The organism is Ruegeria sp. AB6, from assembly GCF_056542685.1.
This window is the reverse complement of sequence record NZ_JBQGAD010000004.1, coordinates 173,015-286,646: the sequence shown is the minus strand read 5'-3', so window position 1 is coordinate 286,646 and position 113,632 is coordinate 173,015. Positions and strand designations below refer to the sequence as shown.

The 113,632-nt window shown below is 57.7% G+C and carries 111 protein-coding genes and 2 pseudogenes (2 of these 113 cut by a window edge); 44 read left to right on the top strand and 69 right to left on the bottom strand.

Annotation, left to right across the window (positions count from 1 at the left end; genetic code table 11):
- The 7 genes from ACR0DB_RS11320 to ACR0DB_RS11290 all read left to right on the top strand — a co-directional run.
- Positions 1–474: the 3' portion of a TetR/AcrR family transcriptional regulator gene (locus ACR0DB_RS11320; protein WP_480550905.1), read on the top strand. The gene continues 159 nt to the left of window position 1, outside the view; only the last 474 of its 633 coding nucleotides appear in the window; the start codon falls outside the window, past its left edge; the stop codon is at positions 472–474.
- Between the two features lie 286 nt (positions 475–760).
- Positions 761–1,351, top strand: coding sequence for a TetR/AcrR family transcriptional regulator (locus ACR0DB_RS11315; protein ID WP_480550903.1), 591 nt, complete (start codon positions 761–763; stop codon positions 1,349–1,351).
- On the top strand, positions 1,348–1,611 hold the full coding sequence (locus ACR0DB_RS11310) for a hypothetical protein (protein WP_480550901.1): 264 nt from the start codon (positions 1,348–1,350) through the stop codon (positions 1,609–1,611). Before ACR0DB_RS11315 ends, ACR0DB_RS11310 begins: the two co-directional genes overlap by 4 nt.
- A 9-nt stretch (positions 1,612–1,620) precedes the next feature.
- The gene (locus ACR0DB_RS11305; RefSeq protein ID WP_480550899.1) at positions 1,621–2,772 is read left to right on the top strand and encodes an aromatic ring-hydroxylating oxygenase subunit alpha; all 1,152 of its coding nucleotides are present in this window, start codon (positions 1,621–1,623) and stop codon (positions 2,770–2,772) included.
- Between the two features lie 18 nt (positions 2,773–2,790).
- Positions 2,791–3,264 (top strand): hypothetical protein, encoded by a 474-nt coding sequence (locus ACR0DB_RS11300; protein WP_480550897.1) that lies wholly within the window; start codon positions 2,791–2,793, stop codon positions 3,262–3,264.
- Between the two features lie 12 nt (positions 3,265–3,276).
- A complete protein-coding gene (locus ACR0DB_RS11295; RefSeq protein ID WP_480550895.1) occupies positions 3,277–4,335 on the top strand; it encodes a 2Fe-2S iron-sulfur cluster-binding protein in 1,059 nt (352 codons plus the stop codon).
- A gap of 399 nt (positions 4,336–4,734) precedes the next feature.
- Positions 4,735–4,899: a DDE-type integrase/transposase/recombinase gene (locus ACR0DB_RS11290; RefSeq protein ID WP_170771759.1), complete on the top strand. Its 165-nt coding sequence runs from the start codon at positions 4,735–4,737 to the stop codon at positions 4,897–4,899.
- Positions 4,900–5,131: 232 nt separating this feature from the next.
- Here the strand turns inward: ACR0DB_RS11290 and ACR0DB_RS11285 are convergent, their stop codons facing one another.
- Together ACR0DB_RS11285 and ACR0DB_RS11280 are read right to left on the bottom strand one after the other, a co-directional pair.
- Positions 5,132–6,199 (bottom strand): ParB/RepB/Spo0J family partition protein, encoded by a 1,068-nt coding sequence (locus ACR0DB_RS11285; protein ID WP_480550893.1) that lies wholly within the window; start codon positions 6,197–6,199, stop codon positions 5,132–5,134.
- Positions 6,192–7,577, bottom strand: coding sequence for an AAA family ATPase (locus tag ACR0DB_RS11280; protein WP_480550891.1), 1,386 nt, complete (start codon positions 7,575–7,577; stop codon positions 6,192–6,194). The genes ACR0DB_RS11285 and ACR0DB_RS11280 overlap by 8 nt, the downstream gene beginning before the upstream one ends.
- Positions 7,578–8,155: 578 nt before the next feature.
- On the opposite strand from ACR0DB_RS11280, the gene ACR0DB_RS11275 reads away from it, so the two are divergent.
- The gene (locus ACR0DB_RS11275; protein ID WP_170783229.1) at positions 8,156–9,427 is read left to right on the top strand and encodes a replication initiation protein; all 1,272 of its coding nucleotides are present in this window, start codon (positions 8,156–8,158) and stop codon (positions 9,425–9,427) included.
- 48 nt (positions 9,428–9,475) lie between these two features.
- On the top strand, positions 9,476–10,627 hold the full coding sequence (locus ACR0DB_RS11270) for an enolase C-terminal domain-like protein (RefSeq protein ID WP_480550889.1): 1,152 nt from the start codon (positions 9,476–9,478) through the stop codon (positions 10,625–10,627).
- A gap of 387 nt (positions 10,628–11,014) precedes the next feature.
- Here ACR0DB_RS11270 and ACR0DB_RS11265 read toward each other — a convergent pair whose 3' ends face one another.
- The 6 genes from ACR0DB_RS11265 to ACR0DB_RS11240 form a co-directional block, all read right to left on the bottom strand.
- Positions 11,015–11,656: a hypothetical protein gene (locus tag ACR0DB_RS11265; RefSeq protein WP_480550887.1), complete on the bottom strand. Its 642-nt coding sequence runs from the start codon at positions 11,654–11,656 to the stop codon at positions 11,015–11,017.
- 446 nt (positions 11,657–12,102) lie between these two features.
- Positions 12,103–13,248, bottom strand: coding sequence for an ABC transporter permease (locus ACR0DB_RS11260; protein WP_480550885.1), 1,146 nt, complete (start codon positions 13,246–13,248; stop codon positions 12,103–12,105).
- Positions 13,245–14,171, bottom strand: coding sequence for an ABC transporter ATP-binding protein (locus ACR0DB_RS11255; RefSeq protein WP_480550883.1), 927 nt, complete (start codon positions 14,169–14,171; stop codon positions 13,245–13,247). The genes ACR0DB_RS11260 and ACR0DB_RS11255 overlap by 4 nt, the downstream gene beginning before the upstream one ends.
- A complete protein-coding gene (locus ACR0DB_RS11250) occupies positions 14,168–15,127 on the bottom strand; it encodes an HlyD family secretion protein (RefSeq protein WP_480550881.1) in 960 nt (319 codons plus the stop codon). Before ACR0DB_RS11250 ends, ACR0DB_RS11255 begins: the two co-directional genes overlap by 4 nt.
- A gap of 256 nt (positions 15,128–15,383) precedes the next feature.
- Complete coding sequence (locus ACR0DB_RS11245) at positions 15,384–15,800, bottom strand: GFA family protein (protein WP_480550879.1); 417 nt, start codon at positions 15,798–15,800, stop codon at positions 15,384–15,386.
- Positions 15,801–15,810: 10 nt separating this feature from the next.
- Positions 15,811–16,188 carry a hypothetical protein gene (locus ACR0DB_RS11240; RefSeq protein ID WP_170771812.1) on the bottom strand — a complete coding sequence of 126 codons (378 nt, stop codon included), beginning with the start codon at positions 16,186–16,188 and terminating at the stop codon, positions 15,811–15,813.
- Positions 16,189–16,306: 118 nt separating this feature from the next.
- Here ACR0DB_RS11240 and ACR0DB_RS11235 point away from each other — a divergent pair, with 118 nt between their 5' ends.
- Both ACR0DB_RS11235 and ACR0DB_RS11230 read left to right on the top strand, forming a co-directional pair.
- Positions 16,307–16,900 carry a TetR/AcrR family transcriptional regulator gene (locus ACR0DB_RS11235; RefSeq protein WP_480550877.1) on the top strand — a complete coding sequence of 198 codons (594 nt, stop codon included), beginning with the start codon at positions 16,307–16,309 and terminating at the stop codon, positions 16,898–16,900.
- 233 nt (positions 16,901–17,133) lie between these two features.
- Positions 17,134–17,598 (top strand): annotated as a pseudogene (locus ACR0DB_RS11230) (DDE-type integrase/transposase/recombinase).
- 97 nt (positions 17,599–17,695) lie between these two features.
- On the opposite strand, the gene ACR0DB_RS11225 reads toward ACR0DB_RS11230, so the two are convergent.
- The 4 genes from ACR0DB_RS11225 to ACR0DB_RS11210 all read right to left on the bottom strand — a co-directional run bounded on the left by ACR0DB_RS11225 (position 17,696) and on the right by ACR0DB_RS11210 (position 21,787).
- Positions 17,696–18,988: a TRAP transporter large permease gene (locus ACR0DB_RS11225; protein ID WP_170771816.1), complete on the bottom strand. Its 1,293-nt coding sequence runs from the start codon at positions 18,986–18,988 to the stop codon at positions 17,696–17,698.
- 22 nt (positions 18,989–19,010) lie between these two features.
- On the bottom strand, positions 19,011–19,529 hold the full coding sequence (locus ACR0DB_RS11220) for a TRAP transporter small permease (RefSeq protein WP_480550875.1): 519 nt from the start codon (positions 19,527–19,529) through the stop codon (positions 19,011–19,013).
- Between the two features lie 7 nt (positions 19,530–19,536).
- Complete coding sequence (dctP, locus tag ACR0DB_RS11215) at positions 19,537–20,547, bottom strand: TRAP transporter substrate-binding protein DctP (RefSeq protein ID WP_480550873.1); 1,011 nt, start codon at positions 20,545–20,547, stop codon at positions 19,537–19,539.
- A 574-nt stretch (positions 20,548–21,121) separates the two neighbouring features.
- The gene (locus tag ACR0DB_RS11210) at positions 21,122–21,787 is read right to left on the bottom strand and encodes a helix-turn-helix domain-containing protein (protein WP_170771820.1); all 666 of its coding nucleotides are present in this window, start codon (positions 21,785–21,787) and stop codon (positions 21,122–21,124) included.
- A 173-nt stretch (positions 21,788–21,960) separates the two neighbouring features.
- On the opposite strand from ACR0DB_RS11210, the gene ACR0DB_RS11205 reads away from it, so the two are divergent.
- The 11 genes from ACR0DB_RS11205 to ACR0DB_RS11155 all read left to right on the top strand — a co-directional run bounded on the left by ACR0DB_RS11205 (position 21,961) and on the right by ACR0DB_RS11155 (position 33,082).
- Entirely contained in the window at positions 21,961–22,857 is an 897-nt protein-coding gene (locus tag ACR0DB_RS11205) for a class II glutamine amidotransferase (protein ID WP_170771822.1), read from the top strand.
- A 1-nt stretch (position 22,858) separates the two neighbouring features.
- On the top strand, positions 22,859–23,542 hold the full coding sequence (locus ACR0DB_RS11200) for a GltB/FmdC/FwdC-like GXGXG domain-containing protein (RefSeq protein WP_170783252.1): 684 nt from the start codon (positions 22,859–22,861) through the stop codon (positions 23,540–23,542).
- 11 nt (positions 23,543–23,553) lie between these two features.
- A complete protein-coding gene (locus ACR0DB_RS11195; protein WP_209196277.1) occupies positions 23,554–24,882 on the top strand; it encodes an FMN-binding glutamate synthase family protein in 1,329 nt (442 codons plus the stop codon).
- A 66-nt stretch (positions 24,883–24,948) separates the two neighbouring features.
- Positions 24,949–26,277, top strand: a complete 1,329-nt coding sequence (gene glnT / locus ACR0DB_RS11190) for a type III glutamate--ammonia ligase (RefSeq protein ID WP_480550871.1) — start codon at positions 24,949–24,951, stop codon at positions 26,275–26,277.
- Between the two features lie 364 nt (positions 26,278–26,641).
- The gene (locus ACR0DB_RS11185) at positions 26,642–27,751 is read left to right on the top strand and encodes an aromatic ring-hydroxylating oxygenase subunit alpha (protein ID WP_480550869.1); all 1,110 of its coding nucleotides are present in this window, start codon (positions 26,642–26,644) and stop codon (positions 27,749–27,751) included.
- A 15-nt stretch (positions 27,752–27,766) separates the two neighbouring features.
- Positions 27,767–28,204 carry a lactoylglutathione lyase gene (gene gloA, locus ACR0DB_RS11180; RefSeq protein ID WP_170771832.1) on the top strand — a complete coding sequence of 146 codons (438 nt, stop codon included), beginning with the start codon at positions 27,767–27,769 and terminating at the stop codon, positions 28,202–28,204.
- Between the two features lie 3 nt (positions 28,205–28,207).
- Positions 28,208–28,612, top strand: a complete 405-nt coding sequence (locus tag ACR0DB_RS11175) for a cupin domain-containing protein (RefSeq protein WP_170717712.1) — start codon at positions 28,208–28,210, stop codon at positions 28,610–28,612.
- A 38-nt stretch (positions 28,613–28,650) separates the two neighbouring features.
- Complete coding sequence (locus ACR0DB_RS11170; protein ID WP_480550867.1) at positions 28,651–30,090, top strand: glutamine synthetase family protein; 1,440 nt, start codon at positions 28,651–28,653, stop codon at positions 30,088–30,090.
- Positions 30,091–30,143: 53 nt separating this feature from the next.
- Positions 30,144–31,160, top strand: coding sequence for an alpha/beta fold hydrolase (locus ACR0DB_RS11165; protein ID WP_480550865.1), 1,017 nt, complete (start codon positions 30,144–30,146; stop codon positions 31,158–31,160).
- A gap of 114 nt (positions 31,161–31,274) precedes the next feature.
- Complete coding sequence (locus tag ACR0DB_RS11160; RefSeq protein ID WP_480550863.1) at positions 31,275–31,805, top strand: Lrp/AsnC family transcriptional regulator; 531 nt, start codon at positions 31,275–31,277, stop codon at positions 31,803–31,805.
- 191 nt (positions 31,806–31,996) lie between these two features.
- Positions 31,997–33,082: a DUF2652 domain-containing protein gene (locus ACR0DB_RS11155; RefSeq protein WP_480550861.1), complete on the top strand. Its 1,086-nt coding sequence runs from the start codon at positions 31,997–31,999 to the stop codon at positions 33,080–33,082.
- An 84-nt stretch (positions 33,083–33,166) separates the two neighbouring features.
- Here ACR0DB_RS11155 and ACR0DB_RS11150 read toward each other — a convergent pair whose 3' ends face one another.
- Positions 33,167–33,658, bottom strand: a complete 492-nt coding sequence (locus ACR0DB_RS11150; protein ID WP_480550859.1) for a hypothetical protein — start codon at positions 33,656–33,658, stop codon at positions 33,167–33,169.
- 98 nt (positions 33,659–33,756) lie between these two features.
- On the opposite strand from ACR0DB_RS11150, the gene ACR0DB_RS11145 reads away from it, so the two are divergent.
- Positions 33,757–33,936, top strand: a complete 180-nt coding sequence (locus ACR0DB_RS11145) for a hypothetical protein (protein ID WP_170789323.1) — start codon at positions 33,757–33,759, stop codon at positions 33,934–33,936.
- Between the two features lie 150 nt (positions 33,937–34,086).
- Here ACR0DB_RS11145 and ACR0DB_RS11140 read toward each other — a convergent pair whose 3' ends face one another.
- The 3 genes from ACR0DB_RS11140 to ACR0DB_RS11130 all read right to left on the bottom strand — a co-directional run bounded on the left by ACR0DB_RS11140 (position 34,087) and on the right by ACR0DB_RS11130 (position 35,958).
- The gene (locus ACR0DB_RS11140) at positions 34,087–34,476 is read right to left on the bottom strand and encodes an adenylate/guanylate cyclase domain-containing protein (RefSeq protein WP_170783263.1); all 390 of its coding nucleotides are present in this window, start codon (positions 34,474–34,476) and stop codon (positions 34,087–34,089) included.
- Between the two features lie 136 nt (positions 34,477–34,612).
- Positions 34,613–35,425 carry a c-type cytochrome gene (locus tag ACR0DB_RS11135; RefSeq protein ID WP_480550857.1) on the bottom strand — a complete coding sequence of 271 codons (813 nt, stop codon included), beginning with the start codon at positions 35,423–35,425 and terminating at the stop codon, positions 34,613–34,615.
- A 59-nt stretch (positions 35,426–35,484) separates the two neighbouring features.
- A complete protein-coding gene (locus ACR0DB_RS11130) occupies positions 35,485–35,958 on the bottom strand; it encodes a cupin domain-containing protein (RefSeq protein WP_480550855.1) in 474 nt (157 codons plus the stop codon).
- An 88-nt stretch (positions 35,959–36,046) separates the two neighbouring features.
- Between ACR0DB_RS11130 and ACR0DB_RS11125 the strand changes: the two genes are divergently transcribed.
- The 5 genes from ACR0DB_RS11125 to ACR0DB_RS11105 all read left to right on the top strand — a co-directional run bounded on the left by ACR0DB_RS11125 (position 36,047) and on the right by ACR0DB_RS11105 (position 42,462).
- Positions 36,047–36,640 carry a TetR/AcrR family transcriptional regulator gene (locus ACR0DB_RS11125; protein ID WP_480503918.1) on the top strand — a complete coding sequence of 198 codons (594 nt, stop codon included), beginning with the start codon at positions 36,047–36,049 and terminating at the stop codon, positions 36,638–36,640.
- Between the two features lie 351 nt (positions 36,641–36,991).
- Positions 36,992–38,263, top strand: a complete 1,272-nt coding sequence (locus tag ACR0DB_RS11120; RefSeq protein ID WP_480550853.1) for a DUF3300 domain-containing protein — start codon at positions 36,992–36,994, stop codon at positions 38,261–38,263.
- Positions 38,264–38,267: 4 nt separating this feature from the next.
- Positions 38,268–39,167: a DUF2950 family protein gene (locus ACR0DB_RS11115; RefSeq protein ID WP_170771849.1), complete on the top strand. Its 900-nt coding sequence runs from the start codon at positions 38,268–38,270 to the stop codon at positions 39,165–39,167.
- 259 nt (positions 39,168–39,426) lie between these two features.
- Positions 39,427–40,956 (top strand): phospholipase D family protein, encoded by a 1,530-nt coding sequence (locus ACR0DB_RS11110; protein WP_170783268.1) that lies wholly within the window; start codon positions 39,427–39,429, stop codon positions 40,954–40,956.
- Between the two features lie 177 nt (positions 40,957–41,133).
- On the top strand, positions 41,134–42,462 hold the full coding sequence (locus ACR0DB_RS11105) for a hypothetical protein (protein WP_480550851.1): 1,329 nt from the start codon (positions 41,134–41,136) through the stop codon (positions 42,460–42,462).
- Positions 42,463–42,816: 354 nt separating this feature from the next.
- On the opposite strand, the gene ACR0DB_RS11100 is transcribed toward ACR0DB_RS11105, so the two are convergent.
- The 20 genes from ACR0DB_RS11100 to ACR0DB_RS11005 form a co-directional block, all read right to left on the bottom strand.
- A complete protein-coding gene (locus ACR0DB_RS11100) occupies positions 42,817–43,716 on the bottom strand; it encodes an FAD:protein FMN transferase (RefSeq protein ID WP_480550849.1) in 900 nt (299 codons plus the stop codon).
- Positions 43,713–44,228 (bottom strand): nitrous oxide reductase accessory protein NosL, encoded by a 516-nt coding sequence (locus ACR0DB_RS11095; protein ID WP_480550847.1) that lies wholly within the window; start codon positions 44,226–44,228, stop codon positions 43,713–43,715. The genes ACR0DB_RS11100 and ACR0DB_RS11095 overlap by 4 nt, the downstream gene beginning before the upstream one ends.
- Positions 44,225–45,046, bottom strand: coding sequence for an ABC transporter permease (locus tag ACR0DB_RS11090; RefSeq protein ID WP_480550845.1), 822 nt, complete (start codon positions 45,044–45,046; stop codon positions 44,225–44,227). The genes ACR0DB_RS11095 and ACR0DB_RS11090 overlap by 4 nt, the downstream gene beginning before the upstream one ends.
- The gene (locus ACR0DB_RS11085; protein WP_480550843.1) at positions 45,043–45,936 is read right to left on the bottom strand and encodes an ABC transporter ATP-binding protein; all 894 of its coding nucleotides are present in this window, start codon (positions 45,934–45,936) and stop codon (positions 45,043–45,045) included. Before ACR0DB_RS11085 ends, ACR0DB_RS11090 begins: the two co-directional genes overlap by 4 nt.
- Positions 45,926–47,182 carry a nitrous oxide reductase family maturation protein NosD gene (locus ACR0DB_RS11080; RefSeq protein ID WP_480550841.1) on the bottom strand — a complete coding sequence of 419 codons (1,257 nt, stop codon included), beginning with the start codon at positions 47,180–47,182 and terminating at the stop codon, positions 45,926–45,928. The genes ACR0DB_RS11085 and ACR0DB_RS11080 overlap by 11 nt, the downstream gene beginning before the upstream one ends.
- A 2-nt stretch (positions 47,183–47,184) precedes the next feature.
- A complete protein-coding gene (gene nosZ, locus ACR0DB_RS11075; protein ID WP_170771865.1) occupies positions 47,185–49,092 on the bottom strand; it encodes a TAT-dependent nitrous-oxide reductase in 1,908 nt (635 codons plus the stop codon).
- Between the two features lie 14 nt (positions 49,093–49,106).
- A complete protein-coding gene (locus ACR0DB_RS11070) occupies positions 49,107–51,284 on the bottom strand; it encodes a 4Fe-4S binding protein (RefSeq protein WP_480550839.1) in 2,178 nt (725 codons plus the stop codon).
- Positions 51,275–51,739, bottom strand: coding sequence for a DUF2946 family protein (locus tag ACR0DB_RS11065; protein ID WP_480550837.1), 465 nt, complete (start codon positions 51,737–51,739; stop codon positions 51,275–51,277). Before ACR0DB_RS11065 ends, ACR0DB_RS11070 begins: the two co-directional genes overlap by 10 nt.
- Positions 51,740–51,830: 91 nt before the next feature.
- Positions 51,831–52,094, bottom strand: a complete 264-nt coding sequence (locus tag ACR0DB_RS11060) for a hypothetical protein (protein ID WP_170783276.1) — start codon at positions 52,092–52,094, stop codon at positions 51,831–51,833.
- Positions 52,051–53,604 carry a cytochrome D1 domain-containing protein gene (locus tag ACR0DB_RS11055; RefSeq protein WP_480550835.1) on the bottom strand — a complete coding sequence of 518 codons (1,554 nt, stop codon included), beginning with the start codon at positions 53,602–53,604 and terminating at the stop codon, positions 52,051–52,053. Before ACR0DB_RS11055 ends, ACR0DB_RS11060 begins: the two co-directional genes overlap by 44 nt.
- Positions 53,579–54,793 carry a heme d1 biosynthesis radical SAM protein NirJ gene (gene nirJ, locus ACR0DB_RS11050; protein ID WP_480550833.1) on the bottom strand — a complete coding sequence of 405 codons (1,215 nt, stop codon included), beginning with the start codon at positions 54,791–54,793 and terminating at the stop codon, positions 53,579–53,581. Before nirJ ends, ACR0DB_RS11055 begins: the two co-directional genes overlap by 26 nt.
- A gap of 5 nt (positions 54,794–54,798) precedes the next feature.
- Entirely contained in the window at positions 54,799–55,281 is a 483-nt protein-coding gene (ahbB, locus tag ACR0DB_RS11045) for a siroheme decarboxylase subunit beta (RefSeq protein ID WP_480550831.1), read from the bottom strand.
- A complete protein-coding gene (locus ACR0DB_RS11040; RefSeq protein ID WP_480550829.1) occupies positions 55,278–55,727 on the bottom strand; it encodes an Lrp/AsnC family transcriptional regulator in 450 nt (149 codons plus the stop codon). The genes ahbB (ACR0DB_RS11045) and ACR0DB_RS11040 overlap by 4 nt, the downstream gene beginning before the upstream one ends.
- Positions 55,724–56,713, bottom strand: coding sequence for a siroheme decarboxylase subunit beta (gene ahbB, locus ACR0DB_RS11035; protein ID WP_480550827.1), 990 nt, complete (start codon positions 56,711–56,713; stop codon positions 55,724–55,726). Before ahbB (ACR0DB_RS11035) ends, ACR0DB_RS11040 begins: the two co-directional genes overlap by 4 nt.
- Before the next feature lie 3 nt (positions 56,714–56,716).
- Positions 56,717–57,862, bottom strand: a complete 1,146-nt coding sequence (locus ACR0DB_RS11030; RefSeq protein ID WP_480550825.1) for a cytochrome D1 domain-containing protein — start codon at positions 57,860–57,862, stop codon at positions 56,717–56,719.
- Positions 57,859–58,233 (bottom strand): c-type cytochrome, encoded by a 375-nt coding sequence (locus ACR0DB_RS11025; RefSeq protein ID WP_480550823.1) that lies wholly within the window; start codon positions 58,231–58,233, stop codon positions 57,859–57,861. Before ACR0DB_RS11025 ends, ACR0DB_RS11030 begins: the two co-directional genes overlap by 4 nt.
- Positions 58,226–58,987, bottom strand: a complete 762-nt coding sequence (cobA, locus tag ACR0DB_RS11020; protein WP_170771884.1) for a uroporphyrinogen-III C-methyltransferase — start codon at positions 58,985–58,987, stop codon at positions 58,226–58,228. Before cobA ends, ACR0DB_RS11025 begins: the two co-directional genes overlap by 8 nt.
- Positions 58,988–59,176: 189 nt before the next feature.
- On the bottom strand, positions 59,177–59,578 hold the full coding sequence (locus ACR0DB_RS11015) for a cupredoxin domain-containing protein (protein ID WP_480550821.1): 402 nt from the start codon (positions 59,576–59,578) through the stop codon (positions 59,177–59,179).
- Positions 59,579–59,632: 54 nt separating this feature from the next.
- Positions 59,633–61,405: a NapC/NirT family cytochrome c gene (locus ACR0DB_RS11010; protein WP_480550819.1), complete on the bottom strand. Its 1,773-nt coding sequence runs from the start codon at positions 61,403–61,405 to the stop codon at positions 59,633–59,635.
- A 125-nt stretch (positions 61,406–61,530) separates the two neighbouring features.
- On the bottom strand, positions 61,531–63,207 hold the full coding sequence (locus ACR0DB_RS11005; RefSeq protein ID WP_480550817.1) for a cytochrome D1 domain-containing protein: 1,677 nt from the start codon (positions 63,205–63,207) through the stop codon (positions 61,531–61,533).
- A 230-nt stretch (positions 63,208–63,437) separates the two neighbouring features.
- On the opposite strand from ACR0DB_RS11005, the gene ACR0DB_RS11000 reads away from it, so the two are divergent.
- The 7 genes from ACR0DB_RS11000 (at position 63,438) to ACR0DB_RS10970 (ending at position 70,082) form a co-directional block, all read left to right on the top strand.
- Positions 63,438–64,619, top strand: a complete 1,182-nt coding sequence (locus ACR0DB_RS11000) for an NnrS family protein (protein WP_480550815.1) — start codon at positions 63,438–63,440, stop codon at positions 64,617–64,619.
- A gap of 89 nt (positions 64,620–64,708) precedes the next feature.
- The gene (locus ACR0DB_RS10995; RefSeq protein WP_170771892.1) at positions 64,709–65,158 is read left to right on the top strand and encodes a c-type cytochrome; all 450 of its coding nucleotides are present in this window, start codon (positions 64,709–64,711) and stop codon (positions 65,156–65,158) included.
- A 16-nt stretch (positions 65,159–65,174) separates the two neighbouring features.
- Positions 65,175–66,542, top strand: coding sequence for a cbb3-type cytochrome c oxidase subunit I (locus ACR0DB_RS10990; RefSeq protein ID WP_480550813.1), 1,368 nt, complete (start codon positions 65,175–65,177; stop codon positions 66,540–66,542).
- A 5-nt stretch (positions 66,543–66,547) separates the two neighbouring features.
- On the top strand, positions 66,548–67,357 hold the full coding sequence (locus ACR0DB_RS10985) for an AAA family ATPase (protein ID WP_480550811.1): 810 nt from the start codon (positions 66,548–66,550) through the stop codon (positions 67,355–67,357).
- A gap of 9 nt (positions 67,358–67,366) precedes the next feature.
- A complete protein-coding gene (locus tag ACR0DB_RS10980) occupies positions 67,367–69,283 on the top strand; it encodes a nitric oxide reductase activation protein NorD (protein ID WP_480550809.1) in 1,917 nt (638 codons plus the stop codon).
- Positions 69,280–69,828, top strand: coding sequence for a cytochrome c oxidase subunit 3 (locus ACR0DB_RS10975; RefSeq protein WP_480550807.1), 549 nt, complete (start codon positions 69,280–69,282; stop codon positions 69,826–69,828). The genes ACR0DB_RS10980 and ACR0DB_RS10975 overlap by 4 nt, the downstream gene beginning before the upstream one ends.
- Positions 69,825–70,082, top strand: a complete 258-nt coding sequence (locus ACR0DB_RS10970; protein ID WP_480550805.1) for a cytochrome C oxidase subunit IV family protein — start codon at positions 69,825–69,827, stop codon at positions 70,080–70,082. The genes ACR0DB_RS10975 and ACR0DB_RS10970 overlap by 4 nt, the downstream gene beginning before the upstream one ends.
- 55 nt (positions 70,083–70,137) lie before the next feature.
- Here the strand turns inward: ACR0DB_RS10970 and hemA are convergent, their stop codons facing one another.
- On the bottom strand, positions 70,138–71,361 hold the full coding sequence (gene hemA, locus ACR0DB_RS10965; RefSeq protein ID WP_480550803.1) for a 5-aminolevulinate synthase: 1,224 nt from the start codon (positions 71,359–71,361) through the stop codon (positions 70,138–70,140).
- A 187-nt stretch (positions 71,362–71,548) separates the two neighbouring features.
- Between hemA and ACR0DB_RS10960 the strand changes: the two genes are divergently transcribed.
- The 3 genes from ACR0DB_RS10960 to ACR0DB_RS10950 all read left to right on the top strand — a co-directional run bounded on the left by ACR0DB_RS10960 (position 71,549) and on the right by ACR0DB_RS10950 (position 73,958).
- Complete coding sequence (locus ACR0DB_RS10960) at positions 71,549–72,250, top strand: Crp/Fnr family transcriptional regulator (protein WP_480550801.1); 702 nt, start codon at positions 71,549–71,551, stop codon at positions 72,248–72,250.
- A 242-nt stretch (positions 72,251–72,492) separates the two neighbouring features.
- The gene (locus ACR0DB_RS10955) at positions 72,493–73,320 is read left to right on the top strand and encodes a hypothetical protein (RefSeq protein WP_480550799.1); all 828 of its coding nucleotides are present in this window, start codon (positions 72,493–72,495) and stop codon (positions 73,318–73,320) included.
- A complete protein-coding gene (locus ACR0DB_RS10950; RefSeq protein ID WP_480550797.1) occupies positions 73,320–73,958 on the top strand; it encodes an RES family NAD+ phosphorylase in 639 nt (212 codons plus the stop codon). The genes ACR0DB_RS10955 and ACR0DB_RS10950 overlap by 1 nt, the downstream gene beginning before the upstream one ends.
- 82 nt (positions 73,959–74,040) lie before the next feature.
- Here the strand turns inward: ACR0DB_RS10950 and ACR0DB_RS10945 are convergent, their stop codons facing one another.
- From ACR0DB_RS10945 to ACR0DB_RS10935, 3 genes are read right to left on the bottom strand one after another with little or no spacing between them, the layout of a single operon-like run.
- Positions 74,041–74,772, bottom strand: coding sequence for an amino acid ABC transporter ATP-binding protein (locus ACR0DB_RS10945; RefSeq protein ID WP_480550795.1), 732 nt, complete (start codon positions 74,770–74,772; stop codon positions 74,041–74,043).
- Positions 74,769–75,629, bottom strand: a complete 861-nt coding sequence (locus ACR0DB_RS10940; RefSeq protein ID WP_170783295.1) for an amino acid ABC transporter permease — start codon at positions 75,627–75,629, stop codon at positions 74,769–74,771. The genes ACR0DB_RS10945 and ACR0DB_RS10940 overlap by 4 nt, the downstream gene beginning before the upstream one ends.
- Entirely contained in the window at positions 75,630–76,457 is an 828-nt protein-coding gene (locus ACR0DB_RS10935) for an ABC transporter substrate-binding protein (RefSeq protein ID WP_170783296.1), read from the bottom strand. It abuts the gene before it with no gap.
- A 320-nt stretch (positions 76,458–76,777) separates the two neighbouring features.
- Between ACR0DB_RS10935 and ACR0DB_RS10930 the strand changes: the two genes are divergently transcribed.
- Together ACR0DB_RS10930 and ACR0DB_RS10925 are read left to right on the top strand one after the other, a co-directional pair.
- The gene (locus ACR0DB_RS10930; protein WP_480550793.1) at positions 76,778–77,950 is read left to right on the top strand and encodes a CaiB/BaiF CoA transferase family protein; all 1,173 of its coding nucleotides are present in this window, start codon (positions 76,778–76,780) and stop codon (positions 77,948–77,950) included.
- Entirely contained in the window at positions 77,947–78,657 is a 711-nt protein-coding gene (locus ACR0DB_RS10925; protein WP_480550791.1) for a glutathione S-transferase family protein, read from the top strand. Before ACR0DB_RS10930 ends, ACR0DB_RS10925 begins: the two co-directional genes overlap by 4 nt.
- A gap of 45 nt (positions 78,658–78,702) precedes the next feature.
- Here ACR0DB_RS10925 and ACR0DB_RS10920 read toward each other — a convergent pair whose 3' ends face one another.
- From ACR0DB_RS10920 to ACR0DB_RS10870, 11 genes are all read right to left on the bottom strand, one after another.
- On the bottom strand, positions 78,703–79,800 hold the full coding sequence (locus tag ACR0DB_RS10920; protein ID WP_480550789.1) for an alpha-hydroxy acid oxidase: 1,098 nt from the start codon (positions 79,798–79,800) through the stop codon (positions 78,703–78,705).
- Complete coding sequence (gene comE / locus ACR0DB_RS10915; protein ID WP_480550787.1) at positions 79,800–80,354, bottom strand: sulfopyruvate decarboxylase subunit beta; 555 nt, start codon at positions 80,352–80,354, stop codon at positions 79,800–79,802. Before comE ends, ACR0DB_RS10920 begins: the two co-directional genes overlap by 1 nt.
- Positions 80,351–80,857: a sulfopyruvate decarboxylase subunit alpha gene (gene comD / locus ACR0DB_RS10910; protein WP_170771920.1), complete on the bottom strand. Its 507-nt coding sequence runs from the start codon at positions 80,855–80,857 to the stop codon at positions 80,351–80,353. The genes comE and comD overlap by 4 nt, the downstream gene beginning before the upstream one ends.
- A gap of 50 nt (positions 80,858–80,907) precedes the next feature.
- Positions 80,908–81,318, bottom strand: a complete 411-nt coding sequence (locus ACR0DB_RS10905; RefSeq protein WP_170771922.1) for a universal stress protein — start codon at positions 81,316–81,318, stop codon at positions 80,908–80,910.
- 23 nt (positions 81,319–81,341) lie between these two features.
- Positions 81,342–82,322, bottom strand: coding sequence for an alcohol dehydrogenase catalytic domain-containing protein (locus ACR0DB_RS10900; RefSeq protein ID WP_480550785.1), 981 nt, complete (start codon positions 82,320–82,322; stop codon positions 81,342–81,344).
- Positions 82,319–83,080, bottom strand: a complete 762-nt coding sequence (locus ACR0DB_RS10895) for an SDR family NAD(P)-dependent oxidoreductase (protein ID WP_480551056.1) — start codon at positions 83,078–83,080, stop codon at positions 82,319–82,321. Before ACR0DB_RS10895 ends, ACR0DB_RS10900 begins: the two co-directional genes overlap by 4 nt.
- On the bottom strand, positions 83,073–84,380 hold the full coding sequence (gene hisD / locus ACR0DB_RS10890; RefSeq protein WP_480550783.1) for a histidinol dehydrogenase: 1,308 nt from the start codon (positions 84,378–84,380) through the stop codon (positions 83,073–83,075). The genes ACR0DB_RS10895 and hisD overlap by 8 nt, the downstream gene beginning before the upstream one ends.
- A 12-nt stretch (positions 84,381–84,392) precedes the next feature.
- The gene (locus ACR0DB_RS10885; RefSeq protein WP_480550781.1) at positions 84,393–85,721 is read right to left on the bottom strand and encodes a TRAP transporter large permease; all 1,329 of its coding nucleotides are present in this window, start codon (positions 85,719–85,721) and stop codon (positions 84,393–84,395) included.
- An 11-nt stretch (positions 85,722–85,732) separates the two neighbouring features.
- Positions 85,733–86,245, bottom strand: a complete 513-nt coding sequence (locus ACR0DB_RS10880; RefSeq protein WP_480550779.1) for a TRAP transporter small permease — start codon at positions 86,243–86,245, stop codon at positions 85,733–85,735.
- A gap of 112 nt (positions 86,246–86,357) precedes the next feature.
- Positions 86,358–87,503 carry a TRAP transporter substrate-binding protein gene (locus ACR0DB_RS10875; protein ID WP_480550777.1) on the bottom strand — a complete coding sequence of 382 codons (1,146 nt, stop codon included), beginning with the start codon at positions 87,501–87,503 and terminating at the stop codon, positions 86,358–86,360.
- A gap of 24 nt (positions 87,504–87,527) precedes the next feature.
- Entirely contained in the window at positions 87,528–87,713 is a 186-nt protein-coding gene (locus ACR0DB_RS10870; RefSeq protein WP_170789284.1) for a hypothetical protein, read from the bottom strand.
- A 137-nt stretch (positions 87,714–87,850) separates the two neighbouring features.
- On the opposite strand from ACR0DB_RS10870, the gene ACR0DB_RS10865 reads away from it, so the two are divergent.
- Complete coding sequence (locus tag ACR0DB_RS10865; RefSeq protein WP_480550775.1) at positions 87,851–88,876, top strand: LacI family DNA-binding transcriptional regulator; 1,026 nt, start codon at positions 87,851–87,853, stop codon at positions 88,874–88,876.
- Here ACR0DB_RS10865 and ACR0DB_RS10860 read toward each other — a convergent pair.
- Together ACR0DB_RS10860 and ACR0DB_RS10855 are read right to left on the bottom strand one after the other, a co-directional pair.
- Positions 88,873–89,844 carry a LysR family transcriptional regulator gene (locus ACR0DB_RS10860; protein WP_480550773.1) on the bottom strand — a complete coding sequence of 324 codons (972 nt, stop codon included), beginning with the start codon at positions 89,842–89,844 and terminating at the stop codon, positions 88,873–88,875. The genes ACR0DB_RS10865 and ACR0DB_RS10860 overlap by 4 nt on opposite strands.
- Positions 89,845–89,934: 90 nt before the next feature.
- Positions 89,935–92,370: a GcvT family protein gene (locus tag ACR0DB_RS10855; protein WP_480550771.1), complete on the bottom strand. Its 2,436-nt coding sequence runs from the start codon at positions 92,368–92,370 to the stop codon at positions 89,935–89,937.
- Between the two features lie 183 nt (positions 92,371–92,553).
- Here ACR0DB_RS10855 and ACR0DB_RS10850 point away from each other — a divergent pair, with 183 nt between their 5' ends.
- Positions 92,554–94,074 carry a trimethylamine methyltransferase family protein gene (locus ACR0DB_RS10850; protein WP_480550769.1) on the top strand — a complete coding sequence of 507 codons (1,521 nt, stop codon included), beginning with the start codon at positions 92,554–92,556 and terminating at the stop codon, positions 94,072–94,074.
- A gap of 69 nt (positions 94,075–94,143) precedes the next feature.
- Entirely contained in the window at positions 94,144–95,112 is a 969-nt protein-coding gene (locus ACR0DB_RS10845) for an agmatinase (RefSeq protein WP_480550767.1), read from the top strand.
- On the opposite strand, the gene ACR0DB_RS10840 is transcribed toward ACR0DB_RS10845, so the two are convergent.
- The 4 genes from ACR0DB_RS10840 to ACR0DB_RS10825 form a co-directional block, all read right to left on the bottom strand.
- Positions 95,109–96,083 carry an arginase family protein gene (locus tag ACR0DB_RS10840; RefSeq protein ID WP_480550765.1) on the bottom strand — a complete coding sequence of 325 codons (975 nt, stop codon included), beginning with the start codon at positions 96,081–96,083 and terminating at the stop codon, positions 95,109–95,111. The genes ACR0DB_RS10845 and ACR0DB_RS10840 overlap by 4 nt on opposite strands.
- Positions 96,084–96,134: 51 nt before the next feature.
- Positions 96,135–97,724 carry an ABC transporter permease gene (locus ACR0DB_RS10835; protein ID WP_170771950.1) on the bottom strand — a complete coding sequence of 530 codons (1,590 nt, stop codon included), beginning with the start codon at positions 97,722–97,724 and terminating at the stop codon, positions 96,135–96,137.
- Positions 97,717–98,754: a quaternary amine ABC transporter ATP-binding protein gene (locus ACR0DB_RS10830; RefSeq protein WP_170771952.1), complete on the bottom strand. Its 1,038-nt coding sequence runs from the start codon at positions 98,752–98,754 to the stop codon at positions 97,717–97,719. The genes ACR0DB_RS10835 and ACR0DB_RS10830 overlap by 8 nt, the downstream gene beginning before the upstream one ends.
- Before the next feature lie 81 nt (positions 98,755–98,835).
- Complete coding sequence (locus ACR0DB_RS10825) at positions 98,836–99,786, bottom strand: ABC transporter substrate-binding protein (protein ID WP_170771954.1); 951 nt, start codon at positions 99,784–99,786, stop codon at positions 98,836–98,838.
- A gap of 468 nt (positions 99,787–100,254) precedes the next feature.
- Here ACR0DB_RS10825 and ACR0DB_RS10820 point away from each other — a divergent pair, with 468 nt between their 5' ends.
- Positions 100,255–100,917: a glutathione S-transferase family protein gene (locus ACR0DB_RS10820; protein WP_480550763.1), complete on the top strand. Its 663-nt coding sequence runs from the start codon at positions 100,255–100,257 to the stop codon at positions 100,915–100,917.
- A gap of 22 nt (positions 100,918–100,939) precedes the next feature.
- On the opposite strand, the gene ACR0DB_RS10815 is transcribed toward ACR0DB_RS10820, so the two are convergent.
- From ACR0DB_RS10815 to ACR0DB_RS10760, 12 genes and pseudogenes are all read right to left on the bottom strand, one after another.
- Positions 100,940–102,154 carry a 4Fe-4S double cluster binding domain-containing protein gene (locus ACR0DB_RS10815; protein ID WP_480550761.1) on the bottom strand — a complete coding sequence of 405 codons (1,215 nt, stop codon included), beginning with the start codon at positions 102,152–102,154 and terminating at the stop codon, positions 100,940–100,942.
- A 209-nt stretch (positions 102,155–102,363) separates the two neighbouring features.
- Positions 102,364–103,830 (bottom strand): aldehyde dehydrogenase, encoded by a 1,467-nt coding sequence (locus ACR0DB_RS10810; RefSeq protein WP_480550759.1) that lies wholly within the window; start codon positions 103,828–103,830, stop codon positions 102,364–102,366.
- A 9-nt stretch (positions 103,831–103,839) separates the two neighbouring features.
- Entirely contained in the window at positions 103,840–104,877 is a 1,038-nt protein-coding gene (locus ACR0DB_RS10805; protein WP_480550757.1) for an LLM class flavin-dependent oxidoreductase, read from the bottom strand.
- A gap of 4 nt (positions 104,878–104,881) precedes the next feature.
- The gene (locus ACR0DB_RS10800) at positions 104,882–105,802 is read right to left on the bottom strand and encodes a flavin reductase (RefSeq protein WP_170783314.1); all 921 of its coding nucleotides are present in this window, start codon (positions 105,800–105,802) and stop codon (positions 104,882–104,884) included.
- Positions 105,799–106,611 (bottom strand): alpha/beta fold hydrolase, encoded by an 813-nt coding sequence (locus tag ACR0DB_RS10795; RefSeq protein ID WP_480550755.1) that lies wholly within the window; start codon positions 106,609–106,611, stop codon positions 105,799–105,801. The genes ACR0DB_RS10800 and ACR0DB_RS10795 overlap by 4 nt, the downstream gene beginning before the upstream one ends.
- On the bottom strand, positions 106,583–107,185 hold the full coding sequence (locus ACR0DB_RS10790; protein WP_170771969.1) for an amino acid synthesis family protein: 603 nt from the start codon (positions 107,183–107,185) through the stop codon (positions 106,583–106,585). The genes ACR0DB_RS10795 and ACR0DB_RS10790 overlap by 29 nt, the downstream gene beginning before the upstream one ends.
- Positions 107,186–107,492: 307 nt before the next feature.
- Positions 107,493–107,795, bottom strand: coding sequence for a DUF1330 domain-containing protein (locus tag ACR0DB_RS10785; protein WP_170783319.1), 303 nt, complete (start codon positions 107,793–107,795; stop codon positions 107,493–107,495).
- Positions 107,792–108,478, bottom strand: coding sequence for a GntR family transcriptional regulator (locus ACR0DB_RS10780; RefSeq protein WP_170783321.1), 687 nt, complete (start codon positions 108,476–108,478; stop codon positions 107,792–107,794). The genes ACR0DB_RS10785 and ACR0DB_RS10780 overlap by 4 nt, the downstream gene beginning before the upstream one ends.
- Before the next feature lie 121 nt (positions 108,479–108,599).
- Positions 108,600–109,727: a trypsin-like serine peptidase gene (locus ACR0DB_RS10775; RefSeq protein WP_480550753.1), complete on the bottom strand. Its 1,128-nt coding sequence runs from the start codon at positions 109,725–109,727 to the stop codon at positions 108,600–108,602.
- Entirely contained in the window at positions 109,727–110,884 is a 1,158-nt protein-coding gene (locus ACR0DB_RS10770; RefSeq protein ID WP_480550751.1) for a trypsin-like serine peptidase, read from the bottom strand. The genes ACR0DB_RS10775 and ACR0DB_RS10770 overlap by 1 nt, the downstream gene beginning before the upstream one ends.
- On the bottom strand, positions 110,884–113,169 hold the full coding sequence (locus ACR0DB_RS10765) for a S8 family serine peptidase (RefSeq protein WP_480550749.1): 2,286 nt from the start codon (positions 113,167–113,169) through the stop codon (positions 110,884–110,886). The genes ACR0DB_RS10770 and ACR0DB_RS10765 overlap by 1 nt, the downstream gene beginning before the upstream one ends.
- A gap of 48 nt (positions 113,170–113,217) precedes the next feature.
- Positions 113,218–113,632: pseudogene (locus ACR0DB_RS10760) on the bottom strand (di-heme-cytochrome C peroxidase) (its annotated part continues 1,310 nt past the right edge of the window); the annotation flags it as partial.

Here is a 113,632-nt window from a genome sequence, read left to right as displayed (position 1 = left end):
ACCAAGGGCGACATTCTGATTGCAACTGTTGCGATGGAAGTCGAAGAGGTCATCGCCGCAGGCGCGCCCATCCTAACCGACCCTCCACAGTCCGTTGATGATGCGATACTGGCGTTGATTTTCCAGTATTACGATCACTCACTTGAATACCTCTCAAAGGAAATGTGGCGCACGGCGATTGCCCAATCTACTGAACACCCCAACACGCCAAGCGGTCGGCGCTATGCGGAACAGGATCGTCGGTTGGTAGCGCAAGTAACCGAATTGATTGCGGTTCTGCAGAATCAAGGAAAAGTTCGCCGAAACCTGGTGGCAACAGATTTGGGCGCGCTTATCTTCAGTGCATTAAATCAGGCGTTTATCGAATTCATCAAACAGGATGAGATGACTCTCGCTCAGCTTAGAGATCAAATAACCGCACAGATTGTTCCAGTCGCGAAACTTATTTCCGTAGATGCTTCACCATCGGCTTAAGCCGTAAGGTGGGTTGTTCGCAAAGGTTTTTTGGCCATTGTCGCTAGGTTCCAAAGAATAGAAGCCAGGCAGTAGTTTAAGTGGCCCCGCAGCATTCTGAAGTCGTTGCCCTTGGACCCCGACGCGATGCGGAGATTGGTGGAAGGCAAGCTCACACGCTTAGCCTCGCCTCCCTTGTATCAACCGAAAAACTGCGACCCTTCCTGAGACGAAGAAGTTAAATTGTCACCATTGACAAACTATCGAGTATAGTTATTTGTCATCACTGACAATTTATAGGGCCAATATGCCGCGACCTTCGTTAAAAGACCAAAGATCTCAGGAAATTCTGGACGCATATCTCACATGTGTGGCGCGGTTCGGGCTTAACGGTGCGACGCAAGAGCGGATCGCCGAGATGGCTGGCGTGAAACGACCGCTTCTGCGTCACTACCTTGGAAACAAGGACGAAATGGTAACCGCCTTGGCCGGCTACGTTGTTGCAGGTTTTTCTGAATCGCTGGAAGGGCTCCGACAGGCGCTGCCAGGCGGAGCGACGCCGTCTGACCTTGTAGACGCACTGTTTGTAGACGATAGCGGGACCGATCCACGGTTGATGCTGGCCTATCAGGCATTGGTGGTCGCGGTTCCGAATCGTCCGGATCTTAGGCAAGATCTGATGGACAGCCTTACGGAGTTTTTCGATGTGGTCGAGGATATCCTAAGGCGTGCGACCCCTAACGCGCCAGATACACACATTCGCGCCGTGACTCAGGGAATTTCTGCAATCTTTGTCAGTATGGATGCCCTGTCGCCACTGGACCCACCCAAAGTCTGGCGTGCGGAATTGAAACTGGCGGCCTCTTTGCTGGCCTCCACTCTGGAGGCAACGCCATGAGCCATGCCAGAACGGCGAATTACATTGCTTTGCCTATCCTGCTGATCGCCAACGTCTTAGAGCTCTACTGGGTATGGGGGCTGCTTTTTGTTTGGTGGATCGTCCCAACCGTTCTGAACCGGCAAGCCTTTCTGGTCTTCGAGATCAACCGGGATGACGACCCTTTGCTCTACTGGGCCATAGTTTGCCTGTGGGCTTTGTCGGGACTGATGATGATCGCCGCCAGCCTGTTTCCGCAATACGCCCACCTGCTTGCCTGAGGAATTGACATGACCAAAATGTACCACCACTTGCCGGTCTCGGCTTATACCTCTCAGGACTGGTTCGATCGGGAACAGCGGCAAATCTTTTCGCGCACCTGGCGGTTCGCGGGATTGGTCGAGGATGTCGAGGGCCCGGGGCATTACATTTCCGTTCAGGCAGGCCTGAACAACCTGTTCATTGTCATGGGGCGTGATCACCGTCTGCGCGCTTTTCACAATATTTGCCGTCATCGGGGCACTCAACTGATCCGCGCAGTTGGAAAAACGCAAAAGGCGCTGACCTGCCCGTATCATGACTGGACCTATGACCTGGAAGGCAACCTGATCTCCGTCCCTGATGAGGTGTCCGAGTTCCCTAATGGTGTCGATAAGTCTTGCCTTGGTTTAAAGCCTGCAAGTGTCGATGTCTGGCGCGGCATGATGTTTGTGCACCCCGACCCAGACGCACCGACTTTGGCAGAGTGGTTCGGAGAAGTTGATCCCTTGCTCGGTCCACACAAGCCTGAAGAGTTGGTCGAGTATGTAGAAGGGCAAAACAGCTATGAGATCAAGGCCAACTGGAAGATCGTTGTTGAGAACTACGTCGAAGTCTACCACCTAAGCCATCTGCATTCGAACACGCTGCACATGTATGACCATGCAAAGGCGGAATACGGTTGGAAGGGGCCGCACTACCACTTTTGGGAGCCCCCATCAGCAGAATACGCCAAAGACCACGAAGCCAACTTGCCAATGCCGCGTACAATCCCTGAACCGCATGTCGGGGCATGGGTTCCAATGCTCTTTCCGGGTATCGGCATCGGGGCCAGCGAAGAAAGCTGGAACTTGTTCATCATCACGCCTCTGGCGCCTGATCTGACGCGTATCGAAAATCGCACAAAGCTGGCGAATGTTTCGGACTGGGCGTTTCAGAAACAACAGTGGAAAAGCTGGGGCTTCTGGAAGGATTTCGGCGGCGCAAAGTACCACGGTGATGATGCGGCTGGTGACGATGACCCAATGGCATCCGGAGATTTCACGACCGAGGATATCTATGCCTGCGAACAACAGCAGAAGTCTCTGAAAAGTCCATACCTTGAAATCGGTCCTGCCGGTGTTGGCGAAAGCCCGATCACGCAGCACCAGAAAGCCGTGCTGGCCTTCATGCAAGACGACTGAACGATGTGGAAACGGATCATGAAATCCATCCAAGCCACCCTGATCGGCGTTGCAATCGCTTCGGCTCTGGTGCTAACAGCACAGTCGGAGGCCCCCGAGGACATGGCTGCGCGTACTTTGCAGGCCCAGGACGAACAGAGCCTGTTGGCCACATGGGACAACTGGCACCCTGAGGCCACGCACCGGGTCCTACTTAAATACAGGCCGGGTCAGCAGGATGATAGTTTTTCATATCGGATCTCTGATAGCGCCGATGCGGAGGAAACCGACTTCACCAAGGCTTTGGAGGGGCACTCGGAAACCGCACGATCTGAACTTCAGATAACTGCGCGATCCGAGGAAGATACCCGCTACGTCACTGCCGTGAGCCAGGTGGATTATGAATGGCAGGGATATGCTGGAAAGATGCGTCAGACAGATGAATTTGTCTTTGAAACCTACTTGGGTGGAACGGTGATCCGGTCTTTGACGACAACTTGCGACTACCGATGATTGGATTTCCCGATGCAACGTGACTTTCATTCTCTGACTGTGTCAGAAATCCGCAAAGAGATTGGGGGGGCCGCTTCCAGCGTCACCTTTGATGTTCCATCTTCCGCGACCGATCTGTTTCAATGGACAGCCGGTCAGCATTTGACGGTCAGGTTTCAGCTGGACGAGCAAGAGCAAAGGCGAAGCTATACTATCTCGAACCCACCCGGGGTTGCGCTGCGCATTACCGTGAAACGTGTGAAAGATGGGATTGTCTCGAACCACGTGGGTGACACCCTGAAGGTTGGCGACGCCGTCGATGTCATGCCGCCATTCGGACATTTCAAGCTGCAGCCCGGGCCTTTGAAACGGCGCACGCATTATTTCTTTGGTGGAGGCAGCGGCATCACGCCTCTTTATGCGATGATCAATGCCGTTTTGGCCGATGAACCCCATTCGGTTGCGCATCTGGTCTTTGGCAACACGGAAGCAAGCGGCATTCTTTTCAAGGATGAACTGGATCAGATTCAAGCGCAATTCCCGCAGCGTTTTACTGTGCGCCATGTGTTGTCACGCCCTACTTTACTTAGTTGGCTCAGCCCCTGGCGTACGGGGCGGGTAGGTACTGATGCCATTTTGGCTGCAATTTCCGAAACACCTCCCGTCGCCCAAGATGCTCAGTACTGGATTTGCGGCCCCGGTCGCATGAACGCAGAAGTACGGGCGTCACTGCAAAATCTGGACGTTCCGGACAGCCGCATCCACTTTGAAAGCTTCGGCGGAGATAGTGAAAGCGACATGAGTGTACCCGGCATCGAGGCGACGGCTCGAATTGAGATGAACGGCAGGTCGAATGAGTTGCCGGTTGCTGCGGGCCAGACCATACTCGAAGCTGCGCGATCAGCAGGAATAAACCCGCCGTTCAGTTGCCAGTCCGGTGTTTGCGGGGCCTGCATCGCCCACCTGACCGAAGGCGCCGTCCATATGCGGAACCGGATCGCGCTTGACGACGGTGACATTGCAAAGGGGCTGATTCTGACTTGCCAAAGCGTGGCAACGCAAAAAAACATTGCTTTGCGGTTTGAGAACTAAATTCAGAATTTGCGCTACGAAAAGGGCTTAGCTTTTGACACACCGAGTCCGCATGTCGGAAATGGTATTTGCAACAGATTCGAGGTAAACGGCTCTGTCACAAACTCTGTAGTCTGCCCGCTGATCTGTTCGAAGATCCGGCGAGTAAACTCCCAGAACAGTGGTCGCCAGGTGTTAGCCGGCTCGTCCAAGGGCGTGCCTCATCCAAAGGATATGATCTTGCTCTGAGTCTATTTCTAACTGCGATACGGCGCGTCGTAGCGCGATCAGGAAAAGATCATGCCCAAGCGAGGCGTGTAGGTGGATCGCGCGACCTAGAACAGTTGGATCATCATATTCACACCTCCGGTCGCGGAACGGGCCCGCTGTCAAAAGTGGGTCTGAGTTCGCTCATGGCGTATGGACGAGACAAAAATCCTTATTTGCGAAAAATGGATGTTTCTCTATCGAGCGGTCAGCAAAGCAAGAGAAAACCTCGATTTCATTCTGTCTGAGCGAAGGAACCGTCCCGCGTCAGTCAGGCTCTCCGGCATAGTCCTGTATTCCAGCATCTCTGGGACTTAATGCTCATTAATAAATCTTTTTGCGCACTGCTGTCTACTGGTGATTTCTGTGAACAAAGTCGATGTCACTACACCGTCGGGTCATAAGCCCTGCCCTGCCAGTAGTTTGATCAATTCAAATGAAGCACACATTGACACCACACTCAAGAATCCTTCCCTGCCCCACCCAAGACAAACCCGACACCCTAGACATCGCTTCAAACGAGCGTTGAAACGCGGGTTTCGCAGCGAAACTAACCGATGTGATCTGCAAGCTGACGCAGCAGCACTTCAACGGCCTCACGATCCAGGCTTCGCCCTTCTACCCGGATACGCACCTCGCCCGGTGCGACCTCGGCGCTTAACGAACCCCCATTTGCCAAGGCCACAGGATCAATGCGTTCGACCTGTTGCGGACGTCCCCCTCGGGACTTGATGACAGGCTGCACGGGCGCGTCCTTTGCCGCCTGCTCCAGAAGCTTCCATTCCGATCGGGCATCCAGTACCTCGGCCCCGTCTAGCGCCTCACGGAATCGCGCCTGAGCACCGTTGCGCAATCCTGCCGCCAATTGGAGGCCCGCTTTCTCCGTCAACTCCGTCGGAAACTGAAGCAGGTCGCCCAGGGCCTCATGCACTACCGCAAAGCTGCGAACCTTAGATCTCTTGGCTTTGGACGCAGTCGAGAACAAGGCATTGACCGCGTCTTCAACCGAGTCGAACACACCTTGCCCTGCAGCCAAAACCGCAATGCGCCCCCGCTCATAGTGGCTTAGGTTCGAGCGCAACTCATTTTCTTCCACCATCGAGACATAGGCACCCTGCTCCGCTCCGGCATCGCGGATGAATGCAGGGATCTCTGCAAAATTCGAATCCGTCGCAGCCAAACGCCGAAACGCTTCAAACCGCCGATACCCCGAGATCAATCCGTACCCGTCCTCAAGCCCGGTGACTTCGATCGGAGTGCGAAGACCATGCGCTCGGATGGACTCGATCAACTCCGCCATTTCCTCTTCGTTGATGTCCAGTCGATCGCGCCGAATGTAGTCGGGCTCGACCTCATCAAGAGCAACCTTATGTGCAACCAACCCGTCAGTTTGCGCCACGCGCCAACGCTCAGCATCGCCCTGATCCTGAGCCAAGGCAGCGCGATCTGTGACAGCGGCCATGCCCGAGAGGGCTGCGGCCTCGGCCGCAACCTGTGCAATTGGGGGCGTCAGAGAGTTGGTCTCAAACGGATTGGATTGCGGTTTCGCGGCGAAACCTTCCTCCATCTCCTGCAACGCGGTGGCGTCCGGTGCGGTCAATCTTCTGCGCTTAGCCATCTGCCTGCTCCTCCATCTGGGCGTCCCGCCACCAGCATCCGATCAAAAGCTCTTTGAACTCAGCATAGGTTCTGTCGAATGTCTCGCGTCCGCGGACATATGTTTCTCGGTTGAATTCACGGTAATCCGCTTCGTAGATTCCATTCACTTGCTCGCCGGCCTGTCCGACCAGAGCGGTATAATCCTGGCGATAAGCGTTCATGAAATCGCCGAAATAGGCCTGAATCACATTGGCCATATCGGTCTGTTGGCTCGCATCAAACCGCGTAATGATCGCGCGGACCACGTCCCATTCGAACTTCATCTCAGGCAATCCAGCAGCGCGGTGGGCTGTGTTTTCGCCATCTTCGATACTGGCGAATGTCGAATACAGCATGTCAAAGAACCGGCCGGTTGAATCAAACTCCAGAAAAGACGCCCCAAGCGGCACCAGCAAGATATCGGCCGCGGCCAGCGCATTGATGGTCAGGTAGCCAAGGGCAGGGGGTGTGTCCAGAAAGATGACGTCATACGCATCCAGAACACCGTCATCGTTCAAAAAGTTGGTCAATCCATCCCAAAGAGGCCAACTGCGCAATCCCATACGCCAGACGGGAATCTGAAATTCGGCCCAGTAAAGGTTCAACTGCGCACCGATCAGGTCAATATTGGGCCAATGCGTTTTCTGGATGACGTCATGCGGCTGAGTGGTCAGCGCCTCTCGCAACGTTTCATCCAGCTGAATTTCCGGCTGCTCTGCTGCGGCACGAACCTGGTTCTCCTGCTGAACAGCACGCGCATAGTCCTTGGCGATCAGCGGAAACACGGTTTGCCATTCATCTGCAACATTGCCGCCCAAAATCGAAGTCATCGAACCTTGGCTATCCAAGTCGATCACCAGGACTTTGTAGCCGTCCAACGCGGCTGACATGGCCAGATGCGCGGCGGTGCTGGTTTTACCAACACCACCCTTGAAGTTCGCCACCGAAACCACCTTGGCGGGCAGACCTTCGGGACGATAGGGTAGGTATTCTTTCGTGCTGACCCCTTCGCTGGCAAAGAACTTGCGTAGGGCCAGCACTTCTTCCAACGTGAACCACTTGGACCCGCCCTCTCCCTCGCCCTGAGGAAGTTCTGGATTGGCCTTGAGCACACGCCGGAGATGGGCGGGAGCGACAGGGATGAGGTATTTGGTGATTTCCCATGTGGAAAACCGTCGCAAGCGTTTTTCACCATCGGGCGCGTATCCACGACGGGCAAGATCATCACGACCTTTGGCGCAAAAAGCGGCAGCTTTCGCGAATCGCTGAGTCCCAATAGGATCCGGTAATCGGTCAGCCGCAGCCTCTGGATCAAGATTCAGATAGGGGGGCAGGCTAGGTTGTGCAGGTTTGTTCACTGTCGGTGCCTCAGAAAATGTTCGCCTTATCAGCGTATATTCATCAATCTAACGTACATTCTGTTCTTGGGCTATCCTTGTTTGAAAATTATTCGGGTTTTAGGCGGTTGTGGAATCAGTTTCGCAGCGAAACCTGTAGGATTCGAGAAAAAAGCAGCGACAAATAGTTTTGATTCTTTAGGGTATTTAGAAACTTTGCAGCCGTAATATTGTTTATTATCAACAGGGTAGATGCAACCGGGTACCCGAATTCAGGCTGTTGGGTACCTGTATACGGGATCAATGGAACCCAAATGCGGGATGAAAGGTTACCGTTCTCGGGAACAAGAGCGCCGATTCTCGGGACGTCACAAATGGCTGAAAAAGAGTCTATTATTGCCGTTTAGCCCTTAGTTTCAGCGGCACGTGATGATCGCTGTTGTCCTATTCCTTAGATCAACTCTGAAAGACACGCCGTTCGACCTAGTAAGGTACCTGTCTACAGGACGTATCTCATCCTGTATTTGGGCACCCAATAAGAATTGAAATCAAGGTACCTTTCGTGACAGACTAACGCAAACGAGCAGTCAGGCAGGAAAATGCCAGAGACACAGGTCAATATGGATACTCTCACGGGCGCGCTGCGGCGTGAGACCGTGAAAAAGAACGTTGCCGCTATTCATATCAGCGGCAAGCTCACATTATTACAGCGTAAACTGTCAAATGTATTGCTGCTAAATGCCTACGACACTTTGACATCAGCTGCGACCCACACGATTGATGCGCGGACGCTGGCCATGATGGTCGGATATAATTCCAACGATTTTGACACACTCAGATCCAGCTTGCGCGCCCTTGCCGAGACGGTGGCCGAATGGGACATGCTGGATGAAGAAGGGCGGCAGGAATGGGGTGTTTCGTCGCTTTTGAGTTTCGCCAAACTCAAGAATGGTATCTGCGAATACGCTTACTCTCCGGCGTTGGCGCAAAAGCTGTTCGATCCGAAGATCTATGCACTGATCAATGTACATATCCAACGTAATTTCAGCTCAGGCCATGGCTTGGCCTTATACGAAAATTGCTACCGTTTTGTACGCACCGGGTCGACGGGATGGTGGGCGCTGGATGTATTTCGCAAACTGATGGGCGTGGATGGCAGCGACTATTACGGCAGCTTCAAGCATTTGAACGCCAAGATCATAAAGCCAGCAGTGGCCGAGGTGAACAAAAGCTCGGACATCGTGATTGAACCAGAGTTTCGCAAAAAGGGCAGGGCGGTCACGGATATTCGATTTCTGATCCGGGAAAATCCGCAGATGGCCATGTTCCAAATTGATGACGGCGACGGGGTCCGTAATCTTCCGGTTTACAAAAAACTGCGTAAACAGGGGGTCGCGGATCGGTTGGCCCGACAATGGATCGCCGAACATGGTGAGGACTATGTTCAGCAAAAACTGGATTACATGAATGAACGGCAACAGGGCGTAAAGTCGACGATAGGGTATCTGTCTGCGGCTTTGCGCGATGACTACAAAGTTCCGGATAAGCCCGTACCTTCCGATCCCAGCCCCGAGATTTTGGAGGCCGCTCGGAAGCGAAAGGCTGATCAGGCACAAGAAGATCAGGCATATGAAAGTCGCGCGGCCGAGCGCACGGAACGGGCGCGGAAACTGTCGGTGGTTGAAGATTTGGTTTCGCGGCGAAACCCCACGCAACGCGACGCAGATAAAAGGCTCTTTCTATCGGGCTTGTCAGATGATCTGGATCGCGAGCATTTTCGCGCGCATGGATGGCGATCCGGATTGAACGCGACTGCTATCTTTGCGTTCTGGGATGAATTGGAACCCGGAGCGTTTGAGGAACAGGTTTAAGGCTCGGGGTCAGTGATTGCGATGAAGCGGCTCTGTGCGTAGGTTTTGGTGAACGAAAGAACTGGTCGCTGTGGCCTTCTAAATCTGCAAAAGAAAGGCTTGGTTGTTGTGTCAGAAATCACCATCACAAAGCTGAAGATTTGCCCTGTATTGGTTCCATTGCGACGCCCTGTCGTCGTGATGACCGGGCAGGTTACGATGGCCCCTTTGGTGCTGATTGATCTCGAACGAAGTGATGGGTCCGTTGGCCGCAGTTACCTGTTCACGTATTCTCCGATTGCCTTAAAAGCCACGGCGGCTCTATTGCGCGATCTGGCGCCAGTAGTGGAAGGAACTTCTGCGGAACCGCGTGGACTGCACACGCGTATCTTGGGGCAGTTCAAACTGCTGGGGGCCGAGGGGGTTACACTGATGGCCATAGCCGGGATTGACATGGCAGCGTGGGACGCTGTTGGGCAGTCTATTGGCAGACCTTTGTATCAGGTTCTGGGCGGCGCTGCGAAAGCTCTTTCTGCTTACAACTCGAATGGAATGGGCTTGCTTGGGCCCAGTAAGGTTGCTGGCGAGGCCCTGGACTTGTTGGCAGAGGGTGGATTCTCAGCCTTGAAAGTTCGGCTGGGTTATCCCGACGTAGATACTGATCTGGCTGTTTTGGACGAAGTGCGGACCGCGGTTGGCGAAGCGACGACAATTGTGACTGACTATAACCAGGGGCTGTCAGTAGCTGAGGCAAAACAGCGGCTAACCGCCTTGGCCGGGCAGAAGTTGGGATGGATCGAAGAGCCGATTGCGTTCGACAATTATGATGGGCTGGCCGAACTGCGTGCAGTTTCTACCATTCCTATTCAAGGGGGTGAGAACCATTGGGGGCCGGGTGACATGGCGCGAGCGACAAGCGCGGGGGCGCTTGATTTGGTCATGATAGACGCCATGAAAATCGGTGGGGTAACGGGTTGGCTCGAGGCTTCAAGCCTTGCACGCGCCGCAGGATGGCCGGTATCGTCGCATCTTTTCCCCGAGGTTAGCGCGCATCTGATGTGTGCGGATCCGGGCGCACATTGGTTGGAGTGGGTCGATTGGGCGAATCCAATCCTCAAAGACCCATACGAAGTGGTCAACGGCAAAGTAACCCCGCCCGATCGCCCGGGAATGGGTTTGGAATGGGACGAGGGTAAAGTGGCACAATACGCCATAGGTTAACGTCGACCCAAGCCTAGATTTGGCAATCTGCGCGGAACGGACTTTTGATTTGCGTTCGAAGTTAGGTGGCCGCTACTTGGAACCCGTCGATGTAATACCGACATACTTTCGTCTGTGCCTTGGACTTTAAGGCGCTTTCGATGTTGAAAAATCCTACGCTTCAACGATGCCGGTGCTAAGCAATCAGGTGCTACGATTGTCCAGTTTTGCTGGGTTTGCGGTGAAGTGGTCATTTTGTGTTTATTTTGCGCACATAAGGGCAATGCCGCCTTGAAAACGGCCTTTGCATTCAGCTTGTTCGAAAGATGTACTTCAAGGTCACCGGTGAAAAGTGTGAAACACAATCATGCGAGAAGGTCCTTTCCAATCCGATGGGGACACTTCAGCTCAAATCGAAGACAAAAACTCCCGCATTACCCGGTTTTGATTGTCGATTGCTTTGTCAAAAATACCCGTCGCTTTTGCGGCGTCGTAGGAAAGATCTCCAACGTTGAACCGACCCAAATGGAAGCGCCCAAAATCTCCCAAACTTCTATCAAGAAAGCGCAGGTTTCTGGATTTCATCTTTTGCACGACGAACAAATCGCCGATGCAACCGATGCCAAGACCGGCAGAAATCGCATTCAGATAAGAGTTGATGCCCGCCGCGCGGCATACGACCTTATATCCGACGCCCAAGGATTCGAGTTTTGAATAAAAGACATTGGAAAACCTAACAAATTCAGAAAGCTCTACTATCGGAAGCTGAGTGCCGCCCCCGAAATTCTCTAATGGAAAATCAGAGCTGGCGATCCAGCGCATTGTGAATGGCCAGCTTTTCCGGAGTGACGGCAAGTTTTCGTCCCGAACGACCGAATACGCGACATTCCCCTCGATGAAACGAATTTGATCTTCGAGGTCATCATAGTTTTGCATTTCTATAAATAACGAGGACTGGGCGATATCGGGGGCCGTGTGAAATAAATTGTAGGGATTCAGGAAAGCTTCGATCGTTGACAAAAACGCGATGCGAACAGGCTGAGGTGACATTCATGCCGCTTCAGATGTTTTCTCAATGAAGTGTCGTTGGGCAATAGTCCTGCCCTCATAAGCCCTACAAATACGGTTCGTGAAGTTGCCAATGGGCGACACTAAAGTTGGGTCGACTATCTTGCGACTTTGATGTCTCCAGCGCACAGGACGCATCAAAGTAGATGGTGCTAGTATTGCAGATATGGACTGCGCTCCTTTCCACGACACCATCGGAATGAAGGTGTTTGTCACCGCCTGACGGCGGGCGGCTGGCCCACTGCGCGGCCAAGCCTGTAGCACTTTGGCCCCAAAAGAAAAATGCCAGCCCCTGTACATCAGATCTGAGCCGCCAACATACCAACGCCGTCGCCGGTCAAGAGATCTAAGGTCTGGCAAATGTCAGCAATGTAGAATGCGACTGCAGAATTCAGTACCAATCTGGAACGGCAGATCAGGGTCGATCTTCAACCCAACCGTTTCTTGAATCTTAGAGTTGCCGCCAGCAATCCGAATATCGCAAATCCGATCATCCAGAGAATTCCCCAGCGTAACTCGTATAACGACGCGTCACGAAGGACCACGCCGCGGATCATGTCCATGAAATGGGTTGCCGGCAGGACCTGAGCGATCATCTGGACGGGTGGTGGCATACCGTCGAAAGGGAACATGAAACCTGACATCAGGATTGAGGGCAGCAGGACAAAGATGGTCATCTGCATCGACTGCAATTGGTTCTGCGCAAGCGTGGAAATCACCAGCCCAAGCGACAGGCTGGCGACGATGAATAACAAAGTCACAACAAGCAGAGTGCCCAATCCGCCGTTTATTGGCACATCGAACAGGACATGCCCGAGGCCGAGGATGATTGCGACCTGTATCAGGCCCAGAAAGATGTAGGGGATGATCTTTCCGATCATCAGTTCGATCGACCGGATTGGCGTGTTGATCAGCATTTCCATATTGCCCCGCTCGCGTTCGCGGACGATGGCGGCTGAGGTGAATAGGATCATCGTCATGGTCAGGATCACGCCGACAAGACCCGGCACGATATTGACCGCCGACCGTTGCTCGGGGTTGAAGTAAAGCGTCACCTCGAACGTGGGCACCTGCCGGTTTGGTGGTTGTTTCAGCAGTTCTGTCAAAGGCATTGTGCGCATGGACTTGATCGCGCTGGCCACCATCGTGTCCGAACCATCCACGATCCAATGGGCAACCGGTCGGCTGCTTGTCTGGTTGGTTGCGTTGGGCAGGCCCAGCCCGACAGACGGGCTGCGGGCAAGGCGCTGGCTCACGTCCGGGGGGATGATTAGCGCAGCACGCACACGGGACTCGGTTATTGCGCGTTCGGCCTCTTGTGGGGTGGTCAACTGCTCGGTGATGGTCACGACCTGCGTCGCCTGAACGATCTGCGCCAGCGTGCGGGAGAGTTCGGTTCCGGACTGGTCCACCACCGCGACAGGGACATGGCGCAGGTTGGTGTTGATCGCGTATCCAAACAGAAGCAGTTGGATCAGCGGGATCATGATGACCATGGCAAAGGTCATCCGATCCCGCCGCAGTTGCAGCAGTTCTTTCCTCAGTACAGCAGCGATGCGGCGTGGCGAGATCACTGTTCTGGCCCCCGTGTGGCGCTGACGAACACGTCTTCCAGATTTGGCCTCTGCGGGGTCAGGGACAGGCCAGGAAACGCAGCAAGTTGGCCGCGCAACATGTCCACCGGTTGAGGTTCGGATTTGTCCACAAGCACACGCAGCCGCGACCCGACTTGCGCGGTCGACAGGATCTTGGGTTTGCCATCCAGCGCGTGTTTGACCTTTCTCAGATCCGGCCCTTCAACCTCAACTACATCGGCCTGAAGATCTTCCATCAACTGGCGCGGAGACCCGTCCGCCTTTTTCACACCGTGTTGCAGGATCGCCAGCCGGTGACAGCGCTCGGCTTCGTCCATGAAATGGGTCGAAACGATCATCGTTGCGCCTTGATCTACCAGATCGAACAGTTGTTCCCAGAAGGTGCGACGTGTTTCGGGATCAACGGCCGAGGTCGGTTCGTCCAGGAACAACAGTTTAGGTCGGTGCATTACGGTTGCAGCAAGGGCCAGTTTCTGACGTTGCCCGCCGCTCATGCTTCCGCTGAGTTGATTGATATTCGTTGTCAGATCGTAGGTGTGCAACAACTCATCGATCCGATCTTTGGCCGTTTTTACCGGAATGCCGTAAATCTCCGCCGCGAACCTGAGGTTTTCCAGCACCGTCAGGTCGCGGTAATACGAGAATATCTGGGTCATGTACCCGATCTCATTTTTTAGCGGCTCAGCCGCTTCGGGCATTGACCGGCCCAAAACCGAGATCGCACCGCTGCTGGGGGTCAGCAGCCCAGTCAGCATGCGCATTGTCGTGGTTTTGCCGCAGCCATTCGGTCCCAGAAACCCGTAGATCTGGCCGGTTTGAATCTCAAGATCCAGATTGTTGACGGCGATGTTTTCCCCGAACTGGCGGGTCAAGCCCTTCGTCGAGACAACCACATCGTTCATGGCATGGGAACCTGTACGGGGACCCCGGCAGGCAGGTCCGGTGAGGCATTGGGCAGGTCAATCTCAGCCAAATAGACAAGGCGCGTGCGGTCGTCCTTGTTCAACCCGTAATAAGGGGTGAAGGACGCGTCGTCGCTGATCCAGCGGATCACGCCATCCAACGGATCGGTCAGCCCGTCTACGTGCACTTCCAACGTGTCACCGGGTTTCAGATTGACGCGATGTGGTTCGGGTACATAGACGCGGGCGTAAGGCGTCTGGCCCGTGACCATCACGGCAACCGGGCTGCCGGATGTCACCCGCTCGCCCAAATTCCACGGCAGGGAATCCAAAACGCCGTCGCGGGTGGCTATGACCGTCAAATCATCCAGCAATGTCTGTTCGGCGGCGACCGAGGCTTCGGCAGCTCGCACATTGGCCTCGGCGACCGCCAGATCTTCGGGACGGGTGCCGTTTTCCAGCTCTTTCAGCGATTCCTGAGCGCTGGCCAATTCAGCCCGCGCGGAATCGCGCATGGCCAGATCATTTGCCACCTGAGCCTCGGTCACGACCGAGTTCTCGACCAGTCTGGCATTTCGGTCATAGATGGCCTCGGCATCGGCAAGGCGCGCAACAGCGCCTGCTACTTTGGCCTCGGCAATTGCAATTTCTTCCTCGCGCGGTCCGACCTGCAGTTTCAGAAGCGTGGCCTGCGCCTTTTCCAGTTCAGCCTGCGCCAGTGCCAGCTTGGCGCTTTGCAATGTGGGATCAAGCTGGACCAGCGTGTCGCCTACCTTGACCACGGAACCTTCGGCAATTGGTAAATCGACGACAATTTCGCTGGCCGTCGCGGTCAAGGCCACCCGGTCGCGCGCCAACACACCCAGAGCGATGCTGGTATCGGACCCAGAGCACCGGTCCAGAAAAGCGGGCAGGACAGCCGCCAGGATCAAAGGAATGGGGATCGTCAGATTCAACAGGGTTCCCTCCGGTGCTTGGCCTTTGAACGCGTTGGGCGATAGTCAGAGCATAAAATCAGGAAATCTGATTTATGTATACGGTTCAACAACTACAGATGGCAGGACAGGTTCATGCAGGCAGGCGCGCCAACCACTCCTCCAGCTTTTCTCCGATCAGATGGGGATTATCTTCCTGCAGGAAATGAATGCCGTTGCCGATATCCACCACAGACCTGATGTTCGCAAAATGCAAAACCCAGCGCGGACGTCCAGCTCAGTTCAACGGGAGGACCACGCCTTCTAACCCCAGCGCCTCACTATACCATGCGGGTCGGGACGCCCAGCCGACAATCGCGCTAACGGGCTGGGACGGCGGGCGTGACAGGCTGCCGACGGGGACAACCAGAAACTTGCCGTTCTGTGTCTTGAATGGAAGCGATGTCCCGCAGCTTCGGCAAAACACCCGGCGCACTTGGGAATTAGGCACATTGAAAGATGTCAGTTGCTCTTGACCTTCCAGCCATTCGATCCGGTCAGGCGTGGTGAAAGCATTCGCAACATGGGCCGAGCCCGAGGCCTTTTTGCAAAAGTTGCAATAGCACAATTTGAAGGCGGTCATGTTGTCTTGCACCCGATAGCGCACTGCGCCGCAGATACATTGCCCGTCGATCATGTCTGGGTGACTCGCCAAAGAGCTCATCTCAAACACGATAGGCAAAATACGCGCGGACAGTGGTGATGAATGTCAGGCCCATGCTAATGATCGCGATGACACAGCCGACAACCGCTGTCGCCGGGATCGAGACCAGAAAATCAACAGCAATTGCGGCACGGATACCGGTCATGCTGCGCTTGAGAATGGACGCGACGATGCAGGCAAAGGTGACGATGTAACCCAGCATCGTATAGAGCATCAGGTTGGCGGCTTGCGGGCCAGCTAGCTCTCCGACCTGCAGGCCGTAGAATTTGAAAGCGGCGAAGAAACCAAAGGCCAGCAGGATTTTCAGCGCGTTCAGGATGAAGATCATGCGCAGGGTGACGGGTTTTAATGCGCCGGGTGTCGGGTCGATGGCGGTCATGTCAGGTCTCCATTTCAGGTGCGATCACGTAGCATTTGCTGCCGCGCATCTCTAATGCTATCCATGTGGATAGAAAACGATTACTATCCACATGGATAGAAAAAGCAAGGAGAAATCTGTGGCGCGAAAACGCAAGACGGATCACGACAGTGCTGTGGCGGGAGCCTTGGACCTGTTTTGGCGAAGGGGATACCACGGTGCCAGTACGCGGGAGTTGGAGCAGCAGACGGGGCTGACACGGTTCACGCTCCAAACCACTTATGGGGGAAAAGAAAAGTTTTTTCTAAAGACTCTGGATGCTTATTTGGACAATGCCGAAGCCCGGCACTTTCCTGATCCCGAAACCTATGCGCTGGACGATCTGGCTGGTTGGTTCCGGGGCATCGCATCAACCGAGCGAATGCCAAAGATTGAGGATGCCGGGTGTCTTGCCTTTAATTCGATTAGTTCATTCGACCGCTCTGATCCCGAGGTCAACGCGCGAATCGAGCGGTACCTGACTGCACTGGAAGGGCGGTTTGCGGCGATACTGAGCCGGGCAAAGGTTGACGGGGCCATCCGTTCCGAGGTCGATCCGGATGAGGCTGCACGGGTGCTGATCGGTCTTTTGCTGGGCCTTCATACGATTACGAAAGCCCGAACCTCGGATCAGTTTCCGCAGAACTACGCCCAGGCGGCGGTGGGGCTGATTGAAGGGTGGAAAAACCAGTAAGTTATCAAACATTCTGACGTGACTAACTTCTTGCGGCGTAAGAACTGGGTGTAAGCAGTGAATGTCTGGGTGGTGGACTGCCCCTGCTGTATTGCGGTTGGCTATTGAGTGACCGCTTTGGTGAAGCCGCAGTGCAGCTTGCTCAACGACAGGTCTGGGCCGTAAACCAATAGGCGAAGCTGGCCGAACCGCACTTTGATCTTGAGGAAAACGAAACTGGCGCTTGCACCAGCTTGCGTTTCACACTTTTGACCATTGACCCTGGTTTTGTCAGCTACGGTGTTTCCTATCGACATATAGAAGAAATCATACCCGTGCACGGCGTTGCGGTAGACCACACAACACTGAACCGGTGTGTTACACGGTATTCCGGCGTGATCGCAGAAGCCGCGCGTTGCCGCGAAAGATCGTCATCGACAAAAGCGGCGTAGACACAGCAGGTATCAAAGCCATCAACAAAATGCTGAAGGGCTTTGTATGTCCGACTCCAATCGAGGTAGTGAGGCAGAAAAATAGAACAACATCGTGGACTGGACGACCGGTTCATCAAAAGGCGAACTTGACCAATGCTGGGATTCAAAGCTTTCGGTTTTACTGCGGCAACCGTTGCTGAAATCGAAGTCGCGAAGATGATCCGCGAGGGCCGATTCACGCCTGGGCTCTGCTCCTTTCGACAATTCGCTAAACTGGCCGCCTAACTTGAAGACACGCCGAGTCTCATTGGCTAGCAGAAAAACTCTGCAACACAACCTGTTCGGCCGGAACAGTCCGTTGCAAGAGCTCAACTACGCTCATTCAGAACAAAAGGTTGGGAAGAAAAAGGGTTAGTGCCGGGAACACCGTCAGGATGAAGATGGTCAACAGGTGGATGAGCCAGTATGGAACTGTCGCAATTGCCACACGGCCCAAGCCAACCTCGTTGTTGGTCAGCGCGGTCAGGACCGACAGGTTAAGCCCTACTGGGGGTGTGACCTGACCAATCTCGATGACGATGGTGATGATGACCCCGATCCAGATTGGGTCAAAGCCCAGCCCGGTCAGCAATGGGAATACGACCGGCAAGGTCATGATCATCAACGACAACCCGTCGAAAAAGCACCCCAGCACCAAATAGATCAGCACCACGATCAACAGCACGCTGTATGTGCCCATCCCGCTTTCGGCCACGACTTCTAGGATCTGTTGCGGCACGCCCAGAATACTGGTCGATTTCGCCAGTATCGTCGCGCCTAGCACCAAAAACCCAACCGACGCAAACAACAGAACCGACTGATAGACCGCTTCGACAAGCTTCTTCCAAGTCAGGTCGCCCCATATGGAGGAAATGATCACGGCCAGTACAACGCCCACGCCTGCCGCTTCGGTCGGTGTCGCCAGCCCTCCGACAATGCTGCCGATGACCGCAATGATCAGCGCAAGCAACGGCCAGATTTGTTTGAACCCCGCCAGTGTCTGCCGCAGCGGCAATGGGGCTTCGTCGCGCGGGGCCAGGGCCGGATTTCGGGTACATCTGACCAACAGATACGCCATGAACATCAGACCAACCAGAAAACCAGGGATAATACCGGCGGCGAACAGGCGCCCGATCGAGGTTTCAGTGAGCGCGCCATAGATCAGAAAAGACAAGCTGGGCGGGATCAGCAGGCCCAAAGTACCGCCGCCCGCCAAGCTGCCCACAATCGTATCCTTGTCATAGCCGCGTTTCGACATCTCAGGGTATGCGACCGAACCCACCGCCGCAGCCGTAGACAGACTGGATCCGCTGACCGCGCCGAACAGGGTGCAAACTGCAATATTGGTGTGCAGCAAGCCCCCCGGGATGCGACGAAACAGCGGGGAAAAGGCGGAGTAGGCCCGCTCGCTAATTCCACTGCGCAGTAGCACCTCGCCCAGAAGGATGAACATAGGAACCGCGCTGAGGGTGAACGAATTGAAGACGCTCCAGATTGCGTCCACAGCCAGCGACGTGGCCCCGTTCGAGAAAAAGTGCAGAATGATCAACCCGGTCAGACCAAGCGCCGCTCCAAGGGCCACGCCCGTGCCAGCGGTGGCAACCAGCGCGCCTGTCAACGTCAGCCAGAACGACATTTATTGGTCTCTTTCGTTGGAGTCATTTGATGTCGACCTCGGCGTCGTCCACCCTGTCCAGAATGCCGACAAGGCGTGCCACAAAGATAGACAGAGTCAGCCCAAGCGACAGCGGCATAAGCGCCATCCAAGGGTAAAGCAGAATGCGCGTGGTTTCTGTTTTAAGGTTGCGCTTGAAGGCGAATTCGAACCAAGGAATAGTTTCGACGATCAACCACAGGAAAAAAACGATACCGACCAGAAGGGCGGCGATCTGTATTGCGACATGCAGCCGACCTTTCAGAAAATCCGCCAACAGTGCCACACGCACATGTTTGGCCCGCAACGTCACCATCGGCAGACCTAGAAACAACGAAACGCTGAGCAATAGGCCGACCACTTCTTCGGTGATGTGCAGCGGCGTATTGGCAAATTTGCGCATCAATACGCTGGTGACAATGATGCCGACAATGGCGATCATTCCGAGGGCCGCAGCAGCGGCGCACGCAAGGGCCAGACGGTCCAGCCCCCGCGCGATGATGTTTCCCGGACTAAGCGCCATTTTGACGTCAGCGGCCCAGGGCGGTTAGGACACGCTCACGATAGGCAGGGGCGTTGCCGCCAGCTTCTTCCGCGAGTTCAGCCCAGATTTCGGTGACGTTCGACACAAACAGATCGCGGTCTTCCTGCGAGAAATCTTCTCCCCAGGTGACACCATCTGCGACCAGCTGCTCACGTGCGGCCAGCTCGCGTTCGAAATCGTCCTCGTATTGATTGGTACGCTCCCACAAGGCGTCTGCGGCGGTCGCAATTGCCGCCTTGGTGGCGTCATCCGTAGCGTCCCATTTGTCGGTTGCGACCCCGATCACATAGGGGCCGGACGCCATCGGATACAGGAACGAAGCATATTTGGCGACCTCCTGCAAAGACACTGTGTGTGCATAAAGCGCAGGATAAAGTGCACAATCGACCACGCCGGTTTTCAGCGCTACATACATCTCTTCCTGTGGAATGATCTGCGCGGCGACCCCAAGGCGTGTGAAGGTTTCAACCTGATCGCGAGCCCAAACGCGCAGCTTTTTCGATTTCAGCGCGTCAATGGTGCGCACCGGCTCATCCCGGCAGAAGACCGACACAGATAACATCGGGATCGGCACATACCCCACCGAGGTCACGCCCCAATCGGTAAACTCTTCCTGATAAATCTCGCGCACTGTCGGGATCGCCTTTTCGAATTCCTCGATCGAGCCAATGGTGCCTTGAACCACAACTGAACTGAGCGCTGGCGCGTCACGTCCCAGATAGTTCGCCCAGATCAGGCTCATCTCGACCGCACCCTTTGGCAGGAACCGCAGGGTGTCCGTGTTCGGAAGACCCAGCGATCCGCCGCTATAAAGCTTCAGCTTATTCTCACCTTCAAGGGCCGCGTTGACCTCTTCGACAAAGCGTTCCAGCTCTGCCGTTTCTGGGCGGGTTTCGGGTAGAAAATTGTTGAATCGCCATTCTTCCGCATTGCCTGCGGCAATGGCTGAAATGAAAGCAGCCGCGCTCAATGCGGCGGTTTGAAAAATTCTCTTCATGGTGTTCCCTCCTGAAGCACTGAATATCTGGCTCTTGACGAAGCACTTTGTGTATTAGTCTTGCTCTTCAACTTATTTGGTCGCGTAAAATCATTGACTTGGGGCGCATAGGCCGTGGGCCAGACCCACCAAATGAAAGCATAGAAAGAGCAGGGAAGGTTGCAAGTGATACCTGAGCCGCGACCTCGGTGCACTTCTGTCGGAACTTGTTGGCTTTCGTACAACCGGATCAGGGTCCCGGCTGCTTTGCCCCAACCGATCCAAATCGGTCTTTTGCCTTTCGGTCCTGCTATCGGTACGTGGGCTATTGGCACGAGCGTCGTTTGACAGAAGTTCCTGATGATTAAGTCGTCTTCGACCTGATGTGCTAATCCTAAGGACATGTCGGCCTGAAAGCGGTCGATTTCTTCAAAAGGGTCAGACAAATCCCAAGTCAATGTCGGGAAAGGCGTTCCAATGCTCGTCAATGCCCGGTCAAGTCTTACGAATGCGAGAAATCGATGTCGGCTGATTTCGGTTTGGTCACTAGACTTATTTCGCAAACCATATTTGACGGCTGAATTTCTGGCGCCCTTCAGTTTGTCTGCGGATAGCTGATGATAGACAGATAGCGAAGGGGCAACGTGACCAGACGCTCGGGGCCGTGTGGCGCATCGGCCTCGAAAAACAGCGTGTCGCCGGGTTTCAGCGGATAGACCTGATCACCGTGGCGGTAGTCAACCTCGCCTTCCAGCATATAGATCGTCTCAATTCCGCTGTGCTGAAAGGTCGGAAAGGTGTCGGATTCAGCGGTCAGAGTGATCAGATAGGGCTCCACGATCACGCCTGACGTGTTGGCGCCTATGGTGCCCAGCAGGTTGTATTGATGGTTGGCGCGGGTGCCCTCTCGCTCCTGCTCGACCCCTTGCCCTGCTTTGGTGTGAACGGCCAGCCGTCGTTCTTCGAACCGACGGAAAAAACTGGTCAGTGGAACCGACAGTGCATCCGCCAGCGCCTGAAGCGTCGTCAAAGAAGGCGATGTATTCCCGTTTTCGATTTTCGACACCATTCCGATCGACAGCCCGGTCATCTGCGCAAGATCTGCAACAGTGATGTTCTGCTGTTTGCGAAAGGCGTGAACTTCTCGGCCGATGGCGACTTCAAGAACCTTTTCTCGATCACCTGAACTTACGGAATGCGGGTCTTGGGTCAGTTTTGCCACCTGTTTCCTTCCGCTTCGATTCGCAGTTTGCCCGTTCATGCGGTCTTTCTTGGCAGCAAAGTTATCCTACCATGAGGAAAATGAAAGCGCTTTCGCCTTAGGAATCTGCCTAGACGTATTTTCGCATAAGGAAAAAAATTTTCTTAAGGGTAGATTTCCCTGAGGGACGTGGTTTAGGGTATCGGCAACACAACAAGAGAAGGTCTCAGACGATGTGCGGGATTGTGGGGTTGTTTCTCAAAGACCAAACGCTCGAGCCCAGACTGGGTTCAATGCTGACCGATATGCTGATCACCATGACCGATCGCGGCCCCGACAGTGCCGGTATCGCAATCTACGGTTCCCAGTCGGCAGGCCAGGCAAAGATGACGGTGCAGTCGGATAACCCTGATGCCGATTTCGCAACTCTCGCTTCAGATCTGAGTGCGGCGGTAGGAACTGAAGTCAATTTGCGTGCCAATGACACGCATGCGGTGCTGTCGATGCAGGCTGACAAGGTCGATACTGCGCGGCAGGCGATCCGTGAGATGCGCCCCGCCATGCGCGTCATGTCGGATGGTGATGCGATTGAAATCTACAAAGAAGTTGGTCTGCCAAAGGACGTGGCGGCTCGTTTCTCGCTGTCGTCGATGCATGGCAGCCACGGGATCGGGCATACGCGCATGGCCACCGAATCCGCCGTCACCACTGAAGGCGCCCATCCATTCTCAACCGGCGGCGATCAGTGTCTGGTGCATAACGGCTCGTTGTCAAACCACAACGCGCTGCGCCGCAAGCTGATGCGCGAAGGGGTGCGGATTGAATCGATGAACGATACCGAGGTCGGCGCCGCCTATCTGACCTGGAAGATGCAGAATGGGGCAACACTGGGTGAGGCGCTGGAAAGCAGCCTTGAGGATCTGGATGGGTTCTTCACTTTTGTGGTCGGCACCAAGGACGGGTTTGGCGTGGTACGCGACCCGATTGCCTGCAAGCCGGCGGTGATGGCCGAAACCGATCAATACGTGGCTTTCGGCAGCGAGTACCGCGCGCTGGTAAACCTGCCAGGGATCGAAGACGCCCGCGTCTGGGAACCCGAACCCGCCACCGTTTACTTCTGGAGCCACTGACATGCAGAGCTACGATGTCGCTGAAAACGGATTGCGTGGTCTGAACGCGACCCTGCAGGCGCAGAGCGCCGACACCAACCAGACCAGTTGGGAAGTGGTGAACCCCAAGGGTAGCCATGCGATCGCCGTGGGTCTGGATGCGCCGATCGACGTGACCGTTAGGGGTTCGACCGGCTATTACTGCGCTGGGATGAACAAACAGGCGACGATCCGGGTTGAAGGCTCGGTCGGGCCGGGCGTGGCTGAGAATATGATGTCGGGCACCGTGATCGTCGAAGGTGACGCCAGTCAGTATGCCGGGGCCACGGGCCATGGCGGGTTGCTGGTGATCAAGGGCAATGCCAGTTCGCGCTGCGGGATTTCCATGAAAGGGATCGACATCGTGGTACATGGCAATATCGGCCACATGTCCGCCTTTATGGCGCAGGCCGGTACGCTGGTGGTCTGCGGTGATGCGGGCGATGCGTTGGGGGACTCCCTCTATGAGGCGCGGCTATTCGTGCGCGGCTCGGTCAAAAGTCTGGGTGCCGATTGCATCGAGAAAGAGATGCGACCCGAGCATCTGACCCTTCTGGCCGACCTGCTGGAGCGCGCAGGAGCAGATGCCAAGCCCGAAGAGTTCAAACGCTATGGCTCGGCTCGGCAGCTTTACAATTTCGATGTCGACAACGCGGCAGAATACTGAGGAAGACCGTTATGGACGATCACACACCACGCACGATGCCGATACAGTCTGCGACGTTTTCCAACCCGGTCAATGCGGAAATCCGGCGGGCGGCGGCAACGGGCATCTATGACATTCGTGGCGGCGGCGCGAAACGCAAGGTGCCGCATTTCGACGACCTGTTGTTTCTGGGGGCCTCGGTCAGCCGCTATCCGCTGGAGGGCTATCGCGAACGCTGCGACACCTCAGTCACGCTGGGCACGCGCTTTGCCAAAAACCCGATCCAGCTGGATATCCCGATCACCATCGCGGGCATGAGCTTCGGCGCGCTGTCCGGCCCCGCGAAAGAGGCGCTGGGGCGCGGAGCGTCAGCTGCGGGTACGTCGACCACCACTGGCGACGGCGGTATGACACCCGAGGAACGCGGGCATTCCAGCAAGCTGGTCTATCAGTATCTGCCTTCGCGCTATGGCATGAACCCCGACGATCTGCGCAAGGCTGACGCGATCGAGATTGTAGTCGGTCAGGGCGCAAAACCCGGCGGCGGCGGTATGCTGCTGGGCCAAAAGATCAGCGACCGCGTGGCCGAGATGCGGACCCTGCCCAAAGGGATCGACCAGCGCTCGGCCTGTCGGCACCCGGATTGGACTGGCCCGGATGACCTTGAGATCAAGATCTTAGAGTTGCGAGAGATCACCGGCTGGCAGGTTCCAATCTACGTAAAGGTCGGCGCGACGCGACCCTATTACGACACGGCGCTGGCGGTGAAAGCCGGGGCGGATGTGGTGGTGATGGACGGGATGCAGGGCGGCACGGCTGCCACGCAGGATGTGTTCATCGAACATGTCGGCATCCCGACGCTGGCCTGTATCCGCCCCGCCGTGCAGGCGCTGCAGGATCTGGGTGTGCATCGCGAGGTGCAGCTGGTGATCTCGGGCGGTATTCGAAATGGCGCGGATGTGGCCAAGGCGATGGCTTTGGGCGCGGATGCGGTGGCTATCGGTACGGCGGCGTTGATCGCGCTGGGGGACAATGACCCGAAATGGGAGGCCGAGTATCAGAAGCTGGGCACCACCACCGGGGCCTATGACGATTGGCACGAAGGCCGCGACCCGGCCGGCATCACCACGCAAGACCCGGAACTGGCGGCGCGCCTTGACCCGGTTGAGGCCGGGCGGCGTCTGCGCAACTACCTCAAGGTCATGACGCTTGAGGCGCAGACCATCGCGCGCGCCTGCGGCCACAATGATCTGCACAATCTGGAGCCTGAAGACCTGTGCGCCCTGACGATGGAAGCCGCCGCCATGGCGCGCGTGCCTCTGGCGGGAACAGACTGGTATCCGGGCAAGCCGGGGTTCTGAGACAAGCGGGCGCGACCCTGACCGGGGGGCGCGCTTTTTGCAACAACAGGGAAAGGAAAGACGCGTATGACGACGGATCTTGCCGCTTTCGCCAAGGATAATGGTGTCAAATACTTCATGATCTCATTCACGGACCTGTTTGGCGGACAACGGGCCAAGCTGGTCCCCGCACAAGCCATCGCCGAGATGCAGGAAGAGGGCGCGGGCTTTGCCGGGTTTGCCACCTATCTGGACATGACCCCCGCGCATCCCGACATGCTGGCGGTGCCCGATCCGTCCTCGGTCATTCAACTGCCGTGGAAGCCCGAGGTTGCATGGGTCGCCGCCAATTGCGTGATGGAGGGCGAGGACGTCGCCCAAGCTCCGCGCAACGTGCTGCGCCGCCTGATCGACGAGGCCGCCGCCGAAGGCCTGCATGTTAAAACCGGGATCGAGGCCGAGTTCTTTTTGCTCACCCCCGATGGTGAGCAGATCAGCGACCCGTTCGATACCGCTGAAAAACCCTGTTACGACCAGCAGGCGGTGATGCGCCGTTATGACGTGGTGCGCGAGATTTGCGATTATATGTTGGATCTGGGCTGGGGCCCGTATCAGAACGACCACGAGGACGCCAATGGCCAGTTCGAGATGAACTGGGAATTCGACGACGTTCTGCGCACCGCCGACAAGCATTCCTTCTTCAAGTTCATGACCAAATCCGTGGCCGAGAAACACGGCTTCCGCGCCACCTTCATGCCCAAACCGGTCGAGGGGCTGACGGGCAATGGCTGTCACGCCCATATCTCGGTCTGGGATGCATCGGGGGCTGATGCCAAGACCAACGTATTCGCGGGTGAGGGTGACGGCCCCACCGGAGAAGTGGGGCTGAGCGAGAAGGGCAAACATTTCCTTGGCGGGATCATGAAACATGCCAGCGCATTGGCAGCGATCACCAACCCCACGGTGAACAGCTACAAACGCATCAACGCGCCGCGCACCATGTCGGGCGCGACCTGGGCACCCAATACCGTGACGTGGACGGGCAACAACCGCACCCATATGGTGCGCGTGCCTGGTCCGGGCCGGTTCGAGCTGCGTTTGGCGGACGGGGCTGCGAACCCCTATTTGCTGCAAGCGGTGATTATCGCGGCGGGGCTGTCTGGGCTGCGCGCCAAGGCCGATCCCGGCCCGCGCCATGACATTGATATGTATGCCGAGGGCCACACCGTCACCGATGCGCCGAAACTGCCGCTGAACATGCTGGACGCGCTGCGCGAATACGACAAGGACACGGAACTGAAGGCGATGATGGGCGATGAATTCTCATCCGCGTTTCTGAAGATGAAACTTCAGGAATGGAATTCGTTCGTGTCGCATTTCTCGCGCTGGGAAAAAGACAACACGCTGGATATCTGATCGGGCAGGGTGCCCTGTTCTGGCCCTGCTGTCGATGGGACAGGGGCCTTTGGTGATGTCCGCCACCTGCAACCAGCACCGTGACTCTGCGGATACCGCAGACATACTTTCGAAATTGGTAGAACGTGACCCGGCTGTCCTGTGGCAGCCGGGTCACTGTTTAGTGACAGTGGTACGAAATCGACAATACATTGGTCTGAATGCGACACAAGATTGCCGAAACAGCAAAAATAATTACCGAATTCGCAAAAAAATGTGGACAGAGTGATTATTTCGCAGTTCACTTTCTGACAGCCACATTGGCCACACACCCGCAGCCCAACTGCGATTTTGGTTTTGAAACTCTGCGTCAGGAACTTGAACGATGAATACGATCTCTTCGTTGCTTGAGTCTTTTTACGAGGAAACCACACCCAAACGGGGCTTGCCTGCGGCGGCCTACAAGGACGCGAAATTCTGGGAGGCCGAATGCGCCTCGGTCTTTACGCGCAACTGGGTTTGTGTCGGGTTTGCCCATGAATTGCAGGCTGCCGGGGATGCGGTGCCGGTCACGCTGGCCGGGCATCCGCTGCTTTTGGTCCGCAATATGGCGGGTGAAATCAGGGCGTTCCACAATATCTGCCGCCACCGCTGCCTGACGTTGGTGGATGCGCCCAAGAATGTTGGCAAACTTATCCGCTGCCCCTATCACGCCTGGGCCTATGATCTGGACGGAAAGCTGCGCGCCGCCCCCCATTTCGGCGGTGTAAACGAGCATCAGGCCGAAGGGTTCGACGCGTCGCAAAACAGCCTTGTGCCGGTGCGCAGCCATGTCTGGAACGATTGGGTTTTTGTCAATCTCGACGGCAACGCGGCGGATTTCGATGCCTATTCCGCCTCGATGCAGGCGCGTCTGGAGGGCATCGACTGGGACAAGGTCGACTGTATCGGAACGCTCGATTTCGGAGAGATCGCGTGCAACTGGAAGTTCATCATGGAGAACTTCATCGAACCCTATCACGTGCAGTTCGTCCATGCCTCGACCACGGATCAGCCGCTTGCCGACCACTATACCATCGTTGACGGCAACTGCCTTGGCAGCGCGGTCGATCTGGATGAAGAGATCGGGACATCCGGCAGTCTGGGCGTCAGCTCGCGCTATCTGACGCTGTATCCCAACTTCATTCTGGGGCGGTATTTCCCGGATCAGATGGGAGTTTACCTGAACATTCCGACCGGTCCTGGAACGATGGTCCAGAAAAGGGCGCTTTATACCACCGAGGGTCAGACCTTGACGCTTGACGCGATCGAAGGCCTCAAAAAGCTGTGGTGGGACGTTCACAAGGAAGATCACGAGATGACCGAGCGGCTGCAACTGGGTCGGTCCTCGACCGTTTCTGTAGCCGGGGGCGTGTTGTCGCCCGCCTGGGAAGACAGCGTGCGCGCCTTTCAGGAACTGGTGGCGCAGGATGTGACCACACTCGAAAAACACTGAATTGAGGAGACCAAAGTGAGCGAGAATATCAGCAGCGGATTCCGTTTGGCGCATACCATGATGCGAGTGATGGACATGGAGAAGTCGCTTGAATTTTACTGCGGCATTCTGGGCATGCAGGTCCTGCGACGCACCGATTACCCCGAGGGCAAATTCACCAACACCTTCATCGGCTACGGCCCCGAGGCTGAGTTCCCGACGTTGGAGCTGACGGCGAACTGGGATCAGGAAGACCCCTATGAAAAGGGCAATGGCTGGGGCCACATCTGCATCGAGACACCGGATGTCTATAAGGCCTGCGAAGAACTGGCGGCCGCAGGCGTGAATATCACTCGCCCGGCCGGTCCGATGAAGAACGGCACCCGCGTCATTGCGTTCTGCGAGGACCCGGACGGCTACAAGGTCGAGCTGAACGAAAGCATTCTGAAACATCTGGCCAAGGAAGGGGCGTGACCCATGGGCAATGCACCAAGACTTATGAAATGGGATTTGGTCGAGGATCGCTATAACGCGATCGGTGAAAGCGACAGCGACACCTATATCAAGCCCATGGTCACAAGCGAATTCAGCAAGACCATGTGCGGTGGGATCAATGTTCTCAAGAACATCAAGGTGCCGTGGGATCTGACCTGTGATGAGATCATCTATGTGCTGGAAGGCACCTTCCGGCTGGTGTGCGACGGCGAAACCTATATCTGCAACCGCGGCGACGTGCTGTATATCCCCAAGGACAATCACATCTCGTATGAGGCGGACGCACGCTGTGTGATCTTCTATGCCGCCTATCCCCATAACTGGAAGCAACTGGCCGGTATCACGCAAGTGCCCGGCATCGACCCCGACGACTTTGTGCCCGGCTAATTACCGGGGCCCCGGCCCGCTGACAGGAGGAGGCCCAGATGCCAAAAGATAATCCCACTGCCAAAATCTACTACGACAGCTTTCACGACGCGGTCGAACGCAACCGGCCCAAGATCCCCGAGGTGAAAAAGCGCCTTGAGGATGCAGGTGTCAAATATGTGATGGGGGCATGGATCGACCTGCACGGCATCCCAAAGACCAAACCTGTCCCCATAAGCGATTTTGAGGCGCTGTGTCTGGGCAAGGGGCCGCAATTCGCCGTGCACTCGATCTCTTACGTCCCCGAGCTGAGTCCCGCCGACAGCGATCAAGTGGTGGTTCCCGATTTGGACGCGGTCTATGTCTGCCCGTGGGACACATCGATGGCCATCATATTCTCGGACCTCTACTGGGAGGACGCACCCTACAACGTCTGCCCCCGTCAGGCCCTGAAACGCGCCATGCACGAGGCCGCGCAGGAGGGATATGTCGGCTATGCCGGGGTCGAACCCGAGTTCATCGTGATGAAATACGATGAAAACGGTCAGCCGGTGAAAGCCTTCGATGACGACCCGGCACAGGGTCTGCGCCCGCGCCGTCAGGCCTTTGGCTATGACGTGGAATATTCGGTGGATTCGATGCCCTTCCTCAAGGACATGATCGACATTATCGAAGGGCTGGGCTGGAACCTGCACGACGTGGTGGCCGAGGGTGCTTATTCCCAGTTTGAGCTGGATTTCCACTATACCAACATGCTGGAAATGTCCGATCGGCTGGCTTTTCTGCGCATTGTTTTGAAAGAAGTTGCCAAGAAGCATGGCTGCTTCGTGACCTTTATGCCCAAGCCGACAGTGGGCGATTGGCGTTCGGGCGCGCATATCAACATGTCGATGCAGCATGAAAGCCGCCCCGGTGAAAATATCTTTGAAACCCCCGAAGGCGACTGGTCGGATGAAAGCCGTTGGGCCGTGGGCGGCCTGATGCAGCACGCCGAGGCGATCACTGCCATCACCTGTCCGACCGTGAATTCGTATAACGGTCTGGTCCCGCGCGTGGGTGGGTTCGAGGGTGGCACCGTGACCTGGGCGCCGACCAATATCACCTTTGGGTTCAACAACCGCTCAGCCCAGTTCCGTCTGCCGCAAAGCCGCCACTGCATCGAAAACCGTGCCTGCGATATGACCATGAATGTCTATCTGGCGATGGCGATGCATTTGAGCTGCGCGGTGAAGGGCATCAAGAAAAAGATCGATCCGGGCAAGCCCACGGATTTCGACCTGTATTCCAAAACAGAAAGCGAACTGGCTGAACTTGGCATTCGACGCCTGCCGCGTACTTTGTGGAACGCCATTCAGGCGTTGCGTGGTGACGACATGGCCGCGCATGTGATGGGACCGGTGATGCGCAACTCGTATCTGGAATACAAAAACGACGAGTGGGAGCGATACCACCAATCCGTAACGGATTGGGAAGTGCAGGAATACCTGCGGCTCTATTGATTTCCACCTCGGACGGCCCTGGGGTCGCTCGGGTCCAACAGCCAGAGGCGGGCATGACGCAAGACTATCAGATCCTTGAGCTAGGCGATTTTCCACTGTTGTCCGGCGCGGTGTTGCGGGATGCGAAGCTGGCCTATCAGACTTATGGCACGCTTGCGCCCGAACGTGACAATGTGATCGTTCTGCCCACCTTCTACACCGGCACCAATTCCCGAAACGAGGGGTTTTTCGGCCCGGGTCGCGCGATTGACCCGGCGCGGCATTTCATCGTCAGCCCGAACCTGTTTGGCAACGGGCGATCCTCGTCCCCGACGAACACGCTCGCACCACAGGACGGGCCGCGTTTTCCGCTGGTTCAGATGTGGGACAATATCGCGGCGCAGCACCGGCTGATCCATGACCATCTCGGCATCGATCGGATTGCGCTGGTGGCCGGTTGGTCAATGGCCGGATGCCAGTCCTATCAATGGGCGGCACAATACCCCGACATGGTGCAGGCGATCTTGCCGTTTTGCGCCTCGGCCCGGACCTCGCCGCATAACTTCGTCTTTCTCGAAGGGGTGAAGGCCGCGCTCTGTGCTGATCAGGCATGGAACGGGGGCGACTATGACAGCCCGCCGATCGCCGGACTGAAAGCTTTTGGCCGTGTCTATGCGGGCTGGGCGTTCTCGCAGACCTTCTACCGCGAGAGACTGTATGAACAGCTGGGGTTCGACACGATCGAAGATCTGCTGCTGGATTGGGAGATTGATCATGTCGACGGTTGGGATGCCAACAATCTGCTGGCCAAGCTGGCCACGTGGCAAGCGGGTGATATCGCGGCAGGGCCATTGTATAGCAGCGATTTCAAGGCCGCGTTGGGCGCCATCAAGGCCCGCGCCATCCTGATGCCCTGCGCGCAGGACCTGTATTTCCCGCCCGAAGACAACGAGATCGAGGCCCGGCACATGCCAAACGCCCGTTTCTGCCCATATGACTCGCCCTGGGGCCATTGCGCGGCCAATCCTGGCAACGATGCCGGTTTTACGGCGGCTTTGGATGACAATATACGCGCGCTTTTGCAGCAATAGGCGCGGGCAGGATGCATCGGACCGGAAATCGGTTTGCCGTCCCGGCGGGTTGGACCTTATGATCGGGGTTCACAAAACGGGCCGCTGGGCCGACAGACACAAGAAGGACGCGCTGTGAACTTATCGCGCAAACCAGAAGCGGACAGACCGTTGCGGCAGCGCAGCACGCATTCGGTGGATGAGCGTTTAAATAGTGAGATCGTCCGTATGCTTGAGCTGGACGGGCGGATGGCGTTTTCCGAGATTGCCCAGAAGCTGGACGTGTCCGAGGGAACGGTGCGCAATCGCGTCAACGCGATGAAAGAGGCGGGCTTGCTGCGGATCGTGGCCATCGCGGACCCGACCGCCACGGAATACAAGGCTGATGCAATGATCTGTCTGAAGGTGGCGCCGGGCACGACACCGCAAGCGGTGGCAACGCGTCTGGGCGCCGTTTCCAGTGTTGTCTATATCCTGTGGGTCACGGGGCGGTTCGATCTGATGGTGGAATTGGTCTGCGACGAGCCGGACGATTTGGCGACCTTCCTTGAAGACCATATACATGGGGTCGAGGACATCGTGGATTCAGAAGTGATGCTGGGCCTCAGAAACTTCAAGAACCAATTCCTGCTCAAGCGAAACTGGGAACAGCGGACCAACAACTAAAGCCTCGGATAGCAGTGCCCATTCCACGACTGGCAGCGCCTCGGACCACCTTTGGCTTCAGTGGTCGTATCTGACCAACTATGCGGACTTTGTTCCGCGGGGCTCCTGCCTAGGGGACAGGGCTGATCTGCTTGTCCGGTACTATGGCGGAAGCTACAGTCATCGGGCAGGGCGTAAATGGGAAGACGGGAATGCCAGTTCAAACCGGTTACTTACTAATCGCCGATATTACCGGGTATACCGGATATCTGACGCGGTCAGAGTTGGAGCACGCCAACCCGATCATACGGTCTTTACTTGAGGCGATTGTTTTTGAGCTGAAAGACCCGATGAAACTGCGGGGCCTTGAAGGGGACGCTGTTCTTGCCTATTCCAGCGGGCCGTTCCCATCTGGCGAAACGTTCCTCAACATATGCGAAAGCCTGTATCGAGCGTTCGCCGAACGCCGCCGGAACATCGTGCAGAACACGACTTGTCCTTGCAATGCATGCCGGAACGTCGCCGACCTCGATCTGAAGATCCTTGCGCATCACGGAAAGTTTGAAGAACTGTCGATCGGTCCGATGAAGGATATCTCGGGTGCCGATGTCATACTTGTCCATCGCATGGCGAAGACCGATGTCAAGGAACAGACCGGGATACGCAGCTATGCGCTGTTCTCGGAAGACGCTTTTCAGGCGATGGGTATCACATCGGATCTCATGCAATATAGCGCTCAGTTCGAGCATTTTGGTGACGTGCCCATGCGGGTCTATGACCTTGCGGCAGCTTGGCAAAAATACCGAGAGATCGCCGGACCTGTGCGCGTGACCGATGAGGAGGCTGTATTCACAACCCGGCACATACTGAAGGCCCCGCCGGTGGTTGCCTGGGAAATGCTTACGGACCCCGCACTCAAGATGCGATGGATGATGTTGAGAGACGCCTATCGGGAAGGGGATGTCACGCGAACGTCAGCTGGTGTCCGCCTGCACTGCATTCATGAGGCGGCTCACTTTCAGATGCTGATCGTCGATTGGAATCCATTCGAATACGTGACCGATATTCTCCACAATTCGTCCATCGAGGGCCTTACAAACCTGGAGACCTATGAACTGGCCCCGGTGGAAGAAGGGACCGAGATTGTGTATCGGATGGGGCGGCTGACGGATGCCGACGGCACACATCATCCGGCAGAGGAATCTGCGGTAATTGATCTGTTCGAAAACTTCTATCCGGTGGCGTTCGGTATTATGGACGAAATGGCGTTGGAGTTTCATCGAGACAAACAAGAGTGACCTATTTGGCGGTACTCCGGTCTAAGAGAGGTAGCCCGTTAAAATCTTGGCTTGATCGGTGAATGCCAAAGTGGTGAGCGTTGATCAAGGAAGACGCATGTCCTCGACCATTGCCGCAATGCTTGACCAGTGCTCGGTCTGCGCGCCTTTGCCGAGAGACTGCCTAATCATGGATGCGCTGAACACTGGCAATGTCTCTTTCGCCCGCTGAACCAGCTTTTGCGCCGTGTCATGATCCCCGCGCCGCGTCGCTGAAAGCGCAGCTATGGCTGCGGGATGCCAGACTTTGGTGTTTGCAAGTATCGCTTCGCGCGATCTTTCTTCTGCCGCCTCCAAGTCGCTTTCAACACCCCGGCAAACCAGCCCCGCTGCCTGCGTGGTCAGAAATGCCCAAACCACAGGATCGTACGAGTATAGGCGTCGGGCTTTTTCTTCATGGGCAATCGTGGCGACAGGGTCTTTCGCAACGCCCAGTCTCAGCAGTAAAAATTTTTGGCGCGCCAACAGTGCCTGCGGCAGGGCATAGCCCGGATCTGCCTTGATGGCCGCTTCGAAAACAGGTTGTGACTCTGTCATCGCTTCGGGGGTGGCGAGTGCAAAATGGTAAAATCGCGCTGACAAAGCTCCTAGGCTGAAAGGCTGTGGGTCGGTGCGCAGCGGGAAAGCATACGCGCATGCGCGCCAATCTCGGGCTCGACGCCCATGACGATGGCCCCGGTGAGTTGATCGAGAATGGCGAACAAATCGTCTGCCGGCCCATCCCAGTGGTTGGCTCAAACCTGTTCTTCGTCTTTTGCGCCGTTCAAACGCGCCGAGACCCGCAAGCGGTTTCCACCCCGTCGAAAACGTCCTAGTGCAGCGGTGACATCTTCCACCAATGCGGACGCAAGAAACAATTGATCCGAGTCGTCGGTGTCAATCTCAAACGGCAACCCGGCGACACTCGTCACGTCGCGGCCGGTCTGAGCCACTGGAATGGCGTCGTCACCTACAACGTCTACGCTCTAGACTTCCAACGGATTTGGAATGTTCTTTACAGTTTGCAGCCCGAGTGACGTGAATTCAGCGTCTATGCGTCCATTCACCTGATCACGTACTTGGCGCGAGATACAGATGCCGCCAACGGGCGACAAACTCTCCAACCGAGCGGCTATGTTCACAGCGTCGCCCAATACGTCATCGCCATCTACTACGACGTCACCGAGATTTATCCCGACACTAAACCGCAGACGGTGATCTTTTGGTTCGCCTACTTCCCGCGCGTGCATACTGTCCTGTATTTGCAGGCCGGCGCGTAGCGCGGCGACCGGAGACGCGAATTCGACCAGAATTCCGTCTCCCATGGTCTTGACGATCCGCCCTTGGCACCGCTCTAGGGTCGGTGGCCATGGCATTCATGGCCGCCAAGCGAAGCAATAGAACGCCGAATAGTGAAAACTGTTTGGCCTATTTGTTGTGCTCTGTTTCAGCAACGCGCGCGTTACAAAATTCCCTGCGAACCCCAACAAAACCCTGGCGGCGTCAGACCGGTCATGGGTCCGGTAGAGCCGGGATTGTCCGAAGGTACAGGACAATTGCCTGAAGATCATCTGAAGACATCTGGGCATAATGCGCATACCCCATTGGGGGTCGCATTCGGCTGCCATCGGGCCGTACACCCGAAGCGATCATCATCTTTAACTCATCATCGCTATATTGGGCTAACCCATCCTCGTGCGATGTGATGTTTGGTGCAATGGAGACCCCCCACGGACCGTGAAAGGCAAAACCTCCGGCGCCAAGATGTGTGTCGAACATTGGTCCTTGTGGCCCAAAGGTAGTGTGGCATTCGATACAATGTGCAACTGGCCCGGCGAGGTATTCTCCGTACTCGACGCTTGGTCCAGCGGGCGGGGCCGTCACCGGGCCCACAGGCGGCCCATAGCTGGGCGGAAGGGGGAAGTTGTAGGTTGAAAAAGGCGTTTCATTCTTGCTCGCGGGGACGGTGCGCAGGAACATTACCATGGACATAACGTCATCGTCGCTAAGGCTGCGGTAAAGCCCGATGGGCATGGGCGGTCCGATGACAGAACCGTCCGGGCGGATGCCTTCCCGAATTGCGCGCACCAGGTCTGCGTCGCTCCAGTCTGCGATCCGGCTACCTGGCGTTATATTGACGGCCCAGGCCTCCATCATCTCGTTCTTTTCGACCAACATTCCGCCGAACTCATTGGACATGTCCGGGCCGTTGGGGCCCTGCGGTGTATGACAATTTCCGCATGCAGCTGGCCCTCGTACAAGGTACTCACCGCGTTCGATACTCGGCTCAGCCATCGCGACCAGCGGCAGAAGGATTGGGGTCAAAAACAAACCTATGCATTTCATTTTTCGTACTCCCATCTCGCGTGAACAAAGGACCCGCTTCAGGTCGGAGCATGATCCGGCGCGAGGATTGTCATGCCGATTCTATCTGCCAAAGCTACGATTGCTGGGATGTCTGGCGGGCCGTCGGGTTCAGGAATTTCTGTCGTGCCGTCCGGCATTGCTTCACCCGCTTCGGTGAAGAATGTGTCATGCATTGCGCCGGGCGCGTTGATGCACAGCAAACGACCTGCTTGGGGCCCCTTACATGTGAACGCGTGAACCGCTCCATCGGGTACTTTCACAAAATCACCTGCGCGAACGCCAAGCGTCTGCCCATCGACCATAAATTCGAACTCGCCTTCTAAAACAAAGAAGCTCTCTTCCTCTCCGGCATGATGGTTTGGAGGCGCGCCTGCTCCGGGCGCAGTCTTGATTTCGACGATTGCGTATTTGTCCCCGGTCTCCGCAGGGAACGCGTGAAAGGTCAAGAGATTGCCGAAAAGGAGATAAATGCGCGGGCGAGTCTGTTCCACGTTGAAGATTCCCTTTACTAAAATCAAAGTGAGTTTATGATACATACATCTCTTTATAAGACAAGTGTAACATTTAGGAACTTGAATATTGGCCCCACGAACCAATCAGAAAAACCGGACCCGAGAGGCGTTGCTGGAAGCGGCGCGCGACATCATGGCCGAGGGTACAGAGGTTACTCTTGCGAAAGTTGCGGATCGTGCGAAAACCAGCCGTGCGACCGTGTACAGGTATTTTTCGGACCCCGGAGTTTTGGCGCTTGATGCGACGTTGGATTTCGAGGTTTTGCCGACTTCGCGCCTATTGGAAGATCTCGCTGACGTACGAAGTCGTGTGCAAAAGGTTGCGCAATATTACTTGGATTTCTCACGTGATCACGAAGCCTATTTCCGGCAGTTCCTGGCAGAGTCACTGAAGGCAGCTTTGGAGGACGCGCGCAGAAACATACGGGGGGCCCGACGCGTGGCTGCATTTGGCGAAGCGCTTGAACCTGTTCGTGGCCGAATGGATCCCTCAGACTTCGAGGATTTGAAAAAGCGGTTGGCGATGACGACAGGAATGGAGCAGTTCATCATTTTGGAAGATATTCTGCGCGTTGATCAGCCAGAAGGTGACCGGCTTCTTTCGGGTCTGGTTGACGCCCTGTTGGATCGCTATTTGCCCCAAGAGAGCGCGCCGAATTGAGTTGCTCTAAGGGTGTGGACGTGAGACCGGCCTGACGCAGCGAACGCTGTTCGAAAAATCGTACGGGCTACGAACGTCGCTTGATCGGTTTGCAAAAAACAGCGAGATCTCGCCGGCTTCGCCCGTGATCATGCATGGGTCCCAATGTCGAAGGTACCAGCGGCAAACCAGCAGTACCCATGCTCTTCTTCAAACAGGTGTTCCGACATTTGAGCCAAAGGCCCTTTACATAGAAGCCCCTCCCGCGACAACATGAGATAAATTTAAGCATTCGAATAACGGGATGAGTTTTCCCGTGTGTCCGCGGCGAATTGGGCCTCGGACATTTGCTGATAAAAAGGGGGGGGAGATATGGCTGATATCGTTCGTTGGATTGTATCCGCGTTTCTGGTTTTCACACCGACGTTAGTGGGGGCGCAGTCCGAACAGGAGGGTGTCGCGGAACCTATATCAGACACCGATCTGCTTACCCAGGCCGAGCTGGAAAATCTCGTCGCGCCGATTGCTTTGTTTCCGGACACGCTTTTGATTCAGATACTGGTTGCGGCGACCAGCCCGATGGAAGTTGTCAAAAGCGACCGGTTGCTGGCCAGCATGGACGGCGAGGAACCCGAAGTCATTCAAGCTGCCGTCGAAGCCGAAGAATGGGACGAAAGTGTCGAGGTTCTGGCCGTCGCCTTCCCCGAAGTGATCGAGGATATGGCTACCCATATCGAATGGACCGAAACCATGGGCGACGCCATGCTTGCCCAAAGTGACGAGGTGATGGTCGCCGTTCAGACCATGCGGACTCAGGCGATCAACAACGGTGCGCTCGTATCGGGTGAAGAACAGCTTGTCGAGGTCACGGAAGACGAAACCGTCATCATCCAACCTGCGGATCCCGAAGTTGTTTATGTGCCGCAATATGACCCTCAGGTCGTTTATACCGACAGCAACAGCAACCTTGTTGGCGACGCTATTGTCACCGGAGCTATCGCGTTTGGGACATTCGCACTAATCGACGCCATTTTTGACGATGACGACGACTGGAATGACTACTGGGGTTGTCGAAATTGCGGGGGTTGGGGAGGGGGCCCGATCTATCGAAGCCCGAATATTGATCTGGATATCGACGGCAATGTGAATATCGGCAATGACATCAATATCGGGAACGGTAACATCAATCGTCCTGACGATGGCTGGAAACCGGATGATCGAAAGAAAGATCAGGCGCGAGACAAGATTGCCTCCAAAAAGGATCCAGGGGGTAAGACCAAGCTGCCGATAGACAAAGGTGACAGCAGCGCGGATGCCTTGCGAAGCAAACTCTCCCAAAAATCCGGTGCGCCAGATATCTCCCGGCCCGGATCGCAGGCCAAAACGGAAGCAGTTCGAAAAACCATGAAGGATGGGGGCACGCCCAAGGTCAATCGGGCCACGCCGAATAAGGCAGTGAAGAAACCAGCCCAAAAGCCAGCGGTTAAGAAGCCATCCGGGACCAAGTCCCATGTCACCAAGGCCACTAAGCCCAAAGCGGTCAGCAAGCCGAAGGCGACCCACAAGAAATCCAGCGGGCAAAAAGCACGCACGGCTTCGCAACGGGGCAAAGCCAGCCACCAAAAAGCCCAGCGGAGGAGATAAGAGCATGACCAATACTTTGATCAAAGCAACTGCAATCACCGCATTTCTCACTGGTCCGGCCTGGGCTGAACCTGCCGCATATACCTCTCCGCAAGAGGCGCTTGAGGCGATGGTCGCAGCGCTGAAAAGCCCTGAGGCGGGTGCTGCTCTGGCTGTCTTCGGGCCAGAGGCTGCGGACTATCTTTCCGATGGAAACCCGGTCGAGGACAAGATCAACAAACTGGCACTGTTGTCCCTCTACAAAGAAGGCTATCGGCTTGTGCCGCAAGACGATGGCTCGGTCCTGATCGCGCTGGGTGAGGAAGGCTGGCTGTTCCCGGTGCCCATCGCAAAAACAGACACATCATGGTCTTTCGACAACGACGCAGGCCGGGAAGAAGTGCGTCTGCGCGAAATCGGCCGCAACGAGCTGGACGTGATCGAATTGATGGAGGCCTATGTCGAAATACAGGCCGATTTCCGGTCGCAGGATCAAGACGGAGACGGGGTCAGGGAATTCGCAAGCCAGATCATTTCGACTTCTGCCGATCAGCGGGATGGGCTGTTCTGGGCATCCGAAGACACGCTGTTGGGTGAGCTTTTCGCGCGTGCTTCGGCTTTTGGCTTCAGTGACGGCGAAACCGACTTCGCGCCCGAGCCCTTTTCAGGTTACTATTTCCGTATCCTGACAGAGCAAACCGATGCGGCGCCCGGCGGAGCGATGGACTACATCGTCAATGGCCACATGGTTGCGGGTCATGCCCTTTTGGCCGTTCCAGCAGAATTCGGAGAGACCGGCGTGCACAGTTTCATGGTTTCGGAAAACGGTGTCGTGTTCGAGGCTGTTCTGGGCGAGGACACGCTGGAAAAGGCGGCAGGCATAACCGGGTTTGATCCGACTGAGGAATGGCAGCCTGTGAACTGATCCTGCGCGTCGATTCCAGCATCCGGTCGTATCGCATTTCCAGAAGGCATCAGAGCGTTTGCGGCGTTGGATTCGGTTAAGAACCAACGCCGCCATCGCCCTGCAAAGTGAAAGCGATTTTGGCGAGATTCCCAACTGTACTTTGCGGTCGATGCGAAAAAGCTCGGTACAGGATACTAAGGTGCTAAGGTAAGTCGGTAAATGAGACGTCGAACCCAACCGATCCGGGCAAACGACTAAGGCTAAAGGAAGAAGGAAGATGCCGAGAAAACTGCTTTGGCCTTTGTTGGGATTGATCGCTCTGGCGGCCTGTTCGGCTGGGCCTAGGGATTTTGTTCAAGTCCCATCGCGGGCGGTCGAGAGCCCTTCCAATAGCAGGTTGACGACAGCGGTGCGCAAACTGGGTGATCCACGTGACGGACGGTCGGGTGTCAAGCTGATCAGCAACGGCGAAGAGGCACTGGCCGCGCGTCTGGTTCTGGCATCGCAGGCGGATGTGACAATAGATGCGCAATACTATCTGCTGCACAACGATCTGACCGGGCAATTGTTTGCGCTGAGCCTGCTGAACGCGGCGGATCGCGGTGTACGGGTCAGGCTGCTGCTGGATGACATGGATACATCGGGTTACGACGCGATGACTGCCGCACTGGATTCTCATGAAAATATCGAGATCCGGCTGTTCAATCCTTTCTGGCGTGACCAAAGCCTGTTGGTTGCAGGTTTGACCGATTTCAAACGCATCAACCGGCGCATGCATAACAAGTCCATAACCGTCGACAACACTATTTCCATCGTTGGTGGTCGAAATGTGGGGGATGAGTACTTCCTGGCCAAGGAAGAGTTTAACTATGCAGATCTGGATATCTTCGTCGCCGGGCCTGTGGTGAACGAGGTGTCCGACAATTTCGACGAATACTGGAACAGCGAATTTGCTGTTCCTGCCCGTGCGGTGATTGGCGAACCCGAGACTCTGGGTCTGGCAGATGCCCGCGTGCGTCTGAATGCGCTGGTCGATGAAGCCCTGAAAACACCGTATGCGGCAGCGGTCAAGAAGACCGCGCAAGAGACTTTTACCCTCAAGACGCTCAGGCTAGACTGGGTTCCGGCCAAACTGTATTCCGACCCGCCGTCCAAGGCAGCCGGTGTCGACAATGATCAGCCCATTCTGGCCTCGAAGTTGGTACCCTATTTCCAAAAGGCTGAAAGCTCGGTCGACGTCATCTCAGCCTATTTTGTGCCCCGTAAGCGAGGGGTTAAATGGCTGAGCGAACTCGAGGATCGCGGGGTTAAGGTGCGTGTTGTCACCAATTCGCTGGCGTCAAACGATGTGGCGCCGGTTTATGCGCATTATGCAAGGGAACGCCGCGCTCTATTGGACGGGGGCGTGGAACTGTTCGAACTGCGCCCTGACTCGGACCGGGTCAATCAGCGGGGGGTGAATTGGGGCCAGTCGCGCGCGGGTTTGCACACCAAGGCATTTACCATCGATGAGCGATACCTGTTCGTGGGCTCGTTCAACTGGGACCCGCGGTCGGTCAACATAAACACAGAAATGGGCGTGCTTGTGGACTCGCCGGACCTGACGCGACGCGCGGTTGCTGCGCTTGACGAAGCTTTGAAGCAAAACACCTATTCGGTCCAATATGACGAGGAAAAACGCGTCACCTGGAGGTCCTACCGCGAGGATGGTGCGATCTTGCTGAACCGACATGAACCCACCGGTAGTTTCTTTGATCATATCAAGGCCGGGTTTTTGGCCATTTTGCCTATTGGATCGCAGCTTTAGCGCAAGATGGGCTTCCACATCTACGCCGTCGCCATAGCCCCCGTCGCAGTATGGAGCCCCGGACTGGACAAGAAAGACATCTCGGTGCTTGCTGTCGGGATGATTGAAGATCTGCAGCGTCCCCGTGTTCCGTGTTTGTGCAATTTGGCCGGGATGCGCGGAAAAGGGATGGAACGAATGAATTTTGTTAAGGCATTTCCTATTGTGTTGCTGTTTGTGCCAACAGTTGCGTTCAGTGCCGAGTATGAAGCACAGCCCATACTGTCTGCGCAGGAAAGCGTTCAGGACGTTCCGCTTGCGACCGAGATTTATCGCATCGACGAACAGGTCCCGACGGATGGGTACATGGCGACCTACCGCATCGAGACGCAGTTCGGGCAATTCTCGGCCTCTGGTCCGGGTATGTTGCAGGCGCGGTTGGCCGAAATCCGAGCTCTTGCTGCGCTGGACCACATCCAGAATGACCAGCAATTCATCGACGCTGCCGAAGACACAGCCGGAGAGACGTTTGAAAACCTGCGCCAATTTGCGAAGCAGCCGAAGGAAACTCTGAAAGGTGTGCCCGAAGGTGTCGGGCGGTTTCTCAAACGTACCGGACGGTCGGCCAAGACGGGGCTGCAAAAACTGGGCGATGTCCGAGAGGGCAACTTGCCCGGCGTTGATCCCGAGACCACCTCTAACCTTCCCGGAGGCTCGGCAGATTCACAAGCCGGTCCGCAGGGCAGCTTTACTGAGAATGTCGCGCGCGCCAGCGGAGATGTTGCTGTAAATATCCTTGGGTTTGACAAACAGCGCCGCCGTCTGGCCAAGGAATTGGGTGTCGATCCCTATACTACCAATCAACTCCTCGCCACGCGGCTGGATGAGGTTACTTGGGCGGCCTTCGCGGGGGGGCTTGGCGTCAATGTCTTGACCAGTTTGGTTCCGGGCGGGTTGGTCCTGTCGTCATCCTCGCGGCTCAGTGACTGGGTTTGGGATACCGCCCCCGGTGATCTGCGCGTGCAGGTTGAGGAAACGCTTTTGTCCGTCGGCGTGCCGCGTGATCAAGTCGACCGCTTTTTGCGGCACAGCTACTATACGCTCAGCATGCAAGCTGTGGTGGCGGATTCATTGAAATCGCTTGAGGGGGTGCAAGGCCGGGCGGATGTCCTTCCGTTGATCCTGAGTGTGGGCTCGGAAGGTCAGGCGCGTTTCCTGGTGCAGACCTTGGACATGTTCAGGACGTATCACGTGACCAAAGAATCACTGTCCCAGTTGCGCGTACAAGGCACAATCATTGGCGTTGGAGGTAGTAGCAACTCCGTGGTCATGGCTCCAGTAGACTACCTGAGCTGGACCGAAACGCTGGATGCATTCTCTGCCAATCTTACTGAGGCGACCGAAGGTCCCATCGTGCTTTTTGTTTCGGACGAGATGTCCGGTTTAGCGACGGACTCACTAAAAACACGCGGTTGGACAGTAGCGGAGACAGGGCAGATCACTCCGGATGCGTTTCCACTGCGTTGACAATTGTAATCGGCGTTGAGCCGCCCGAAAGAGATGATTGCTAGGGTTACGGCAGCAAAGTTCCGCGGATAAGGTCTCGGGCGCTCATTTGATTGTGCTGAGACTCGTTCCGGCAAGACGCTCACGACACCTGGCTCTTACCGGCCCCATAGAACAGTGTCTTACCGAAAACGGAATCCGGTGAAAAATGCGCTGACAAGACCGAGCGCAGCCGTAGTCCCAAGTTGCTGCTTAGGCTCAGGCCTCATGGCCGATAGATCACCAAAGCGGCGAGCGCGATTGCTGAGAGGATGGTTTTGACCGTCTTTTCTTCGCCATGGTTGGCAGCAAAACGAAAATCAATGGGTCCTGAGCCTAGGGGACGAGCATCTCAAGTTTGGCGTCCGGGAAGTGGGACAAGACTGACCTGACCTTCCTATCTGGTGTCACGCATAGCGCAGTCGACAACCCATCTGCCAAGGCGGCATTTGCGGCAGAAACGGACACAGTACTCTGCGGTGCCATTCGGTTTTTTGGGTCAAGAATGTGGTGATGTCCCGCAGCCAGCTTCATCATTGCCGGTGCCGAGGTTGCGACAGCACGGTCACGTAACGAAAGCCGCCCCCTTACGATATGCTTGGGACCTGCCAGGCCGACTTGCCAGTCGCTTCCATCGCTACGGGTGCCTCGGGCTGATATCTCGCCCATATCAACCAAAATATTGCGCAGGCCGAACCCGTTTAGCAGACTTGCGATACGATCAGTGATTTCGCCCTGGGCAATTCCGTTCAGGGTCAATCCTGAAAATCCCGGATCTGGCAGGCGGATTGCATTAGTGTTTACTAACACTTTGTGCCATCCAATCCCGCGCTGCGCGCGATTCAGTTCAGAGAGTTCCGCTCCTTTGGCGAACGCCATCCAGAGAGGTTGTATCGTTGGGTCGAACGCGCCGTCCGAGGCGTCATGCAACGCGGAACACAAGCTTAGAACTTTCAACAGTTCGGGTGACGGTGCTATCAGGTGTCCATCAGTATTCAGTCGGCTCAGCTCAGAGTGAGGGCGATACAGGCTGAAAATATTCTCAAGCCTGGTCAGCTCGGCCGTGACGGCATCGAAAATGGGTGCTGCTTCAGTGTTGGTTAGTCCTTCCACGCGTAGGCTGGCCTTTGCGCCCAATGCTGAGCCGTGCCATCGCGCAGACGCAGCAGCGGCAACCGGAGTACAGGCGCAGGCTGCGGAAATAGCCAGAAACCGGCGGCGGGTCAGGGCGGTCATGACGGGGTCTCCAGCGCAAGGTTCAGATCGACGGGGCCCAACACATCGGCATCGGGGATATCGGACAGGGTCAGGGCGGCGCCGCCATAAGTGTCGATAAAGGCCTGCGCCGCGCTGGCATCGCCAAAAGGCACAACTTCGCGCGCGCCCATTCCCCCCGCGACGTTGGCGCCGACTACAAAGGTGGAGTCGGCGGCGGCGATCCAGTTGGAAATGCCGGGTTGTCGCCAACTGGGTGCGACGCTCATGTCGCTGACATATACGGCGGTGATGGCGGCGTCACGTTCGGGGCTTTTGAGATAAGCCACCATGTCGCGGACCTGCGCAAAGAAGAGCGGCGTAGGGTAGCCTTCCAGATGGATTTGCCCCTTGGGTCCGCCATGTTCGGCGATGTTCATCTGGCAGAAGAAACTCAGCGCATCGGGGGTTAGATCCACCGGGTCGGGGGCCTCGGCGACCTCTTCTTTGCAGGCGGTCAGGGCAATGAGGGCAATCAGGCATAGGCGCTTCATGGTTCGACCCTCCGGAAGGCCAGTCGCGCGAGCGCGAAGGCAAGCACCGGCCAGATCAGAAGTGAGGCGGGGGCGGCCCAGAAGGGCAGGGCCTGCGCGGCCCCGGTCATGCCGGAGGCCATGGCGACACCCTCGGTCGCGGCAATGTTCCACAGACGGAATGCGTCGGCCGGGTTGGCCACCATCACCCACGGAAAGACGGATTGGGTGAAGCTGCCGCCCTTGTCCATGACGACGGCCCCCAACAGGCCCAGATCATAGAGGACAACAAAAACCAGCCATAGCCCGGCCGACAGACCCGCTGCCGCCGTAGCCCCCTTTGCCAGGGCAGACAGCAGGTATCCCAGCGCCAGAAAGACGGCGCCCAGCAGGATGGATGTGAGGATCAGTCGCGTCAGAGCTATCAGGCTTTCGGCCCCCGCGCCTCCAAAGAAGGCGGCCACTGCGCCTGCCGTGCCAAAGCCGACGGTCATGGCGAAGGCCAGCGCGGCCAGATGGGCGGTGAACTTGCCCAACAGGATTTCCCCGCGCCCTGCAGGATAGGACAACAATAGGGAAAGGCTGCCCCGGTCCACGTCGCCTGCGATGGCGTCGAAAGAAATCATCAGCGCCAGCAAGGGCGCAAGATAGACCGACAGTGTGGTCATCGAGGCGACCGAGACGGTGAGCATTTCGACCCCCAGCGTGCCGGTTGGAGCGCTGCCCGCAAAGGTCAGCGCCAGCGCGAACAGCACCATGATCAACGTCGCGACCAGCAGCCAGCGGTTGCGGCGCAGGATCAGCATTTCGGTGCGGGTGATGGCAAGGAAGCGGGTCATTGCGATCCCTCCTGTGCGTAGTGGCGATAGAGGTCTTCCAGCTTGGGCGGGGTCATCTCAACATCCGCCACCGCGTCGCCCAATCCGGCGATGCGGCGCAGGGCCTCCATTTTGTCTTCAGGAGAGCAGAGCAGTTCGACCGAAGCCCCGTTGATCCGGTTGCCACCCAGTTCGGCAGCCAGCGCTTCAGGGTTGGCACTGGCGCGCAACTTCAGGCGGATCGGCAGACCGGCCAACGCCGACAGGTTGGTCAGCGTGTCATCGGCAACCATCCGACCCTTGCGCATGATGGCAATGCGATCGGTGCGGGCCTCGACCTCGGTCAAGGCGTGAGACGCGATCAGGACGGCAGTGCCCTGCGCGGCAAGCTCGTCAATAATGGCATAGAGGTCCTGCCGCGAGATCGGGTCCAGCCCGCTGGTCGGTTCGTCCAGCAACGCCACTTTGGGCTGACCCAGCAGCACCTGCGCCAGACCCAGACGTTGCCGCATTCCTTTTGAATAGGCTCCGATCCGGCGGTCCAGCGCATCGCTGAGGCCGACCCGCTCCAACAGGCCGGGCACATCTGCTTGCGCACCCGAAAGTTGCGCAAACAGTGTCAGTTGTTCGCGGCCCGTCAAGGCCGGGTGGAAGGATACCGCCTCGGGCAAGTAGGCTGTCTCTCGCCGCGCCTGCGCCGTACCGGGGGCGACGTCTCCGATCCGAATGGCTCCGCCATGGATCGGCGTCAGGCCAAGGATGGATTTGATCAGCGTCGACTTGCCCGCACCGTTATGGCCCAGCAGCGCAACGCGCTGACCGGGGGCAAGAGACAGGGTGATATCGTCAAGAACGCGGGTCTTGCCACGGTCTTTGCAGACTTGGTCAATCGTCAGGGCCTTATCCGTCATGAGGCACCTTTTTCATAGCTGGGGGTTCAGGGGCTTGCATCAAGGGGTTGCTGTCCATCACACCGCCCGGCAACAGCGCCGGGAAGGCCGATTGCGACCAGCGTACCAGCTGCACGGCAGGTGAGCCGAGCAGCAATTTGGCTGCGGGTTGGGTCCACAGCACATGGTCCATTGAATCGTTGGGGCGATAAGGGGCATCGGCCACGCCGTTGCCATCCACATCATAGGCGGCGAAATCGGACCAATAGTTTCCGCGCCCGTCTTCTGACCACTCGACCCATTTGGTCGAGACGTATTTCACCTGCGTCCGGTTGCCGACAAAGGCGTTGCCGACGATCCGGTTGCGTTCACTGCCTGCGGTAAAGTGGATGCCGATGCCGCAGCCTTCAAACCAGTTGTCAGTGAATTCGTTCTTGTTCGAATTATACAGGAAGGTGCATTTCTCTTTCGCACCTTTCACAACATTGCCGGTGATGACGCTTTTGTTGGCGTAGTTCAGCATCACGCCATGCTCGCGGTCATCAATCGACACATTGTCAGTGACTTTGACATTCGAGGTGAACATCACGGCATAGCCAAGATCATTACCGATCGAGACATTGTTGCTGACCTCGGAATTGTCAGCATACATGTAATGCACGGCAAAACGCAGATCGCGGAACAGGTTGCCGGTGAACAAATTCTTCTTCGAAGAATTCACGAAAATCCCATCGCGGCCAAACTGAATGTCATTGTCGGCGACAACGGCACCCGGCGCGTTCCAGACATAGACCCCGTTGCCGCGCGCGTTCATGTGGCGGTCCTGCCGCCCCTCGATCCGGTTGCGGCGCACGATGCTGTCCTTGGCTCCGTGGATGTCGATGCCGTAAAGATTGCCCAGCAGCACATTGTCCTCGATCAACGGTGCGGTGGCCGTTTTGGTCAGTTGGATGCCGCTGTCGATCCAATCATGGCTGTCGCCTGATCCGATCACCGTCAGCCCTCGCAAGGTCACGCCGGGCCCCGTGACGGTGATGACGCTGCCCTCACCCTGTCCGTCAATCGTGGCCTGCCCCAGCCCGTCGATTGTGACGGGCCGGTCCAGAACCAGCTTCTCAGAGTAAACACCGGGGCTCAGGCGGAGGGTGTCCCCATCCGCCGCCTGTGCCAGTATTTCGTTGATGGCCCCCGCCCGGTTGGGCACATCCCAGTCCGCCGCCCAAAGGGGCGAGCCGAGCAGGAGCGGTATGAGCAGGGACCAACGCATGATTATGCGCTCCGCGGCTCAACAAACATCCGGCCGCGCATTTCCATGTGCAGCGCGTGGCAGAACCACTGGCAATAGAACCAGTGCACGCCCGGACGGTCGGCAATGAATGTGACCGAGGCGGTGGCCTGCGGTGCAACCTCCATCGCGATACCGAAGTTCGACAGGCAGAAGCCGTGGGTCACATCATCCACGTCATCCAGGTTGGTGACGTAAACAGTGACTTCGTCGCCCTGTTTGACGGTGAACTTCTCCATGCTGAAGACAGGTGCGACCGAGGTCATATAGACCCGCACCTTGTTGCCATCCCGGATTGGCTCTTCCGCGCCATAGTCCAGATCGACGCCATCAGCCTCGGCCTGTTTGCGCGCATCTTCCCACATCGGGTCGTTGCGATCCCAGACATTGACCGGGTTCACTTTGGACCGGTGCACTAGGATCGAGTCATGCGGTTCGGCAAATGTAGGCCCGTCATGGACTACCTTCATCTTGTCGCCCGAGATGTCGATCAGCTGCTCATTCTCAGGCTTCAGCGGTCCCACGTTCAGGAAGCGGTCTTTCGAGAACTTGTTCATCGAAATCAGCCATTTGCCGTCAGCCTCAGCAGTCTCACCCATCGAGGTCGAGTTGTGACCCGGCTGATACTGCACGTCCACCTTGTCGAGGATCGGATCGACGTCCGCGCCACCATAGGCTTCGATCGCTTTGGCGATGTCCCACTTCACCACCTGGCTGTCCAGGAACAGGGTGGTATAGGCGTTGCCCTTGCCGTCGAACGCGGTGTGAAGCGGGCCAAGACCCAGTTGCGGTTCCGCGACGATGGCCGAGCGCGGATCAGCGTTGTCGGCAAACAGCGCGTCGACTTTTTCGACATCGATCACCGACACGGTCGGAGACAGCTTGCCGTTGATCATGATGTGTTTCTTGTCGGGCGCGGCATTCACACCGTGTGGCGAGTTCGGGATCGGGATGTAGCGGGTCAGGTTGCCGCCAGCCTCTTTACGGCCGTCTACGACCTTGACGCCGTTCAGCTCCTGATAGTTCCCCGCAGCAATTGCGTCTTCGATGCCTTTGAGGTTGAACACGACCACGTGGTCCAGCTCATTCTCGGTCATCTCGGCCAGATTCATGCCCATTTCCGAGTTATAGGACGTCGAGAAGGCGTATTTACCCTGATAGTCGCAGTCGGTGTTGTCGAGGTTGCCCGACACCATCACCTGCCATGCGATCTCCATCGTGTCGCCGTCGATGGCGGTAAAGATGTTCACGTATTTGGACGGATCGTCGAGAATCTGGCCGTCATTTACCAGCGGTGCCTCATGTTCGCCATTGGCAAAGACATAGCCGGTGCGCGGGTATTTCTGCGGACGCAGACCGTGGATGTCATGCGCGTTCGGGATCTCGATGATCTTGTCGCATTTCATCACGTCACAGCGCACACGGGCCACGCGGGTATTGGCCTTGTCGTTCATGAACAGATAGCGGCCGTCATAGGTGCCATCGGTGAAGGACATATGCGGGTGGTGCAGGTCGCCATTGTCATAGGTGACCTTGCCGTTTGCGGCGAGGAAGTCCTTGGTTTCCGGCAGCAGACCTTCGGTCAGAACCTTCAGCGATTCATTGGTCTGGCCCCAGCCGGTGGCCGAGCAGCGGTTGAACACCGGCACCCGCATAAGCTCGCGCATCGAGGGCACACCCAAAATACGCAGCTCACCGGTCTGGCCCGAGGACCAGAAGCCGTAATATTCATCCAGTTCGCCCGGTTCCAGATGGGCCTTGGCGGCAGCGCTGGCTTCGCGTGCGGTCATCAGGGTCGAGCCCAGGCCCGTGCCAGCGATCACGGCACCGGTTGCGGTTGCGCCCAGCATCCCGCGGCGTGTGATGTTCAGTTTCTTGTCATGTTCCGACATGATCGTCCCTCCTCTTAGGAAACGGTTTGCGGTTTGGCGTTCGGATGGTTCGCCGGTGGTTGTCCGAGTGGGGTCTTCATCTGGACCGACCCTGTCTTGGCCCGCCGTTTCAACTGGCGGATAACGACGGGACATTTGTCCTCGGACTGATAGAGCACCTGACAATGCAGGCAGGTGACGCACTCGTTGGGGTTAATCTCACCGGTGGGGTGGATGGCCTGAACGGGGCATTCATTGGCGCAGGTTTGACAGGGAGTGCCGCAATCCTTGTAGCGGCGCAGCCAGTCGAACATGCGGATACGGGCAGGGATCGCCAGTGCTCCGCCCAAGGGGCAGAGATAGCGGCAGTAGAACCGTTCGATGAACAGCCCGATCCCCAGCAAGGCCAGCGCAAAGACTACGAAAGGCCAGTCTCGCATGAATTTCAGGATGATCGCGGTCTTGAACGGTTCAACCTCGGCATAGGTTTCAGCCAGCGGGATCGAGACAAAGCTGATCCCGAACAGAACAAGGAAGATCATGTATTTCAGCGGCCAGAGGCGTTCGTTCAGACCCCATGGCAAGGTCCATTGCGGCACCTTGAAGGCCCGTGCGATCTTGTTGGTCAGCTCTTGCAGCGCACCGAACGGGCACAGCCAGCCGCAATAGGCCCCGCGTCCCCAAAACAGCAGCGCGGCGGCGACGGCGAACCACTGGATGAACACCAGCGGGTCCAGCAGGAAGGCATCCCACGAGAAGCCCGTGCGCAGGCTGCCCGCCAGCGCCATAAGGTTCACCACGCTCAGCTGCGCATTGGCGTACCAACCGATGAAGAACAGCGTCATGGTCAGGAAACTGATGCGGAACCAGTAGAACACGCGTGCATTCATGGTGGCGTGGAACTGGAAGAAGAAGGTCGCCGTCAGCACCAGCAGCATCGCGCCGAGGATCACGATCTCAACCACGCGGTCTTTCCAGATGCGCTGCCACAGCGCAGCCTTTGCCGCAGCCTCACCGCTGGCGTCATCGACGACCACGGTGGCCGCAACGGGCAGCAGATAGTGTTCGGGTAATCTGTAGCCCAGATCGAAGGTCAGAAAGGTCTTTTCGACCGCGCCAACAGCCCGCTGCGCCAGCAGTTGCAGGCGGAAGGGTTCGGCCGGGTCGAATTCAGCCTCGGCGGGGATCTTGAAGATGTCCAGTTCCGTGAAGCTGGGCGCATCCGGTGCTGCAACCTCGCCCAGACGGCGCTGCTGCTTGTCAAAGAACCGCACCGAATTGTCGCCTTGGATCAGCTGAATACGGTCGAAAATCCCGCCCCGGACATAGCCCGATCCCTTGAAGCTGTAGGCCCCACGTCCCAGCACCAGAATGGCCTGCTCGCCCTCGCCCAGCCAGTCGACCATGTTCTGATATTCGGCCTCGCCCAGCAGCGACTTGCCGATCGACGGCACCGAGACCAGTGCCAAATGCATGTCGATATAGGTGTCATCGGGTTCACCGGGTTCGGGGCGTTTGATCGCGCGCTGATCGCCCGTCGCCTCAAACGCGGCATTGACCTGCCCTATATCCAGCGTTAGCCGCCGGATTGACCCGTCCCCCGACAGTGTCGTCCAATCATAGATAGCGTCCTGTGCCAGATCGACCTCGCGCTTGGGCCCATCGGCTTGCGCCGGTGCCAATCCGCCCAACCCCAACGCGCGCGCCACCTTGATGCCACCACGCACAAGGCTGTCGTCGATCACCATGATCGTGACGGTCGCGCCCGAGATAATATCAAGGTCATGCCCCTCACCGCCCGTCTCGGCCTCAACCTTCAGGTCCAGCCCGGCATAGCCTTCGGTCAGCTCAACCATGCGCGCATTGGGAATGCCGATCAGCACGATCGGTTCCGAGTGTTTGACCAGTTGCACCCCGGTCAACACCGCCTCGTCATTGATGGCAGCAACCACGTGGATCGGCTTGCCGGAATATCCGGTGGTGCCCACGAAATCGGATGTTAGGAACGCCCAGGCCACCGTCTCGCCTCCTTTCAGAACGGGGGCAACCATGACGTCCTCGCGCACCGGGCCAAAGGCATCGGCACCGGACACCAAATCGGCAGGCTCAATCTCGGGCAGAAAGCTGGCGAGGCTGTCGGCATGGGCGCTGATCGCCATCAGGCAGGACAGGGTGAAGGCCAGCAGGGCTTGGAATGCGCGACTTACGACCATGGCGCACCTCCGATACTTTGAGTAGACGCCATGGAAGCGCGCGGGGCGCGTTCAGTTGTTTTTAGGTTTGCGTGCGGGGGCCCTCGGGTTTCAGGCCACAAACGGGCCTGATCATGGGGTTGGTTCTGATCGGCGCACCGGTACAGGGCGAGGCCGGCCTTCTGGGATAGGACCAGATGAGGCTGATCGGGCAACTGCGCCAGCGTGGTGACGGCACACAAGGTGCAATCGGCGCATTTCGGGCAGGGCGCGGTCGGGTCATCGGTCTCCTCCTCAAGGTCCACCTGAACCCAAACCGCCCCCGCCTCCGAGCAGATCTCCACCCATATGCTTTGACCGGGACTCGCCAGAACCGGGCCAAGCAATTGCAACAGCAGAAGAAGGGTGCCCGCCCATGCACAAGCCACGCGGGACGCGCGAACAGGGAGGTTGTGCAGAGGGTTAGAGGCGGGCATAGAGAATCCAACTCGGTATTCTTTTCCAGAGTTCTAGGGGAATCTCTCGGACCGATACTTGACTTCTGTTAGGTGCGAAGGTTTTCGCGACTTAGCCGTCGGCCTCATCCATCAGCCCACGCAGCCAACGACCCGCCAGCCAACTTGCAGGCACGCCCAACGGCACTGACCAGATCAGCGCTGTCACCGGGGGAATGACCGCAAAACCAAGGGTATGCGCGATCAACCCAGCCAAAAACAGGTTGATGGCCACGGTCAAAGCCGTGGCCGGGTAAAGCAGGATGGACAGTTTCCAGACCGGCCAGCGCCCGTCAGTGGCTGGTGCCTTCCGAGAAGGTGATTTTGTTCCAGACATTGTATTTTCCAGACGGTTTGCGCATCGGCAGGCGGCGGACCTCTTCCAGCGTCTGCGCATCATAGACGATTACTGCGCCATCATCCTCCCAGATCGACACCAGCGCGTGGCTGCCATCCTTGGTGAACTCCACATGCGCCACGGTCTTGCCGGGGGCAGGGCGCAGGGTCTTCACGATCTCAAGGCTCTGCTTGTCGATTACATGCATGACATCCTTGTTAGGGCCAAAGAACACATCGGCCCAGACGTAAGGCGAGTTCTCATGGCTGCGCATGAAGAACCCCGGCCCTTCGGTCTTGATCCGTTTGACGGTCTCCCAGCTTTTCATGTCGATCACTGACACTGTGCCATCGGTAAGATGCGGTGTGGCTATAACGGTTGTGTCGCCATGCTGCCATGTGATGCCCGATCCCAGATGCGGCATGCCCGGCAGGTCCAGATCAGCCACCTTGTGCCCGATTACCAGATCAATCACCTGTCCGCCCTTGCCATCGCGCGAGGCGCCCATAACGTATTCATAGCTCTGGTCGAAAAAGAAATCGTCCAGATAATCCGGCGTGGTGATCTTGCGCACCGGGAACGGGTCAGGATTTTTGAACTGGCCCTCGATGCGGAAATCATGGCCCAGCCCGAATTGCGGCGGGTTGGCACCGTAGAAGACCTCCCAGATTTCGGGCACGTCTTTCAGCGCTAGCACAAAGCTTTCACGCGGCGGCGCCTGATACACGGCCGAGACTCGGCTGGGCACACCCTTTTTGCTTTTCACTTCGATAACCGACGCCACCGAAAGATTCTCGGTCGATAGCAACGTCAACGAATTGGGCAGATAGTTCGCCACGGCTACCCATTTGCCATCGCCTGACATTGCAATGTTGCGGCTGTTCAGGCCCGCGCGCACGCGCCCCACCTGTTTCAGCGCCCAGATGTCGTATTTCTGCACCCAGCCATCGCGGGACATGATGAACACATAGCGCCCATCGGGGCTGAATTTCGGCCCGCCATGCACGGCAATCGGCGTCTCAAACCGGTCCAGAACCTCGAACGTGTCGCCGTCCAGCACGCTGACATGGTGATCGCCGGTCTCAACCGCCAGCGTGATGTTCATCGGATCACTGTTCCAGATCGGCGCATCGACAGGGACATAGTCATCGTCCAGTGTACGGCTGGCCATGATATCGGCTGCACCCCACTCGGGGTCCGTCTCCAACGGGGATTTCAACCAACCCGCCAATTCTTCGATCTGCAACGCATCCAGCTCATGGGCAAAGGCAGGCATCTGAGTGGCCGTGCGTCCTTCGGCAATCACGGCAGCCACGCGGGGGCCGCGCATCCGTTTCAACGTCTCGGGGATCAGCGCCGGGCCAACGCCGCCCAAGCGGCTCTCGCCATGGCACGAGGCGCAGTATTCCGCGTAATCCGAAGGCGCGTCAGCCCATGAGGTGCCCGCAAGTAGCAGGGCGCACAGCGCGCTGATTTTCAGAGTGTCAGAAGAATTGATGCGCCGGATCATGACGTTTCCCCCGGAATGGCGTCACTTGCAGCCGCTCTACCGCATCTTCGACGCCGATTTCTTGATTGCTCAGGTAACAGGCCGGATCTTCGGCCCAGGGATCGCCGGTCAGTTGCAAAGCCCGGATACGAGTATTGCCACCACAGACGCCCTTCAACGTGCATGCCCCGCAGCGTCCCTTCAGCGGACGCGGGCGGGTGCGTAACATGGCGAGCATCGGATCATTGCTGGTCCACAGCTCGGAAAACGGTTTGGTTTTCACATTTCCGACCGTGTAATCGGACCAATAGGTGTCCGGATGCACGCGGCCCAGATTGTCGATATTGGCCACGCCCAACCCGCTGGAGTTTCCGCCCCAGGCCGCCAGATGATCCCGCACATGGGCGGCCTTGTCCGCGTCGAACCGCGCGCGCACCCAATTCAGGAAATAGCCTGCATCAGCGTCGTTATTGCCGGTGACGATGTCCAGAGGACGCCCGCCAGACGCCGCCTCCCACGCACGGTCCAGCAACAGGTCCAAGCCCTTGCGCGTGCGCAGATGTTCGGCATCTTCGCCCCGGTTCTTGTCACCGCGCCCGGCATAGACCAGATGGGACAGATAGAACTTGTCCACGCCTTCGTCGTTGCACAGTTGCAGCAGATCGGGCAGGTGGTGCTGGGTGCCCTCGGTCAGGCAGAAGCGCAGACCCACCTTGATACCGCGCTTTTTGCATTCGCGTACACCGCGCAAGGCATCGGCAAAGGCACCTTCAACGCCGCGGAACCAGTCATTCGTGGCGCCGATCCCATCTAGTGAGATGCCCACATAGTTGAACCCCACATCGGCGATCATGTCGGCTGTCTCATCGTAAATCCGCGTGCCATTGGTGGACAGCGCCAGCATCGGCACCAGATCGCGGGCGCGTTTGGAGATGTCGAAGAAATCGAACCTGTCCAGCGGCTCACCACCCGAGAGGATTAGGGCCGGGACGCGAAACTGGCCCAAGTCCTCAAGGGTGACCATGGCTTGAGTGTGACTGAGCTCGCCAGGGAACGCCACATCCGCCGAGACGGTGTAGCAATGGCGGCATTTCAGGTTGCAGCGCCGAGTCAGGTTCCAGATCACCACCGGCTTCACCGGGCCGGTGCGGCGCGGGCGTACCGGGGTCGGGGCGACCAGTTGATGCATGTATTCGGTCAGGCGGAACATGGTCCTCAGCCTTTCTGTTTCAGGCGCAGCCCGGTCTTTTTCAGGATGCGCGTGGAATAGAGGATGTCCTGCGCCCGGCAGGCATCGCCAAGGATCGCCGTAATCTCGGCGCGCTTCTCCTCGACCTCGGTGGCGTCGGTGCCGTGGACCATGGCGAACAGGTTATAGGGCCAGTCGGGCAGGGCGCGGGGACGTTCATAGCAATGGGTCACAAAAGGCAGCAGCCCGATCTGTGGGCCCAGATCGGCGACCCGTGTATCCTCGACATCCCAGACGGTCATGCCGTTCGATGTCATGCCCAGTTTGTAGTGATTGGGTGCCGCGGCGATGCGCCGGATCACGCCACGCGATTTCATATCAGCCAGGCGGAACAGAAGATCGTCTTCGTCCAACCCCAAATTATCGGCAACTTGCCTATAGGGAGCAAGAACCAAAGGCAAACCGCCTTGCAGCGCTTCGATAATTACTCGGTCTTTTGCGTCAATCATGCTGCTACCCGGAAGCCGATGAAAAATTCCTGAAGTTTGGGAAATTGCAGGACTGTGATCCCGGTATCCCGTTCGATGGCCTCGGCTGCGATTGCGATCCCTTCGGGTGTCTCGGTCGCAAGAACGAACCACATGTTCAGCCGGTGTGTGCGCTCATAATTGTGCGCCACCTCTGGATGTGCATTGACTTTGGTCAGGACGGTTTCGAATTCCTGCGGTGGCACGGCCATGGCGCAGAGGCAAAAGGCACCACCCATTGCGGCCGCGTCAAAGAAAGGGCCGAATCGGGTTATGACGCGATCCTCTTTCATGCGGCTCAACCGACTCAGAAGGTCGGATTCCTCGATCCCCAACTCATCAGAAATCGCCGCATAGGGGTGCGAGGTCAGCGGCAAGTCATCCTGCATCCGGTTCAGGATCGCGCGGTCGGTGTCATCCAGCATCATGCGGCCACCTCTTTGGCTTGGATCAATGCGCCGGTCTGTTTGAAACAACGGGTTGAGAACAGAACTTTGTGCTTGGTTCCCGACAGTTCGGGTAGCGCTGAAGCCCCGGCCAGAATGTCCAGAGCTTCGGTGCGCGAACGTGCGTGGATCATGGAATAAAGACGATAGGGCCAGACGCCTTCGACCGGGTTGCGCTCGTAGCACAAGGTCACACCGGGATGGGCGGCCAATGCGGGCCCTGCTGCTTCGACCCGTTCGGCGGGCATGTTCCAGACCACCATCGCATTGGCGGACCAGCCAAGTGCGCGGTGGCGCACGATGACGCCCAGCCGGGAAATGATACCAGCCGCGTGCAGAACTGTGATCCGGTTCATGACCTGCGCGGGATTGCATCCCAGCGCGTGCGCCAGCAACGCATAGGGTTCGGTCACCAAAGGCAAACCGGAACTGAGCGCTTGCAACACAGAGCGGTCGCCATCCAGCATGACGGAGCAGTCAACGTGGCGCGGGCCGGGCACTTGGCGCTCCGCGCCGGACATGCGGAAGCCTAGATCGACGTTGAACGGGCGTACCAACCGCAGGTCCAGAACGCGCAATCCGGTGCGCCGGGAAATCCGTGCCAGCGTCTCGTTTACATGCGTGCGGTCTGGGCCAGTGGCCACAAACCACAGGTTCCACTCATCCTCGCGCTGGTAGTTGTGGTTAACGCCGGGTTCCGCGTCGATCAGCGCAGCCACCTCTTCTAAACGGCTCTCCGGAACGGCGACGGCTGCCAAGGTGCTGGCCGAAACTGCGCCCGGCGCAATTGTAGCTCCAACCCGCGTGATCCGTCCGGTTTTACGCATCCGTTCCAGACGATCCAGAACTTCGGATTCTTCCAGGCCCAGAGTATTTCCCAAAACCTGAAACGGACGTTCCGTGACAGGAAAATCGCGTTGAAACTCATCCAGCAGGCGGCGATCAATCGGGTCGGTGATATGTTTCATCGGCTACAGCCCCGTTTTGTGCGCACGTGCGGTGAAGAAGATGCCAGAGGGACTGTCGGCCTCGATCTCGCGTAGTTTCTCGAAGCTTTGCGTGTCGTAGACCATGACCTTGTTGGCATCGCGCACGCTGATCCAGACCTCATGTCCGCGCGGAGTGAATTCCATATGCAGCACGGCGGGTCCTGGTTTGAATTCGTGGATGATCTCTTTGCTGACGCTGTCGATCACCTGAACCGTGTCGTTCAGCGGGTGGGCAAAGTTCACCCAGACCTGCCGCCCGTCAGGACGTGCCATGGCAAAAACCGGTTGGCCGTGCGTCTGTGTGCGACCGGTCTCGGTCAGGGTGTCGGCGTCGATCCACAGTACCTCGTGATGACCCACGGCGGGCAGCACGAATTCGCGGCCCGACAGCGCCCAACCTTCCAGATGAGGCATCTTGTAAACTGGCATTTTCTCTTGCCCGCGTCCGTAATTGGGCAGCACGCGGATGGGTTCGGGCGTCTCGGCCCACAAGTCCAGCGCAGTCAGACCGTCCTCGCCAAACAGGCCGGTGATATAGGTGCGGCCATTGGCGGTGATCAGCGCGTCATAGGGGTTTTTGCCCATATTGGGGATCTTGGTGACTGCGGGTGGGCCTTTGGCGAAATCGGCAATCCAGGTCTCGCCCGTGTCCCACATGGTGAACACGAACCGGCGGCCAGGCGCGTCGACCAGACCGATGGTTTTGCTGTCGGTGGGGATGTCGGCGACCACGTCCAGCGTATCCGCATCAAAGACCCGCACGCCGCCGGGTTCATAGTTGGATACGGCGACCAGTTTGCCATCGTCCGAAATCGCGCCGCCGATGGCGTTGCCCGCCTGCACCACGCGGTTCACGATCTGGCGGGTGACGATATCAACCTTGGTCAGCCCTCCGTCACGCCCGAACACATAGGCAAAGCGTTCGTCGGGCGAATAGACCAGCGAGGCATGGGACAGGTCGCCCAGCCCTTCGATCCGGGCCAGCGCGGCGCGGTCGGATTGATCGACCAGCAGGACCGAGCCCTTGGCCCGTTCGATCACAAGGCCCAGATCTCCGGTGGCTGTGGGTTCGGCCTGCGCCGTGGTCATCAAGAGGGTCGCGGCAAGGGTGAGGATGAGGTGTTTCATTGGGTCTCCTGTTGCAACAGGTAACGGGCGATCCATTCGGCTTCTTCTTCACTGATCAAGGGTCGCCATGGGGGCATTGCGGTGTCTGGGATGCCGTCATGGATCACGCCTGTCAGAATTTCGGCGTCATAGTGTTCAAGATTTTGAGGTCGGAGATCGGGCCCAAGTCCACCTTTTAGCGACAGCCCGTGGCACGAGCCGCAATCTTGGTGGACCAGCCGTTTCAGGGCGTTGGGGTCCAGCGTGTCGGCGGCAAAGGCGGTTGTGGCCACAAGCACGGCGGTTGTCAGAGCGGCGCGCGCGGTCCAGCCTGCACTGCGGGTCGTCGCGACGTCGCGAAACCCTGGTCGGCGATGGGCGAGACTAGCCATGTGCTTGCTCCAACAGCTCTGCCAAAGGCTTTTCGGCATAAAGCGAAACCACTTTGCCGATGATGAACAGCGTAGGCGCTTTCAGATCAGCCTCGCGCACATCCGCCGCCAACCGATCCAGCCGGGACACCATGCGGCGCTCATTCGGGGTCGTCGCTTTGCCGACAGCCAGAACCGGGGTTGATCCGGGCAGGTTCTCGGTCATTAGGCCTATGGCGATCTGGCCGATATTGGCGACGCCCATATAAACAACCAATGTCGAGTCCGGGTCGGCCAGCCGTTTCCAGTCAAGATCCAGCACCTTGTCGGCCTGCCGGTGCCCGGTGACATATTGCACCGACGTAGCAATCCCGCGATGGGTAAGCGGCACGCCAGTGGAGCACGATGCCCCCTGCGCCGCCGTAATCCCCGGCGCGTATTCGACAGGAATGCCACGGTCCATCAGATAGGCGGCCTCTTCAGAGCCACGGCCAAAGATCATGGGATCGCCGCCCTTAAGGCGCGCGACTGTGTGACCGGCGCGGGCTTCGTCGACGAGGATTTCATTGATCCGATCTTGCGGCACCGTATGGCATTTGGGCGCCTTACCCACGGGGACTAACCGCGCGCCATCCGCGTGCAGGTTCAAAATATCGGCCGAAACAAGACGGTCGTACACAACCACATCCGCTTCCTTCAGCATCCGCAGCGCACGCAGAGTCATCAGCTCGGGGTCGCCGGGGCCTGCGCCAATCAGAAAAACCTTACCGCTCATGTGCTAACTCGCTTGATCTGAATGTAGTCGGAACCCGGAATCGCGCTGCGTGTCTGGGACGTTGCTGGGCAGGCCGGGCGTGTCTTGCCCCAAGGTTCCCGCATTCTCGGCCGCCTTGCCTTGACTAAAGTTAAGGAGCGCGGGATTTGCGCCCGCGCTCCTTTGTTCTGCCTGCATGGTTGCCTCGGCTCAGGGTTCGACGGTGATCATTCCGATCATGTTCTGTGTCTCCCAATGCGGTCCGCACAGGTAGTCCTGCGGGCCGGGGGTGAGGAAGGACAGATCAACCGATTCCTCGGGGAAAAGCCGGTCGCTTTCGGGCTCGCTGCCATCTTTCAGCAACACCGAATGGCTGGTGCGCTTGTCCACATTGACCCAGCGCACCGTGGTCCCGGGTTTGACCGTCAGGTCGACCGGGCAGAAGGTGTATTTGTACATCAACACCACCTCGGCATCCTCGACCGCGGATGAGGGCTGGCCGAACAGCTCAACATAGCGGTCTTCGGCTTCGGCGCAGAGTTCGGCAGTGTCATCCGCCCATGCGGGCGCAGCCAGAAGCAGCAGGGCGGGAAGAAGGTGTTGGGGTTTCATCGTCCAAATCTCCTCTTCTTTGGGGAAGGGGCCGGATCGTCCGGCCCCTGCCGTTTACTGTTTAACCACGTTGATGAACGCGCTGTCGTCGTCCAGCGCCAGGCTGGTATCCAGCGTCACGTGGTGGAACCGGGCGGCGGCAAAGTCATCGTGGATGGCAAAACCGACCGTATAGGTTTGGCCTGCTTCCAGCGGCACATCACCGGCAGCACCCGAGTTCAGCGGACGGGTGAAGACCACCGTCCAAATACCCGCGTCCAGGCTGGCCGAGGCGGCAATCTCGCCGTCATTGACCACGCGCTGTTCCAACAGATAGCCGTTGGTGGCGCTGCCATCGGCATAGACGCGCATCAGGTCCAGATAGGTGCCATCGGCCAGGTACTGCTCGATCTGTTCAGCCGCGTGCAGCTTGTCCCAACCACCCAGAGGCTTGCCCCGGCGGCCCTTGGTGTCGATCTCGGTCCGGCTTTCGCTGAGGTATTTGGTCACGGTGTCCTGTGCGGTCATGCGACTGGAGAAGTCACCATTGGCGGCAATCGCCTCGGCACCCGGATCAAAGGGCATATAGGTGTTGTCGGCGTGGCACGAGGCCCAGCAACCCACCTGATCGCCCATTTCGAAACCCGTGCCGGTGATCATCATCGCCACCTTGATCTGGTTGTCCGGGTCCATCTTGCCACCATCCACGAAGGGCGCAGGGTTGTGGCCCGCATCCGGCCATTGAAGACGGATATAGAGGTTCTCGTCATCATGGGCCGCCTGTACGGTCGCGTCGATCACGCCGCGCTTGCCGGGGATCGGTGTCGGTTCAAGCTCGCCCCCGGCAACAATCTTGTTGCCGATCGCGTCCAACTCGGCGGCGTGACAGGTCGTGCATTTGTCGCCGCCCTTGGTCAAAGGCCGTGCGCCCCCATGTGACCGACCATTCTGCACCCATTCGAACGAGGCCTGCCCCGGATAGAACAGTTTCATGTCAGCGCTGGCGACCGCATTCCAGTCAATATTCGTGCCAACATCGCTGCCGCCTGCCGAGGCTGTCTTGTCGCTGCCGGCTTGCTGTTCGGCCAGAGCAGCATCAACGGCCGCCGCGATCTGGGCCTGGATGGCTTCCTGCTGCGCGACGCGTGCAGCTTTTTCAGCCTCAGCCTCTGCGGCCTCTTTGGTTTCGATCCGTTCCAGACTGGCCAGATATTCGGCCGGGATCTCGCGGATAAATGCAGGGTTCGGCGCTTCGAGTTCTTCCAGATACTCCTCGTCCGCCCGATCACGGGCATCCGAGTGGGCAATCCCCTTGTGGCAGTCGATACAAGTCTGACCGACGGTCATCGCGTTCAAGTGCTGCTGCCGTGCGCGGGGTTTCTGGAACTCGGGCATCATGGATTCGAAATCATGGCAGTTACGGCATTCGCGCGAGTCTGTGGCCTTCATCCGTTCCCACTCGTTCATCGCCAGGTGCACGCGCTTGGCTTCGAATTTCTCGCGCGTGTCGATGGTACCGACCATCTTGCCATACAGCTCTTTAGACGCCTTGATCTTGCGGATGATCTTGTGCGTCCAGTCCTTCGGCACGTGGCAATCGGAACAGACGGCGCCAACGCCTGAACGGTTCACGTCGTGGATCGTTCCGGTGTATTCTTCGTAAACAAAATCGCGCATCTCGTGGCACGAGACGCAGAATTCCTTGGTGTTGGTCGCTTCCATGGCGGTGTTGAACCCGCCCCAGAAGATGATGCCGCCGACAAAGGCCGCGGCGATTCCAGCCACGGGCATTCCCCACAGGAAATACCGGCGCCAGATTGGTTTTTTCTTTTCCGGTTCGGAGGTCATATCCAGTCTCCGTTATGGCTTTCTTTTCTGGCCCTGGGTGTCAGGCCTGTGGATTTTGATGAGAAGTCAAACGAAGAAAGGGCGGGCGAGGGGCCCGCCCTTTCCGGTGTTTGGTGCTGAACCCGTCAGGTGACGTGGTTCGACCGGTTGTAGACGTTGAACTTGCCAGTCGGCGCGAACAGACCTTTCACGCGCGCTTTCTCTTCCAGCGTTTTGGCGTCGAAGATCACGATCTCACCGTTAGGCTCTTTCGAAGTCGAGCGATTCCACTTGGAGACCCAGACCTCGGAGCCGTCCTGGTTGAACTCGAAGTGGACGGCGACATTGCCTTCCTCTTCGGTGATCTGGATCGTTTTCACGATCTCACCGGTGGCCTTGTCGATGACCTGCACCGATTGCTGAATTTCAGGCTCGGGGTGTTTGGTCTGGTCGGCCCAGATATAGTCTGATTCCGGGTGGGTCCGGATGAACAGACCGGGTCCATCGGTTTCAACTTCATAGCAGGTCTGCCATGCCTGATCGGGGTGACCTTCGGGGTCGTTACCCCAAACGGTGACCGTGCCTTCGCCCAGGTGGGTTGTGCCTGCAACAGGACCGCAATTCGGGTCATCCCAGTTTGCACCAGGGCCGGGGTGCGGCAGCGGCGCAGTGTCGATCAGTGCTTCCAGCTTGTGAGTCTGGGTATCGACGACAACCATTTTGTTCGACGCGTTTGCGGCGATCTGGAAGTAGCGACCGGTTGGGTCGAAGAACCCATCATGCAGGAACTTGGCGCTGTCGATCTTGTCGATCCGCAGGTTGTCCAGGTCGGTGTAGTCCACCTGCCAGAGCTGGCCGAGTTCCTTGACGGCGACAATCCATGTGGGCTCGTTCGGGGTGGTGTAGATGGCGGCCACACGGCTTTCTTCCACATAGTCCCCGTCCACGTTCACACCGCGGGTTGAGACAACCTTTTTCGGCTCCATGGTTTCGGCATCGACGATTGCAAAGTGCGGCGGCCAATAGGCCCCACCGATGACGTATTTACCGTCACCCGAAACAGCCACGTCGCGGGCGTCATACCCAATGGTGACTTCGGCCACGAGCATGTTTTCAGGGTTCTGCCACAGGTCGATCTTGGTCATCTTGCCGTCCCGGCCCATCGTGTACCAGAAGCGGCCCGGATTTTCCGGTTCTTCCAGTTTATGGTGCTCGGACGCTTTCAGAACGTGCACGGCATAGCCGGTTGGGATATGCGCCAGCACTTCCTTGGTATCACCGTCGATCACGGCCACCTTGCCTACGTCACGCTCAATGACGACAAAGAAGTTTTCCCAGTTGCGGCCATGCAGAGGCTCGGTCGGGTAATCTTCGGGTTCCACATAGACCTTGCGGGTCGCCATCATCTGTTCCAGCGACATCTCGGGCGGCTTGGGCGGCTCCATCTGGATGTAGGTCGCCATATCGCGGATTTCGTCCTCGGTCATGACGTCCGAGAAGTTGTTCATCCCACCTTCGGTACCCCATGCGATGATCTTCTCAAGCCGTTCCTGACCCAGTTTCAGGGTACCGGATACGGCGACGGTGCCATCGTCATTTTTCTTCTCGACCACAGGCTCAAGGCTTTTGCCTGTTGCCCCTTTGCGCAACACGCCGTGACAACCGGCGCAGCGTTCAAAGTACAGCTGTTTCGAGGATTCAAAGGCTTCTTTGCTCAGGGTTGGCTCTTCTGCCAGGGCAGGTGCAGCGACGCTGCCCAGCAGCATCGCCAAACCGACCCCAAAGGCGCGACCGGTTTTATTGTAGCTGATTCCAAGTGACATGATCACTCTCCGTTTGCTGGTGAGGCAGGTCCAAGCCTGAGACATCGGCGACCGGTGATCCTTGACGAAAGTCAACAGTGCCGAGGCAATTTGTCGTCAGTCACGAAAAAACCTGAAAATCCGGCAGTAAAATCTGAGTCTTACGGGCATGTTTGCCGGGTTTTGACTTTGGTTAAGCAGTGCGGTTGAGCGCCTTGATAGGATGACCAAAACCGTCAAGGAGAGCAGCCATGCCCACAATCATAACCCGCGTATTTGGGGAAGGGTTTCGCGTTTTCTTTCTGTCCGCTGGGCTCTACGGCCTATTTGTCGGGTTGGTCTGGGGTCTGTGGTTAAGCGTGCCCTATCTGGCACCGAACTACGGGATGACGCCCCCAATGTGGCATGCGCATGAGATGGTTTTCGGCTATGCCACCGCAGCGCTTGGTGGGTTTTTTCTGACGGCAGTTCCCAACTGGACAGGAGCGGCGGACGCGCGCGTGCGGTTCATTACATTGGCTGCCGCAATGTGGTTGGCAGGGCGGATGGCCATGTGGTTTTCAGGGATGATATCACCGGTTCTGGTTGCGGCGGTCGATCTGACCTTTGTGCCGATACTGGCGGCCAAGATCGCGACTCAGCTGATGCGGCGGCCGAAGCCGCAAAACATGATTTTTCTGCTGTTGCTGGTCTTCATCTGGGTGGCGGATCTGTTAACGCATCTGGAATGGATGGGGGTGACGGAAAACACGCTGCAAACCGGCCTGCGCGCAGGTTTGCTGACCTTGTGTGCGATGATCGCCATTTTAGGAGGACGGATTACGCCAGCTTTTACTCGCAACGCCATGAAACGTGCCGCTGTTCCCGAGGCGGAGTGGCCGGTATCTGTCGCGGCGTTGGACAGGGCGGGGATGGTGTTGGCGCTGACCCTGCCGCTGAGCGTGTTGGTCTTCGGCATAGGTCGGGTTGCCGCGGCGTTGGCCCTGTTGCTGGGTGGGGTTCAGGTTCTGCGCATGGCACGCTGGCGCACTCGCTGGACTCTGCACCAACCGATCCTTTTGGCGCTGCATCTGGGGCTGGGCATGTTGGCGCTGGGTCTGATCCTATGGGGTCTGGCCGGGCTTGGCCTGGGCAATGAGGTCGCCGCGCTGCACGTATTAGGCATCGGCTGTGTTGGGGGTATGACCTTGGCCGTCATGAGCCGCGCCGCACTGGGTCACAGTGGGCGCGATTTGGTCGCGCCGGGACCGATGGTGGTGGCCTACGGGCTGATGGCCGTCGCCGCGCTGACCCGTTGGATCGGCACCGATCTGAACGCGGGCTATCTGGTGGCGATGCTGCTGTCGGACGGGCTGTGGGTTGCGGCTTTTGCCCTGTATCTGCTTGCGATGTGGCCCGCGTTGACGGGCGCCCGCGCAGCCCGATCCGCGTAAAATCCCACAGGCTTGACTTTCGTTAAGGAGCCGGGCCTGCCCAATCTCCATTCTGCCCATACTAGCTAATCTGCGCAAAGGAGAGCGCAATGCGTGAAGTCATGACCAAGAGCATGGCTCGCAATATATTCTACGGCGGGTCCCTGTTCTTTATCCTCATCTTTCTGGCTTTGTCGGCCCATTCCCATCTGTATATCCTGCGGTCGGAAAACACCGCCAAGCTGGATGAAAGCGTGGTCCGGGGCAAACATGTCTGGGAAAAACACGCCTGTATCAACTGTCATACGATCCTGGGCGAGGGCGCATACTATGCCCCCGAAGTCGGCAACGTCATGACCCGTTGGGGCGTGCTGGACGACCCGGAATCGGCCTTTGAGTCCCTCAAGGGCTGGATGGAGGCGCAGCCGACCGGCATTCCCGGTCGCCGGCAAATGCCCAATTTCAACCTCAGCGACGAAGAGATCCGCGATCTGGCGAACTTCCTGATCTGGACGGACAATATTGACGCTCAGGACTGGCCGCCCAACGAGGCGGGCTGAGAAGGGAACCGGAACAATGAAATATGAATCCCAAAAAGTGGCCTACGCGTATTTCGCATTCGCAATGGGCCTGTTCGCGATCCAGGTGATCGGCGGCCTGCTGGCCGGTCTGATCTATGTGTTTCCGAACTTCCTGGCTGATCTGTTGCCGTTCAACATCGTGCGGATGCTGCATACCAATGCCCTAATCGTCTGGTTGATTACCGGCTTCTTTGGTGCGGCGTACTTTCTGATCCCCGAAGAGGCGGAACGCGAAATTCATTCGCCCACGCTGGCCTACGCGCAACTGGCGATCCTGATCCTCGGAACACTGGGCGTGGTGCTGACCTATACGTTCAACTTGTTCGAAGGCAACTGGCTGCTGGGTAAAGAGGGACGCGAGTTCCTGGAACAACCCAAATGGGTCAAGGCCGGCATCGTCGTTGCCGCGCTGATCTTCCTTTACAACGTGTCGATGACCGTGCTGAAGGGTAAGAAGACCGCGATCACCAACATCCTTTTGTTGGGTCTGTGGGGTCTGGCGCTGCTGTTTCTGTTTGCCTTTTATAACCCCGGCAACCTGTCGCTCGACAAGCAATACTGGTGGTATGTCGTCCACCTGTGGGTTGAAGGCGTGTGGGAGCTGATCATGGCGTCGATCCTGGCCTATCTGATGCTCAAGCTGACAGGCGTGGACCGTGAGGTGGTCGAGAAATGGCTCTATGTCATCGTCGCCGCCGCGCTGTTCTCTGGCATCCTTGGCACAGGGCACCACTACTACTGGATCGGTACACCCGGTTACTGGCAGTGGATCGGGTCAATCTTCTCAAGCCTCGAAGTAATCCCGTTCTTCGCGATGATGGCCTTCGCCTTCGTCATGGTCTGGAAAGGCCGCCGGGACCATCCCAACAAAGCCGCTCTGCTGTGGTCGCTGGGCTGTGCGACGCTGGCCTTCTTTGGTGCCGGTGTCTGGGGCTTCCTGCATACGCTGCACGGGGTGAACTACTATACCCACGGCACGCAGATCACCGCGGCCCATGGTCACCTGGCCTTCTACGGCGCCTATGTCTGCCTCAACCTCGCGATCTTCAGCTATGCGATGCCGATCCTGAAAAACCGTGATCCGTATAATCAGGTGCTGAACATGGGATCGTTCTGGCTGATGTCCTCGGGCATGGTCTTCATGACCTTCGTGCTGACCTTCGGTGGCACCGTCCAGACACACATGCAGCGGGTGGTCGGAGACTACTTCATGGATGTGCAGGACCAGATTGCGATCTTCTACTGGATGCGTCTGGGGTCTGGTGTGGTCGTTGTCCTTGGCGCGCTGCTGTTCATCTACTCGCTCTGGGTTCCCCGGAAAGAGGTGATTGAACCCGGCGCAGCTGAAACCCCTGCGGAGTGATGGATATGGACGGTTCCATTAAACTGAGTGAGGGGGCGGCAAACGCCCCCTTCTACCTGCCCCAAGGCGATGAATGCGATGTGTTCTGCGCCGCTTACAACAACGACCTGCCCGTTCTTCTGAAAGGCCCGACAGGCTGCGGCAAGACCCGGTTTGTGGGCCATATGGCCGCTCGGCTTGGCCGCCCGCTTTATACCGTGGCCTGCCATGACGATCTGGCTGCCGCCGACCTGATCGGTCGCTATCTGCTGAAGGGCGGCGAAACCGTCTGGGCCGACGGCCCCCTGACCCGCGCGGTGCGCGAAGGAGCGATCTGCTACCTTGATGAGGTGGTCGAAGCTCGCAAGGACGTCACCGTCGTGCTGCACCCGCTGACCGACGACCGGCGCATCCTGCCGATCGACCGCACGGGAGAGGAACTTGAGGCCGCGCCCGGTTTCATGCTGGTCGCCTCATACAATCCCGGATACCAGAATATCCTGAAAACCCTGAAACCCTCGACCCGGCAGCGGTTTATCTCGCTGGAGTTCGATTTTCCGTCACCTGAAATGGAGGCCGAAGTTGTCGCCAAGGAAAGTGGCCTGTCGCTGGAACGCTGCAAGCCGCTGATCCGGCTGGCGAACAAGCTACGCGGACTCAAGGGTCAGGACCTTGAGGAAGGCGTTTCTACCCGTTTGGTCGTCTATGCCGCGACACTGATCGCACAGGGCATGTCCACCGACCGCGCCATCCTTGCCGCTATGGTTGAACCTCTGACAGATGACGAGGATATCAAACGCGGGCTCCTCGATCTTGTCACGGCTGTCTTTGGGTGAGGCCGGCCGATGGTCAGGATCGATTTTGAGCCATGGGAACCCGAAGAAACGATCGGGAAACTGTGGCACACCCTTGCCAGCCGCCTCGATGCACCCAAGGTGCATGATGGAGCCGCGGTCGACCTCTCAGAGGTCGCGGGGCGGCTGGCCGTCCTCTTTCGAGGACTTGGGGGTAGCCCGGGCGTTGAATTGCGCCCGGTCTCACCCGAGATTTCACGCCACCGTCTAAGCTGGCGCCGCAAACTGGCGACCGAGGCCGAGCTGATGCCGCGCGCCTCGTTCGACGGAGAGGTTCTGCGTCTGCCCGACCGATTAGCGGTCTATCCGCTGCGCGAGGCCAATGGTGCGCTTTATGTCTGGCTGGCCGCTGCAGCGGCCCATGCCGGAACCCGCACAGACGAAACCGACCTGCTGCGCGCTGATCTGCGCGCGCTGGCTGCGGCCCGGCAGATGGTCAGGGACACCCTGGAAGACGCCCCCGGCCTGCGCCCGCTATATGCCGAGCTGTGCAAGGGTTTGCTGCATCAACGCAGCGTCCCCGATCTGCCCCCTGCCGAAGCGGCGGTTGAAAGCATCATCCGAAACATGCTTGGCGATCCCGATCCGCTGTCCGACCGGGCTCGCGCCTATCTGGACCTTCAGGCTGAGGCCCCGCGCGGCTATCAACGCTTTCGCCCGGTGCCCCTGTGGCCAGAGCTGCGCACCGTCGGCTTTTCCGAACACAATGAGGTCGAGAACCCCGACAGTGAAGGTGAACCCGAGGAATCCGGCGAAAAAACCCACCGCGCTCGCCGTCGCAAATCGGATCAGGCGAACCGCAGTGACAGTTTCATCCTGCATAAGTTCGAAGCCATCCTCAGCTGGGCTGAGTTCCTGAACATCAACCGGCGCATCGACGATGACGACCCCGACAACGCCAAGAAAGCCGCGGACGATCAGGAAGAGATCGGGTTGGGCCAGATTTCCAAAGCCCCGCCCACCAAGCTGAAACTGCATCTGGACCTGGCTCCCGAGGATGTGAATCGCGAACGGCTGTCTGGCCGCATCCTCTATCCCGAATGGGACGTGCGCACCGGCCAATACCTGCCCGACCATGTGAACGTCCTGCTGTCCGACGCCGATATCCGCGACGACGCCGCCGAGTTTGGCAAAGACCCCGCCACCGCCCGCCGCATCCGCGCCGTCAAACGCCAGTTCGAGGCCCTGCGTCCCGGCCGCGTGATGACTCGAGGCCATCTGGACGGTGATCAATTGGATATCGAAGCAGCCGTGCGCGCAGAAACGGACCGCTTCGCCAGCGGCGAAGGCAATGAACGCATCTGGATGCAATCCCGCCCCGAGGCGCGCGATCTGGCGGTCTCGATCCTGCTGGATGTCAGCCGCTCGACCGAAAGCGCCGTCACAGGCCGCGCGGTAATCGACATCGAACGCGAGGCGTTGGCCGCACTCGCCTGGGGCCTGAATGCCTGCGGCGACGATTTCGCCATCCACGCCTTCAGTTCGCTGAAACGCCAGCGCGTCTATGTGCAACGCTGCAAACAGTTCGACGAGCCGATGGGCTGCACCGTCGAACAACGCATCGCCTCGCTGCGTCCAGGTCACTACACGAGGCTTGGGGCCGCGATCCGCCATTGCTCGGCCGATCTGGCGGCGCAATCCCGAAAACGCCGCTTGCTGTTGGTCATCACCGACGGCAAACCAAACGATCTGGACCACTACGAAGGCCGCCACGGGATCGAAGACACCAGTATGGCCGTGCGCGAAGCGCGCCGCGCCGGGCAATCGGTCTTTGGCGTTACGATCGACAAAACCGGCAAAAGCTGGTTCCCGCGCATGTTCGGGCAGGGCGGCTTCGCCGTCATCCCCGACCCGCACCGTCTGACCATGGCGCTGCCGCAGATCTACCGCCAACTGGTCGGCGCATGAGCGACAGCTCTCTGATCGACGAACTTCCGGGCGAGTTGTTGATGTGGGTATTGATCATCTCGGAACTGCTGGTTTTCGGCGCGGGCCTAATCGTGTTCATGGGAGTGCGCCTGACCGACCCGACAGGCTTTGCCGAGGCGCAGTCACATCTGCATCGCACGGGGGCGGCGCTGAATACGGGGGTTCTGGTAACATCGGGCTATCTGGCGGCGATGGCGTTGCATTGGCGACAGACAACGCGCCGGGGTGCTGCGCGATTGGCGTTGATCGGGGCGGCGATGCTGGGCGTCGTGTTCCTGATCATCAAAGGGGCCGAATATGCCGACAAGGCCGCGCAGGGGATCAGTTTCGAGACCCATCCGTTCTTCCTGTTCTACTACCTGCTGACCGGCTTTCACGCGGCGCATGTACTGGCTGGCGTGCTGATCCTGTTGATGGTCGCATGGCGCGATGACCCGCGAAACATCGAAGCAGGCGCGCAATTCTGGCATATGGTTGATCTGGTCTGGATCATTCTGTTTCCGGTGATCTACCTGCTGGGATGAAGGGGGCGCACGGATATCACCTGACGCGCGCATGGCTTGCCCTGCTGGCGCTCAGCCTTGGGTCTGCGGCCCTGACAGTGCTGCATCTGCCTGCGGCGGTTTTAAGCGCGGGTATCCTGCTGCTGGCGCTGATCAAAGCCCGCGTGATCCTGGCGCAGTATCTGGACCTGACGCACAGCCCCGCGTGGTTGCGTGGCTTTACCGCTGTGTTCACCGCGTTTTCGGTTCTGATCTTTGCGCTTTACCTGATCTGACACAAGAAAAAGCCGCCCCAAAGGACGGCCCTTTCCAAGCGAGGGGCGCTTTAGATTATTGTGCCGCCATCGGCATCCGCGCGATCTGGCAACGCTGCCAGAGGGCGGACAGCGCGCCGACCAGATGGTCGATATCTTCATCCGTATGTACGGGCGAGGGGGTGATCCGCAGACGCTCGGTTCCTTTGGGAACGGTGGGATAGTTGATCGGCTGGATATAGATGCCGAACTCCTCCAGCAGCGTGTCCGAGATGAATTTGCACTTCACCGGATCGCCCACCATCACCGGGATGATATGGCTGGGGTTGGGCAGATGCGGGATGCCTTGGGCATCTAGCCGCGCGCGCACCTGCGCCACACGGGCTTTTTGCAGGTCGCGCTCTACATTCGACTGTTTCAGATGTCGGATCGACGACGCAGCGCCTGCCGCAACAGAAGGTGGCAGCGCTGTGGTAAAGATGAACCCGCTGGCAAAGCTGCGCACGAAGTCACAAAGCGCGGCCGAGGCCGCGATATAGCCGCCCACCACGCCAAACGCTTTGCCCAGCGTGCCCTCGATCACGGTCAGGCGATCCATCAGCCCTTCGCGTTCGGCAATACCGCCGCCGCGGGGGCCATACAGCCCGACGGCGTGGACTTCGTCCAAATAGGTCATCGCGCCGTATTTATCTGCCAGATCGCAAATCTCTTTGATGGGCGCGATATCGCCATCCATGGAATAGACCGATTCAAAGGCGATCATCTTGGGCGCGTCGGGGTCGGCTGCGGCCAGCTTGGCCTCAAGATCTGCAAGGTCGTTATGGGCCCAGATCACCTTCTGTGCCCGTGAGTGGCGGATGCCTTCGATCATCGAGGCATGGTTCAGCGCATCAGAGAAAACGATCAGGTCTGGAATTTTTGCCGCCAGCGTCCCCAACGCCGCCCAGTTCGACACATAGCCCGAGGTGAACAGCAGCGCGGCCTCTTTGCCATGCAAGTCGGCCAGTTCAGCCTCAAGCAGCACGTGGTCATGGGTGGTGCCCGAAATATTGCGCGTGCCGCCCGCTCCTGCGCCGCAGCGATCCAGCGCGTCATGCATGGCGGCAATGACAGCGGGGTGCTGACCCATGCCCAGATAGTCGTTGGAACACCAGATGCGCACATCTCGTTCTGCGGTGCCATCGGTATGCCTTGCATTGGGAAAAAACCCGCAGCGTCGTTGCAGGTCTATGAATACACGATAGTTTCCTTCGTCCCGAAGGGCATTAAGGCGCTGGGTAAAAAATCGCTCGTAGTCCATTTCGTGCTCCCCCGGATTGCTGGCGTTGCACCAAGGGTAAGCCAGGCGTGCAGCTTTCGACATGACTATTGTCAAGTTGACCCGGCATCAAAAGATTGATGCGAACGCTGCGGGTTTGACATAACTTAAAGACAGTCTGCCCGGACGGTGGTTTTTCGGCGGCTGAAAAGACACCGGGAGAGTATTCTTGCCTCATGAAGCACAAAAAGCGATCGCACGTCAGTCGATTTTGCTGCGCAGTTTACCGGATCAGCACGTCGAGACGCTGTTGAGCCATGCGATATGGCGGCAATATGATCGTGGCGAGACAATTTTCCTTCAGGAAGAAACTGCGAAGGCTGTTCACGTTGTACTGGCGGGGTGGATTAAACTGTTTCGCATTACACCGACCGGCGCAGAAGCTGTCGTCAGTGTTTTCAAGCGCGGCGACAGTTTTGGCGAGGCTGTAGCCCTGCGAAACGTACCGTATCCGGTATCAGCCGAAGCGGTATCGGCTTGCGAATTGATGCATATCCCCAGTCCGATCCTGATCTCGTTGATGAAAGAGGACCCCGAAATAGGAATATCAATCCTGGCGTCCACATTTACCCATTTGCATTCGTTGGTCGCTCAACTAGAGCAGCTCAAGGCGCAAACGGGCGCTCAGCGGGTCGCGGAGTTTCTGTTGAACCTTTGTGACAGCGACGAAGGTCGTTGCGATGTGTCGCTACCTTACGACAAGATGCTTATTGCCGGTCGTTTGGGAATGAAACCCGAAAGCCTGAGCCGAGCGTTTTCCAGGCTCAAAACAGTTGGTGTGAAGATCAATCGAAACCATGCCGAGATTTCGGATATCGACGCGCTCCGTAGCTATGTTGAGGATGAATCTCCCAGTGGGAAATCGTGGTAGCTAAGGTGCAGTCAATCGTCCGCCGAGGTGGAGTATTTGAAGCATTTCACCATTCATTTCAGAGAGTTGTTAGTTCCATACAGGGATTCTTCCGTGTGCTTTTGTTTGGTTGGCAAAGTTGACTAGGTTGCTCAAGTTGACAAAATGGTCAATTGATACCATATTGGCAGAGCGTAGCAGTGTCCGTTGAAGTCTAGTGCGGACTGATCGCTTCTCACGCTTTCACAAAAACGGTTTCCGATATGACCCGAAAAACAAACATGAAAACAGGAACTTCCGCCGCGATGCCCGGTGGGGTTGAGGTGTCATCGTTCGATATGAATGCAAGTGATGCCGATCTTGGGGCCGCTTTGAGGACCATGTTGTCCAACCTGGGCGAAGAGGAGGTTGTGGCCTTTGGTCATAGTTCCGAGCCGAGCATTCCGCAGACAGGCAACCCTAGTACGCAAAAGGCCTTCTATGGCGTGGAGCATGCCGTCAGTAACGTTGAGTATGTTCAGGGAAGTGTCAGGATTCATACTGATATCGCCGCCGCAAAGACGCTTACGGCAGGTGTCAAGAAGGGTTCGAAGGGTAAACACGCCCGAGGCGGTCGGCGCGAAAAATCATATACTTTGGCAAAGTTTGTCGAAGTTTCAAAGTCGACAGGTTCCGTGGTCAATAGCCCGCTTGAGAAGGCACTGCGCGCCGCTGAACGACGCGGCGTTGCCGCGAGCAAAGCTGTGCTTGCTGGTGATGAGATGCTGACCACACCTCAATTGGCCGATCTCATTGGTGTTACACGCCAAGCAATCGACAAGCGCCGCAAATCGGGACAGCTTCTTGCTTTGCGCGGGGGGCCGAAGACGCTCAAATATCCCGAGTGGCAAATCTTGCCGACCGGAGAAACAATTGAGGGACTAAGCGAGGTCATTGATCGTTTGGACGGTGACGCCTGGACGGCCTATCGGATGCTGACCGAAACTTTTCCGGATGCGCAAGGAGAGCCCGTCTACGAAAAACTTCGCCGTGGAGAGACCTCAAAAGTTCTGGCGCATATAGATGGTGTACTTGGCGGTAGTACAACTTAATGCCAGACAGTCTGTTTCCTGTTGAATTCCTGCCGACCGGGGCATTCCACGCGCGCGATCTCAATCTTGTTGACCTTGACCAGGTGCCGCATTTTCGCGCGTTTCAGACACGATATCCAAACCCGTTGGGGTTTCGCCCCGCTCCAAGTCGTTTCTCAGATCCCAGGATTGGTAGCGGCACTGCCGATACGTACGCGACTGTTTATTTCGGTACGAGTATCGAAACTTGCGTTTTAGAAGCCATCATACGCGACAGCGGGCTGGGCGCTGACAAAGAAGGTATCCCGATCTCTCGAAAGTATCTGCAAGGTTGGTCGATAGTTCAAATCGCCACAACAGAACCTTTGAAACTTTTGGACCTCCGTGGGTCAGGCACCCTGTCCTATCGGGTCCCGACAGATGCGGTCCGGGCACAGTCTCATGAATTGGGACAGATTTGGTCACTGGCCATTCATGAACATAAAGATCAGCCCGACGGGATCATTTTTTCATCCCGCCTGAATGAACAGTCTAATGTGGCAGTATTTGAACGTGGGATGACCAAAGTCCGATCAGTCCGCAGCGAACCCCTGTTCTCTTACGGTGCTGAACTGGCGGAAATTCTCGACAAGTACCAAGTTGCTTTGATCGACCCATAACAAGATGCCTGCGCGCAACAGTAAAGGTGGAAACGATGCAGCAAAGGATGTTGCGGACGCCCACTGGGCGGGATCAATATGGTCAGAGGACCCGCGCAAGAAAGGCCTTGGTGCGTTCTTCTTGCGGCGCAGCAAAAAGTACCTCGGGCGGACCTTGTTCCAGAATACGACCTGCATCCAGAAAGCAGACCTTGTCAGCCAGTTCTCGAGCAAAACCCATCTCATGGGTTGCCAGCACCATGGTCATGCCCTGCTGTCGCAGATCGCGCAGCACATCCAGCACCTCGCCCACAAGTTCGGGATCAAGCGCGCTTGTTATCTCGTCAAAGAGCATGATCTGGGGCTCCATCGCCAACGCTCGGATGATCGCCACCCGTTGCTGTTGGCCACCTGAAAGCTGATCTGGATAGTGCCCCATCCGTTCGCCCAACCCGAAGCGGGCAAAAAGCTGCGTTACCCTTGGAAGCAGGTCTTGCCGGCTCAAACCACGTACACGACGTGGGGCCAGCATCACATTCTCGGCTGCGGTCATGTGGGGAAAGAGGTTATAGCTTTGAAATACAATGCCGATTTGCTGGCGCACGGGCTGTGGGTCCAGCCCCGGCTCGGATATGTCCACGCCGTCCAGCCAGATCGCGCCATCGTCAATCGGTTCCAGCAGGTTCATGCAGCGCAAGAGCGTCGACTTGCCAGACCCGGACGCCCCGATCAGACAGACCATCTCGCCCTCGGCCACGTCCAGATCAATGCCTTTGCAGACTTCGTGATCGCCAAACCGTTTGCGTACCCCTCGCAAGGATAGTTTCGTCGTCATGTGCGCGCCCGGTTCTGCTTGTTCATCAGATAATCTGCATATCGTGTGGCTGGGATGGTCAGGGCTAGGAAGATGAGCGCGGCACCGACATAGGGCGTAAAATTCGCGTAAAGCGATTTGTAGACCCCGGCCTGACGAAAAATCTCGACCGGACCGATGAAAGACAAAAGCGCCACGTCCTTCTGCAAGGCAATGAAGAGGTTCATATTGGCAGGAACAACGTTGCGGACAGCCTGCGGCAAGACCACAAAACGCATGGTGTCCTGATCGCTCAGACCCAAGGAGGCTGCGGCGGATCGTTGTGACTGATGGATCGAGTCGATGCCGGAACGGATAACTTCAGCCACATAAGCCGAGTAGACCAGCACCAGCGCCAAGGTGCCCCAGATATAGGGGCTGTTCCAGGGCCTGGGTAGGCCAAGGCCGGGCACCCCGAAGCCAATGATATAGATGACGAGAACCACCGGCAGGCCGCGGAAGACATCGGTATAGGCAATCCCGAACAGCCGAAGTGGAAACAGCGCAGGCGCGCGGGTGTCGCGACACAGCGCAATGGCAAGGCCGGTGATGGCAATAAGCGGCGCGGACCACGCGAAAATCATCACGTTCAGCAGAAAGGCCTCGAGCAGGCCGGGAAACGTCGCCGCAAAGACCCGACCGTTGAAAAAGGCGCGCTGTACAGCATCCCAGCCGGGGGCAAGCGGCACTAGCACCACAATGGCCAGCACCACGATAGCTGTTGAAGTCAACGCGATCCGGTTCGAGCGCCGCCGAATCCCGGCCTCATAGACCTCACGCCGCGTGGGCGCCGAGCTAGAGCGCTCGGTCGCCTTGTTCTGCACCGATGTTTCGCTCATTTATTCGATGACCGGAACACCCGTGGCCTCGGCCAGCCATTGGGCCTCGATAGCGGCAAGCTCGCCGCTTTCCGTTAGTTCCGAGATCGCCGCGTCGACGCATTCCTTCAACGGGTTCCCTTCCTCCATCAGAAGTCCGAACTGATCGGGGTTTTCCGACTTGTCCGGCGGGAACTGACCCAAGAGCGCGCCGCCCTCCACCACCACGGCCGACAGATATAGTGCCGTGGGCAGATCATACAGTGCGGCGTCGATCTGGCCCGCCATAATGGCGGCATTCACATCGGCATTGTCATTGTAAAGCAGCGGATCGCTCGCAGGTTGGATCAGGTCATTGAGGATCGGCAGCGCAGTCGTGGTGGCCACGGCACCCCATTTCAAACCCTTGAGGCTGTCCAATGTTGCTTGGGCGCCGTTGTCGACCACATTTTGAGTTGTCAGAACCGCCATGGCCGAGGCGTAGTATGGCAGGCTGAAATCGACCATTTCCTCGCGCTCGGGGGTGATCGAGTATTGCTGCATGTTGAAATCAAAATTCTTCGCGCCAGGTTGAATCGCCTCATCAAAGCTGGTGCGGACCCAGGTGACATCATCCGAGCTGAAACCCATTTTATCAGCGATGGCATAGGCAACAGCCGCTTCAAACCCCTGACCGCTTTCGGGCGCATCATCCATCACCCAAGGATAATAGGCCGGGTTCCCAGTGGCGATGGTCAGCGTTCCTTCCACAAGTGTTTTGTCCACTGCACAGGCTCCGCCGCCTGCGGCATACGCCACCGTTGCAGAGACCATCAAAGCCAAAGCTGTGCTGGAAAGCAGTTTCATCAAACGTCTCCCTGTTTTCTGTTTGGCCACAGGTTCCTACAGGTAAAAGGCTTTGTCTAGTGCGGCGGTCGTCAAGACATTCGCAGCGCGAGTACAACAGATGAAGCGCTGCGCAGGGATGCCCGAAGAACGCCTGAGGCTTGTAACATGATGAGTTGCCAAAGCGTTTTCAGCAAACGGCCTCACAGGTGAGCACTTGGTCCACAAAACTGGCGCAATTGCAGCGGGTGCTTGCATATTGGACGACGACACCCCAGCTTTTTGCTCTACGTTCTGGCCGGTGCCGGAGTTAGCATCGGCTCGGGGATCAAAAGGAACTGGCGATGACACAAAGCGAAAACCTTCGGCGCAACGGGCCGATGTCGGGCGTCCGGGTGGTGGATTTGACGGCTGTGGTCTCGGGCCCGATGAGCACGATGATCCTTGCGGATCAGGGCGCAGATGTCATCAAGATCGAGCGCGCCGAAGGCGATTTTACCCGCCATGTGGCCACGCGGCGGGGTGGGCATTCGGCCTCATACCTCAATAACAACCGCAACAAGCGCTCGGTAGTGGCGGATCTGAAGAACCCTGACGATATCGAGATGATCAAGTCTCTGGTCAAAACCGCAGATGTGTTCATCCAGAATTTCCGCCCCGGTGTCGTGGATCGTTTGGGCCTGGGCTATGAGGTGTTAAGCGCGCTGAACCCGCGTCTGGTCTATATGTCGATCTCGGGCTTCGGGTTCGACGGTCCCTTGGCGAATAAACCGGTATATGACCCGCTTATTCAGGCTTTGTCGGCCTTGACCACGGTACAGGCCGGTTCGGACGAGGAACGCCCGCGTCTGGTGCGCACCATTCTGCCCGACAAGCTGACGGCTGTGCAGGCCAGTCAGGCCGTCACAGCCGCGTTGTTCGCGCGAGAACGCACGGGGCAGGGGCAGAAAGTGACCCTGTCGATGCTGGACACGGTGACAGCTTTCCTTTGGGCCTCGGATATGAACGGCCACACGTTTGTTGGCGATGAGATGGAGAAAGAGGAAAGCCAGTCTTTCCACGACCTGATCTACAAGGTGAAGGGTGGGTATCTCAGCATCTCGGTCATGCTCAACAAACATTGGGAGGCGCTGGCCCACGCCACGGGTCGCCTCGATATTCTGGAAGATGAACGGTTCAAGACCCCCGAATTGCGTGACATCAACCGCCATGCCCGGCTGGAGCTGACCCAGACCATCGTGCAGGATATCGACCGGGACGCGTTGTTGACCGAGCTGGAAGGGGCCGGTGTGCCCTGTGCCCCGGTGCTGACCCGGCAAGAGATGCGCCAACATCCGCAATTGCACGCCAACGGGATGATCGTGGAATATGACCACCCCACGGCGGGCCGATTGCGTCAAACCCGCCCTGCCGCCGTATTTCACGGCACGCCCGCAACCGATCTGCGCCCGGCGCCAGAGCTGGGCGAACATACAGACGCAGTGCGCGCCGAGGCGCAGGCAGGAGACGCCTCATGATCGACTTTTACTATTCTCCTACCCCGAATGGCTGGAAAGTGGCGATCATGCTGGGCGAAACGGGGTTGGAGCATCGCACCGTTCTGATGAACCTGCGCGCCGGTGACCAGTTCACACCTGCGTTCCGCTCCATCAGCCCCAACGCGAAAATGCCCGCGATTGTCGATCACGACGCGCCGGACGGGCCGCAAACCGTATTCGAAAGCGGCGCAATCCTGCTCTATCTGGCTGAGCGGACGGGACAGTTTGGGCCGCAAACCCCCGCCGAACGGATAGCCTTTAACGAGTGGTTGTTCTGGCAGGCCGCCAACCAAGGCCCGATGGGTGGGCAGCTGAGTCACTTCGTGAATTACAGCCCCGAAGATCAGCCCTACGCCCATAAACGCTACAAGGGCGAATTCGAGCGCGCGCTGGCGGTGATGGAAACCTGGCTGCAAGGTCGGGAGTATATGCTGGATCGCTATTCCATCGTGGACATGATGTGTTTCCCTTGGGCCTTTATTGCGAAACCCTTGGGAGTTTCACTGGACGGGTTCCCCAATGTGGCCGCTTGGCGTCAGCGTATCAAAGCGCGCCCGGCGGTGATCGACGCGATCAACCTGCACAAGGACGCTCAGTTCTCGGGCAAGGCCACGGCCCAGCAACACGCCACCCTGTTCAACCAGTCCGCTGCACATCTGATGACCGAACCCACGAAGCCAACCTAGAAATTGGTGGTCAAAAAGCCTGGGCAGAAGAGTTCAGCCAAATGGTCAGGGGTTTAGATCGTCGATGGAAGTGGCCCCGATCTGGGCCATTGTGATGCTGAATTCATCGCTCAATACGTCCCAGAGCTGATGCAGCCCAGCCTCGCCAGCGGCGGCGATTGCGTATTGCATGACCCGGCCGAAGAACACAAAATTGGCGCCGGAAATCATAACCTTGACTGCGTCTTCACCCGAGCGTAGCCCGCTGTCGTAAAACAGCGGATATTCCGGCCCAACGGCATCTCGTATCAGGCGCAAGGCGTCAAAGGCGGCTGGGGCGCTGTCCAACTGTCGTGCGCCGTGGCTGGACACCTGAACCGCATCGGCTCCGGCGGATTTTGCGGCCAGCGCGTCCTCGGGGTCTAGAATACCCTTCAGCACCAAGTTTCCGTCCCATTGGTCACGCAGGCGGGCCAGCGTTTCCCACGTGGCTTTGGCTCGGCTTTCTGTACGGTCGAACTCGTAACCTTCCATCAGGAAATTGGCCATCTGAGGCTTTCCCGACCGCAATGTGGCCAAGGACCAGCGAGGATGTATCGCAAAGTCCAGAAACTGCTGTGGACCGATGCGGAAGGGCATCTTGAACCCGTGGCGCAGTTCGCGCGGGCGGCGACCCACTTCGGGGACATCGACGGTCAGCACAAGGGTCTTGTACCCGGCTGATTTTGCGCGATCGACCAGCTTGAACGTTCCCGCGCCGTCTCCGCTGAAATAGAGCTGAAACCAGGCGTGCCCTTCGGCAATCTCGATCAGCTTCTCCATAGGGGTCGAGGCGACGGTCGATACACCCAGAGGTATGGCATAACGCGCCGCCAACCGCGCCAGCATCAGATCGGCACCGGGCGCGGACAGGTTGCACATGCCCATCGGTGCAATGCCAAAGGGGCGCTGCGCGGGCTTGCCAAAAAGTCGCGTTTCCAACGTCCGCTCGCTGACATCCCGCAATACCCGTGGACACAGGGTCATGGCGTCCAGTGCCGCGCGATTGCGTATCGCACCTTGTCCGGTACCGGCTGCGCCATCTATGTAGTCGAACACCATCCACGGAAGACGCCGCCGCGCCAGACGACGGGCATCTTCGGCACTGTGGATGGTGGCTAGCATCAGGCCATCACGGCTTTCATAAAGCGGTCGCGGATGACGACTGGGTCCGTCGTGATCGGTGGCATCTTGGCGTTTCCGCTTTCGCATTTACACACGATGATGGTCATCTGTTTGGCATCCAGCGCCTCTTGCAGCACCCGGCCGGTGTCTTCGGCCTGACACTCGATCACGCGCTCGCAGCCTGCCGCCTCGGCCATTTTCGTCAGCGAGGTTTTCTGTCCCGCGTAGGTCGGTTGATCGCCGGTCGAGCCGTAAGAGCCATTGTCGACGATTAGCAGGATGTAATTGTCGGCTACGTTGTTGGCGATGGTCGGCAAAGTGCCCAGATTGGTCAGGACCGAGCCATCACCGTCGATGACTATCACCGGTTTGGGCTGCGACAACGCCAGGCCCAGGCCGATGCTTGAGGCCAGACCCATTGTCCCCAGCATATAGAAATTGCTGGGTTGATCGTCGATGGCGTGCAATTCCTGACTGGGAATACCGATATTGCAGACCACAAGCTGATCACGCAGGATCGGAGCGATTTCTTTCAAAACGTCAGAACGGATCATTGGTCGCCGTAGCCTCCCCAGAAATTGGCGTCGGTCAGAATGGCGACCGGTTTGTTGCACATGAAGGTGTATTTCAGGATCGCATCCAGTTCCTCGACATCCGCCTGATTGTGAAAGTGGTAGGTCGGGATATTCAACTGTGCCAGCAGCGCCTTGGTGTGCACGGCCATTTCCACCTGACAGGCGATGGGTTCGCGCAGCTCGCCCCGGTATGAGATCAGCATGGGCAAGGGCATCCGGTAATACTGGATCAGCGTGGCCAGCGTATTGATCGTCACACCGATCGCGGTGTTCTGCATGATGATCGCAGGGCGCTTGCCCCCCATCCATGCGCCCGCGCACAGGCCCATGCCCTCATCCTCTTTATTCGACGGGATGTGGTAGATGCTGTCATGGGCGTCAATCTCGGCAATAACTCCGGCCAGTTGCTTGCACGGAACGGTGGTGACGAACGAGATATCGTTGGCCACCAGATCATCCGTGATCTTTTTGTCTATGTTCATATCCTGTGTGTCCGTCCTGTATTGGGCGCTTTGCCAGCGCGATGAGCGGTTTAGGTTCGGCGATGCACATGCACTGCGCAGCCTGCATGGCGCACGACGCGTGAGGCGGTTGAGCCAAGGAAATAGTCGCTAAGCCCCGGTTTGTGCGATCCGATGACAATGCAGTCAAAGCTGTGTTCATTGGCGAAATCAATGATGGTACGCGCGGTGTGGCCTTTGATGATTTCCGGCCTCACGCCCTCGAGCCCCGAGACCTTGTCGCGCAGCAAATTCAGCGCGGCGCGAAAGCCTTCATCTACCACATCCTTGTCCAGATACGCGCTGACCGAACCCTGCGGCATCTCATAGACATGCAAGGCCACGATCTCGCAGTCATCGGCGGCCAAGGCGCGGGCCACCTGCAAGGTGTGGGGTGAAATGTCGTGATCCAGCGCCATTGGCACAAGAATTTTCTGATACATGAATGCCTCCGTTTCTGCCGGGCCTAATCCCACGGCGTGAGGATGATCTTGGGCACGGCCACCGATCCGTTGCGTAACTGGCGGAACGCCTCGGCACCTTCGGACAGGGGCCGCATTTCGATCCAGTCCAGTGCGCCCAGCCTGCCGTCAAAAATGGCACTTGCGGTTTGGCGGAAATCCTCGACCGTATAGGTATAGGTGCCGATAAATGTGATTTCCTGCAAGGTCATACGGCGAATGTCCAACCCGCCGCCCCCGTCGCCCAGGCCGACATGAGCGATCACACCCCCCGGTTCGACTAGGGCCGAGGCAGCCTGGCGCGTCGCTGCGAAGCCTACCGCGTCGATGACCAGTGGGAATGTCTCGGTTGTTTCAGCTCGCAGGTTGAAGGGGCAAATACTCGCCACATAGGTGCGTCTGGCGTCGTTGGGTTCCGTGATGGTGACATCGCTGACACCCATTGCCTTCAGCGCCAGCGCTGCGGCCAACCCGATGGCGCCACCGCCGATGACCAAGGCGCGCCGATCCATCGCGGGATGCAGCGCCTCCAGCCCTAGCCGGGCCGTGTGCCAGCTTACTGCCAGCGGTTCGGCCAATGCTGCTTTGGCCAGCGGCACGTTGTCAGGCACCGTCACCAGATTGCGGTCCGGCATGGCGACGTATTGCGCAAAGGCCCCTTCGCGGGGGGGCATCGAGATGATCTGGCGGTTGGGGCAGATATTGACCCGGCCCGATTGGCAGGCCGTGCAGGTGCCGCAGTGGACCAGAGGGTTGATAGTAACCCTGTCCCCATCGCGTGGGCCGCCCACGATTACCCCGGCGGCTTCGTGCCCCAGGATCAGCGGCGCAGGACGTCGCGCATCGTGCCCCAGATAGGCGTGCATGTCCGAGCCGCAGATACCCACCGCCTCGACCCGGATCAGATGTTCGGCATCCTGCGGCGCCGCGTCGGGCATATCCCGATAGGCCACATGTTCCACCCCTTCATACACCAGTGCTTTCATTTTGCGGTGAACCCCCCGTCAACCATCAGGACCTGCCCGGTGACATAGTCCGAGGCCTTTGAGCACAAGAAAAGGATCGGCCCGTTGATATCCTCCATCCGTCCGTTGCGCCCGATACAGGTCTGGGCGGCGTTGCGCTCGGCCCGTTTGGCGTCGTCGAACACGGCTTGTGTCAATTCGGTCGGAAAAAACCCCGGCCCGATGGCGTTGGCGGTGATACCGTGGGGCGACCAGGCCTCGGCCATGGCGCGGGTCAACTGACCGATCCCGGCCTTGGTCGCGCCATACGCGATACCGCCGGGAAAGGCGCGGGTGGTTTGCAGGGATGCAAACGTGACGATGCGGCCCCAGCCCTTGTCTTTCATGGCAGGCACCAGCGCTTGGCTCAGGAAAAACGGTGCACTCAGATTCAGGGCCAGCGTTGCATCCCAACCCTGGCTGGTCACGTCATCTGCCGCTTCACGAGTGTTGATCCCAGCGGCGTGGATCAGAATATCCGGCGGTCCGAAAGGGTCCGAGATGTCTTGCGCCACCGCTGCGATCTGGTCCCTATCCGCGATGTTGGTGGCGACCATGGCCGCGCTGTTACCAATCTTGGCGACCAGCCCGGCCAAAGCATCGTGTCGACGGGCCACGGCCACGACCTTTGCTCCGGCGGCGGCCAGAACCTTGGCCGCTTGCCGCCCAAGGCCGGAACTGGCGCCGGTGACACACGCGACCCGACCGGTCAGGTCAAAAAGCGTGCGCGGATCATCCATCTGCGGACAGGTCGAACTGTTCATCGGGGAAGTATTTCGCCAGCCGAACATCGGCAGCGCGGGCGTGGCCTTCCATGCCTTCCAGTCTTGAAATCCGCGCAGTCGCAATGGCGATGGGCTTCGACCCTTCGCGGGTGGCCCGCTGCCATGTGACGATCTTCATGTATTTGTGAACGCTCAGCCCGCCGGTATAGCTGGCCGCGCCGGAAGTCGGCAGGACGTGATTGGTGCCGGTGGCCTTGTCGCCATAGGACACTGTCGTTTCCTCACCCAAAAACAACGAGCCGTAGCAAGTCAGCCGATCCAGCCACCACTCCAGATCCTCGGCCTGCACGGTCAGGTGTTCGGGCGCGTAAGCATCTGAACAGGCGGCCATTTCCTCTCGGTCGCCGCACAGGATCACCTCGGCATAGTCGCGCCACGCGGCCGAGGCATTCTCTCGGTTCAACTCGGGTAGGTTTTCGATCAGGGCGGGCACCAACTCCATCACCTTTTCCGCCAAAGCCCGGTCATCCGTCACCAGCCAAACGGGTGAGTTGTAGCCGTGCTCGGCCTGACTGACCAAATCGGTTGCCACCACATGCGCGTCGGCGCTGCTGTCGGCAAGGATCAGACTGTCTGTGGGACCGGCGATCATGTCGATGCCGACCTTGCCATAGAGGATGCGCTTGGCCTCGGCTACGAACTGATTGCCCGGGCCCACAAGGATATTCGCGCGCGGCAGGCCGAACAGGCCATAGGTCATCGCGGCCACGCCCTGTACCCCGCCCATGGCCAAGATGCTGTCGGCACCGCAGATATGGGCGGCATAGACAATGGCTGGGGCCACACCTTCACCGGGACGCGGGGGCGAACAAGCGGTGATATGACGACATCCAGCCACCTTGGCTGTGGTCACGGTCATGATTGCGCTGGCGATGTGGCTGTAGCGCCCGCCGGGGACGTAGCAGCCTGCCGCGTCCACCGGGATCGCCTTTTGGCCTGCGGTCACGCCTGGTACGATCTCGACCTCGACGTCCGACACGGTCGCTTTCTGGGCCTCGGCAAATCGGCGCACGTTGTCATGGGCGAAGCGGATGTCGGCCTTCAGCTTCTCGGGCACCAATGCAATGGCGGCGTCAATCTCGGCCTGTGTCATCAGCACATTGCCTTCGAACTTGTCGAACTTGGCGGCGTATTCCAGCGCCTTGGCATCACCACCCGCCTCGATTTCGGCAAGGATCGTCTTGACCGTGTCGTGCACTTCGGACGCATGAGATTGCGCCGTCAATGTCGCCTTTTTCAGATAGTCACGGGGCATGGTCAGCAGGTCCTATTGGTAGATGGCAGGAAGCAATGTCGTCGACACCGCCGGTACATAGGCGATCAGGATTACCACGATCAGCATGGTCAGAACAAAGGGCACGGCGCGCGCCGCGATTTTTAGAATTGATTCTCCGGTTATCCCGGAAACAACGAACAGGTTCAGACCCAAAGGAGGGGTGATAAAGCCCACACCCAATGCGGTGATCATCATAATGCAGAACTGAATCTCGTTCATGCCGATATTGTCCGCCAGCGGTTTCAGGATCGGAGCCAGGATCACGATATTCGGTGTCGTCTCCATGACACAGCCTGCGGCGATCAGGATGCCGATCATCAGCAGGATCAGCAGATAGGGGTCATCGGTCATCGAGGTCACGGCCGTCACGAACCCCTGCGGCACACCCATGATCGCCAGTGCCTCGGCCAGCGGAGCCGAGAAGGCGATGATCGGCAAGATCACCCCGTTCACCTTGGCAGAACTGACCAGCATCGACGGGAAATCAGCCAGCGTCAGCGTGCGCAGGATGAAGCCCATGATGATGGTGACGACGACAGCGGTCGCACCAGCCTCGGTGGGCGTCAGGCGGCCCGAGAAGATGCCGTAGAAGATGATCCCCGGCACAATGAACGCGTACCAGCCGGATTTCAGCGCCTTGCCCAGATTGGCCAGCCATTCGCCCATGGTCATCATGCCGCCGCCCTCATAGGCGTAGATGCGGTTCATGATGATGTTGGTTACAAGGATCGAGACAAGAATGGCCAATCCGGGGATGAGGGCGGCCAGAAACAGGGTCGAGGCCGAAATACCCAGCACAAGACCGATGATGATATAGGCGATCGAGGGCGGGATCAGGATGCCGGTACAGGCCCCTGCCGCGACCAGCGCACAGGCATAGGGGCGGGGATAACCGCTTTCGACCAGCCGATTGATCGTCATTCGGCCCACCGCAGCAGCGCCCGCCGCGTCCGAGCCCGAGATCGCCGCGAACATGCCGCAGACCAGAACAGTGGCCGAGCCAAAGCCGCCCTTGGCGAAACAAGTCAACGCCTCGGCCACGTCCAGAAACTTTCGCGACAACCCCGTGCGCACCAGCACGTCCCCGGTCAGGATGAACAGCGGTACGGCCGTCAGGGCGAAGGCGTCGATGCCGGTGAAAAGGCTTTCGCCCACAAGGCTCAACGGCAGGTCGCCGGACATGACCAGCATCACGATAGCGGCAGTGCCGATGGCCGCCCAGACGGGCACAGCCAAGGCAATCAGACCAACGAACAGGATAACAGGCAGGTAGAAATCCCACCCAAGTTCAACAGTTTGATTAAGAGAACCCCAAAGCATCGCGTGTCCCCTCAGTCAAACAGCTTGTCGCCTTCGAAGACGGGCGTGCCGTCCCTCAGGCATTTCAGATCGCGCATCAGTGACTGGATCAGACGCCAGATCATCAGCGCAAAACCGGTGGGCACGGCCATCAGGAACCACACCTTCGATACCCTCAGCCCGTCCGTCACCGAACCGAACTTGGCCGAAACATGCACCGCCTCATACGACCAGTAGAGCGCGATGACCGCCACGCCGAACATCACCAGATCGCCAAGGATATACAGCAGCGCCTTGGGACGCGGCCCAAGGTAGTGCATGATCACGTCGATGCGGATATGGGCGCGTTCCTTTACGGCTGCTGCCGCACCGATCCACGCAAGGTAGATGAAAGAATAGCGGACGATCTCTTCGCCCCAGATCGACGAGAAAGCGAAAATCTCACGCCGAAGAACCTCGATGGCCATGGTGATGACCAGCATCACGTAGAACACCAGCAGCAGCCAGCGCTCGGCGTTGCGGTCTATGTTTTGAAGTAGGGTCATCTGTTCCCTCGGCAAAAGAGCAACCGGGCCATAGCCTTCTTTGGCGGGCCTGCTTCAGGTCCGGCTGCTTTGGAAGATCGCGGGCTCACTCGCTGCGCCCGCTGCCTGTCTGTTATGCGTCGTGGACGTAGTATTTGCCCTGCGTGCCTGCGGCCTCGACCAGCTTTTCAAACGCGTCCATCGACCCGGCAAGCTCGGTCTTGAAGGGGTCCCATTCGGCGTTCTGATAGCCGCCGACGCTTTCCCATTCGGCCAGTTGATCGGAACTGAGCGAGTGGAACTCGACTCCCGCCTTGTTCAGCTCGGCCATGGCATAGGCGCGGGCCGAGGGCACTTTGGCCAAGTTCTGATGCGCGGTCATTTCCGCACCCCACATGATACCCTCCTGAACGTCAGGCGGCATCGAATTGAACCACTCCAGGTTACAGGAATAGACCTGACTGTCCGGCACCGCCTGCGTGAAGGTCACATGGCTGAGGATATCCTTGAAACCGAACACGAACAGTGCGCCCACTGACGGGTCCAGCGCATCCGCGACACCTTGCTTAATGGCCGAGGGGGTCTCACCCCAGGCAACCGGCGTCGGGTTTGCGCCCGCCATACGGTAATATTGCTGCAGCATCTTCGAGCCCGGAACGCGGAACTTCACACCGCTCATGTCGCCCGGCGTGATGATTGCATTGCCACCCTGACGCACCGCAACCACGCGCGGGTCGATCACAACGTAGAACAGCGCCTTGAAGCCGGCGGCCTCGACCTTGGGATGCACCTCGTTCTTCCAGGTGTCCGAGTTCACAAGGTTGGTGAATTTCTGGTTCGAGCCACAAAGATACGGCATGTTGATCAGGTCAACGGTCGAGGCAAAAGGTGCAAAATTCGACAGCGAGTGCTGTGCGGCCTGAATTGTACCACCCTGAACCTTCTGAACCAGCGATCCGCCCGCACCCAACTGCCCGCCGGGGGCTAGTTTGACATATACCTTGCCGTTTGTGGCGTTCTGGATGTTTTCCTTCAGGTCCAGCTGCATGATTGGATAGCTGCGTGACGCACCCAGCACATAGGCCGTGGCGATGGTCATCACATGATCGGCCGCGTTTTCACGCTCGCGTTCTTCCTTTGCGGTCTGCGCGGTGGCCTCGGATGACCACAACACTCCACCGGCCCCGGCGACCAGGGCTGCCGTGAATGCCCCCGTGGCGCTGAGCTTCAGGAAATTGCGGCGCTCGGCCGACGCCAGTTCCAGTTTATCCTTGTTCATTGTTTGCCCTCCCAAGCAAAAAAGTCAGCCGTCGCGTTCTGCGTTGCGATCAGCCTCCTTTTTCAGAATTGCGACAACGAACAGGATCGACGCCGCGAACAGAACCATCATCTCTCCGACGTCGCCGAGAAATGCGCCACCCGCAAAAGCGCCCATTGCGACGTTCGCAAAGTAGATCACGAAGACGATAACGGATGCGGTCAGGAACATGTCTTGGGCTTTCTCGAGATTCGGTTCAACATCATTTGTAAGCGCTTACATGTAAATTGCAAGCGCTTACATAATTGCTTTCCTACGGCGGCCGTTGCGTCTAGACTTATTGGCAAAGACAAATGGCAGGATTGGGAATGTCAAAACTTCGAACGGCGCCGACACTGGACGATGTCGCCAAAATGGCCGGAGTTTCGACCGCAACCGTTTCGCGCTGTCTCAATACCCCCGACCGGGTGGTCAAGTCGACGCGCGAACGGGTGCAATCGGCCGTTGATGCGCTGGGTTACATGCCTAACTTTGCTGCAAGGGTCATGGCAGCGAAGCGCAGCCTGACCGTCGGGGCCATCATTCCGACTATGGAGAACGCGATCTTTGCGCGTGGTCTGCAGGCCTTTCAGGAAGAGCTGCACACACATGGCTATACACTGCTGGTCTCAAGCTCGGCCTACAAACCCGAAATTGAAGAGGAGCAGATCCGCACCCTTATCGCGCGGGGGGCGGATGCGTTGTTGTTGATCGGGCATGATCGTGCGCCGCAGATTTACACAGAGCTGGAGCGCCGCAAAATCCCGGCCCTGATTGCGTGGTCTTTTCTGCCGGACGCACAATTGCCTTCGGTTGGATTTGACAACCGCGCCGCCATGGCCGAACTGGCCGACCGGGTGATCGGTCTGGGTCACAGGCGGATTGGCGTGATTTCGGGCATTCGGTCCGGCAATGACCGGGCGCGACTTCGGATCGAAGGAATAGAACAGGCGGCAGCCCGGCATGGTATTTCGCCTTTGGACCTGACCATCATTGAAATATCTTATGAAATCGAAAATGGCGCCGCGGCGTTCGATAGGTTGATGTCGCAGAGCGTTCGGCCCACCGCAGTACTATGCGGGAACGATGTTCTGGCTGTTGGTGCCCTGCATCGGGCCAGGGAAATGGGTTTGAACGTGCCGCGCGATGTGTCCATCACCGGGTTCGATGACATTGAACTGGCCCGCATCGTCTCACCGGCTTTGACGACCGTTCACGTCCCGCATCGGGAAATGGGGCGCAGGGCGGCTATGGAACTGGTTTCGATGTTGGAACAACAGTCAGACGGAACAGGATCAAGGCTGGATACGCATATTGTCGAACGTCAGTCGTTGGGCCCACCGGCGAAAGGCTAGGCTGCCTCGCCTTCCATCGTCCGGAAGTCGTTCTTTAGCCAGCCATGGCTTCCCGCCATCGGCTCGGTAAAGTGTTGGCGGATCAGTTGAGTCATGACCTTCTGGATCAGTTTCGAAGTTGTTTCAGGGTACACTTCCGTAGTGAACAGTGAGACCGTCCGCACAAAGTTCCGACCCGGAAACGGAAGCGCTTTGACGCTGTCATGGAACCGTTGAGCCCGGTGAAAACATGCGGCCGTCGTGATTGCCCAGCCGCTGCCTTCGGCGACCAGCCCGATGATTGAATGATTACACTCCATCTCGAACCGGTTGGGCAGGTTGTATTTGCTGCGGGTTAACTGAATCTCGATCTGCTTGCCGATCATGTAGTCCCGAGAATAGCGCAGCAGGGGCAATTCCGCGTCCGGTTTCAGCAGGTTTTCGGGCGCACCCTGATAGGACATTGGTAAAATCACGATGAATGGATCGCGCATCAGAGGGTATTCGATCAGCCCGTCGGTCCGTTCTGACGGCCGCGTGGCCACCCCGGCGTCCAATTTGTGTTCCTGAAGGTTAGCGAGAATCTCGTGACTGGGGCGAGTGTAATGGCGAAAACTGCAACGAGGTAGCGCCTGCGCCAGAAAGCGGAACAAATCCGGCGCGATCTGATTGTCGAAATCGTCAATCAGAGCTAGGCGCAGATCGGTTGCGTGTTTCCAGTTACCGGATCGAATTTCGGCCTCACCCCGTTTCAACACGGTCAGTCCGTCGCGCACATAACGGGCAAAGACCTCACCCGCGGGGGTCAGGCCCATTGGTCGCCGACCATGGTCGACCAGCTCAACCCCCAGCGCGGCTTCAAGACTTCGTAGGTGGTTGGAGACAGTGCTGATCGACAAGCCGGTCTCGGACGCAGCCTGTTGGATCGACCCCGACTTAGCGACCAGACGGAACACTTCCAACCAGCGCAGGCTTAGAGCTTTGGACACGTGTAACACCCGTTGTTTCGATTTCCTCGAAACAAAGCCAAGCAAAGTTTTCGACCCACGGCAACGGGAAATTCGCCAGAGAGGATGAAATCAGGCCTTCACCCGGTCAAACCCCGGATCGTATGGGGATGGCGGAATGATCGTGGCGCGCACGATCTGTCCGCAGGAATCCAGATCGATCTCGGTTCCGACTTCGGCTAGCGCTGGGTTCACAAACGCATGTGCGAGGTTCAGGCCAACCCGATGCCCCCATGCGCCCGAAGTGACAGTGCCGACGACCTGACCGTCTTGCATCAGTGACGCGCCCGGATGCGCAGGCCGGTCAGTAGCCTGAAGCTGCAAGGCGACTAATTTTTTGCGCGGGCCGTTAGATTGTCGTTTCAGCAGCGCATCGCGGCCGATGAAATCGCTTTTGTCCAGTTTCACAAAGCGTTCCAGACCGGTTTCAAAAGGATCGAACTCTGTGATCAGGTCGGCCTTCCAATGCAGAAAGCTTTTCTCCATCCGCATGGATTCAACCGCGCGGGCGCCGAACAGGTTCAGCCCGTGCGCTTCACCCGCCTGTCGTAACGCCAGATAGGCCGCATAAAGCGAAGCGTTGGGGACGTGAATTTCATAGGCCAGCTCACCGGAAAAGCTAACCGCCATCACGGTGGCCGGGGCGAACCCGACATAACATTCGCGCAAGCTGAGCCACGGGAAGGCCTGCGCCGACCAGTCGCCCCGCGCGCAGGTCGACAGAACATCGCGCGACTTGGGGCCTGCAAGGATCAGAATGGTTTGGTCATTGGTCAGGCTTCGCAGTTGCACGTCTTCATCGGCCCGTATATGGCGGATCAGCCAATCCATGTCATGGAACTCGCTGGCAGCTGCTGACCCGTACCAGACCCTCTCGGGCCCGCGGTCACTGGCGGGCAGGTTGGCAACTGTGGCCTCGGCCTTGATCATGCCATGTTGGTTCAGAAGATAGCCCAAACCGACCCGGTCGGTCTTTCGCGTGACAATGCCGCAGAGCATCCGATCCAGGAAACTGTGCCGGTCAGCGCCGGTGATCTCAATTCGGTTGAAACCGTTAACCTCGGCCAGCCCGACGCCGGCCTGCACGCTGGCAACCTCGGCGGCGACCAGATCAAAGGTTTCGTCAAAATCGAAACTGAGGGCGTGGGTGAATTCAGGAGATGGCTTGATATAGTCCACCCTTTCCCATCCGTTGATCACCGTGAACTCAGCCCCTTCGGCCGCTAGCACCGGTGTCAATGGCGTCGTCTTCGCCGGTCGTCCGGCGGGGCGGTGTTCGTGGGGGAAGTGAAAGCGAAACTCATTCTGGTAGTCTTCAATGGCTTTCAGAGCGGTCAGTTCCACATTCGCATGCCCGGTAAACCGGCGCGGATCGAGGCACCATGTGTCATAGCATGCCTCACCATGCACGATCTGCTGCGCCAACAGCCAACCGTGGCCGCCGCCTTCGCCCAGACCTGCCCGCAGGCCGATGATGCAGAATGCGTTGCGCTTGCCAGGGATCGGCCCGACCAGAGGCGCGCCGTCGATGGTATAGGTGATCGGGCCGTTGACCACGGTGTGAACCCCAGCCTCCATCAGGGCTGGCATGCGGGCAAAAGCGCCCTCCAACACGTCGGTTACCCGGTCCAGATCATCGGGGCAGAGCGCATTGACGAAATTCGGGTCGATCCCGTCCATGCCCCACGTCTTGCAGTTTTGTTCATAGAACCCCAGCAACAGCCCGTTCTTTTCCTGCCGACAATAATAGTCGCTGATCGGACAGCGCAGCAGGGGCATGCGGTGCCCCGCATCACGGATGGCGGGGATCTCTTCGGTCAGAAAATACTGATGCTCCATCGAGGCGACGGGATGATGCACCCCCATCATCGCACCGACTTCATTCACGCGGTATCCGCAGGCATTGACCACAACATCGCAGTCAATGTCGCCATGTTCTGTGTGTACAGTCCACGTGTCGTCGCTGTGCTGGGTCAGGGCCGTGACGGGTGTGTTGCGATAGACCTCGGCCCCTGCTTTTCGGGCGCGACGGGCCAAGGCCTGACACAGCTGCGCCGGGTCGATATCGCCATCAAGCGGGTCCCAAAGTCCGCCGATCAGGTTTTCGGTCGAGATCAGCGGATGCCGCCGCGCGCATTCCTGTGCATCGATCACCTCAAAATGCACATCCATCCCGCGCGCCATCGAGGCAAAGTGGCGATAACCCTGCATCTGCGCCTCGGTATTGGCCAAACGGATGCCGCCATCGCCGTGGTGGTAGTTGATCGGATAGTCGGGGTCTTCGGCCAGTTTCTTGTATAGCCGGATCGAGTGTGACTTAAGCCCTACCATCGTCTGGTTCATGCCAAAGTTCGTCACCTGGGCAGCCGAATGCCATGTCGTGCCTGAAGTCAGCTCATTCCGTTCGACGAGAACAACGTCGGTCCAACCTTCCTGTGTCAAATGGTAAAGTGTTGAACACCCGGCGATCCCGCCGCCGATCACAACAGCTTTGGTGCGAGACTTCATCGGCAATGCTCCTTTTTGGTACAAAGCCAGTTTTGCGTAAGAACGAAGCAGCGCGACAACAGAGGTGTTGTCAGTGTGGAAAAATCGAAACGGCGATTGAGGATATTGATATTCGCAGTTCGCTTTTGCGAATGGCTGTGATTGCCGATTAGGCTGGCCGAAAGATAGGCAGTAAGAGGTACGATGCCAGCAGAAAGCGGTAAGCGAAGCGGTCGAAAGGCCCGGCACGCGCAGCGCGCGGCCAGGCCGGTTGTCGACCCCTGTCCACCCGGCCAGAGGGGCGGGGCGTTCAAACCTCTGTCTCCGATAGAATTGGACCAGATCTTTGAGACAGCTTTGCGTCTTCTGGAGACGCTTGGCATGGGCAATGTGCCCGACCGTCTTGCCGCGGATTTGCGTGCAGCCGGTGCTCAGCCGAGAGATCGAGAGAGGCTGGTCTTTCCACGCGCCATGGTGCAGCGGTCGATTCAGACGGCCGCCAAGACATTTACCTTTCATGGCCGCGACAAGGTGCGCTCGATCGAAGTAGGCGGTGATAGCGTGTATTTCGGCACTGGTGGCGCAGCCGTCCAGACGCTGGATTTGGAGACCGGGTTGTATCGCCCATCAACCCTGGCCGATCTGCATGACTTTACGCGTCTGCAAGACATGCTTTCCAATGTCAGCTGGTTTACGCGCTGTTGCGTGGCCACGGATGTGCCGGACGTGCGCGATCTGGACATCAACACGGCCTATGCGCTGCTGCGCAACACGACCAAACCTGTGGCGACCTCTTTTACGCTGGCCGAAAACGTAGCTCCTATTGTTCAAATGCTGGACATTGCGGCTGGAGGCCCAGGCGAATTTGCCAAACGGCCTTTTCTGAAGGCCCATATCAGTCCGGTGATCTCACCGCTGCGCTACGGCGAGGATGCGGTGGACGTAGTCTATGAGTGCGTCGCCCATAACATCCCGATGTCCTGTATTACAGCCGCCCAAGCGGGGGCAACGGCACCGGCAACGCTTGCAGGGTTTCTGGCCCAGTCACTGGCCGAAACATTGGCTAGTCTGGTGATGGTCAATACAATCCGTCCTGGTTTTCCGATGGTGTTCTCGAACTGGCCCTTTGTCGTAGACCTGCGCACCGGAGCTTTTGCCGGGGGCAGTGGCGAGACGGCGATTTTGAATGCTGCTTCCGCGCAAATCACCAACTGGCTAGGCTTGCCATCCGGGGTGGCGGCGTCAATGACCGACGCCAAGGCCATTGACGCGCAATACGGTGTTGAAAAAGCGATGACGTCTTTGGCTGCCGCTTTGGCAGGAGGGAACTTGATCTACGAAAGTTCGGGCATGACGGCATCCCTGCTGGGGGCCAGCTTCGAGGGTTTTGTGCTAGATGATGAAATGCATTCCCACACATACAGGGCTTTACGCGGAATCGAAGTAACCGAAGAAAATCTGGGTTTCGAGGCGATATGCCAATCTGTACTTGGAGACGGCCATTTTCTGGGCAGCGCCGAGACCTATGCAGCGATGGAGCGCGATTATTTCTATCCGTCGCTGGCCGACCGGAATGAACCCCGCACCTGGCAAGAAGAAGGCGCGACAGACGCTTGGGCCGCTGCGCGGGAAAAGGCCAAAGCCATATTGGATACCCATCATCCTGAATATCTCACACCTCAGCAAGACGCCGAAATCCGAGGGCGCTTTGATATTCTGATCTGAACCGTTCCGGCCATTCCCAAGTCTGATGTCAGCGGCTAGGGTCGCAGTATGACAGGGTAGAGGCACCACATGACCAACTCTTTTTTTCAGCCGGTTTCGGCGATGGATCTGGCCCGGTTTGCAGGGATTCCGACGTTCATGCGCTTGCCGGGCATGACGTTGGATCACGAACGCATCGCCGAGGTCGAACTGGGCCTGATTGGCATCCCCTGGGATGGCGGCACTACCAACCGCCCCGGTGCACGGCATGGGCCGCGTCAGTTGCGCGACTATTCGACGATGATCCGCGCAATGAACCCGGTGACAGGTGTTGCGCCATTCTCGTTGGTCAATTGTGCTGATCTTGGGGATGTCGCGCCAAACCCAGTGGATATTGAGGATACGCTGAACCGCGTCACGATGTTTTACGCCGACTTGCACGCGCGCGGCATTACTCCGTTGACGGCCGGGGGCGATCACTTGACCACTCTGCCGGTGCTGCGCGCGCTGGCTAGTTCCGGTCCGCTGGGTCTTGTCCAGTTTGACAGCCACACGGACCTGTTCGACACCTATTTCGGTGGACACAAGTTCACCCATGGCACCCCCTTCCGGCGCGCGGTTGAAGAAGGGTTGGTGGACCCCAAACGCTTTGTCCAGATCGGCGTTCGTGGCACCGCCTATAACACCGAGGATATCGAGTGGGGAGAGGAGCAGGGTATCCGCATCATCCGTATCGAAGAACTGTTCGACCGCGGCATCGGCGAGGTGATGGCCGAGGTGCGCAGTATTGTCGGTGATGCGCCGACCTATTGCACCTATGACATCGACTTCGTCGACCCCACCTTTGCCCCCGGCACCGGAACGCCCGAGATCGGCGGCCCAAACAGCTTTCAGGCCCAGCAGGTTATTCGGGAAATGTCTGGGATCAACCTCGTAGGGGCCGATTTGGTTGAAGTTTCTCCACCCTTCGACGCTTCGGGCAGCACCGCGTGGCTGGGGATATCATTGATGTTCGAACTGCTCTGTGTTCTGGCGCAAGCCGTGGACGCCCGCCGCTAGCGGACATTTTCGGCGATCATCGAGATCATCTCGAACATCACTGCCGCTGCCGTTAAAGCAGTGATGTTGTTGGGGCTGTCCTTGGTGGGCATCATGCAGACCACGTCTCCGCCCACGATATTCAGCCCGCGCGCGGCCCGCAAAATCCCCACGGCTTCGTCAATGTCGAAGCCCTTCTCGCCGGGTTCCAGATTGGACACCGCGGGCGCGACGGTCGGGTCGAGGCAATCCAGATCGAAGGTGATATAGACCGGACGGTCGCCCAACACTTCGCGCGTCTGCGCCACCACGTCCTCCAGCCCGCGCTGGCGGAATTCGCGCATGGTGACGATGTTGTAGCCATAGTCATAAGACGGTTGCAGCCAATCCAGACTGCGCGGGTGACCTCGCAGACCGATCTGCATAGACCGCGTTGGATCAACTTGCCCCTGATCGGCCAGGTAAGCGCCCCAATGGGCGGCCGATTTCTTTGCGCCCAAAAAGTGATCGACCTTGGTAAATACATCCGTATGTGCGTCCAGATGCAGGAAGCTGATCGGCTCACCTTTAGCCAGTTGACCACGCCCCAGCGCCTGCACGATGCCGCCGGTGATCGAGTGGTCTCCGCCCACTGATACGGGCCGCGCGCCTGCTGCGTCGATGTCCTTGAAAAATGCCGTGATACGCTCGATGCAGTCCTCGTTGTCATTCGCGCGCGGAAAGGGCACGTCGCCCACATCTGCGATCTTTGCGCTGCTCCACGGGTCAATATCGAATAGCGAATGCACCCGGCGTTGCACGGCCGAGACATGGCGCAACGCGCGGGGACCAAGGTGCTGATCCCGCTCAGTCGTACCGTTGCCGGTGGAATGGGGGACGCCGACCAAGGCGATGTCCTGACCCTCGGCCCCTGTATTGGGACAGCGAAACAGGGTCGGTACGCCCCACCAATAGAGGTTATCCATCATCGACTGTTCATAGCGGTCGGTCATCTGCGTCCCCTTAAAGGGAAAACGCCCCCGGCTGGCGGGGGCGCTTTGTGTTTAGATTTTCTCGTCTTCTCGCCGGAAGGCCCCCTGCACGATCCGGTCGATGACCATGGCACAGAACAGGATGGCAAAGCCGCCCAGCAGACCCGGACCCTTGGCCGCATATTGCAGCGCCTCAAGGATTTCCTTGCCCAGACCGCCGCCGCCAATCAGCGAAATGATCACCACCATCGACAGGCACATCAGGATGGTCTGGTTCACCCCGGTCATAATCGAAGGCAGCGCCAGCGGAATCTCAACATCCTTGAGCAACTGCCATTTCGAGGCACCGAAGGCCACGGCAGCCTCTTTGATGCTGTCGGGCACGCCGCGCATCCCCAGCGCCGTTAGGCGGATCACCGGCGGCATGCCAAAGATGATCGTGGCCAGAATGCCCGGCGGATTGCCAGTGCCAAAGAAGGCGATGATTGGTATCAGATAGACGAATGCGGGCAGCGTTTGCATCAGGTCCAGCACCGGTTCAGCCGCACGGTAGGCCCGTGCTGATTTGCCAAACCAGATACCCAACGGAATGCCGATTACCACGCAAAGCAACACGGCAGCACCAACCAGGGCCACAGTCTCCATCGCGACATCCCAGTAACCCAGAAGTGCGATGTAAGCCAAAGACGCGGCAGTAAAGATCGCCACGCGCGGCCCCGCCGCACGCCACGCGGTGACGCAAATCACTAACATCACCACCGGCCACGGCGATCCGATCAACGCCACCGTCAGCGCATCCAGGACAGAGCGGACTCCGGCAACAATCCCGTCGAACACATCCCCGCCCGCAAGGGCTGCGGCGTCGATCTTGGCCTCCATCCAACTGGCAAGGCTTGAGAACAACGTGCCGCCATCTTCACCCAAAAACAGTGCCGAGACCTCTTTTTCCGGGAATGCGTCCAGCATCGCAATCGACGCATTGACCGTGAACTTATAGACGATCAGCGGCGCGATCGCTGCTACAAGCACTGCGCCCAGAACGGTGTTGCGCGTGGACCGGCCGCTTTCCGTACTGTCGGGATCAATGCGCCATCTGGAATACTGTTTTTCATAGATGCGATCAGCGTAAAGGCCCTGTATCAGCTTGAATACAACGAGCATGACCAGACCGGTGAGCAGGATTCCCGTCGCTTCGGCCTGAGCAGCTGCCGCCCGTTCCAGACTGGTATCTGCTGCCTTCTGGATGTTTTCAGCCAAACGCGTGAACCGATCGATATCCGACTGCTCGGTTGCGTTTGCTGCGCGTTCCAACAACTCGGCGGCACGGTCCAACTGTCCGGCTGCCCGGTCCGAAAACTCGGCCCCCGGATTGCCCCATGCGCCGCGCCCGATCTGGACCCATGCGATGATCTCAAGGATCAAAAACGCCCAGAACATCCCCCAGATCGCGCGGGAGGCTGACCAGAGCGGACCCAGCGCTGCCGCCCATTTGTTGAAGGTATTGGGCATTGCGCTGGTCGCGTCGTGAATTTTGTGGAACGCGTTTACATAATAATCTCCGTTCGGGCCGGCAAATTCCTGAATGGACTTGTCCAAAGCTTCGCGGTCGACTTCGATGTCGGAGGCTGCTGTTACTTTTACCTCGGCGGTTGCATCAGTCATTTTTGCCCCCCTGAATGCCGCGCAGCAGGCGCGGCTTGGTCACGACACCGATGTCATTGCCCGCATCCGTGATGACGACGGGCAAATCAGTTCCCACTGCCAGATCAATCAACTGATCCAGATCCGAGCCTTCATCCGCGCGCGGGGCGCCATCAAGTGGCCCGGCATAGCTGTCGATCGGCTCCATGATCGAGTGCGCCTTGACCAGTTTGAGTTTCGAAATGCCCTGAACGAACTCACGCACATAATCGTCGGCGGGGTTCATCACGATGTCTTCCGGAGTGCCGATCTGAACGATCACACCATCCTTCATGATCGCAATCCGGTGGCCGATGCGGATGGCTTCGTCCAGATCGTGGGTGATGAACAGGGTGGTCTTTTGCAACTGCGCCACAAGCGCCTTGAACTGGTCTTGCAATTGTAGCCGGATCAATGGATCCAGCGCCGAGAAGGGTTCATCCATCAGCAGGATCTCGGGGTCCGAGGCTAACGCCCGGGCAATACCCACCCGCTGTTGCATCCCGCCAGACAGCTCTTTGGGCAAACGATCCTCGTAACCGGTGAGGTTCACAAGGCCGAGCGCATGGTCCGATACTGCCCAGCGTTTGGATTTAGATATTTTTCTGATCTCAAGCGGGTAGGCGACGTTATCGCGCACTGACCTATGCGGCATCAGCGCCATGTGCTGGAACACCATTCCGATCTGCTGTGCCCTGATACGGCGCAGCTCGGACTCGGAAATCTTCGAAACGTCCTGCCCTAGAATTTCGATCTTTCCGGCGGTCGGCTCTATCAGCCGATTGACATGGCGCACCAGCGTCGACTTACCCGAGCCGGACAGGCCCATAATGCAGAATATCTCTCCTCTGGGGACTTCGAACGTCGCACCTTGGACGCCGACCACGCAATTAAATCTTTCCAGAACTTCGGGTTTTCCAATTCCTTCCGCCCTAACGGCAGCCATGGCTTCCTCGGCGCGCGCGCCGAATATTTTCCAGACATTTTCTAGTTTTACGACAGGTTCGTCCATATGTCCCTCGTGCGGCGAAGTTTCGCCCGCAGATATGCAAAGGGCCGCCGGGAAGATCTCGGCGGCCCGGATATCTGCGACTTAGTTTGTCAGCCACCCGATGACGGTGTCTTCGTTGTCGTTTACCCACTGACGGGCAAATTCTGCGGCTTCGATATTGTCAACGGCCAGTGCCTTGCCCATTGCGCTCAGGTCATCGCCACTCATCTGATAATTGTTGAAAAGAGCCGCCACCTCAGGGAAGTTCTCTTCCAGCTCTTTGGCATAGTGCAGATGCAGAGTGGCCCCGTTCCAGGCCGAGGATGCCTCGGATTTTTCCAGCCAATCCGGGTCGTCTGTCGGCTGCACGATGGTCCAGGTTGCCGGATCATGCGCGGGCTCTTCCAGAACAGTCAGATCCTGCGTGACAAAGATATAGTGCGGGCTGTAGCAGAACCCGATCCAGGGATCGCCTGCCTTCGCCGCGTTTGCCAGATTGGCATAAGCGATGGTTTCTTCATATTCGGTCAGATCGAAAATCTGGTCATAGCCATAAGACTTGGCCCGGATTTTCTCGACCACGGTCGAAGCCCAGCCCGGCGCACCGATCCACACCTCGGGTGTTCCGTTTCCATCCGTGTCAAAGATGGCCATCTTGTCCGGATCACTGAGGTCGTCGATGGACTTGATGTCATATTTTTCGGCGGTGGCGGTGGGCACACACATGCCCTGTTCAGCCTGCACGGGGTTCTGGTTCATCACGACAGTTCCATTGTCTTTGACATAGGTGTCGTGCAGGTTTTGCTGGTTCGGCATCCAGACTTCGGGATGGACGTGCATCGATCCGCTGTCCATCGCCTCAAATACGATAGGGTTGGTGCCGTTTTGCAGTTCAACATCCAGACCGAGGTTTTCTTCGATAACAACCTCAAGGATATGGGCTGTGGCATTGACTGACGCCCAGTTTGGAACGCCGATAACAATATCTGCGGCCATTGCCGGTCCGGCGATCACCACGGATGCGCCCCCCAAAAGCGTTGTAAGTTTCTTCATCTGATTTCTCCACGTTGGTCGTTTTTCTGTTGGTGTTGTTATGAGTATTAGCAGGGTCGTTTCGCCCTTTTAGGTTTTTGGGAAAGCTGACCTTTCCTTGGTTTGCGGCCAAAGGCCATCTGCGCCGGGTGGCCAGAAAATTGAAACACGCCGGTGTGCCGCCCATCAAGTGTCAGAGACGACAAACTGGCGTATCCGAAATTATCATAAATTAGATTCGGAATTTTGCGAATTTGGTTCTACTTTGGATGCAGAAATGAAAGAGCAATATGTGGAATAAGGCCTTTTTTAACGCAACTTCGCGACGTTCTCTTACGGCTTGCGTTGCTTGAATCCCAGCTTGATACTCCGCTCCCGGCTATCCGTGTTATTGCCCAAAGGTATGTTTTAAAGCCCACAAACCGTTGATCGCCAGACATATTGCCAAGATGCTCCGCGGCGGGTTAGCCATACGCATCGGAGGACATCATGACAGATCGCGCGTGCTATTTCATAAGCGGAAGCCCGCCTTGTTGGAGCGTTATGCTCGCTCTGGCTGTCAAAGGATTGTCTTACGACGCGCGACGCCTGAGCAACTCGGCAGGTGAGCAGAAAAGTGCGGAATTTCTAGCGATCAATCCCCGTGGAAATGTTCCCGTGCTTGTGGATGGCGACGTAACGGTGCGAGAGACCAACGCGATCTTGGCCTATCTGGATGCGGCCTATCCAGAGCCGCCACTGTTCGGAACCGACAAGGTGCAGACTGCGGAAATATGGCAGACCGTCTGTGAAGCCGGAGATCGCCTCAGAGCGCCGATTGGCAATGTGGTCCGGCCAATTTTCCGCAAACGTTCAGCGGAAAAGGCCGACGAGATCATGACGGCAATCGAGCCTGTGTATCAGGAACTGTCAGCTCTGGAGGCGAACCTTGCCAATCGGCATTTCGTCTGCGGGTCTGATATTTCGGCCGCCGATTTAATCGTCTTTCCGGCCGTGATGCAGCTTTTGCGCGGGGCTAACTATGATGGCGCTGATGGGCTGGATCTTCAGGTGCTGCCCCTGGACGAACACTATCCGAACCTTGCTGACTGGGCGCGGCGAATAGAGGCCATTCCTGGGTACGAAGCGGCCTGTCCACCTCACTGGCGATAAGATTGCGCAAACCGCGTTGCCGTCATGCGCCGTCCCACCAATCCTTGGGCTTCAGGCGTTTGGCTCGGTTGCTGCGTTTGTCCAGCCACAAGGCCAGTTTGCGCCAGCGGCCAAGTGCAAGTTTTCGCCAAAGCCGGTCGGTCAATTTGTCAAAGTCGCGATTGAATGGGCAGACGCGCATACAAATCGCGCAATCGCTTTGCAGTCTGGCCCAATACTGAAAACAGGCTTTGGCGTCCGATGTCCATTTGCGCACACCTTGGATGGCTGATGCCTCGGATGCTGCGCTGACTTCAGGTAGTCCATAGGGCAGGGCCTTTGCCGGGCAGGCATCTGCGCATTCGGTGCAAATGTCGCAAAACGCCCGAACCCCCAGCGGGCGCGGAGCGTCATGGCTCAAAGGCAGGTTGGTGAAAATCTTGGAGAACCGCAACCGAGGGCCAAATTCCGGGGTGATGACCATTTGGTTGCGGGCGTATTCGCCCAGCCCGGCTTTGATAGCAAAGGGAATAACCAGCCCGGTATCATTCATTGAGGGTACCGCCTGATATCCCAAGTTCCGGATATAGGCAGCCAACTGTATGACGATTGCGGCCTCGTGGCTGTATTCGCGCCCAGTGGCTGCTCCGGCCAAAGCCGAAGGATAGGTTGCCACCAGTTCCTGATCCATTTTGTGGCCCAATACGATCACGCTGGTCAGCCCCACGGGCAGCGTATTTTCGGCGTCCGAGAAATCCCGCGTGTCAACGCGACTGGAATAGATCCAACGGTCATCGAAATCGGTAAGCCCAACCAGATCTGCGCCAAAGAACCGGGCGATACGCTTGATCTCTGCCGCCATGGCCATTGGATTATCGATCTCTACCTTGGTTTCGGCGACGGGCGTGTCTTCCGAGATCGGTGCCTGAAAGCCTTCACGCCGCCCCTGATCAGCCGAGCGATTGCTGATGATATCGGAGATAAGCCAACTGGCATTGCGAAGGGCAAAATCCTTTTGCCGAAACCCGTCACCGTTGCGATAGTTCGCCTTCATTCGGTAGCTTTGAAAGAAGCCATCTGTATGTTTCGACCGCACCGTATCGTCCCAGAATGCGCGGGTGAACATATCGTTGCGCTGTTTGAAGGGCTCGAAATCTTCCGTGGTTACGATACCTGCGGCAGCGTCGCTATCGGCGTATGTGTCACGCCATCGCTGGCGATCCTCTTCGGTTGTCCTGTGGTTGCTGGGCCAAGCCATGCTGACGCTCCAATTCCGCTTGGTTGTGCCGTTGGGTTTGAAGTCCAACATTCCAATCAGGGTTTACAGTGAACGCCCCTCAAAAAGCATTCAATCCCAATGAGGAATTTTCAACAACGTTGGAGGCTGGCGCTTCGTTGTTGTCCTGGTCAGGCTTTTCATGGTTTTATGCAGGAACTCGCAGCTGTCGGGCACGCGAATTGCCGCAGCTACCGCATCACAAACGGGTCCGGGATCGGGTCATCGCTGGTGCGCAGCCACACTGCTTTGGTTTTGGTGTATTCAAGCGCTGCCTCAACGCCTCCCTCGCGCCCGTGCCCTGACAAACCAAAGCCCCCAAACGGCGCAATCGGGCTGACGGCGCGGTAGGTATTGACCCAGACGATGCCCGCACGAATGCCCCGCATCATGCGGTGCGCGCGGGTCAGGTCGCGGGTGAACAGGCCCGAGGCTAGACCGAACTGCGTGTCATTGGCGATGGCCAGCGCCTCGGCCTCGGTCTCAAAACTGAGGACCGACAGAACAGGGCCAAAGAATTCATTGGTCACGCAGGGCGCATCGGGCGCGTCGGTGCAATCCAGAATGGTCGGGGGGAAGAAATACCCCGCACCCTCGGGCACCTGCCCGCCAATGACTAGTCGCGCGCCCTGCGCAACGGACCGGTCAATCAGGTCAAGAGCACGGTCGCGCTGACGCAGGGTGCACAGCGGTCCAACCTCGGTCGCCATGTCCTGAGGTGATCCGATCACCACATTCTCGGCCTTTTCTTTCAAGCGTGTCAGAAATTCGTCCTTGATCGAACGTTGGATCACAAGGCGCGATCCGGCCACGCAGCTTTGCCCGGTGGCCGCGAAAATCCCCGACACCTGCGCATTCACGGCGCTGTCGAGATCGGCATCTTCAAACACGATGAACGGAGATTTCCCGCCCAGTTCCAGCGAGGTTGAGGCCAGATTGTTGGCAGAATTGCGCACGATATGGCGCGCGGTTTCGGGGCCGCCTGTAAAGGCCACATGGGCCACTTTCGGATGGCTGGTCAGGACCGACCCGCAATCAGGCCCGAATCCGGTGATGATGTTCAGAACGCCCTTGGGAAAACCCGCCTGATCGAAGATTCGAGCAAATTCCAGCATCGGCGCGGGGCCTTCCTCGCTGGCTTTCAGCACGACCGTGCACCCCGCCGCCAAAGCCGGGCCGATCTTGACCGCCGACAGGAACAGTTGCGAGTTCCAGGGAACCACCGCCGCCACGACGCCCACAGGCTCACGCCGCAACCAGACCTGCATGTCCGGCTTGTCGATGGGCAGAAAAGCCCCTTCGATCTTGTCAGCCAGACCGGCGTAGTAGCGGTAGTACTCGGCCACATAGGCGATCTGGGCGGACGTCTCGCGAATGATCTTACCGGTATCGCGGGTCTCAAACTCGGCCAGACGCGGTGCATTTTCCGCGATCAAATCCGACAAACGCAGCAAAAGCTTGCCCCGCTGCGTTGCAGTCATATTGGTCCATTCGGGATCCAAAAATGCCCGCTCGGCAGCATAAACGGCCCGGTTCACATCTTCGGCGCGGGCCTCGGGCATCAAAGCCCAGGGCTGGCCGGTTGCCGGGTCCTTGCTTTCGAACTGTGCGGCTCCGTCCGAGAAAGCACCGTCGATATACTGCTGAAACTGTTGCATATTCTGTCCTTACTGAAAAGCTGGCATCACCACCGAGATGAACCGTTCAAGCGAGGCTTTCTTGCGCTCGAATGGCATTGAGCTGTCGATCCAGAAAGAATACTCGTCATATCCTAGGGCCTCGTATTTCTTCAGCCGTTCCACCAGCTCTTCGGCGGTTCCGATGGCCAAATCGCGCTGAATCGCTTCCGGCGTATAGAACGGATGTGCGGCGATGTCGTCGTCTGACAGCGGATCGATCAGACCCTGATTAATCTCGCGCTTGTTCATGAACCAGGCGCCGAAATAGTTGTAGAACCGGTTTAACTCGACTGCGGCCTGTTTCGCATCGTCCGAGTCGCTGGCAACGTAGGTGTGCAGCAGCAACATGATGTTGGGGCGCGGCTGATCAGGGAATTTGGCGCAGGCGTCGTTGAACTTGCCCATCAGCGATTCAATCTCGGGGTCTCCGTTCCACAGCGGCGTCACTTGCACATTGCATCCGTTGGACACGGCGAATTCATGGCTGTTGGGGTCGCGCGCGGCGATCCAGATCGGCGGACCGTCTTTTTGCACCGGTTGCGGGGCAGAGGTGGTTTTCGGAAACTGCCAGAATTCGCCGTCATGCGCATAGTCCCCGGCCCAGAGCTTTTTGATCGCCGGAACCTGTTCGCGCATGCGCAGGCCAGCCTCCCACGCGTCCATACCGGGCATCATGCGTTCATATTCGAACGAGTAAGCCCCGCGCGCGATGCCCAGTTCCAGCCGGCCATCGGTGATCAGATCGGTCATCGCGGCCTCGCCAGCCAGACGGATCGGGTGCCAAAAGGGTGCGATGATCGTGCCTGTGCCCAGACGCACATTCATGGTCTTGTTGGCCAGGTCCACCAGATTGATGAAGGGGTTCGGGGCGATAGTGAAGTTCATCCCATGATGTTCACCCGTCCAAACCGAGTTGAACCCGGCCTCATCCGCGATCTGACACAGCTGAACGAATTCATCATAAAGCTGTTTTTGATCATCCTTCGGATCGATGCGCTCCATATGTGCAAAAAGCGAGAACTTCATTGCGTCACTCTTTTTCAGATGAGATCGGGCGGATTTTGCCGCTGACCTGATTGCCAAAATAGACCCCGAAATTGCCCATGCGGTTTTCCTGAGCGAACCGCTCCAACATGGTGCACATCGCGGCATCGGCAATGTCCATCAGAGTGGTTTGAGTCAGTTCGGTAAAGGTGCCTTGGGTGGGTTCCCCCTCGGCCGCCTGGCACAAGAACGAGATGTGCTGTTGTTCGCGCGCTTCGTCTTCGTAGACGGAATAGATGAACCCCGGCTCGGCGCGGACACCACATTGCTCGATCAGACGATTCAGGGCGGCTGAGGCCCCGTTCTTTCCGGTCTTGGTTTCGGGCAACGTCAGACGACCCTGATCATTACCGATCAGCAGTACCTTGCCCTCACGCTCGATCAGGGCCGAGACGATCAGGTTTGTACTCTGGCTCAGCGCTTCGGCTTCGGCGGCCGGGGTGACATAGGCGCCACGGGCATAGCCCAGCCCCGGCGCGGTCGAGGTGTCAAAGGCTTCGACCTTGCCGATCAGGATCAGGTGGTCGCCCGCTTCGACCGTTTTGAAGGTCGAACAATCAAACCAGGCCGAGACGCCAACGAACACGGGCGACCCAACAGGACCGGGGCGCCAGTCCACGGCGGCAAAGCGATCTTCGACTGGGCGGGCAAAGGTGTTGGACACATCCTTTTGCGATTCCGACAGGATGTTGACGGCAAAGCCCTTGGCATTGGCAAATGCCTCATAGTTCCGCGAGCTGTTGGCCAGACAGACCGACACCAGTGCCGGATCCAGCGACACCGAGCTGAATGAGTTCGCGGTAAAGCCCAGCGGGTTGCCGTCTTCATCATGGGTCGTCACAACCGTGACGCCGGTCATGAATGCCCCAAACGCGTTCCTCAGCGCGCGTGGATCAAAACTCGTCATGCGGTTTCCCTTTCGTCCATCGGGGCCTGCAACCAGTCGGCCAGTATCGCATTGACCTGTTCGGGCGCTGTCAGATTGACCATGTGGCGCTCACCTTCGATGGTGGCGGCGCGTCCCAGCGGAGCTGCATCTGCCATGGCCTGCGCCATTTCAGGCGTCGAATTTGGGTCCAGCGCGCCGGTTAGCGCCAGCAGTGGGCAAGGGATTTTGGCAAACTCGTCCGCATATTCCTCATCCCCATCCGCAAAGGCCCCATAGGCATCAGCGTAGCCCTTAAGGTTCACCGAAGACAGCCATCCAGCCACTTTGGCGCTGGCGACCTGTTCAGCCGGGGCGTCACCGAACCACCGTTTTAGCGGCGTTTCCAGATCAAAACTGCCCTTGCGGATCTCAAGCGCGCGGGCTGTTACTGCATCTCGGGCAGCCTGCGTGCGGCGAAAAACGCCATTCAGCAAAGCAACACGCGCCACCCTCTGCGGGTGAGTTACGGCATACCCGCCCGAGATCAGAGCGCCCATCGAGTGCCCGGCCAAACAGACCGGCCCCAAATCCAGAGCGGCGACAACCGCGTGCAACCAAGCCACATAGTCCGGTAACTTTGGCGTGCCGCCCAACGCGTCGCTGCCCCCATGTCCCGGCATATCCAGCGCCATGACATGGTATTGCGTCGAGAACGCCTCAATCTGCGGCTGCCATGCAGCCGACTGCATGCCCACGCCATGAATCAAGACCAGCGGGGCACCTCGCCCCGCCTCGCAATAGGTAACGCGCCCGAAAGGCTTAGACAGCCGCAGGGTTGTCAACGTCATGGCCCAATTCCTTGAGGTCCTGATAGCGGTCACCGATACGGTGATGCGGACGTCCACCAATCGATGCCCCCAGAGCAACTACGATCTCATCCGGCGCGGGCGCATCGGCGACTGAAAGCTGAATGGTCAGGTAGTGGCTGCGTCTGCCGCCGTCATTCTTGTCCATCAGCGGGATTTGCAGCGGCGCGCTCGCGGGACCACGGGTGTTGGTGAAGGCCAGATAGGACTTCGCGCCCACTGCTTCACGATAGTGGTTGCCGAACCGCAGCGTGTGGATCAGGGCCGAGGCATGCTCGACCTCGCCATTCACGCCGACGATGGCGGATTTACCATAACCTTCGACCTTGTCGCCGCCGCCGGATGCATCCAGGATCATCCTGGTTAGCAACTCGCCCAGCCCTGGTGCGCAATCATGGATCGCGGGGCGCAGGTCTTCGACAAAGCCCTGACCGGCCCAGGGGTTTCTGATCACTGCAATCGCCGCGATCATCTTCAGCGGGGTCTCGGCGGTTTTGCCACCTTCGATCAGCGTCTCTTCGACATGCAGCAGTGTTTTTCGAATTTCAGCAGGCATTGCTGTGGCTCCATCGCAGGTCGTGGTTTTTTAAGGTAAGATGGTATACCATCGACCAAGATGTCAATCCTGAAAACACCTTGGCCGGGCGTCTCCGCGACGGGTCCGCGGCGTGCAAAAAGTCAGGTTATGAAGTTTGGAAAGCGGAATAAGGTTAGATACCGTTCAGTGTAACGGCGAGACATTGATGAGTTTGGAATTTTATGGACTTGAACCATGCGGCGACGCGTCTTGATTCCAAACTCGCCCCGATACGCCTGCGGCGAATACAAGGTGTTCGAGCCTTCATGGCGCTTGGCCAGGCAACTCAGCCGCCGTTCAACCCCTCGATCAGAGCGATATCCGCCTGACAAGCATGGGCCCGTTTTTCGCGTGCAAGGCGATATTCTGGCGAATTGTAGCAAGCCCGAGCCTGTTCAATGCTGTCAAATTCGATAATGACGCGCCGTTGCCAGTCTTGGCCCTCTAGCGTTTCCGCCGCGCCCCGTGCCAAAAACCGGCCGCCGTATTTTTCAAAGGCTTCCGGTGCAAGCGCTTGATAGTCGGAATAGGCCTCAGCGTTTGACACGGTGACATTGGCGATCCAATAGCCTTTTGGCCGATCTGTCATTGCCCATTATCCTGCGATGCAAACACACGTTCCGCGACCGAAGTCGCCTCGTCCAGATGATGCTGAATGGCACGTCGCGCTGCGGCGGGATCGCCTGATACTACCGCGGAAAAAATGTCTTCCATATAAGAAATGCCGGGTCGGGTACGGTCAGCCGAGGTCAGCGTCAACATGCGAAGCCGGCTGATGCGACCGTTCAAACGTTGCACGACCTCCCAGGCAATGTGATGTCCTGCGCCATGAAAGACCACTTGGTAGAAATCCGAAGTTGCCCGGAACAAAGCCCCCCGCGTCTTGCCCTTGGATTCCTTTTGCAATCGCTTCAGCGCAGCCCCCAGCTTGCGGGTGATGTCTTCGTCGATATTGCGCGCGCATTGCTCGGCCGCCGCCGTTTCAAGCAGGCGACGAATATCATAAATCTGACGGGCGTCATCCCAGCTCATGGAGGCGACGATAGGCCCGTGACCGGGCAAGATCTCAACCAGCCCTTCGGCTTCAAGATAGCGGATCGTTTCCCGAATGACTGTCCGGCTCACCCCAAGCTGTTCGCATAGCGGGCGTTCGACTAGCCGCTCGCCCGGCTGAAATACACCTTCGACAATGGCCTCTCGCATCCTGTCTTGCACCATATCGCGCAGAGTGGCGGGCTGGTGATCAATTTTTGCGAGCTTGGCTGTTGTCATGGGCTGAATGTCTATTCACCGGTCTCAAATATGACAAGTTAGAAATGATGGACCGTATGATGGTGTTCCATCGGCAACTCGCAAATCAACAGGTCACAAGAGTGGCTTTGAAAAGGGATCGTCAGCAATTTCCGATCTTGCGTTGGCAGGCTACGGATAGCAGGTCCAGAAATTCATCGTTGAGTTGCGAGCTCGCCTGAATCATTTTTCCCTGTTCTGCAAAACCAAAGGATGTCACTCCTACGATGCGGTTTGGGCTGGCGAAAAGAGCTCCAACCTGGCCGGTCGCCTGTACACCGAAATTCTCATACCAGGCAGCGCCGGAAGACGCATTGCGCATGTCTGACCCATAGAATGAAACACCTTCCTGACCGTCGGCATGCCATGCGCTATCGACCTGATGCATGATCTCACCGCTGTCATGGTTCTGCGGGTAGCCTACTTGTTTAGTGTGATTGGGCGAAAGCGCGAAAGTACGAAACCCCGCCCATCCCACGATGTCACCGATCCGCATCATCCGCCCGTTAACGTTCTGATCGGCTACTTCGATGATTGCGAAATCTGCGCTGTTGGGAAATTTTCGACGGGATTCTGACCAGCTTTGGGTTGTGCCAACCCAGGTCCAATACCATTCACCATAGGGCGCGTGGCCTTCGTGATACGCAGGTACGAATTTGAAATTCTTGTAGAACCCCGAGCTTTTATTGCGCCCGAAATGCACACAATGCCCTGCGGTCAAGAGCAGTCTCGGGCGTAGAACCGCTGCTGAACAGACCTCATTCTTGCCGTCGAATTTGGTGAAGTACAACTTACCGTTCAATCTGTAGGGATAGTGAAACCTGGCATCCATCGGGACAAGACGAGAACTAGAGAAAAACGCACCGTCCGAGGCAATGCCCGCGGCTTCCTCTTGCACGGACGCAACCGATTTCGGGTCTGCGATATTGACATCCTGCGGAGCGATCTGATCGGTCTCGCCAGTGAACCGTCCATCGAGCAACTGAGACGCTTCTCTCGGATGCGGCTCTGCCAGCAGAAGATCCTCATAGTTGGCTTGCGGGACAGGCAATCCGGCGTTCACTGCGTCAGACAGAGCCTGCCGTGTCCAATGATCGACCATCGCTTGCTGATCTGCGTTGGGGTTTTCTTTGGTGACGGGCTGCGCCACCGTTGGGCCGGGAAAGGCAATCCATAATGCGACAAGCACAAGCGACAGCAATACGTCGGTTGGAGTGTTTGGTCTAGGCATCAACAGGCCTCTGCGCTTGCTGTTGTGGTCTGCCCGGTTACGCCAGTGGACAGGTCGAGCAAATGGGGAAGTGTCGCAAGGTTCAGGCAATTTGTGACCTCGGGGTTAGTGTGGCCCGCGCGGTGTTGGCCAACGACTTCTCCGGCCAGATTGAAAACGGGGGCACCTGACGATCCTCGCAGTGTATCGCAAGTGTGGCCGTAGGCGTTGGGATGTGCCTGAGTGCGCATATCTTCCTGGCGAACGCAGTCGACGATTGAAAGCTTCTGGGGAAGCCCTCCGGGGTGTTGCGGCACAAACAGTGGGTCTCCTTCTTGCGGTGAATCGGGCGTGAAACTGGCAATTTTGTAGGTCGCATGCGGCTCGGGATAAACTCGCAGAATGGTCGTATCCGCCTGGGTAGGGGCGGCACTGTCGACGATTTCAAGACATCGGACCTTTTGGCCAGTAATGGGTAGGCCAAATTCGTTTTTGTGATAGTCAAACCAGATCTGAGTGGTTTCGCAAAAGTCCGTTTCATCGGAAATGCAATGACTTGACGTCTGCACCAAATCAGGACCTATCCGGAACGCCGTGCAATAGGTTTCCGTCCGGTCTTTGATAACCGACAGGCGCGCGACGGAGCTAGCGCTTTCGGTGACAAGATCGCTGTCGGCGCCGGTATAGCTGTTCGTTTCGATCAGATCGCTGGTTCCGTAAAGGGATTCCAGCTCCAAATCCTCAAAGGGAAATGCAATTTGGTCGATCTCGAAAGCCAACCCTGTCAGGGCGTCACAACCAAATACCGATACCTCTGCGGCAATGCTTGAGATTGAGAGGGTCCAGATATCAGAGCGACCCGCCAAAACGGCCCGATCCAGCGTTTCGACGACATTGCCCGATGTGTCTGCGATTTCGATGTGAAACGCGTCGTTGTCGGGCAAAACCAAATTGTTCAGATGGACCCTCATTTCGGGTTGCTTGATGTTGCCCGGAAGTACGGGCGCGTCCACGCGAAAGTTCCACACCAACCCTGTGCAGGTCAGCCCGTCTTGATCAGGCGGAAAGGCGAGTGGTGTCGAGATGTCTTCAACTATGCTGCCTACATAAGGTTGGGCAGCGACTTCGTAGCCCAGAACGCCCAGGACAGCTGCTATGAAGGCGACTCGCACTCTCATCAGTCCATCTGAGAAATATAGTCGACGACTTGTGATAATTGAAACTCTGCCACACTACCTGGCTTGACGCTGTCGGCGCAATCCTCGGACGCCCGGTCGACTCGCATCCGCAAGAAATGTTGCTTTCCTTGCGCAGACAGGTACGAGGCGACTATTCGTGTAAAATTGCGTCCGTCGCGAAAGAAAAACACGCCCTTGTTTTCGTCGGCATTCCAGTGGATGCGGCGCATGTCGAATTTCGGAACATATCTCCACGGGCCTTGGTCGTTGGGGACGATATCGAAACTGCCCTCTTGCGGCGTTCCGTCAAGGACACGGACAAGCGTGATGAATTCTCCCGCAACCTTGCAGTTGTCGGCCATGTGCAACCAGTCCTTGTCAATGCGCAATGCAGCGGTGGCGTCCAAGGCACCGCCGTTGATTTTGTCGATGGAATCCATCGACATACGCGCTGTATAGGTCAGCCGTTGGCGGACCTGGATCGGGTTCGCGCCTGAGATTTTCTTCAAAAGCGCGGCGGCTGCCGTCACTTGCGGTGCCGCTTGCGAGGTTCCCGACAGCGGCCCGAATCCATCCACACCAACGGTCGACAGGATATCCCGAGCCGGCGCACCGATGTCAAAAACAGAAGCCCCATAGTTTGTTCGAAACTGTGTTGGGTCGCTTAGATTGTGGAGCAACTTCAGATTGTCCTGATCCGCTTCCAATCCAACCACGCCGATGATGTTCTCGACGTGACTGGCATAGCAAGCTGGCGGGCTTAGACAGGGCGGCAGCTCGTCTGGTTGTCCGAACGAGACCGGTGGCGCTGTGAACAGGTTTCCGCCCTTGCCGGCGGCGACAACGAACAGAATGCTGGGGTGCCATTTCTTGATCGCTTCCCCAATCTTATCTGCGCGCCTTATGTTCCTAAGGTTGTAGGAAAAGCTCAGATTGATGACGCTGACATTTAGGGATCCGGCGCTGTCGATTGCATCGGCCAATTGGCGTGCCTTGGCTTCGTCGATGAGCACGCCATCGGTTTCACTGAACGGTATGAGAAGATAAGAAAGGTCCTCAAACCCACCCAGCAGCCCACTTATGCCCCGTTGGTTTTGGGGTGCTGCAATAATGCCTAGGACATGAGTTCCGTGGTCGGTTCCCTGCACCTGCCCGGCCAGCCGCATGGTATCGCATCCGACGGCTGTGTCGGTTGATGCCGCATCATCGTCGGCTTCTCCTGCGGCTTGCGTCGGAACGAATTCGTTGTCGACCAGAACCTTGGCATTGATATCAAGATCGCAATGGCGATGTTCCGGTGTCTGATCCATCACACCGATAACAAGGCCGTCCAGGTTTTTGTCGGACAAATCCGGGCAGCTACCGTGCAGCTGCGTGTTGCAGAAATGATCAAACAGTTTTTGGCTGTGCTCAGATAGCGGCTCACGTTGGTAGCCGCTCAGGGCGTGGACGTTTGAATCCGACGTTGTGCTTTGGGATTCGATTGAGAAGGTACCGACGATGCCCGCCCCAATTCCAGCATCCAGTTTCAGAAAAGAGGGGTCGCGGAAATCGTAGGGCAGGCTGTTCTGAGACTTGATTGACTGGTAGTCGGGTAACGGGTCTTCGCTCAGCTCAATACGTGCGTTCAACTCTGGTATCAGTTTCAGAGCGCGCCCCTGACCTTCGGCGTCGCGGGTGGCCACCACGACTTCGCGCAGGCGACCTTTGACATTCCAACCAAGTATATCGGGCTGGTAGTCATTGACGCAATAATCTGCACTCAGGCACCGGTTTTGGACGTTTAATCCTCTGATCTCGACTCGAGCGTCATTTTCGGCCGGGGCAGGGGTCGAAACCTGCACGATTTCAACATCGGGAATCCAGACAAGATCGTTCTTCCCGACTGTCCAGTTCTGACCGACGCCTACTAATCCGGCTACATGCGCACCGTGGTCGGTTATCTGTGCCTGGGCAACTGGCGCTGTGGTCAGATTGCAACCTGATCCGTTGACCGCACAAAGCATCGCGGCCACCGGCTCAGTCATCGGTCCGACCCAAGCGCCCTGATCCCGCATCACGTCTTCAAGACGCTTATGGCCCCCCATCGGGACCAACTTGAAGCGAAGCCGGCCCGTGTTGAACAGATTCAGATAAAGGTCTTCCTGCGCGCGCTGAGCTTCAACTCCGGTTGCCGCTGGTGCAGTCCAGAAGACTTCTTGGTCTTGCATCTCGGCCAGAGCACAGGTCGCTACTGCGCTTAGAACAAGTCCCAATGAACACGCGCGAGTTATTCCATGCAACATGCCATCTCTCCCTTGATCTTGGCCAGGATCGTGGAGCTTCATGGGCACCTACAGCCCTTTGAGATATTCCACGATAGCCCAACGTTCGTCGTCGGTCAGATCAGAATTGTTGTAATCGTGACCGGCGTTTGAATTTCCCGGAATAATGTTTCCGGCGGAATCGCGCACGCGATACACCCAGGGTGCATTCTGCACATCACTGACATAGCCTACCTTAACGGGATCGAACTCGCGAGAGCCGACACCGAATTCTTCCGGGCGTACCGGTCCGGCTACGGTCACCTCTTCACCGACGTTGCGGGCCACGGCAGGCAAAAGCAAATCATAAAGTGTGGGAACCGATCCGTTGTGCAGATAGGGGGCAGTGGCCCAAATCCCGTTGAGAGGGCGCGCCTTGTAAGCCAGTAGCTGGTGATCAGTGTTCAGACATTCCTTTGCCTGGGCTAGTTTTTCCTCGTCCGCA

Excerpts from the sequence above, each read along its gene's own strand:
- ACR0DB_RS11185 (WP_480550869.1), top strand. The coding sequence starts at position 26,642 with ATGAATACGATCTCTTCGTTGCTTGAGTCTTTTTACGAGGAAACCACA.
- ACR0DB_RS10875 (WP_480550777.1), bottom strand. The coding sequence starts at position 87,503 with ATGAACAAGGATAAACTGGAACTGGCGTCGGCCGAGCGCCGCAATTTC.
- hisD (WP_480550783.1), bottom strand. The coding sequence starts at position 84,380 with ATGCCCCGTGACTATCTGAAAAAGGCGACATTGACGGCGCAATCTCAT.
- ACR0DB_RS10825 (WP_170771954.1), bottom strand. The coding sequence starts at position 99,786 with ATGAAGAAACTTACAACGCTTTTGGGGGGCGCATCCGTGGTGATCGCC.
- ACR0DB_RS10815 (WP_480550761.1), bottom strand. The coding sequence starts at position 102,154 with ATGGCTTGGCCCAGCAACCACAGGACAACCGAAGAGGATCGCCAGCGA.
- ACR0DB_RS11195 (WP_209196277.1), top strand. The coding sequence starts at position 23,554 with ATGGACGATCACACACCACGCACGATGCCGATACAGTCTGCGACGTTT.
- ACR0DB_RS11080 (WP_480550841.1), bottom strand. The coding sequence starts at position 47,182 with ATGCGTTGGTCCCTGCTCATACCGCTCCTGCTCGGCTCGCCCCTTTGG.
- ACR0DB_RS11150 (WP_480550859.1), bottom strand. The coding sequence starts at position 33,658 with ATGACAGAGTCACAACCTGTTTTCGAAGCGGCCATCAAGGCAGATCCG.
- ACR0DB_RS11085 (WP_480550843.1), bottom strand. The coding sequence starts at position 45,936 with ATGACGGATAAGGCCCTGACGATTGACCAAGTCTGCAAAGACCGTGGC.
- ACR0DB_RS11070 (WP_480550839.1), bottom strand. The coding sequence starts at position 51,284 with ATGGTCGTAAGTCGCGCATTCCAAGCCCTGCTGGCCTTCACCCTGTCC.
- ACR0DB_RS11220 (WP_480550875.1), bottom strand. The coding sequence starts at position 19,529 with ATGGCGCTTAGTCCGGGAAACATCATCGCGCGGGGGCTGGACCGTCTG.
- ACR0DB_RS11140 (WP_170783263.1), bottom strand. The coding sequence starts at position 34,476 with ATGCCATGGCCACCGACCCTAGAGCGGTGCCAAGGGCGGATCGTCAAG.
- ACR0DB_RS10835 (WP_170771950.1), bottom strand. The coding sequence starts at position 97,724 with ATGACTGATGCAACCGCCGAGGTAAAAGTAACAGCAGCCTCCGACATC.
- ACR0DB_RS11105 (WP_480550851.1), top strand. The coding sequence starts at position 41,134 with ATGAATTTTGTTAAGGCATTTCCTATTGTGTTGCTGTTTGTGCCAACA.
- ACR0DB_RS11095 (WP_480550847.1), bottom strand. The coding sequence starts at position 44,228 with ATGAAGCGCCTATGCCTGATTGCCCTCATTGCCCTGACCGCCTGCAAA.
- comD (WP_170771920.1), bottom strand. The coding sequence starts at position 80,857 with ATGAACATAGACAAAAAGATCACGGATGATCTGGTGGCCAACGATATC.
- ACR0DB_RS10830 (WP_170771952.1), bottom strand. The coding sequence starts at position 98,754 with ATGGACGAACCTGTCGTAAAACTAGAAAATGTCTGGAAAATATTCGGC.
- ACR0DB_RS10850 (WP_480550769.1), top strand. The coding sequence starts at position 92,554 with ATGCCAGCAGAAAGCGGTAAGCGAAGCGGTCGAAAGGCCCGGCACGCG.
- ACR0DB_RS10980 (WP_480550809.1), top strand. The coding sequence starts at position 67,367 with ATGGTCAGGATCGATTTTGAGCCATGGGAACCCGAAGAAACGATCGGG.
- ACR0DB_RS10905 (WP_170771922.1), bottom strand. The coding sequence starts at position 81,318 with ATGTATCAGAAAATTCTTGTGCCAATGGCGCTGGATCACGACATTTCA.
- glnT (WP_480550871.1), top strand. The coding sequence starts at position 24,949 with ATGACGACGGATCTTGCCGCTTTCGCCAAGGATAATGGTGTCAAATAC.
- dctP (WP_480550873.1), bottom strand. The coding sequence starts at position 20,547 with ATGAAGAGAATTTTTCAAACCGCCGCATTGAGCGCGGCTGCTTTCATT.
- ahbB (WP_480550831.1), bottom strand. The coding sequence starts at position 55,281 with ATGATTGACGCAAAAGACCGAGTAATTATCGAAGCGCTGCAAGGCGGT.
- ACR0DB_RS10955 (WP_480550799.1), top strand. The coding sequence starts at position 72,493 with ATGACCCGAAAAACAAACATGAAAACAGGAACTTCCGCCGCGATGCCC.
- ACR0DB_RS11055 (WP_480550835.1), bottom strand. The coding sequence starts at position 53,604 with ATGATCCGGCGCATCAATTCTTCTGACACTCTGAAAATCAGCGCGCTG.
- ACR0DB_RS10945 (WP_480550795.1), bottom strand. The coding sequence starts at position 74,772 with ATGACGACGAAACTATCCTTGCGAGGGGTACGCAAACGGTTTGGCGAT.
- ACR0DB_RS10800 (WP_170783314.1), bottom strand. The coding sequence starts at position 105,802 with ATGACGAGTTTTGATCCACGCGCGCTGAGGAACGCGTTTGGGGCATTC.
- ACR0DB_RS11115 (WP_170771849.1), top strand. The coding sequence starts at position 38,268 with ATGACCAATACTTTGATCAAAGCAACTGCAATCACCGCATTTCTCACT.
- ACR0DB_RS10920 (WP_480550789.1), bottom strand. The coding sequence starts at position 79,800 with ATGCTAGCCACCATCCACAGTGCCGAAGATGCCCGTCGTCTGGCGCGG.
- ACR0DB_RS11015 (WP_480550821.1), bottom strand. The coding sequence starts at position 59,578 with ATGAAACCCCAACACCTTCTTCCCGCCCTGCTGCTTCTGGCTGCGCCC.
- ACR0DB_RS10900 (WP_480550785.1), bottom strand. The coding sequence starts at position 82,322 with ATGAAAGCACTGGTGTATGAAGGGGTGGAACATGTGGCCTATCGGGAT.
- nosZ (WP_170771865.1), bottom strand. The coding sequence starts at position 49,092 with ATGTCGGAACATGACAAGAAACTGAACATCACACGCCGCGGGATGCTG.
- ACR0DB_RS10855 (WP_480550771.1), bottom strand. The coding sequence starts at position 92,370 with ATGAAGTCTCGCACCAAAGCTGTTGTGATCGGCGGCGGGATCGCCGGG.
- ACR0DB_RS10895 (WP_480551056.1), bottom strand. The coding sequence starts at position 83,080 with ATGGATGATCCGCGCACGCTTTTTGACCTGACCGGTCGGGTCGCGTGT.
- ACR0DB_RS11040 (WP_480550829.1), bottom strand. The coding sequence starts at position 55,727 with ATGATGCTGGATGACACCGACCGCGCGATCCTGAACCGGATGCAGGAT.
- ACR0DB_RS11065 (WP_480550837.1), bottom strand. The coding sequence starts at position 51,739 with ATGCCCGCCTCTAACCCTCTGCACAACCTCCCTGTTCGCGCGTCCCGC.
- ACR0DB_RS11165 (WP_480550865.1), top strand. The coding sequence starts at position 30,144 with ATGACGCAAGACTATCAGATCCTTGAGCTAGGCGATTTTCCACTGTTG.
- ACR0DB_RS11310 (WP_480550901.1), top strand. The coding sequence starts at position 1,348 with ATGAGCCATGCCAGAACGGCGAATTACATTGCTTTGCCTATCCTGCTG.
- ahbB (WP_480550827.1), bottom strand. The coding sequence starts at position 56,713 with ATGAAACATATCACCGACCCGATTGATCGCCGCCTGCTGGATGAGTTT.
- ACR0DB_RS11000 (WP_480550815.1), top strand. The coding sequence starts at position 63,438 with ATGCCCACAATCATAACCCGCGTATTTGGGGAAGGGTTTCGCGTTTTC.
- ACR0DB_RS11010 (WP_480550819.1), bottom strand. The coding sequence starts at position 61,405 with ATGACCTCCGAACCGGAAAAGAAAAAACCAATCTGGCGCCGGTATTTC.
- ACR0DB_RS11265 (WP_480550887.1), bottom strand. The coding sequence starts at position 11,656 with ATGTCACCTCAGCCTGTTCGCATCGCGTTTTTGTCAACGATCGAAGCT.
- ACR0DB_RS10940 (WP_170783295.1), bottom strand. The coding sequence starts at position 75,629 with ATGAGCGAAACATCGGTGCAGAACAAGGCGACCGAGCGCTCTAGCTCG.
- ACR0DB_RS10865 (WP_480550775.1), top strand. The coding sequence starts at position 87,851 with ATGTCAAAACTTCGAACGGCGCCGACACTGGACGATGTCGCCAAAATG.
- ACR0DB_RS11120 (WP_480550853.1), top strand. The coding sequence starts at position 36,992 with ATGGCTGATATCGTTCGTTGGATTGTATCCGCGTTTCTGGTTTTCACA.
- ACR0DB_RS11225 (WP_170771816.1), bottom strand. The coding sequence starts at position 18,988 with ATGTCGTTCTGGCTGACGTTGACAGGCGCGCTGGTTGCCACCGCTGGC.
- ACR0DB_RS11005 (WP_480550817.1), bottom strand. The coding sequence starts at position 63,207 with ATGTCACTTGGAATCAGCTACAATAAAACCGGTCGCGCCTTTGGGGTC.
- ACR0DB_RS10790 (WP_170771969.1), bottom strand. The coding sequence starts at position 107,185 with ATGCCTGCTGAAATTCGAAAAACACTGCTGCATGTCGAAGAGACGCTG.
- ACR0DB_RS10780 (WP_170783321.1), bottom strand. The coding sequence starts at position 108,478 with ATGACAACAGCCAAGCTCGCAAAAATTGATCACCAGCCCGCCACTCTG.
- ACR0DB_RS11030 (WP_480550825.1), bottom strand. The coding sequence starts at position 57,862 with ATGAAACACCTCATCCTCACCCTTGCCGCGACCCTCTTGATGACCACG.
- ACR0DB_RS10840 (WP_480550765.1), bottom strand. The coding sequence starts at position 96,083 with ATGACCGACCGCTATGAACAGTCGATGATGGATAACCTCTATTGGTGG.
- ACR0DB_RS10810 (WP_480550759.1), bottom strand. The coding sequence starts at position 103,830 with ATGCAACAGTTTCAGCAGTATATCGACGGTGCTTTCTCGGACGGAGCC.
- ACR0DB_RS11295 (WP_480550895.1), top strand. The coding sequence starts at position 3,277 with ATGCAACGTGACTTTCATTCTCTGACTGTGTCAGAAATCCGCAAAGAG.
- ACR0DB_RS11025 (WP_480550823.1), bottom strand. The coding sequence starts at position 58,233 with ATGGCTAGTCTCGCCCATCGCCGACCAGGGTTTCGCGACGTCGCGACG.
- ACR0DB_RS10785 (WP_170783319.1), bottom strand. The coding sequence starts at position 107,795 with ATGACAGATCGGCCAAAAGGCTATTGGATCGCCAATGTCACCGTGTCA.
- nirJ (WP_480550833.1), bottom strand. The coding sequence starts at position 54,793 with ATGTTCCGCCTGACCGAATACATGCATCAACTGGTCGCCCCGACCCCG.
- ACR0DB_RS10985 (WP_480550811.1), top strand. The coding sequence starts at position 66,548 with ATGGACGGTTCCATTAAACTGAGTGAGGGGGCGGCAAACGCCCCCTTC.
- ACR0DB_RS10845 (WP_480550767.1), top strand. The coding sequence starts at position 94,144 with ATGACCAACTCTTTTTTTCAGCCGGTTTCGGCGATGGATCTGGCCCGG.
- ACR0DB_RS11290 (WP_170771759.1), top strand. The coding sequence starts at position 4,735 with ATGGACGAGACAAAAATCCTTATTTGCGAAAAATGGATGTTTCTCTAT.
- ACR0DB_RS10930 (WP_480550793.1), top strand. The coding sequence starts at position 76,778 with ATGACACAAAGCGAAAACCTTCGGCGCAACGGGCCGATGTCGGGCGTC.
- ACR0DB_RS11170 (WP_480550867.1), top strand. The coding sequence starts at position 28,651 with ATGCCAAAAGATAATCCCACTGCCAAAATCTACTACGACAGCTTTCAC.
- ACR0DB_RS11060 (WP_170783276.1), bottom strand. The coding sequence starts at position 52,094 with ATGTCTGGAACAAAATCACCTTCTCGGAAGGCACCAGCCACTGACGGG.
- cobA (WP_170771884.1), bottom strand. The coding sequence starts at position 58,987 with ATGAGCGGTAAGGTTTTTCTGATTGGCGCAGGCCCCGGCGACCCCGAG.
- ACR0DB_RS11155 (WP_480550861.1), top strand. The coding sequence starts at position 31,997 with ATGCCAGTTCAAACCGGTTACTTACTAATCGCCGATATTACCGGGTAT.
- ACR0DB_RS11100 (WP_480550849.1), bottom strand. The coding sequence starts at position 43,716 with ATGACCGCCCTGACCCGCCGCCGGTTTCTGGCTATTTCCGCAGCCTGC.
- ACR0DB_RS10990 (WP_480550813.1), top strand. The coding sequence starts at position 65,175 with ATGAAATATGAATCCCAAAAAGTGGCCTACGCGTATTTCGCATTCGCA.
- ACR0DB_RS11210 (WP_170771820.1), bottom strand. The coding sequence starts at position 21,787 with ATGAACGGGCAAACTGCGAATCGAAGCGGAAGGAAACAGGTGGCAAAA.
- ACR0DB_RS11285 (WP_480550893.1), bottom strand. The coding sequence starts at position 6,199 with ATGGCTAAGCGCAGAAGATTGACCGCACCGGACGCCACCGCGTTGCAG.
- ACR0DB_RS10775 (WP_480550753.1), bottom strand. The coding sequence starts at position 109,727 with ATGCCTAGACCAAACACTCCAACCGACGTATTGCTGTCGCTTGTGCTT.
- ACR0DB_RS11110 (WP_170783268.1), top strand. The coding sequence starts at position 39,427 with ATGCCGAGAAAACTGCTTTGGCCTTTGTTGGGATTGATCGCTCTGGCG.
- ACR0DB_RS10765 (WP_480550749.1), bottom strand. The coding sequence starts at position 113,169 with ATGTTGCATGGAATAACTCGCGCGTGTTCATTGGGACTTGTTCTAAGC.
- ACR0DB_RS10880 (WP_480550779.1), bottom strand. The coding sequence starts at position 86,245 with ATGACCCTACTTCAAAACATAGACCGCAACGCCGAGCGCTGGCTGCTG.
- ACR0DB_RS11175 (WP_170717712.1), top strand. The coding sequence starts at position 28,208 with ATGGGCAATGCACCAAGACTTATGAAATGGGATTTGGTCGAGGATCGC.
- ACR0DB_RS10795 (WP_480550755.1), bottom strand. The coding sequence starts at position 106,611 with ATGACGTTGACAACCCTGCGGCTGTCTAAGCCTTTCGGGCGCGTTACC.
- comE (WP_480550787.1), bottom strand. The coding sequence starts at position 80,354 with ATGATCCGTTCTGACGTTTTGAAAGAAATCGCTCCGATCCTGCGTGAT.
- ACR0DB_RS11275 (WP_170783229.1), top strand. The coding sequence starts at position 8,156 with ATGCCAGAGACACAGGTCAATATGGATACTCTCACGGGCGCGCTGCGG.
- ACR0DB_RS11200 (WP_170783252.1), top strand. The coding sequence starts at position 22,859 with ATGCAGAGCTACGATGTCGCTGAAAACGGATTGCGTGGTCTGAACGCG.
- ACR0DB_RS10770 (WP_480550751.1), bottom strand. The coding sequence starts at position 110,884 with ATGAGAGTGCGAGTCGCCTTCATAGCAGCTGTCCTGGGCGTTCTGGGC.
- ACR0DB_RS10950 (WP_480550797.1), top strand. The coding sequence starts at position 73,320 with ATGCCAGACAGTCTGTTTCCTGTTGAATTCCTGCCGACCGGGGCATTC.
- hemA (WP_480550803.1), bottom strand. The coding sequence starts at position 71,361 with ATGGACTACGAGCGATTTTTTACCCAGCGCCTTAATGCCCTTCGGGAC.
- ACR0DB_RS11305 (WP_480550899.1), top strand. The coding sequence starts at position 1,621 with ATGACCAAAATGTACCACCACTTGCCGGTCTCGGCTTATACCTCTCAG.
- ACR0DB_RS10970 (WP_480550805.1), top strand. The coding sequence starts at position 69,825 with ATGAAGGGGGCGCACGGATATCACCTGACGCGCGCATGGCTTGCCCTG.
- ACR0DB_RS10805 (WP_480550757.1), bottom strand. The coding sequence starts at position 104,877 with ATGAAGTTCTCGCTTTTTGCACATATGGAGCGCATCGATCCGAAGGAT.
- ACR0DB_RS11145 (WP_170789323.1), top strand. The coding sequence starts at position 33,757 with ATGCGCGCCAATCTCGGGCTCGACGCCCATGACGATGGCCCCGGTGAG.
- ACR0DB_RS10925 (WP_480550791.1), top strand. The coding sequence starts at position 77,947 with ATGATCGACTTTTACTATTCTCCTACCCCGAATGGCTGGAAAGTGGCG.
- ACR0DB_RS10820 (WP_480550763.1), top strand. The coding sequence starts at position 100,255 with ATGACAGATCGCGCGTGCTATTTCATAAGCGGAAGCCCGCCTTGTTGG.
- ACR0DB_RS11255 (WP_480550883.1), bottom strand. The coding sequence starts at position 14,171 with ATGAACGATGTGGTTGTCTCGACGAAGGGCTTGACCCGCCAGTTCGGG.
- ACR0DB_RS10870 (WP_170789284.1), bottom strand. The coding sequence starts at position 87,713 with ATGTTCCTGACCGCATCCGTTATCGTCTTCGTGATCTACTTTGCGAAC.
- ACR0DB_RS10975 (WP_480550807.1), top strand. The coding sequence starts at position 69,280 with ATGAGCGACAGCTCTCTGATCGACGAACTTCCGGGCGAGTTGTTGATG.
- ACR0DB_RS11240 (WP_170771812.1), bottom strand. The coding sequence starts at position 16,188 with ATGACCGCCATCGACCCGACACCCGGCGCATTAAAACCCGTCACCCTG.
- ACR0DB_RS10995 (WP_170771892.1), top strand. The coding sequence starts at position 64,709 with ATGCGTGAAGTCATGACCAAGAGCATGGCTCGCAATATATTCTACGGC.
- ACR0DB_RS11315 (WP_480550903.1), top strand. The coding sequence starts at position 761 with ATGCCGCGACCTTCGTTAAAAGACCAAAGATCTCAGGAAATTCTGGAC.
- ACR0DB_RS11300 (WP_480550897.1), top strand. The coding sequence starts at position 2,791 with ATGAAATCCATCCAAGCCACCCTGATCGGCGTTGCAATCGCTTCGGCT.
- ACR0DB_RS11090 (WP_480550845.1), bottom strand. The coding sequence starts at position 45,046 with ATGACCCGCTTCCTTGCCATCACCCGCACCGAAATGCTGATCCTGCGC.
- ACR0DB_RS11205 (WP_170771822.1), top strand. The coding sequence starts at position 21,961 with ATGTGCGGGATTGTGGGGTTGTTTCTCAAAGACCAAACGCTCGAGCCC.
- ACR0DB_RS10885 (WP_480550781.1), bottom strand. The coding sequence starts at position 85,721 with ATGCTTTGGGGTTCTCTTAATCAAACTGTTGAACTTGGGTGGGATTTC.